Origin of the sequence: Enterobacter cloacae complex sp. 342H5 (assembly GCF_050030905.1) — a bacterium.
GTDB classification, from domain to species: Bacteria; Pseudomonadota; Gammaproteobacteria; order Enterobacterales; family Enterobacteriaceae; genus Enterobacter; species Enterobacter intestinihominis.
In genome coordinates this window covers 1205583-1319467 of record NZ_JBLGVB010000001.1, presented here as the reverse complement: position 1 = coordinate 1319467, position 113885 = coordinate 1205583, and the positions used below count along the sequence as shown (strand labels likewise).

At 57.5% G+C, this 113885-nt stretch carries 106 protein-coding genes, 1 tRNA gene and 1 pseudogene (2 of these 108 cut by a window edge); 40 read left to right on the top strand and 68 right to left on the bottom strand.

Features of this window, described 5'->3' with window-relative positions:
* Window positions 1–1048: the 3' portion of a phosphoadenosine phosphosulfate reductase gene (locus ACQG03_RS06375; RefSeq protein WP_032624677.1), read on the top strand. 176 nt of this gene lie to the left of the window's left edge; only the last 1048 of its 1224 coding nucleotides appear in the window; its start codon lies off the left edge, out of view; its stop codon occupies window positions 1046–1048.
* The gene (locus tag ACQG03_RS06370) at window positions 1033–1659 is read left to right on the top strand and encodes an IbrB-like domain-containing protein (protein ID WP_032624678.1); all 627 of its coding nucleotides are present in this window, start codon (window positions 1033–1035) and stop codon (window positions 1657–1659) included. The genes ACQG03_RS06375 and ACQG03_RS06370 overlap by 16 nt, the downstream gene beginning before the upstream one ends.
* On the opposite strand, the gene ACQG03_RS06365 is transcribed toward ACQG03_RS06370, so the two are convergent.
* Window positions 1660–2820, bottom strand: a complete 1161-nt coding sequence (locus tag ACQG03_RS06365) for a pyridoxal phosphate-dependent aminotransferase (protein ID WP_045308961.1) — start codon at window positions 2818–2820, stop codon at window positions 1660–1662.
* A 122-nt stretch (window positions 2821–2942) separates the two neighbouring features.
* Here ACQG03_RS06365 and ACQG03_RS06360 point away from each other — a divergent pair, with 122 nt between their 5' ends.
* The 3 genes from ACQG03_RS06360 to ACQG03_RS06350 are packed head-to-tail and all read left to right on the top strand — an operon-like array spanning window position 2943 to window position 4782.
* Complete coding sequence (locus ACQG03_RS06360) at window positions 2943–3557, top strand: methylthioribulose 1-phosphate dehydratase (protein WP_022647407.1); 615 nt, start codon at window positions 2943–2945, stop codon at window positions 3555–3557.
* Window positions 3554–4243 (top strand): acireductone synthase, encoded by a 690-nt coding sequence (gene mtnC, locus ACQG03_RS06355; RefSeq protein WP_022647406.1) that lies wholly within the window; start codon window positions 3554–3556, stop codon window positions 4241–4243. Before ACQG03_RS06360 ends, mtnC begins: the two co-directional genes overlap by 4 nt.
* Window positions 4240–4782, top strand: coding sequence for a 1,2-dihydroxy-3-keto-5-methylthiopentene dioxygenase (locus ACQG03_RS06350; RefSeq protein WP_058645960.1), 543 nt, complete (start codon window positions 4240–4242; stop codon window positions 4780–4782). The genes mtnC and ACQG03_RS06350 overlap by 4 nt, the downstream gene beginning before the upstream one ends.
* Window positions 4783–4903: 121 nt before the next feature.
* Here the strand turns inward: ACQG03_RS06350 and ACQG03_RS06345 are convergent, their stop codons facing one another.
* The gene (locus tag ACQG03_RS06345) at window positions 4904–5128 is read right to left on the bottom strand and encodes a helix-turn-helix transcriptional regulator (protein ID WP_022647404.1); all 225 of its coding nucleotides are present in this window, start codon (window positions 5126–5128) and stop codon (window positions 4904–4906) included.
* A 106-nt stretch (window positions 5129–5234) separates the two neighbouring features.
* Here ACQG03_RS06345 and ACQG03_RS06340 point away from each other — a divergent pair.
* Window positions 5235–5507 (top strand): annotated as a pseudogene (locus ACQG03_RS06340) (helix-turn-helix domain-containing protein).
* Between the two features lie 60 nt (window positions 5508–5567).
* Here ACQG03_RS06340 and ACQG03_RS06335 read toward each other — a convergent pair.
* Window positions 5568–6038, bottom strand: a complete 471-nt coding sequence (locus tag ACQG03_RS06335) for an SRPBCC family protein (protein WP_022647402.1) — start codon at window positions 6036–6038, stop codon at window positions 5568–5570.
* Window positions 6039–6081: 43 nt separating this feature from the next.
* A complete protein-coding gene (mtnA, locus tag ACQG03_RS06330; protein WP_045308959.1) occupies window positions 6082–7098 on the bottom strand; it encodes an S-methyl-5-thioribose-1-phosphate isomerase in 1017 nt (338 codons plus the stop codon).
* Between the two features lie 102 nt (window positions 7099–7200).
* Here mtnA and mtnK point away from each other — a divergent pair, with 102 nt between their 5' ends.
* The gene (gene mtnK / locus ACQG03_RS06325) at window positions 7201–8400 is read left to right on the top strand and encodes an S-methyl-5-thioribose kinase (protein WP_063163831.1); all 1200 of its coding nucleotides are present in this window, start codon (window positions 7201–7203) and stop codon (window positions 8398–8400) included.
* An 87-nt stretch (window positions 8401–8487) separates the two neighbouring features.
* On the opposite strand, the gene ACQG03_RS06320 is transcribed toward mtnK, so the two are convergent.
* The 4 genes from ACQG03_RS06320 to ACQG03_RS06305 form a co-directional block, all read right to left on the bottom strand.
* On the bottom strand, window positions 8488–9729 hold the full coding sequence (locus ACQG03_RS06320) for an LVIVD repeat-containing protein (RefSeq protein WP_063163832.1): 1242 nt from the start codon (window positions 9727–9729) through the stop codon (window positions 8488–8490).
* An 83-nt stretch (window positions 9730–9812) separates the two neighbouring features.
* Window positions 9813–10877: a sugar ABC transporter substrate-binding protein gene (locus tag ACQG03_RS06315; protein WP_063163833.1), complete on the bottom strand. Its 1065-nt coding sequence runs from the start codon at window positions 10875–10877 to the stop codon at window positions 9813–9815.
* 19 nt (window positions 10878–10896) lie between these two features.
* Window positions 10897–11892 carry an ABC transporter permease gene (locus ACQG03_RS06310; protein WP_032624686.1) on the bottom strand — a complete coding sequence of 332 codons (996 nt, stop codon included), beginning with the start codon at window positions 11890–11892 and terminating at the stop codon, window positions 10897–10899.
* On the bottom strand, window positions 11889–13391 hold the full coding sequence (locus ACQG03_RS06305) for a sugar ABC transporter ATP-binding protein (RefSeq protein ID WP_063163834.1): 1503 nt from the start codon (window positions 13389–13391) through the stop codon (window positions 11889–11891). The genes ACQG03_RS06310 and ACQG03_RS06305 overlap by 4 nt, the downstream gene beginning before the upstream one ends.
* Before the next feature lie 159 nt (window positions 13392–13550).
* On the opposite strand from ACQG03_RS06305, the gene ACQG03_RS06300 reads away from it, so the two are divergent.
* From ACQG03_RS06300 to ACQG03_RS06285, 4 genes are all read left to right on the top strand, one after another.
* Window positions 13551–14639, top strand: coding sequence for an oxidoreductase (locus tag ACQG03_RS06300; RefSeq protein WP_063163835.1), 1089 nt, complete (start codon window positions 13551–13553; stop codon window positions 14637–14639).
* Window positions 14640–14696: 57 nt separating this feature from the next.
* Window positions 14697–15440, top strand: coding sequence for an SDR family NAD(P)-dependent oxidoreductase (locus ACQG03_RS06295; protein WP_022647394.1), 744 nt, complete (start codon window positions 14697–14699; stop codon window positions 15438–15440).
* A 183-nt stretch (window positions 15441–15623) separates the two neighbouring features.
* Window positions 15624–15926 (top strand): type II toxin-antitoxin system RelE family toxin, encoded by a 303-nt coding sequence (locus ACQG03_RS06290; RefSeq protein WP_022647393.1) that lies wholly within the window; start codon window positions 15624–15626, stop codon window positions 15924–15926.
* Window positions 15901–16305, top strand: coding sequence for a helix-turn-helix domain-containing protein (locus ACQG03_RS06285; RefSeq protein ID WP_022647392.1), 405 nt, complete (start codon window positions 15901–15903; stop codon window positions 16303–16305). The genes ACQG03_RS06290 and ACQG03_RS06285 overlap by 26 nt, the downstream gene beginning before the upstream one ends.
* On the opposite strand, the gene ACQG03_RS06280 is transcribed toward ACQG03_RS06285, so the two are convergent.
* Complete coding sequence (locus ACQG03_RS06280) at window positions 16302–16499, bottom strand: YbdD/YjiX family protein (protein ID WP_006809671.1); 198 nt, start codon at window positions 16497–16499, stop codon at window positions 16302–16304. The two genes, ACQG03_RS06285 and ACQG03_RS06280, sit on opposite strands and share 4 nt — an antisense overlap.
* Before the next feature lie 104 nt (window positions 16500–16603).
* The gene (gene cstA, locus ACQG03_RS06275; RefSeq protein WP_022647390.1) at window positions 16604–18709 is read right to left on the bottom strand and encodes a pyruvate/proton symporter CstA; all 2106 of its coding nucleotides are present in this window, start codon (window positions 18707–18709) and stop codon (window positions 16604–16606) included.
* 268 nt (window positions 18710–18977) lie between these two features.
* On the opposite strand from cstA, the gene ACQG03_RS06270 reads away from it, so the two are divergent.
* From ACQG03_RS06270 to ACQG03_RS06260, 3 genes are read left to right on the top strand one after another with little or no spacing between them, the layout of a single operon-like run.
* Window positions 18978–19673, top strand: a complete 696-nt coding sequence (locus ACQG03_RS06270) for a nucleoside recognition domain-containing protein (RefSeq protein WP_022647389.1) — start codon at window positions 18978–18980, stop codon at window positions 19671–19673.
* Window positions 19670–20134, top strand: coding sequence for a YjiG family protein (locus ACQG03_RS06265; RefSeq protein ID WP_023305665.1), 465 nt, complete (start codon window positions 19670–19672; stop codon window positions 20132–20134). Before ACQG03_RS06270 ends, ACQG03_RS06265 begins: the two co-directional genes overlap by 4 nt.
* A 13-nt stretch (window positions 20135–20147) precedes the next feature.
* Window positions 20148–21260: a M20 family metallopeptidase gene (locus ACQG03_RS06260; protein ID WP_045622248.1), complete on the top strand. Its 1113-nt coding sequence runs from the start codon at window positions 20148–20150 to the stop codon at window positions 21258–21260.
* Window positions 21261–21350: 90 nt separating this feature from the next.
* Here the strand turns inward: ACQG03_RS06260 and entH are convergent, their stop codons facing one another.
* The 5 genes from entH to entC are packed head-to-tail and all read right to left on the bottom strand — an operon-like array spanning window position 21351 to window position 26176.
* Window positions 21351–21764 carry a proofreading thioesterase EntH gene (entH, locus tag ACQG03_RS06255; RefSeq protein WP_022647384.1) on the bottom strand — a complete coding sequence of 138 codons (414 nt, stop codon included), beginning with the start codon at window positions 21762–21764 and terminating at the stop codon, window positions 21351–21353.
* Window positions 21764–22516, bottom strand: coding sequence for a 2,3-dihydro-2,3-dihydroxybenzoate dehydrogenase EntA (gene entA / locus ACQG03_RS06250; protein ID WP_048966668.1), 753 nt, complete (start codon window positions 22514–22516; stop codon window positions 21764–21766). The genes entH and entA overlap by 1 nt, the downstream gene beginning before the upstream one ends.
* Complete coding sequence (locus ACQG03_RS06245; protein ID WP_022647383.1) at window positions 22516–23370, bottom strand: isochorismatase; 855 nt, start codon at window positions 23368–23370, stop codon at window positions 22516–22518. The genes entA and ACQG03_RS06245 overlap by 1 nt, the downstream gene beginning before the upstream one ends.
* A 10-nt stretch (window positions 23371–23380) precedes the next feature.
* Window positions 23381–24991, bottom strand: coding sequence for a (2,3-dihydroxybenzoyl)adenylate synthase EntE (entE, locus tag ACQG03_RS06240; protein WP_063163836.1), 1611 nt, complete (start codon window positions 24989–24991; stop codon window positions 23381–23383).
* Between the two features lie 9 nt (window positions 24992–25000).
* Complete coding sequence (gene entC, locus ACQG03_RS06235) at window positions 25001–26176, bottom strand: isochorismate synthase EntC (RefSeq protein ID WP_023299559.1); 1176 nt, start codon at window positions 26174–26176, stop codon at window positions 25001–25003.
* Between the two features lie 188 nt (window positions 26177–26364).
* On the opposite strand from entC, the gene fepB reads away from it, so the two are divergent.
* Window positions 26365–27324 carry a Fe2+-enterobactin ABC transporter substrate-binding protein gene (fepB, locus tag ACQG03_RS06230; protein ID WP_063163837.1) on the top strand — a complete coding sequence of 320 codons (960 nt, stop codon included), beginning with the start codon at window positions 26365–26367 and terminating at the stop codon, window positions 27322–27324.
* Window positions 27325–27401: 77 nt separating this feature from the next.
* Here fepB and entS read toward each other — a convergent pair whose 3' ends face one another.
* A complete protein-coding gene (gene entS / locus ACQG03_RS06225; protein WP_023299557.1) occupies window positions 27402–28628 on the bottom strand; it encodes an enterobactin transporter EntS in 1227 nt (408 codons plus the stop codon).
* Window positions 28629–28736: 108 nt separating this feature from the next.
* On the opposite strand from entS, the gene fepD reads away from it, so the two are divergent.
* The 3 genes from fepD to fepC are packed head-to-tail and all read left to right on the top strand — an operon-like array spanning window position 28737 to window position 31527.
* Window positions 28737–29741, top strand: a complete 1005-nt coding sequence (fepD, locus tag ACQG03_RS06220) for a Fe(3+)-siderophore ABC transporter permease (RefSeq protein WP_022647378.1) — start codon at window positions 28737–28739, stop codon at window positions 29739–29741.
* The gene (fepG, locus tag ACQG03_RS06215; RefSeq protein ID WP_074143152.1) at window positions 29741–30730 is read left to right on the top strand and encodes an iron-enterobactin ABC transporter permease; all 990 of its coding nucleotides are present in this window, start codon (window positions 29741–29743) and stop codon (window positions 30728–30730) included. The genes fepD and fepG overlap by 1 nt, the downstream gene beginning before the upstream one ends.
* Complete coding sequence (gene fepC, locus ACQG03_RS06210; RefSeq protein WP_038415628.1) at window positions 30727–31527, top strand: iron-enterobactin ABC transporter ATP-binding protein; 801 nt, start codon at window positions 30727–30729, stop codon at window positions 31525–31527. Before fepG ends, fepC begins: the two co-directional genes overlap by 4 nt.
* 88 nt (window positions 31528–31615) lie before the next feature.
* Here fepC and entF read toward each other — a convergent pair whose 3' ends face one another.
* The 3 genes from entF to fes are packed head-to-tail and all read right to left on the bottom strand — an operon-like array spanning window position 31616 to window position 36892.
* On the bottom strand, window positions 31616–35473 hold the full coding sequence (gene entF, locus ACQG03_RS06205; protein WP_063163838.1) for an enterobactin non-ribosomal peptide synthetase EntF: 3858 nt from the start codon (window positions 35471–35473) through the stop codon (window positions 31616–31618).
* Window positions 35470–35682: an MbtH family protein gene (locus ACQG03_RS06200; protein ID WP_032624700.1), complete on the bottom strand. Its 213-nt coding sequence runs from the start codon at window positions 35680–35682 to the stop codon at window positions 35470–35472. Before ACQG03_RS06200 ends, entF begins: the two co-directional genes overlap by 4 nt.
* A gap of 10 nt (window positions 35683–35692) precedes the next feature.
* Entirely contained in the window at window positions 35693–36892 is a 1200-nt protein-coding gene (gene fes, locus ACQG03_RS06195) for an enterochelin esterase (protein ID WP_038415624.1), read from the bottom strand.
* Between the two features lie 146 nt (window positions 36893–37038).
* Here fes and ACQG03_RS06190 point away from each other — a divergent pair, with 146 nt between their 5' ends.
* Window positions 37039–39279, top strand: coding sequence for a TonB-dependent siderophore receptor (locus tag ACQG03_RS06190; protein WP_023299551.1), 2241 nt, complete (start codon window positions 37039–37041; stop codon window positions 39277–39279).
* Window positions 39280–39798: 519 nt separating this feature from the next.
* Window positions 39799–40488: an enterobactin synthase subunit EntD gene (gene entD / locus ACQG03_RS06185; protein WP_063147212.1), complete on the top strand. Its 690-nt coding sequence runs from the start codon at window positions 39799–39801 to the stop codon at window positions 40486–40488.
* On the opposite strand, the gene ACQG03_RS06180 is transcribed toward entD, so the two are convergent.
* The 7 genes from ACQG03_RS06180 to betT all read right to left on the bottom strand — a co-directional run bounded on the left by ACQG03_RS06180 (window position 40424) and on the right by betT (window position 46750).
* Window positions 40424–41263, bottom strand: a complete 840-nt coding sequence (locus tag ACQG03_RS06180; protein ID WP_063163427.1) for a metal ABC transporter permease — start codon at window positions 41261–41263, stop codon at window positions 40424–40426. The genes entD and ACQG03_RS06180 overlap by 65 nt on opposite strands.
* Window positions 41260–42108 (bottom strand): iron/manganese ABC transporter permease subunit SitC, encoded by an 849-nt coding sequence (gene sitC, locus ACQG03_RS06175; RefSeq protein WP_032624704.1) that lies wholly within the window; start codon window positions 42106–42108, stop codon window positions 41260–41262. Before sitC ends, ACQG03_RS06180 begins: the two co-directional genes overlap by 4 nt.
* Window positions 42105–42911, bottom strand: a complete 807-nt coding sequence (gene sitB / locus ACQG03_RS06170; protein WP_023299548.1) for an iron/manganese ABC transporter ATP-binding protein SitB — start codon at window positions 42909–42911, stop codon at window positions 42105–42107. The genes sitC and sitB overlap by 4 nt, the downstream gene beginning before the upstream one ends.
* A gap of 2 nt (window positions 42912–42913) precedes the next feature.
* Complete coding sequence (gene sitA / locus ACQG03_RS06165; protein WP_032624705.1) at window positions 42914–43825, bottom strand: iron/manganese ABC transporter substrate-binding protein SitA; 912 nt, start codon at window positions 43823–43825, stop codon at window positions 42914–42916.
* Window positions 43826–44036: 211 nt separating this feature from the next.
* A complete protein-coding gene (gene nadS / locus ACQG03_RS06160) occupies window positions 44037–44321 on the bottom strand; it encodes a NadS family protein (RefSeq protein ID WP_003858821.1) in 285 nt (94 codons plus the stop codon).
* A 2-nt stretch (window positions 44322–44323) separates the two neighbouring features.
* Entirely contained in the window at window positions 44324–44578 is a 255-nt protein-coding gene (locus ACQG03_RS06155; RefSeq protein ID WP_032621825.1) for a hypothetical protein, read from the bottom strand.
* A gap of 138 nt (window positions 44579–44716) precedes the next feature.
* On the bottom strand, window positions 44717–46750 hold the full coding sequence (gene betT / locus ACQG03_RS06150; protein WP_023305649.1) for a choline BCCT transporter BetT: 2034 nt from the start codon (window positions 46748–46750) through the stop codon (window positions 44717–44719).
* 128 nt (window positions 46751–46878) lie between these two features.
* Between betT and betI the strand changes: the two genes are divergently transcribed.
* Genes betI through betA form a run of 3 tightly spaced genes read left to right on the top strand, consistent with a single transcriptional unit; the run spans window position 46879 to window position 50630 of the window.
* On the top strand, window positions 46879–47466 hold the full coding sequence (gene betI / locus ACQG03_RS06145) for a transcriptional regulator BetI (RefSeq protein ID WP_023299544.1): 588 nt from the start codon (window positions 46879–46881) through the stop codon (window positions 47464–47466).
* Window positions 47467–47479: 13 nt separating this feature from the next.
* The gene (gene betB, locus ACQG03_RS06140; RefSeq protein WP_063163428.1) at window positions 47480–48952 is read left to right on the top strand and encodes a betaine-aldehyde dehydrogenase; all 1473 of its coding nucleotides are present in this window, start codon (window positions 47480–47482) and stop codon (window positions 48950–48952) included.
* A gap of 13 nt (window positions 48953–48965) precedes the next feature.
* Window positions 48966–50630 carry a choline dehydrogenase gene (gene betA / locus ACQG03_RS06135; protein WP_063163429.1) on the top strand — a complete coding sequence of 555 codons (1665 nt, stop codon included), beginning with the start codon at window positions 48966–48968 and terminating at the stop codon, window positions 50628–50630.
* Window positions 50631–50749: 119 nt separating this feature from the next.
* On the opposite strand, the gene ACQG03_RS06130 is transcribed toward betA, so the two are convergent.
* The 5 genes from ACQG03_RS06130 to budA form a co-directional block, all read right to left on the bottom strand.
* Window positions 50750–51448 (bottom strand): GNAT family N-acetyltransferase, encoded by a 699-nt coding sequence (locus ACQG03_RS06130; protein ID WP_063163478.1) that lies wholly within the window; start codon window positions 51446–51448, stop codon window positions 50750–50752.
* Between the two features lie 107 nt (window positions 51449–51555).
* Window positions 51556–52029 (bottom strand): cold-shock protein, encoded by a 474-nt coding sequence (locus tag ACQG03_RS06125; RefSeq protein WP_022647360.1) that lies wholly within the window; start codon window positions 52027–52029, stop codon window positions 51556–51558.
* Window positions 52030–52159: 130 nt separating this feature from the next.
* A complete protein-coding gene (locus ACQG03_RS06120; protein WP_022647359.1) occupies window positions 52160–52930 on the bottom strand; it encodes a (S)-acetoin forming diacetyl reductase in 771 nt (256 codons plus the stop codon).
* Window positions 52931–52950: 20 nt separating this feature from the next.
* The gene (gene alsS, locus ACQG03_RS06115; protein WP_400168999.1) at window positions 52951–54672 is read right to left on the bottom strand and encodes an acetolactate synthase AlsS; all 1722 of its coding nucleotides are present in this window, start codon (window positions 54670–54672) and stop codon (window positions 52951–52953) included.
* Complete coding sequence (gene budA / locus ACQG03_RS06110) at window positions 54644–55423, bottom strand: acetolactate decarboxylase (RefSeq protein WP_139153954.1); 780 nt, start codon at window positions 55421–55423, stop codon at window positions 54644–54646. The genes alsS and budA overlap by 29 nt, the downstream gene beginning before the upstream one ends.
* Window positions 55424–55528: 105 nt before the next feature.
* On the opposite strand from budA, the gene ACQG03_RS06105 reads away from it, so the two are divergent.
* A complete protein-coding gene (locus ACQG03_RS06105; RefSeq protein ID WP_063163431.1) occupies window positions 55529–56425 on the top strand; it encodes a LysR family transcriptional regulator in 897 nt (298 codons plus the stop codon).
* Window positions 56426–56651: 226 nt separating this feature from the next.
* Here ACQG03_RS06105 and cspE read toward each other — a convergent pair whose 3' ends face one another.
* On the bottom strand, window positions 56652–56864 hold the full coding sequence (gene cspE, locus ACQG03_RS06100; RefSeq protein WP_022647355.1) for a transcription antiterminator/RNA stability regulator CspE: 213 nt from the start codon (window positions 56862–56864) through the stop codon (window positions 56652–56654).
* Window positions 56865–57567: 703 nt separating this feature from the next.
* Between cspE and ACQG03_RS06095 the strand changes: the two genes are divergently transcribed.
* Both ACQG03_RS06095 and ACQG03_RS06090 read left to right on the top strand, forming a co-directional pair.
* Window positions 57568–58023 (top strand): hypothetical protein, encoded by a 456-nt coding sequence (locus ACQG03_RS06095; RefSeq protein ID WP_046620442.1) that lies wholly within the window; start codon window positions 57568–57570, stop codon window positions 58021–58023.
* Window positions 58024–58264: 241 nt separating this feature from the next.
* Window positions 58265–58573 (top strand): hypothetical protein, encoded by a 309-nt coding sequence (locus tag ACQG03_RS06090; protein WP_426726104.1) that lies wholly within the window; start codon window positions 58265–58267, stop codon window positions 58571–58573.
* Between the two features lie 43 nt (window positions 58574–58616).
* Here the strand turns inward: ACQG03_RS06090 and ACQG03_RS06085 are convergent, their stop codons facing one another.
* The 11 genes from ACQG03_RS06085 to ACQG03_RS06035 all read right to left on the bottom strand — a co-directional run bounded on the left by ACQG03_RS06085 (window position 58617) and on the right by ACQG03_RS06035 (window position 69510).
* Window positions 58617–58769 (bottom strand): hypothetical protein, encoded by a 153-nt coding sequence (locus tag ACQG03_RS06085; protein WP_159426975.1) that lies wholly within the window; start codon window positions 58767–58769, stop codon window positions 58617–58619.
* Between the two features lie 387 nt (window positions 58770–59156).
* Complete coding sequence (locus ACQG03_RS06080) at window positions 59157–59543, bottom strand: hypothetical protein (RefSeq protein WP_058677243.1); 387 nt, start codon at window positions 59541–59543, stop codon at window positions 59157–59159.
* A 116-nt stretch (window positions 59544–59659) separates the two neighbouring features.
* Window positions 59660–60166, bottom strand: a complete 507-nt coding sequence (locus ACQG03_RS06075; protein WP_063163479.1) for a hypothetical protein — start codon at window positions 60164–60166, stop codon at window positions 59660–59662.
* A 612-nt stretch (window positions 60167–60778) separates the two neighbouring features.
* Window positions 60779–61222: an SMI1/KNR4 family protein gene (locus ACQG03_RS06070; protein ID WP_058677242.1), complete on the bottom strand. Its 444-nt coding sequence runs from the start codon at window positions 61220–61222 to the stop codon at window positions 60779–60781.
* 387 nt (window positions 61223–61609) lie between these two features.
* Window positions 61610–62194, bottom strand: coding sequence for a hypothetical protein (locus ACQG03_RS06065; RefSeq protein WP_063163433.1), 585 nt, complete (start codon window positions 62192–62194; stop codon window positions 61610–61612).
* A gap of 109 nt (window positions 62195–62303) precedes the next feature.
* Window positions 62304–62648 (bottom strand): DUF7716 domain-containing protein, encoded by a 345-nt coding sequence (locus tag ACQG03_RS06060; protein ID WP_063163434.1) that lies wholly within the window; start codon window positions 62646–62648, stop codon window positions 62304–62306.
* 152 nt (window positions 62649–62800) lie between these two features.
* Window positions 62801–63379 carry an imm11 family protein gene (locus ACQG03_RS06055; RefSeq protein WP_139153952.1) on the bottom strand — a complete coding sequence of 193 codons (579 nt, stop codon included), beginning with the start codon at window positions 63377–63379 and terminating at the stop codon, window positions 62801–62803.
* Window positions 63380–63492: 113 nt separating this feature from the next.
* Window positions 63493–63849, bottom strand: a complete 357-nt coding sequence (locus tag ACQG03_RS06050; RefSeq protein ID WP_426726103.1) for a hypothetical protein — start codon at window positions 63847–63849, stop codon at window positions 63493–63495.
* Between the two features lies 1 nt (window position 63850).
* Window positions 63851–68047 carry an RHS repeat-associated core domain-containing protein gene (locus ACQG03_RS06045; protein WP_237765598.1) on the bottom strand — a complete coding sequence of 1399 codons (4197 nt, stop codon included), beginning with the start codon at window positions 68045–68047 and terminating at the stop codon, window positions 63851–63853.
* A 17-nt stretch (window positions 68048–68064) separates the two neighbouring features.
* A complete protein-coding gene (locus tag ACQG03_RS06040) occupies window positions 68065–68502 on the bottom strand; it encodes a DcrB-related protein (protein WP_023299516.1) in 438 nt (145 codons plus the stop codon).
* Between the two features lie 117 nt (window positions 68503–68619).
* A complete protein-coding gene (locus ACQG03_RS06035) occupies window positions 68620–69510 on the bottom strand; it encodes an oxidoreductase (protein WP_063163435.1) in 891 nt (296 codons plus the stop codon).
* Between the two features lie 105 nt (window positions 69511–69615).
* Between ACQG03_RS06035 and ACQG03_RS06030 the strand changes: the two genes are divergently transcribed.
* The gene (locus tag ACQG03_RS06030) at window positions 69616–70737 is read left to right on the top strand and encodes a YbdK family carboxylate-amine ligase (RefSeq protein ID WP_022647338.1); all 1122 of its coding nucleotides are present in this window, start codon (window positions 69616–69618) and stop codon (window positions 70735–70737) included.
* Here ACQG03_RS06030 and ACQG03_RS06025 read toward each other — a convergent pair.
* From ACQG03_RS06025 to ACQG03_RS06015, 3 genes are all read right to left on the bottom strand, one after another.
* Window positions 70667–73822, bottom strand: a complete 3156-nt coding sequence (locus ACQG03_RS06025) for an efflux RND transporter permease subunit (RefSeq protein WP_426726102.1) — start codon at window positions 73820–73822, stop codon at window positions 70667–70669. The genes ACQG03_RS06030 and ACQG03_RS06025 overlap by 71 nt on opposite strands.
* 9 nt (window positions 73823–73831) lie before the next feature.
* Complete coding sequence (locus tag ACQG03_RS06020; protein WP_063163437.1) at window positions 73832–74896, bottom strand: efflux RND transporter periplasmic adaptor subunit; 1065 nt, start codon at window positions 74894–74896, stop codon at window positions 73832–73834.
* A 111-nt stretch (window positions 74897–75007) separates the two neighbouring features.
* Window positions 75008–77716, bottom strand: coding sequence for a cation-transporting P-type ATPase (locus ACQG03_RS06015; RefSeq protein ID WP_045307909.1), 2709 nt, complete (start codon window positions 77714–77716; stop codon window positions 75008–75010).
* Between the two features lie 488 nt (window positions 77717–78204).
* Here ACQG03_RS06015 and ACQG03_RS06010 point away from each other — a divergent pair, with 488 nt between their 5' ends.
* A complete protein-coding gene (locus tag ACQG03_RS06010; protein WP_003858875.1) occupies window positions 78205–78453 on the top strand; it encodes a DUF1158 domain-containing protein in 249 nt (82 codons plus the stop codon).
* On the opposite strand, the gene ACQG03_RS06005 is transcribed toward ACQG03_RS06010, so the two are convergent.
* Window positions 78439–80007 (bottom strand): alpha/beta hydrolase-fold protein, encoded by a 1569-nt coding sequence (locus tag ACQG03_RS06005; RefSeq protein WP_063149188.1) that lies wholly within the window; start codon window positions 80005–80007, stop codon window positions 78439–78441. The two genes, ACQG03_RS06010 and ACQG03_RS06005, sit on opposite strands and share 15 nt — an antisense overlap.
* A 123-nt stretch (window positions 80008–80130) precedes the next feature.
* Here ACQG03_RS06005 and ACQG03_RS06000 point away from each other — a divergent pair, with 123 nt between their 5' ends.
* Window positions 80131–82275, top strand: coding sequence for a TonB-dependent siderophore receptor (locus ACQG03_RS06000; RefSeq protein WP_426726101.1), 2145 nt, complete (start codon window positions 80131–80133; stop codon window positions 82273–82275).
* Window positions 82276–82381: 106 nt separating this feature from the next.
* On the opposite strand, the gene ACQG03_RS05995 is transcribed toward ACQG03_RS06000, so the two are convergent.
* Together ACQG03_RS05995 and ACQG03_RS05990 are read right to left on the bottom strand one after the other, a co-directional pair.
* On the bottom strand, window positions 82382–82723 hold the full coding sequence (locus ACQG03_RS05995) for a RamA family antibiotic efflux transcriptional regulator (protein ID WP_017694370.1): 342 nt from the start codon (window positions 82721–82723) through the stop codon (window positions 82382–82384).
* Window positions 82724–82755: 32 nt separating this feature from the next.
* Window positions 82756–83859 (bottom strand): RomA family MBL fold metallo-hydrolase, encoded by a 1104-nt coding sequence (locus ACQG03_RS05990; protein WP_022647332.1) that lies wholly within the window; start codon window positions 83857–83859, stop codon window positions 82756–82758.
* A gap of 192 nt (window positions 83860–84051) precedes the next feature.
* Here ACQG03_RS05990 and ACQG03_RS05985 point away from each other — a divergent pair, with 192 nt between their 5' ends.
* The 3 genes from ACQG03_RS05985 to nfsB all read left to right on the top strand — a co-directional run bounded on the left by ACQG03_RS05985 (window position 84052) and on the right by nfsB (window position 85774).
* Window positions 84052–84642 carry a TetR/AcrR family transcriptional regulator gene (locus ACQG03_RS05985; protein WP_023299509.1) on the top strand — a complete coding sequence of 197 codons (591 nt, stop codon included), beginning with the start codon at window positions 84052–84054 and terminating at the stop codon, window positions 84640–84642.
* A complete protein-coding gene (locus tag ACQG03_RS05980) occupies window positions 84632–85000 on the top strand; it encodes an MmcQ/YjbR family DNA-binding protein (RefSeq protein ID WP_022647330.1) in 369 nt (122 codons plus the stop codon). Before ACQG03_RS05985 ends, ACQG03_RS05980 begins: the two co-directional genes overlap by 11 nt.
* A 120-nt stretch (window positions 85001–85120) precedes the next feature.
* Window positions 85121–85774, top strand: coding sequence for an oxygen-insensitive NAD(P)H nitroreductase (gene nfsB, locus ACQG03_RS05975; protein WP_003858884.1), 654 nt, complete (start codon window positions 85121–85123; stop codon window positions 85772–85774).
* Window positions 85775–85801: 27 nt separating this feature from the next.
* On the opposite strand, the gene ACQG03_RS05970 is transcribed toward nfsB, so the two are convergent.
* On the bottom strand, window positions 85802–86404 hold the full coding sequence (locus ACQG03_RS05970) for a hypothetical protein (protein WP_023299508.1): 603 nt from the start codon (window positions 86402–86404) through the stop codon (window positions 85802–85804).
* A gap of 152 nt (window positions 86405–86556) precedes the next feature.
* On the bottom strand, window positions 86557–87426 hold the full coding sequence (locus ACQG03_RS05965; RefSeq protein ID WP_022647328.1) for a helix-turn-helix transcriptional regulator: 870 nt from the start codon (window positions 87424–87426) through the stop codon (window positions 86557–86559).
* Between the two features lie 107 nt (window positions 87427–87533).
* Here ACQG03_RS05965 and ACQG03_RS05960 point away from each other — a divergent pair, with 107 nt between their 5' ends.
* Together ACQG03_RS05960 and ACQG03_RS05955 are read left to right on the top strand one after the other, a co-directional pair.
* Window positions 87534–88970, top strand: coding sequence for an MFS transporter (locus tag ACQG03_RS05960; RefSeq protein WP_426726100.1), 1437 nt, complete (start codon window positions 87534–87536; stop codon window positions 88968–88970).
* Window positions 88971–89037: 67 nt separating this feature from the next.
* Window positions 89038–90282: a mechanosensitive ion channel family protein gene (locus tag ACQG03_RS05955; RefSeq protein ID WP_022647326.1), complete on the top strand. Its 1245-nt coding sequence runs from the start codon at window positions 89038–89040 to the stop codon at window positions 90280–90282.
* Here the strand turns inward: ACQG03_RS05955 and ACQG03_RS05950 are convergent, their stop codons facing one another.
* From ACQG03_RS05950 to ACQG03_RS05905, 10 genes are all read right to left on the bottom strand, one after another.
* Window positions 90283–91254, bottom strand: a complete 972-nt coding sequence (locus ACQG03_RS05950; RefSeq protein ID WP_022647325.1) for a LacI family DNA-binding transcriptional regulator — start codon at window positions 91252–91254, stop codon at window positions 90283–90285.
* A 75-nt stretch (window positions 91255–91329) separates the two neighbouring features.
* On the bottom strand, window positions 91330–92472 hold the full coding sequence (locus ACQG03_RS05945; RefSeq protein WP_063163439.1) for a Gfo/Idh/MocA family protein: 1143 nt from the start codon (window positions 92470–92472) through the stop codon (window positions 91330–91332).
* A complete protein-coding gene (locus ACQG03_RS05940) occupies window positions 92465–93490 on the bottom strand; it encodes a sugar phosphate isomerase/epimerase family protein (RefSeq protein ID WP_046620481.1) in 1026 nt (341 codons plus the stop codon). The genes ACQG03_RS05945 and ACQG03_RS05940 overlap by 8 nt, the downstream gene beginning before the upstream one ends.
* Before the next feature lie 15 nt (window positions 93491–93505).
* A complete protein-coding gene (locus ACQG03_RS05935; protein ID WP_023299501.1) occupies window positions 93506–94741 on the bottom strand; it encodes an MFS transporter in 1236 nt (411 codons plus the stop codon).
* A 302-nt stretch (window positions 94742–95043) separates the two neighbouring features.
* Window positions 95044–96432, bottom strand: a complete 1389-nt coding sequence (pheP, locus tag ACQG03_RS05930; protein ID WP_038415572.1) for a phenylalanine transporter — start codon at window positions 96430–96432, stop codon at window positions 95044–95046.
* A gap of 102 nt (window positions 96433–96534) precedes the next feature.
* Window positions 96535–98508 (bottom strand): PhoX family protein, encoded by a 1974-nt coding sequence (locus ACQG03_RS05925; protein ID WP_063163440.1) that lies wholly within the window; start codon window positions 98506–98508, stop codon window positions 96535–96537.
* A gap of 127 nt (window positions 98509–98635) precedes the next feature.
* Complete coding sequence (locus ACQG03_RS05920) at window positions 98636–100819, bottom strand: TonB-dependent receptor (RefSeq protein ID WP_426726099.1); 2184 nt, start codon at window positions 100817–100819, stop codon at window positions 98636–98638.
* Window positions 100820–101018: 199 nt separating this feature from the next.
* The gene (yahO, locus tag ACQG03_RS05915; RefSeq protein WP_022647318.1) at window positions 101019–101294 is read right to left on the bottom strand and encodes a DUF1471 family periplasmic protein YahO; all 276 of its coding nucleotides are present in this window, start codon (window positions 101292–101294) and stop codon (window positions 101019–101021) included.
* A gap of 149 nt (window positions 101295–101443) precedes the next feature.
* Window positions 101444–102163, bottom strand: a complete 720-nt coding sequence (locus ACQG03_RS05910; RefSeq protein WP_052952367.1) for a lipopolysaccharide core heptose(II) kinase RfaY — start codon at window positions 102161–102163, stop codon at window positions 101444–101446.
* Between the two features lie 10 nt (window positions 102164–102173).
* Window positions 102174–102602, bottom strand: a complete 429-nt coding sequence (locus tag ACQG03_RS05905) for a glycine zipper 2TM domain-containing protein (RefSeq protein ID WP_045621279.1) — start codon at window positions 102600–102602, stop codon at window positions 102174–102176.
* A 308-nt stretch (window positions 102603–102910) separates the two neighbouring features.
* On the opposite strand from ACQG03_RS05905, the gene ACQG03_RS05900 reads away from it, so the two are divergent.
* Window positions 102911–103201: a hypothetical protein gene (locus ACQG03_RS05900; RefSeq protein WP_022647314.1), complete on the top strand. Its 291-nt coding sequence runs from the start codon at window positions 102911–102913 to the stop codon at window positions 103199–103201.
* 129 nt (window positions 103202–103330) lie between these two features.
* Here the strand turns inward: ACQG03_RS05900 and ACQG03_RS05895 are convergent.
* Window positions 103331–103407 (bottom strand) — tRNA-Arg (locus ACQG03_RS05895).
* A gap of 303 nt (window positions 103408–103710) precedes the next feature.
* On the opposite strand from ACQG03_RS05895, the gene ACQG03_RS05890 reads away from it, so the two are divergent.
* The 3 genes from ACQG03_RS05890 to fimZ all read left to right on the top strand — a co-directional run bounded on the left by ACQG03_RS05890 (window position 103711) and on the right by fimZ (window position 106553).
* The gene (locus ACQG03_RS05890; RefSeq protein ID WP_032670951.1) at window positions 103711–104373 is read left to right on the top strand and encodes an EAL domain-containing protein; all 663 of its coding nucleotides are present in this window, start codon (window positions 103711–103713) and stop codon (window positions 104371–104373) included.
* A gap of 24 nt (window positions 104374–104397) precedes the next feature.
* Window positions 104398–105114: a response regulator transcription factor gene (locus tag ACQG03_RS05885; RefSeq protein ID WP_063163442.1), complete on the top strand. Its 717-nt coding sequence runs from the start codon at window positions 104398–104400 to the stop codon at window positions 105112–105114.
* An 806-nt stretch (window positions 105115–105920) separates the two neighbouring features.
* Window positions 105921–106553 carry a fimbria biosynthesis transcriptional regulator FimZ gene (fimZ, locus tag ACQG03_RS05880; RefSeq protein ID WP_022647311.1) on the top strand — a complete coding sequence of 211 codons (633 nt, stop codon included), beginning with the start codon at window positions 105921–105923 and terminating at the stop codon, window positions 106551–106553.
* A 50-nt stretch (window positions 106554–106603) separates the two neighbouring features.
* Here fimZ and sfmF read toward each other — a convergent pair whose 3' ends face one another.
* From sfmF to fimA, 6 genes are all read right to left on the bottom strand, one after another.
* Complete coding sequence (gene sfmF, locus ACQG03_RS05875) at window positions 106604–107125, bottom strand: fimbria assembly protein (RefSeq protein WP_023299488.1); 522 nt, start codon at window positions 107123–107125, stop codon at window positions 106604–106606.
* Between the two features lie 9 nt (window positions 107126–107134).
* Entirely contained in the window at window positions 107135–108142 is a 1008-nt protein-coding gene (fimH, locus tag ACQG03_RS05870; RefSeq protein ID WP_022647309.1) for a type 1 fimbria D-mannose specific adhesin FimH, read from the bottom strand.
* Window positions 108135–110693 (bottom strand): fimbrial biogenesis usher protein, encoded by a 2559-nt coding sequence (locus ACQG03_RS05865; protein ID WP_063163443.1) that lies wholly within the window; start codon window positions 110691–110693, stop codon window positions 108135–108137. Before ACQG03_RS05865 ends, fimH begins: the two co-directional genes overlap by 8 nt.
* Before the next feature lie 14 nt (window positions 110694–110707).
* The gene (gene fimC / locus ACQG03_RS05860; RefSeq protein WP_022647307.1) at window positions 110708–111400 is read right to left on the bottom strand and encodes a type 1 fimbria chaperone FimC; all 693 of its coding nucleotides are present in this window, start codon (window positions 111398–111400) and stop codon (window positions 110708–110710) included.
* A 34-nt stretch (window positions 111401–111434) separates the two neighbouring features.
* A complete protein-coding gene (fimI, locus tag ACQG03_RS05855) occupies window positions 111435–111977 on the bottom strand; it encodes a type 1 fimbrial protein subunit FimI (RefSeq protein ID WP_023305613.1) in 543 nt (180 codons plus the stop codon).
* A gap of 69 nt (window positions 111978–112046) precedes the next feature.
* Entirely contained in the window at window positions 112047–112610 is a 564-nt protein-coding gene (gene fimA / locus ACQG03_RS05850; protein WP_022647305.1) for a type 1 fimbrial major subunit FimA, read from the bottom strand.
* 310 nt (window positions 112611–112920) lie between these two features.
* On the opposite strand from fimA, the gene folD reads away from it, so the two are divergent.
* Complete coding sequence (gene folD, locus ACQG03_RS05845) at window positions 112921–113787, top strand: bifunctional methylenetetrahydrofolate dehydrogenase/methenyltetrahydrofolate cyclohydrolase FolD (RefSeq protein WP_063163444.1); 867 nt, start codon at window positions 112921–112923, stop codon at window positions 113785–113787.
* A 2-nt stretch (window positions 113788–113789) separates the two neighbouring features.
* Window positions 113790–113885: the 5' portion of a ribosome-associated protein YbcJ gene (gene ybcJ, locus ACQG03_RS05840; protein ID WP_022647303.1), read on the top strand. It continues 117 nt past the right edge of the window; 96 of the gene's 213 nt are visible here — the first part of the coding sequence; it begins with the start codon at window positions 113790–113792; its stop codon lies beyond the right edge, outside the window.

The following is a 113885-nucleotide window of genomic DNA, read 5'->3' as shown; positions in this document are numbered from 1 at the left end:
CGTCATCTTTCTGGACTGGGAAGCGCAATTCTCGTCGACCATTCAGCATGTTGACGCTATGAAAACGCTCTATCGGGATGTTATCCACCAGTTCTGGTGGGTAGCGCTTCCGCTCACGACCCAAAACGCCCTGTCACAGTTTCAACCTGAATGGCAGTGCTGGGAACCCGGAACAAACTGGGTTCGCCAGCCACCAGAAGATGCCATTACCGATTATCACTATTTCGATTTTTATCAGCAGGGAATGACGTTTGAAGCCTTCGTGCGCGAGTTTGCCGAATGGTATGCGCAAAGACGTCCTGCCGCAGTCATGGTGGGGATCCGCGCCGATGAATCTTACAACCGCTTTCTGGCTATCGCGTCGGCGCGTAAGCAGCGCTTTTCTGACGATAAACCCTGGACGACCGTCGCCCCGGGTGGGCACGCCTGGTATATCTACCCACTGTACGACTGGAAAACCGCCGACATCTGGACGTGGTTCGCGAAATCAAAATGTTGCTATAACCCGTTATACGACCTGATGTACAAGGCGGGGGTGCCGCCGCGTTATATGCGCATCTGCGAACCGTTTGGTCCGGAACAGCGTCAGGGCTTATGGCTCTATCATGTCATTGAACCCGAACGCTGGGCGGCTATGTGTGAACGCGCCTGCGGCGTGCGAAGTGGAGGTATTTATGCCGGGCACGATAACCATTTTTATGGCCACCGGAAGATCCTGAAACCTGACCATCTCGGCTGGCGCGAATACGCCATGCTGCTACTCGACAGCATGCCGCAAAATACGGCGGAACATTACCGAAATAAAATCGCAATTTATCTCCACTGGTATCAAAAGCGAGGCCTGGACGATATTCCCGATACGCAGGAGGGTGACATTGGCGCAAAAGATATCCCTTCCTGGCGACGCATTTGCAAGGTTTTACTCAACAATGACTACTGGTGCCGGGCTCTCTCATTTAGTCCAAACAAACCTAAACACTATCAACGCTACAGCGAAAGAGTGAAAGCCAAACGCAAGGAATGGGGGATTTTATGCAGCAGCAAATAATCAGAGAAATGCAGACGTACCTGCAGGCCCTTTCTGAAGAAGAGAAAATCGGCGCTATTAATGCCTTTCGCCAGGCATTACACGAAATCAGCCCTTTTAATAATCAACCCGTCGACTGCGTATTGTGGATAAAACAGACTGACATCACCGCCAATGACTACAACCCAAATAATGTCGCTCCGGCGGAGAAGCGGTTACTCAGCAAATCACTGGAGCTGGATGGATTCACACAACCTATCGTTGTGACGGAAAATGCGCCTGAGAGCTATGAAATTGTCGATGGATTCCATCGCCATGAGCTTGGCAGTCATCGGGCTATTCTGAAGCGTCAACTTAAAGGTTACCTCCCTGTTACCTGCCTGCGTAAAGCACGCCAGGAAAAGTTCGATCGCATGGCTACAACCATTCGTCACAACCGCGCGCGTGGACGCCACCAGATCAATGCCATGTCAGAAATCGTGCGAGAACTGGTGCTTATGGGCTGGAGTGAGCAGAAAATTGGCCTGGAGTTGGGTATGGACAGCGATGAAGTGCTGCGACTGAAGCAAATCAACGGTCTGCTGGAACTCTTCGCGGACCGTCGTTTTTCAGAAGCCTGGACGGTTGAATAGTCAGAGCGAATTTAAGCGCGCAGCCGCTGCCAGCAGCGTCGACTCCTGCTTCGCAAAGCAAAGACGAATCAGTTTATGCGGGAAGGGATCGGCGCAGAACACCGACAGCGGAATGGCCGCCACGCCCACCTCTTTCGTCAGCCACTGGCAAAAACTGACATCATCCAGATCGGAAATCGCGCTGTAGTCCGCCAGCAGGAAGTAGGTGCCTTCGCATGGCAGGATCTCCAGCCGACTCTCGCTCAAGGCAGTCACAAACCGATCCCGCCGCGCACGGTAAAAAGCTGGCAGGTCCCGGTAATGTTCAGGTTCAGCGCGCAGCATATCCGCCAGCGCCAGCTGGGCGGGTGTGTTTACGGCAAACGTCAAATACTGGTGCACTTTACGCAGCTCAGCACTGATGGCGGCGGGCGCCACGCAGTACCCTACTTTCCAGCCGGTCATATGGTAGGTTTTCCCAAATGATGATACCGCGATTGCGCGCTCGCGAAGCTGCGGATGCGCCAGCACGCTGGCATGACCCTCTTCGGCAAAGCAGATGTGCTCATACACCTCGTCGCTCAGAACATAGATTTCACGTTCGGCGATGGCCTGCCACAGGGCGGCAAAATCGCTTTTCTGCCACACCGTCGCCGATGGGTTGTGTGGCGTATTCAGGATCACCAGCCGGGTTTTATCGCTCAGCAGCGCGGCAAACGCCTGCCAGTCCGGACGAAAATGCGGCGGCTGGAGCGCCACGCGTTTCACCAAGCCACCGGCCAGTTCAATCGCCGGGGCGTAGCTATCGTAGCTCGGGTCAAAGCAAATCACCTCATCGCCCGTACGCACCAGGGCGGTTATCGCCGCATACAGCGCTTCGGTGGCCCCTGCGGTTACCGTGATATCGCTGTTCGCGTCAGGCTTATGGCCGTATAACTCCGCCGTTTTATCCGCAATGGCTTCACGCAACGCCTGCACGCCGGTCATCGGCGCATACTGGTTGGCTCCCTGCGCAACGTGGTACGCCAGACGCTCCTGCAAATATTTCGGCCCGTCAAAATCCGGGAAACCTTGTGAGAGGTTAATGGCGTTGTGCTGCTGCGCCAGGGCGCTCATCTGCGTAAAAATCGTCGTGCCGAGATTCGGAAGTTTACTCTGCGGGATCAACGGGTTATTGCTCATTGTAGTGTGCCTGCCTGTAATACTTATGTTGCTGACACTATAACACGATGTTAGTCTTTGGCAATCAAGACGCTTAGACGTCTAAATGATATAAATATTCCTGACCGAGAGGGTAAAAGGAAATGACAGACAACCTGCAACTCACACACCTGGTCGAGGCCTGCCGCTGGATTGGCGCTAAAGGCTGGGCGCCCGCTACCGGCGGCAATATGTCCGTGCGTCAGGATGAACATCTGTGCTGGCTGAGCGAATCCGGAAAAGACAAAGGCAGCCTGACCACCGCCGATTTTCTACAGGTTGAAATCGCCACCAACCGTGCGCCTTCTGGCCGTAAACCGTCGGCAGAGACCGGGCTGCATACCCTCATCTATCGCCTGTTCCCGGAGGCTAACGCCGTCCTGCACGTTCACACCGTCAATGCCACGGTGCTGTCGCGGCTGGTCAACGAGACCGAGCTGAAGATCTCCGGCTTCGAGATGCAAAAATCCCTTACCGGGCAGACCACGCATCGGGATACGGTGGCCATCCCGGTGTTTGATAATGACCAGGACATCGACGCCCTCGCCTCTCGCATCGCCCATTACGCGCAGGAACGCCCGCTTAATTATGGTTTTCTTCTGCGCGGTCATGGCTTAACCTGCTGGGGACGCGACGTGGCCGAAGCCCGCCGTCATCTGGAAGGTTTAGAATTCTTATTTGAATGCGAAATGCGTTTACGACAATGGGAGAGAGTATGATTCGCGCGATTGTGACGGATATTGAAGGGACCACCAGCGATATCCGTTTTGTCCATGATGTTTTGTTCCCTTACGCGCGTGAGCGGCTGGCGGCCTTTGTAACCGCGCAGCAGTACGCCGAGCCGGTCAAATCGATTCTGGACAACCTGCGCGATGAAATCAGCACTCCGCATGCCAGCGTCAGCGATCTCATCAACGTGCTGTTTACCTTTATGGATGAAGACCGCAAATCGACGGCGCTCAAAGCCCTGCAAGGCATCATCTGGCAGGACGGTTACGTCAACGGTGACTTTACCGGCCATCTCTACCCTGATGTACTGCCCGCGCTGGAAAAATGGAAGGCACAAGGGATTGATCTCTATGTTTATTCCTCTGGCTCCGTCGCCGCGCAGAAACTGTTATTTGGCTACAGCGACGAAGGTGATATTACTCATCTGTTCAGCGGCTATTTTGATACCCGCATCGGCGCCAAGCGTGAGGTGCAGTCTTATCAAAATATTGCGGCGCAAACGGGCATCGCCCCGTCGCAGATCCTGTTCCTGTCAGATATTCATCAGGAGCTGGACGCGGCTGAACAGGCGGGTTTTCGCACCCTGCAACTGATACGCGGTGAAGATGACGGCGCAAGCCATCACCATCAGATCCACCAGTTTGACGAGATTAACCCGGAGCAGATCCCTTCATGAGCGCATTGACCATTTATTCCGATAAAGACGCCAGTCATCACCTGTGGCACAGCACCGACGCCGCCGAGATTGCCCAACAGCTGAACGCTAAGGGCGTGCGCTTTGAGCGCTGGGCGGCAGACCGTGATTTAGGGCAGGATCCCGCGCCTGAAGCCGTGATTGAGGCGTATCAGCATGCAATCGACAAGCTGGTGGCAGAGAAAGGTTATCAGAGCTGGGACGTGATTAGCCTTCGCGCCGACAATCCGCAGAAAGAGGCGCTGCGAGCGAAGTTTCTCAACGAGCACACTCACGGCGAAGACGAAGTGCGCTTTTTCGTGGAAGGGGCGGGACTATTCTGCCTGCACATCGGCGATGAGGTGTATCAGGTGCTGTGCGAGAAAAACGACCTGATTTCCGTACCCGCAGGCACGCCGCACTGGTTTGACATGGGTTCAGAGCCGAACTTTACCGCCATTCGTATTTTCGACAATCCGGAAGGCTGGGTTGCCCAGTTTACGGGCGATGCAATCGCGGATGCGTATCCACGCCTGGCCTGATCTTTTCTCCCTACCCCACAAAGTAATGCGAGCACCGTGCTATCCCCTCGCCCCTCTGGGGAGAGGGTTAGGGTGAGGGGAACATACGGCTCAGGTGGTCAGTTCCATACTCAGGCATTAATTAAATACTGGCGATAATCCTCTGCACATCTGCGCCAACCAGCCTCGCCAGATGCACAAACTCCACCACGTCCAACCTACGCTCACCGTTTTCCACTTTAGCAATAAACGATTGTGGTTTTCCCAGTGCCTCCGCAAGCTGCGCCTGAGTCATCGCCTTCTCTTTACGCGCTTTCTTCAACGCATTGATAACACGCTGGTATTCATCCGAGTAAACTGAGGCCATTGTTCCGATTCCATACAAATATCCTGAAATCGAATATCCTCCCGTTGCCTTTTTATCCCAAAATAGGATAATTGAGCGCGTAACGAACACATGTAAGGAGGACACAATGCAACATCAGAACTGGCACCCGGCCGATATTATCGCTGCACTAAAGAAACATGGAACAAGCCTGGCTGCGTTGTCCAGAAAGGCTGGTCTTTCCTCATCCACGCTGGCAAATGCGCTTACCCGACCATGACCCAAAGGTGAACTGCTTACCGCTCAGGCGCCAGACATTCCACCCGATGTGATATGGCCGGAAAGATACTTTGATGAAAAGGGAGAGCGAGTATTTCGTCAGATGAGGTATACCAAAAAGAGAAATCTGTCTTCAACATAATCAATGAATTCTCCCCCTCACCCCAGCCCTCTCCCTCAAGGGAGAGGGGGTCTAAGGGCACTACCGTTTCAGCCCTTTCACATACCCCACCAACTGATCCAACACCACGCCCCACCCTTCGTGGAAGCCCATCTGTTCATGCTGCTCGCGGATTTCCTTCGTTGGGTGACGCGCTATCGCCGTGTAGCGGGTCTTGCCCTCCCCCACATCTTCCAGCAGCAGGATCGCCGTCATAAACGGCGTTTCAGCCGGCTTCCAGCCCTCAGTATAGCCATCGGTAAAGACCAGCTTGTTCCCCGGATCGATTTCAAGAAATACGCCCCGGTTATCCATCCGCTGCCCGTCCACCTCAAACACGGTATTGAACCGCCCACCCACGCGCAGATCGAGGTCGCATTCAGTCACCTTATGGGGAGCAGGAATGAAGAAGTTTTTGATGTGCTCCGGTGTGGTCCAGCAGAGCCACAGCAGGTCGCGCGGTGCGTCCACCACGCGTTCCAGTTTTAAGTCTGTTTCAGGATCGAGCGTCACGATAACGTCCTCTAAAGGGAACCCCTTACAAGGATAGTCCCACTCAGGCGAATTTCCCTTTCGCTACCTCTTCAGGGGTGACCACGCCCGTATCCAGCACCCAGCCGCTAATCAGCGAGGCGGGGGTAACGTCAAACGCCGGGTTATAGACCTGCGCCTCTTGCGGCGCCCACTGCACCGCGCCAAAGCTTCCTGCCACGCCCGTCACTTCGCTGGCCGCGCGCTGCTCAATCGGGATCGCGTCACCGTTCGGGCAGTCCCGGTCGAGGGTCGTTTGCGGGGCGGCGACGTAGAACGGAATACCGTGGAACTTCGCCAGCACCGCCAGGGAATAGGTGCCGATTTTGTTCGCCACGTCGCCGTTGGCGGCAATGCGGTCTGCCCCCACCCACACGGCATCCACCTGCCCTTTTGCCATCAGGCTGGCGGCCATGGAGTCAGTAATCAGCTGATAAGGCACGCCCAGCTCGCCCAGCTCCCATGCGGTCAGCCTGCCGCCCTGCAACAGCGGACGGGTTTCATCCACCCAGACGTTGCTGACGTTGCCTTCCTGATGCGCGCGGGCAATCACACCCAGCGCCGTACCGACGCCCGCCGTTGCCAGCCCGCCGGTATTGCAGTGGGTCAGCAGGCGGCTGCCGGGCTTCACCAGCGCGCTACCCGCTTTCGCAATCGCGTCGCAAAGCCGTTTGTCTTCATTAATCAGGCGCAGCGCTTCAGCCACCAGCGCCGGAACGAACGCTTCCTGCCACAGCGCAATCTTCATGCGGTCGAGATTGTTCATCAGGTTCACCGCCGTCGGGCGGGAGGCACGCAGGGTCTCCAGCGCCGCCGCCAGCTCGTCGCGGCCTTTACCGCTTTCCGCTAACAGCGCCAGCAGCAGGCTTGCAGAGAGACCAATCAACGGCGCGCCACGCACGCGCAGAGCGTGGATATGCCCAACCAGCGCCTCCACCGTCGAGGCATCCAGCCAGCGTTTCTCCTGCGGAAGCGCCTGCTGGTCGAGAATATAGAGCTGATTATTCGCCACCCGCAGGCTGGTCGTCTGTAATGTCTGCATGTCGTTAATTCCCTGTTGCGTTGTTGTAGCACATTGTGTCAGGATGAAATCCAGATGTATAGACGTCTACATGTCTTAATTAGCAAAACTGAGGAGCAGGCCATGTCGCAATACCGTACCTTTACCGCTCAGGACGCCGTGGAGTATGCCAGGCAGTTTGGCGGACTTGACGATCCGTCATCGCTGGTGGAGGCGCAGGAAATCGGCGACGGTAACCTCAACCTGGTCTTTAAAGTTTTCGACCGCGCGGGCGTGAGCCGCATCGTCGTTAAGCAGGCGCTGCCCTATGTGCGCTGCGTCGGCGAGTCCTGGCCGCTGACGCTGGATCGCGCTCGCCTGGAGGCGCAAACCCTGGTCGAGCATTACAAGCACAGCCCTGAGCACACGGTGAAAATCCACCACTTTGACCCGAAACTGGCGGTGATGGTGATGGAAGATCTCTCCAGCCATCGCATCTGGCGCGGCGAGCTGATTAACAACATTTACTACCCGCAGGCGGCGCGGCAGCTGGGTGAATATCTGGCTCACACCCTGTTCCACACCAGCGATTTTTATCTGCATCCGCACGAGAAAAAAGCGCAGGTTGCAAAATTCATCAACCCGGAGATGTGCGAGATCACCGAAGATCTGTTCTTCAACGATCCGTACCAGATCCACGCGCGCAACAGCTACCCGGCCGATCTGGAGAACGATGTTGCCGCCCTGCGCGACGACGCCCAGCTTAAAATCGCCGTGGCCTCCCTGAAGCACCGCTTCTTTTCGCATGCCGAAGCCCTGCTGCACGGGGACATTCACAGCGGCTCAATTTTTGTGGGCGACGGCAGCCTGAAGGCCATCGACGCCGAGTTCGGCTACTTTGGCCCGATTGGCTTTGACATCGGCACCGCCATCGGCAACCTGCTGCTGAACTTCTGCGGCCTGCCGGGGCATCTGGGCATTCGCGATGCCGCCGCCGCGCGCGAGCAGCGCCTGACCGATATTCAGGAACTGTGGAACACCTTCGCGGAGCGCTTCCAGGCGCTGGCGAATGAGAAAACGCGCGACGCCGCGCTCAGCGCGCCGGGCTATGCCTCTGCGTTCCTGAAAAAGGTCTGGCATGACGCCATCGGATTCTGCGGCACCGAGCTGATTCGCCGCAGCGTCGGGCTTTCCCATGTGGCGGATATCGACACCATTCAGGATGAAGCGATGCGTCACGAATGCCTGCGCCACGCGATATCCCTCGGCAAGGCGCTGATTGTGATTGCTGACCGCATCGACAGCGCGGAAGAGCTGGTAGCGCGGGTGCGACAGTACAGTTGAGAACGTTTGCCCGGTGGCGCTGCGCTTACCGGGCCTACGGGTGCAAAATGTAGGCCCGGTAAGGCGAAGCCGCCACCCGGCAAAAACTCATCCTAAATACTCAATCACCGACATCCCACCGTTATAATCCGTGCTGTAAATAATCCCCTGCGCATCCACAAACACGTCGCACGACTGGATCACCTGCGGGCGATTGGGCCGCGTATCCATCATCTTTTCCGGCGCCGCGGGCACCAGCGCCCCCGTTTCTACCGGGCGATACGGATTGGAAATGTCATACGCGCGCACGCCCGCGTTCTGGTACGTCGCGAAGATCAGCGTTGAGCTGACAAAGCTCCCCGGCCGGTTCTCGTGCAGGTTGTGCGGGCCGAAATGCGCCCCTTTCGCCACGTAGTCGGTTTCATCCGGCTGCGGGAAGGTAGAAATGCTCACCGGGTTCGACGGCTCGCGGATATCAAACAGCCAGATCAGCTTCTCGCCGTCCTGCTGGTTATCCAGCACCGCCTCGTCCAGCACCACCAGCAGATCGCGATCCGGCAGCGGAAGCGCGGTGTGCGTCCCGCCCCCAAACGGCGGGCTCCAGTTACAGTGGCTAATGAGCTTAGGCCGGGTGCGGTCCTTCACGTCCAGCAGCGTCAGGCCACCGTCGCGCCAGCTGCCGTACGCGGTATCGCCTGCAATAATCGCATGGTGCAGAGCGTAGCGTTTGCCTTCCGGCCAGTTCGGCTGTTCGCCTTCGGCCTGATTCATCCCCGGCAGCCACCAGCGTCCCGCCACTTCAGGCTTGCGCGGGTCCGCCAGATCGATGGTCAGAAAGATGTAGTCGGTAAAGCCGTCTATCAGCGCTGAGACATACGCCCAGCGGCCACCAACGTACCAGATGCGGTGAATGCCGATGCCGCTCAGCGATAAAAAGCCTATCTCGCGTGGCCTGTCCGGTGTGGAGATATCAAAGACGCGAAGCCCGGCGCTCCAGCCTTTATCCTGCACATCGCTGACGGTCTCCCCCACCTGGCGGGTGTAGTAGACCTTCTCGTCGGCAAAACGCGCATCGGCAAACAGATCCCGGGCGTTGATCACCAGCAGCAGGTCGTCATGCGCCTGGAGATGCACATTCCAGGTACCCGGCGGCGCAGGCACGTATCCTGCGGCTTTTGGTTTTTTCGGGTCGCGCACGTCCACTATCGAAAAGCCCTGCGACACCATATGGCCGATATAGGCGAAACCTCGGTGCACCATCAGCTGCACGCCGTCCGGGCGACCGCCCTGATCGCTATGGCCAATCAGCCGCATATTGCGGCTGTATTCGGGTTGAGGTAATGCAGACATGTATAAGTCCTTTCGCCGGATGGCGGCTGCGCCTTATCCGGCCTACAACACCGTAGGCCCGGTAAGCAAAGCGCCACCGGGCATTATTTTGTCCTGGCTTCCAGCGTCGCAAACCACGGCGCAACAAAATCTTCCGTCTGGCCCCAGCCCGGAATGATTTTCCCCAGAGACGCCACGTTCACCGCGCCCGGCTGGGCGGTCAGCAGCGCCTGCGGAATGGCCGCCGCCTTGAAATCGTAAGTGGCAGGCGTCGCTTCTCCGGCAATCTTATTGGCAATCAGGCGTACGTTGGTCGCGCCAATCAGCTTCGGATCCACCGCCACGCTCACTGCCCATGGGCTACCCGGCTCGCGCATCAGCTGTAAATCCTGGTTGGAGATGTCGATGCTGTAGAGTTTGATCTCGGTTCGGCCGTTCTCTTTCAGCGCCTTATAGGCGCCCTGGCTGAAGGCATCCCAGGTACCCCAGATGGCATCGATTTTACCTTTCGGGTATTTCGCGAGGATCGCGCCCACCTTGTTGGCAGTGTCGCCCTGCACGTCAGAGGAGACCGCGCCGATGGACTCCAGCTCTTTAATCTCCGGGTACTGCTTTTGCAGTTCTTTGTAGGCCGCCTGACGGCGCTCCATCGGCGGGAAGCCCGCGACCCATAGCTTGACGATATTGGCCTTGCCGTTGAAATCTTTCGCCAGCTGGCCGAAAGAGAGGTTGGTCAGGGAGGCATCGTCCTGCTGGGTAACGGTTACGCCCGGGATCTCGCCGTTCACAGCGGTATCAAACACCGAAACTTTGATCCCGGCATCCACCGCCTTCTTCACCAGCGCGGTGGAGTACGGATCGCGCCCCTGAGAGAGAATAATCCCGTCGTATTTCTGGCTGATGGCCTGGTTAACGAAATCCTGGAATTTGGCGTCGTCCCCGTTACTTAAAAAGGTGCTGACCTTAAAGCCGAGCTTTTTCCCTTCCTGAATCGCCCCGGCAACAAACTGCGTGGTGTTGTCGTCCGAGCCCAGGTTGCGGATCACCGCAATGCGAATGGGGCCGTCATGGCTGGCAATGGCGGTCGGAACCGGCGCGGGGGTAGCCGCCAGGCCCGGCAGAGAAGTGAGTAACCCAAGAGCTACCAAAGAGAGCGCAATCTTTTTCATTTATTATCCCGTTGTGTTGTCAGCGTTTTTGTATGTAGGTAATCGCCAGCGCTACCGCGAGCACCAGCCCTTTTATAATGTCCATGGCGTAATACGGCACGGAGAGCATCACCAGCCCGTTAGACAGCACGCCGAGGATCACCGCCCCCACCAGCGTACCCAGCGCGTTCGGCTTGCCGGATCCGGCCAGCGAGAAGCCGATCCACGCCGCCGCCACCGCGTCCATCAGGTAGCCGCCGCCCGCATTCACCTGCGATGAACCAATACGCGAGGCCAGCAGAATGCCGCCCAGCCCCGCCAGCAGAGAGGCAATCACGTAGGCTGCCACCTTGTAGCGGGTGGTGCGAATGCCGGAGAGGCGCGCGGCTTCGGGGTTGCCGCCAATGGCGTACATCCGGCGTCCATGGGTGGTCAGCGACAGGCCCAGCTGTGCCAGAATCGTCACCACCAGCATGACGATCACAATGGTCGGCACCTGCCCGAGCAGGCCAAACGCCGCCGGAATGGTCCCTTCCGCCATGTCGCCGCTCGGCAGCACCATGTTCTCGGTAATCGACCCGCCGTAGCTGTAGGTCATCGCCACACCCTGGATGACAAACAGGCTGGCAAGGGTCGCGAGCATGTCCGGAATGCGCAGGATGACGATCAGAAAGGCGTTAAACAGGCCGACCAGCGTACAGAGCGCGAGGGTCAGCAGAATCGACTCGGTGGTGCCGAAGCCGTGCCAGACGAAAAGCGAAATCACCAGCGCGTTCGCCAGCGACGCGGTAGATCCTACGGAGAGGTCGAACCCGCCGACGGTCAGCGAAATAGAGACGCCAACGGCAATCACCGTCACGATGGCAATCGAGCGCAGAATGTTGATGATGTTGTTCGGGTCGAGGAAGTTGTCCGACGCCAGGCCAAACACCGCCACCAGCGCGACGACGGTCAGCAGCATGCCCCACTTATAAAGAAAATCGAAAATCTGCTGACGGCCAGACGCCGCCGTGGTCACTGAAAGGGCCTTGCTCACGACGCCGTTCCTCCGGTTGAATAATAAAGTAGTGTCTCTTCCCGGGCCTCTGCCCCGGCGATTTCCGCCACGATGCGCCCGTCCCACAGCACGCAGATGCGGTCGCACAGACCGACCAGCTCGGCAAATTCACCCGAGGCGTAAATCACCCCTTTGCCCTCGCGCGCCAGGCCGTCGATCAGCTGAAACAGATCGGTTTTGGCCTTCACGTCCACGCCTTTGGTCGGCTCGTCGAATATCAGCACGCTGGCGTCATTGCGCAGCCATTTCCCGATGGCGACCTTCTGCTGGTTACCGCCGGAAAGCCGACGCAGCACCTGCCCCGGCCCGCGCGTGCGCACGCCGACGCGGGCAATCACCTCTTCCGCCCAGCGCCACGCCTGACGATGACCAAACAGGCTCCAGCGCGAGAAACTGTTATCGGCGCACACGGCAAGGTTCATGCTCACCGGCTCGTCGATAAAAATGCCCTCTTTGCGCCGCTCCTCCGGCACCAGCGCCAGACCGCGTAGCACCGAGTCTGCCGGATCGCGCGGTTTCCAGGCCTGATGGTTCAGCTCGCCGCGCGCCACGCGGCTTTTGCTGGCGCCAAACAGCGCCTTGCAGAGTTCCGTTTTCCCCGCCCCCGCCAGCCCGGCAATGCCGAGGATTTCACCTTTGCGCAGTTGCAGGGAGATATCTTTCAGCAGCGCGTCGTCGTGCAGGCCTTCCACCCGCAGCAGCATCTCTTCACCGTGCGGCGGTCGCGGGGGCGGATAGATATCGCTCAGCTCGTGGCCGAGCATCTTCTCGACGATCTCCTCTCCGCTCAGATCCGCCATCGGGCCGGACTCAATCAGCCTGCCGTCGCGCAGCACCGTCAGGGTGTCGCAGATGGCCTTCAGCTCGTGAATGCGGTGAGAAATAAACACCACGCCAATACCCTGCTGTTGCAGACGTCTTACTACCGCAAACAGACGCTCGCTTTCGTGCGCGTCCAGCGGCGCGGTGGGCTCATCGAGAATGAGAAAACGGCAGTGGTGCGAGAGCGCCCTCGCCAGCAAAATCTGCTGCTTTTCAGCCAGCGTGCAGTTGTCGATGGAACGGCGAACGTCCAGCGAAACATCCAGCTGCGCCAGCGCCTGCCGCGCCTGCTGACGAATCGCGCGCCAGCTGTAGCGGTGTCCCGGCTGCGCCAGCTGGTCGAGCATAATGTTCTCCGCAATGCTCAGCCCGGGGATCAGCGCCACGTCCACCTCCTGCTGCACAAGGTGGATACCCAGCCGTTTGGCGTCCAGCGGCTCGCGGATGCTTACCTGCTGGTTGTTAATGCAGATTTCGCCTTCATAACGATCGTGCGTCCCACACAGCACCGCCATCAACGTCGATTTTCCCGCGCCGTTGGCGCCGGTCAGCGCATGCACCGACCCGCCATTCAGGGTGAAATCCACGCGCGACAGGGCCTGAAAGCCGGAAAAGGCCAGGCTGATACCGCGCATCTCAAGGCGACTGGAAACCATCCGCGTAAATCCTTCATTACTCTTCTGATTTAGCGAATTTTTCACAGCTCCGGTTGACTGACAACGACGGAAAAGGCATAAGATAAAGCGAAATATTATTAGCCATCCGGATGTCCAGACATAACATCGGGTTAGCGCTTGCTAAAAAAGGACAACTTCATGAGCAACACCGATATCCGCGTCGTGCCCGGCCCGGCGAACTACTTCTCTCATCCGGGAAGCCTTGCGCACCTGGATGATTTCTTTACTCCGGAACAGCTTTCCCGCGCGGTGTGGATCTACGGCGAGCGGGCTATCGAGGGCGCACGCCCTTATCTGCCGCAGAGTTTTAACGCGACGGGGGCAAAACATCTGCTGTTTAAGGGCCATTGCAGCGAGCGTGACGTCACTCATCTGGTGAACGCGTCGGGTGGTGAAGCCAGCGTGGTGATTGGCGTGGGCGGCGGTGCGGTAATGGATACCGTCAAGGCCGTGGCGCGTCGTCTGGGCGTGCCGTTCGTGGGCATTCCCACCATCGCCGCCACCTGCGCGGCGTGGACCCCGCTCTCCGTGTGGTACAACGATGCCGGGCAGGCGCTACAGTTTGAGATTTTTGACGACGCCAACTATCTGGTGCTGGTGGAGCCGCAAATCATCCTTAACGCCCCGGCGGAATACCTGTTGGCAGGCATCGGCGATACGCTGGCGAAGTGGTACGAAGCGGCGGTACTCGCCCCTGAACCGGAAAACCTGCCGCTGACCGTGCGTCTTGGCCTGAACGGTGCGCTGGCGATCCGCGACGTGCTGCTGGAGCGCAGCGAAGAGGCGCTGGCCGACCAGCAGCGCGGCGACCAGACGCAGGCGTTTCGGGACGTGGTGGACGCCGTTATCGCCGGTGGCGGTATGGTCGGCGGTCTGGGCGAACGCTATACCCGCGTGGCGGCGGCACATGCGGTGCACAACGGCTTAACCGTGCTGCCGCAGACGGAAAAATACCTCCACGGCACCAAGGTGGCCTACGGCATTCTGGTGCAGAGCGCCCTGCTCGGTCAGGAGGACGTGCTGACGCAGCTGGTGGCGGCATTCCAGCGTTTTAACCTGCCGACCACGCTTCGCGCGCTGGAGGTCGATATCCATAACCGCGACGAGCTGGACAAGGTCATTGCTCACACCCTGCGCCCGGTGGAGTCGATTCACTTTTTACCGATTACGTTAAGCCCTGACGTTCTGCGCGCCGCGTTTGAGAAGGTGGAATCCTTCAGCCGTTAATCGCGCCGACGGGCTATACCTAATGATGATTCTCTCCACTCTTGCAACGAGGTCATCATGCAGATCGATTTAACAGGTAAAAAGGCGCTGGTCACCGGCGCCAGTCGTGGGCTGGGTCGGGCGATTGCGCTGTCGCTGGCACGCGCCGGTGCCGATGTGGTTATCACCTACGAAAAATCCGTCGATAAAGCCCAGCAGGTCGTCGATGAAATCAACGCGCTGGGGCGACACGGCGAGGCGATTCAGGCCGACAGCGCCAGCGCGCAGGCGATTCAGGATGCGGTCACGCAGGCGGCGCGCTCCCTCGGCGGGCTGGATATTCTGGTCAATAACGCCGGGATTGCACGCGGCGGCCCGCTGGAGTCCATGACCCTGGCGGACATCGACGCTCTGATCAACGTCAATATCCGCGGCGTGGTGATCGCCATTCAGGAAGCGCTGGTGCATATGTCTGACGGCGGACGCATCATCAACATCGGCAGCTGTCTGGCGAACCGCGTGGCGCAGCCGGGGATCGCCGTCTACTCGATGACCAAATCGGCCCTAAACTCCCTTACCCGGGGTCTGGCCCGCGATTTAGGCCCGCGCGGCATTACCGTCAACCTGGTTCATCCCGGCCCGACCAACAGCGATATGAACCCGGAAGACGGCGAGCAGGCGGAAGCCCAACGCCGGATGATCGCGCTTGGTCATTACGGCCAGCCGGAGGATATCGCAGCGGCGGTCACCTTCCTCGCCAGCCCGGCTGCGGGGCAAATTTCCGGCACCGGTCTGGATGTGGACGGCGGTCTGAACGCCTGATCGCAAATTTACTGTATGCCTCTGTCGCCCGGCAGAGGCCTGTTCGAGTCGCCTCGACGATTCGCGTTTTGCCGCTTTCTCGCGGTTTTTCTCCGCTCTACAGTACCCCATAAGAAATTCGGAATTTATCTAATAGTCTTATTATTTCCTTATGTTTTGTGTGGGCGTACAGTGGAGGTACGGATGAAGATTGTCTGGTCTAAAACAGCAGAGAAGCAGTTTTCTAAAATCGATCCTCGATATCAGAACCGCATTAAATTCAGGCTGGAGAAGATGGACGATAAAACATCACCTGTCGCGGATATCAAGAAATTATCTTCTCCCGAAAACCACTACAGGTTGCGATTAGGTGATTACAGGGTCATTTACACCTTCGGGGATCCGCCGGGTGATATCTGCTACGTAGTGGCAGTAAAACGCCGGACAACCACTACCTACCTTCATGAGGAGCATACGGAATATGACTATTCAGTTCATCAAGGATGAAGAAGGAAAAAAACAGTATGTTGTCATACCCTACGGTGAATATTTTCGCATGCGTTTAGCCATGCTTGAGTATGATGACGATGATGAAAACGACTGGGAAGACATCCCTTACGAATCAGACATCTACGATAACGTAGGTTTACCGGGTGAAGTGTGCGACATCATGCATAACGAGAACGTCAGCCTACAGGCCGCCTGGCGCATTTTACGCGGTATGTCCCAGCAGGAGGTGGCGGAGAAGCTTGGCATCAGTCAGTCCGCCGTGTCACAGCTGGAGGCGCTGGACTCCCGACCGCAAAAGCGCACCCGCGAAAAGCTGGCGGCAATTTACGGCTGTAAACAGGAGCAGATCAGCCTCTATTTACCAAAAGAGGGTTAACAGCACTTCGCCCCGCCCTTACCGCCGTAGCGGGCGTCCTGGCGGTCGCGGAAAAATTCTTCGTAGGTCATTGGCGTCTGATCCGGGTGGTTGACGCGCATATGCTCGACGTAGTTGTCGTAATCCGGCACGCCAATCATCATTTTAGCGGCCTGGCCCAGGTATTTACCTGCTTTGGAAAGGGTGTCGAACATAATCAGTTTCTCGTTTGTTTCCCTCACCCCGACCCTCTCCCGGAGGGAGAGGGAGGATAAGAAATGTAGGCCGGGTAAGGCGAAGCCGCCACCCGGCACACGGGTTAATGCGCCCCTTTCGCCTGGGTGACAATCTCGTCCAGGTTCTCAGGCATTGGCTCATACGGCGTCTCTTTCGCCGTTGGCGTGTCGACTTTCAACGCCGCCAGCGCGGTTTTCAGAGAATACAACGCCAGCACCACAACCACCACCATAAAGAAGATGGTCAGCCCGGCGTCCAGACGGTTGTTAAACACCAGCTGGGACAGCTGAGATTCGGTGTACTGCGCCGGGATCTTGCCGCTGTCGATCATCGCCTGGAACTTGTTGGCAATGGCCAGGAAGCCCACCTTGTTGTCCGGGCTGAAGGCTTTCTGCCAGCCTGCTGTCAGGGTACAGATCAGCAGCCACGCCGTTGGCACCAGCGCCACCCATGCGTAACGCTGGCGCTTCATCTTGAACAGGACTACGGCACAAAGCATCAGCGCCATGCCCGCCAGCATCTGGTTGGCGATACCGAACAGCGGCCACAGGGTGTTAATCCCGCCCAGCGGATCGACCACGCCCTGATGCAAGAAGTAGCCCCACGCCAGCACGCACAGTGCCGTCGCCAGCAGGTTAGCCGGGAGTGAATCGGTACGTTTCAGATTCGGGGAGATCACCCCCAGCAGATCCTGCAACATAAAGCGCGCCGCGCGCGTACCGGCATCCACCGCCGTCAGGATAAACAGCGCCTCGAACAGAATGGCGAAGTGATACCAGAACGAGACATCCATCAGCCCGCCCAGCGCACCGTGCAGGATGTAGGCCATACCCACCGCCAGCGTCGGCGCCCCGCCCGCACGGGAGATAATCGACTGCTCGCCGACCTCGTTAGCGATATGCGTCAACGTATCAGGGGTGATCGCAAAGCCCCAGCCGCTCACCACCTGCGCAGCAGAGGCGACCACGTCAACAGTGCCGGCCGGGGCCAGTACCGCCATCGGGCTGTTCATCGCGAAGTACACGCCCGGGTCGATAATACAGGCCGAGACTAGCGCCATAATCGCCACGAAGGATTCCATCAGCATGCCGCCATAGCCAATCAGGCAGGCCTGATTTTCATTCGCCAGCATCTTCGGCGTGGTCCCGGAGGCGATAAGCGCGTGGAAGCCAGACACTGCCCCACAGGCGATGGTGATAAACAGGAACGGGAACAGGTTACCGGTCCAGACCGGGCCGGTACCGTCAATGAATTTGGTCAGGGCAGGCATGGTCAGGGTCGGGCGCATAATCAGAATGCCGATCGCCAGCCCGACGATGGTACCAATTTTCAGGAACGTAGAGAGGTAGTCACGCGGGGCCAGCAGGAGCCATACCGGCAGCACCGCCGCCACGAAGCCGTAGCCCACCAGCATCCAGGTCAGCTGCACGCCGGTGAAGTCGAAGAACGGTGCCCAGGTCGGGCTTTCCGCCACCCAGCCGCCGGAGATAATAGCAAACACCAGGAACACCAGGCCAATGACTGAAACTTCACCAATGCGTCCCGGACGCAGATAGCGGATGTAGATCCCCATGAACAGCGCCAGCGGAATGGTGAAGGCGACGGTATAGGTTCCCCACGGGCTGTGGGTCAAGGCTTTCACCACAATCATCGCCAGTACCGCGAGGATGATGACCATGATCATAAAGGTCGCCACCAGCGCAATCACCCCGGCAGTTGCCCCCATCTCCTCTTTCACCAGCTCACCCAGCGAACGACCGTCGCGACGGGTGGAGACGAACAGCACCATGAAGTCCTGCACCGCGCCCGCCAGCACCACCCCCGCGAGGATCCAGATCATCCCCGGCAGGTAGCCCATCTGCGCGGCCAGTACCGGCCCCACCAGCGGGCCTGCCCCGGCAATCGCCGCGAAATGGTGACCGAACAGCACTTTTTTATCGGTCGGCACGTAGTCCAGACCATCGTTATGACGCACGGCCGGCGTCATGCGCGTGCCGTCTACGCCCAGTACCGTCTTCGCGATATAACGGCCATAAAAACGGTATGCGATCAGATAAATGCAGACGGAGGCGACCACGATCCAGAGCGCATTGATCTGCTCCCCCCGGTTGAGGGCGATGTAGCCCAGGGCAAAGGCTCCCACAACGGAGAGCCCTGCCCATATAAGGTATTTCCCTGAGTTGTTCATAATGGTTATCCGTTGTTGTGAAACAGTGAGATGTTACATTTTGTTTCTAGAACAACGGATAAAATTTAACAACTTTGAAACGCAATAATGCGTGGTCAAACCAGACATTTACACCACATTGTTAAGCCGATCACTTTCGTAGCGTCACCGTTCACACTTTTACCTTTTTCGGCCAGACACCGCCTTACGGAATGATTTGTATCATTTTTTTTGGCCATAACCTCGCCAGAATGATCCTGCGCAATCGCGTGCATACAAGGAAAAGGATATGAACAGTTCAGTACCTCAGGATAGTCAGGTCGGGCCGGGCGCGTACTTCGCGCTGGCGTTTGCAGCCGTTTTCTTCTCGGGTCTGTTAGGCGGACAAGAGTGGTACGGCGTCTTTGATTTCACCACCCTCAACGGCGCATTTGGCAAAGTGGTCAGCAAAGCCAGTCTGGATGACGGTACGTTAACCACAGCCAGCAGCGCCTTTCGCGGCACCGGCGGCAGCGGCGCGATGGACGGGTTTCTCTTCGCGCTCGGTTTAATTCCCGCGGTGATGTTCGCGCTGGGGATGATCAACGTGCTGGAGCACTATGGCGCCCTGCGTGCCGCGCGCAAACTCTTAACTCCTCTGCTGCGCCCGCTATTGGGGATCCCTGGCACCACCGGGCTGGCGCTGATTGGCAGCCTGCAAAGTACCGACGTGGGCGCGTCGCTTACCCGTAATCTCTCTGATGAAGGGCAAATCAGCGAAAAAGAGAAAGACGTTTTCGCCATGTTCCAGTTCTCCGCCGGGGCGATGATCACCAACTTTTTCTCTTCCGGGGCGATCCTCTTCACGCTGCTCGCCGTTGACGGCACGGCGGCGGTGCCCACCTCCATCGGGGCCTGTATCGCGGTGATGTTTATCATGAAAATTGTCGGCGCCAATCTGCTGCGCCTGATCCTGACGTTTACCCATAAAGGAGACGCCGCATGAGTGCCCCACAGTCCAATCCGGTCATTACCGATGTGTTTATCGAAGGCGCGCGCAAAGGCTGGAGCATTGCCACCAGCAGCACGCTGCCCAACGTGGTGATGGCCTTTATCATCATCAAGGCGCTGGAAATTACCGGCGCGCTGAAAGGGCTGGGCACGATCTTCTCCCCGCTGATGGGCCTGTTTGGCCTGCCGGGCGAAGCGGCCGCCGTGCTGATTGGCGGCTGGATGTCGATGGGCGGCGGGATCGGCGTTGCCATCGGCCTGTTTGATAAAGGCATCCTCACCGGCGAGCACCTGGCGATCCTGGCGCCCGCCATCTACCTGATGGGCTCGCAGGTGCAGTACCTGGGCCGCATTCTGGGGGTGATTGGCACCCGCGCCAAACGTATTCCGCTGATGATCGCCCTCTCGGTGGTCAACGCTTTCTTAGCCATGCTGCTGATGCGCATTATTCTCTGAACAGGACGTGAACATGAACCTTGACCATTATATCGAAGAGCTGAAAACCCTGGTGAACGTAGACTGCGGCACCCAGACGATTGACGGCGTCGCCGCTGTTGCAGGCATCATGCAGCAACTGTGGCAGCGCGAAGGCTGGCATACGGAGCAGGTGAACCTGGGCGACAAGGTGGGCCCCGGCGTCTTCGTCAGTAACAAGCCGCAGGCGGAACGGTTCGACGTGCTGCTGGTCGGGCATCTGGATACCGTATTTCCCGCCGGCACCGTGGCCGCGCGTCCGCTGAGCGAGGATGAAACCCGCCTGTACGGCCCCGGCGTCTCGGATATGAAGAGCGGACTTCTGAATATTTTGTGGGCAATGCGCGCGCTTGACGCCGCAGACAACGATCGTCTCGCGATTGCCGTTGCGATGAACCCGGACGAAGAGACCGGATCTGTCCATTCCCATGAGTGGATTGGCGAGCTGGCTAAGCGTTCCCGCTGCGTGCTGGTGTGCGAAGCCGCCCGCGCCGACGGTTCGCTGGTGAAAGCGCGTAAAGGGATGGCGGGCTATCACCTCACCTTTAGCGGCGTGGCGGCACACGCGGGCAATGACCCGGAAAAAGGCCGCTCGGCGATCACCGCGCTGGCAAAGAGCGTTATTGCCATCAATGCGCTGACGGACTGGGATCGCGGCACTACACTTAACGTCGGCGTGATTCAGGGCGGCAGCGCGGCGAACGTGGTCGCGGACAGCGCTGTGGCAGAACTGGACGTTCGCTTCTGGGAAAACGACGAGTATGACCGGGTGAACCAGGCGCTGGAGTTGTTATGTGAACAAGGCTTTTTAGACGGCGTGACCACCACGCTGACGCGGGTTAATCACAAACCGGCGATGGCCGCTAGCGACGCGACGCAGGCGCTGATGCAGCAGGTTGAAGCGGCGGGTAAAGCGGAAGGCATCGACATTACCTGGCAGGCAGTCGGCGGCGGCAGCGACGCCAACCACACCGCCGCGCTCGGCATCCCCACGCTTGACGGCTTCGGGCCGGTTGGCGCCGGGTTCCACAGCCCGGCGGAATGGCTGGATAAAGCGTCCATTGCGCCGCGAGTTCGGCTGTTGAAGCGGGTGGTATCGATGTTGTAACAACCGCCCGGTGGCGCTTCGCTTACCGGGCCTGCATGTTTCGTAGGCCGGGTAAGGCGAAGCCGCCACCCGGCACTCCCGCCGCACAATCTAACCCAGCACCATCGTACTCAACCGACACGTACAGCACCGCCGCCCCTGCTCGTCGAACACCACAATCTCCCAGCTCTGACTGGAGCGGCCCAGATGCAGCGGCTGACATACGCCGCGCACCTTACCGTGAGAGACCGCGCGGTGGTGCGTAGCGTTCAGTTCCGTGCCCACCACATTCTGCCCGTCGCGGGTCATCAGAAAACCGGCCATCGACCCCAGCGTTTCCGCCAGCGCCGCCGACGCACCGCCGTGCAGCAGGCCAAACGGCTGGTGGGTGCGCGCATCCACCGGCATCTCCGCTTCCAGCGTATCGTCCCCGAGGCGGGTATAGACGATGCCAAGGTGTTCCACCATCGTGTTCTGGCTAGTGGCATTCAGTTCGTCGAGGGATAAATGACGTTTCCAGATCATTACGCCCCCAGCGTGGAGCCGCCGTCCACCACGATATCCTGCAAGGTGATATGGCTGGCGGCATCGGATGCCAGGAACAGCACGGTCGCGGCAATCTCCTGCGGACGGGCAATTTTACCGAGCGGAATGCCGAGTTTGAACTGCTCGCCGAAGCCGCGAATGCGCCGCTGTTCCGCATCATCGCTGGTCCACAACGTGCGCTGCATGTCGGTATCCGTAGAACCCGGCGACACCAGGTTACAGCGTACGCCGCTGCCCGCCAGCTCCAGCCCGACGGTCAGCGCCAGGCTTTTCAGCGCCGCTTTCGACGCGCCGTAGGCGCTCATGCCGATGCGCGGCGTGTGCGCCGCGTCAGAGGCCACCGTCACAATCGCCCCACCCTGCTGACGACGGAACTGGCCCATCGTCTGCTGGAACAGGTTGAACGCGCCGCCGACGTTAACCGCAAAGGTCTGCTGCCAGTCCTCCTGCGAAAGCTGATCCGTCGCGCCCATACGCAGAATGCCCGCCGCGTTAACCAGCACGTCGAGCCGCTCAAGGCTGCTGAGCAAACGCCTGCAGACATCACTCGCCTGCGCCGCATCCGCCACGTCCAGCGTTTCGGTGGCAAACGGATATTCGCCGTGAGGGAAAGCCAGATCGAACCCGGTCACCTGCGCCCCGGCCTCCACAAATGCCAGCGCGGTCGCATAGCCAATGCCCTTACCCGCGCCCGTCACCCAGACGGTTTTACCGGTAAAATCAAAAGCCATCACTTCACCTCGCGGGAGAGCAGCGCCCACCAGGCATCGAGGGTCGGATTTTTTGCCAGCATCACGAAATCAATGTCGCCGTGCACTTTGCGCCAGCGGGCGGCCAGCGCCATCATCCGTACTGAATCCAGACCGTAGTCGATCAGGTTTTCGTCATCCATCGGCTCGTCGGACTCGTCCAGCAGCGGCAGGATCAGCTCACGCAGCGCGGCCTTCGTTGCCGGAACAGACGGCAGCAACTCGTCGGTCATCACCACGCGGCCCGAACGTCCGGCCACGTATTTCAGCGACATCAGGTGCTCGTCGCGGGTGAAATCCGCCAGCGCGTCGGCGATAAAGAACGGTTTGATGTCGCGCATAAAGGCGTCGGTGGCGGTGGTCATGCAGCCGATGTGGGCGTACACGCCGGTGATCAAAAGCTGGTTGCGGCCGGTCTCTTTCAGCATCTGCTCCAGCGGGGAGCGGTGGAACGCGCTGTAGCGCCACTTCACCAGCACGGTGTCCGCTTCGTCCGGGGTCAGCTCAGCGACGATGCGCTGCTGCTCCGGCGAGCGAGTCAGACCCGGCCCCCACATATCGTTCAGCAGGGCGCGGTCTTCATCGCTCTGATCTTTCGGCTGCGCGGTGTAGTACACCGGAATATTGTGCTCTTTGCAGTACGCGCGCAGTTTAGCGATGTTCGCCACTACCTGCTGCATCATGTCGCTATTTTCGCCCCAGAAATTCAGGAAGTACTCCTGCATATCGTGGATCAGCAGCGCGGCGCGCTCCGGCTCAAACGCCCAGCTTACTTTACTGGTCGGCAGTTCGGCGGCGGTTGGCAGCGCATATGCGGTTAATTTTGGAATAGCCATTCTCTGTTCCTCAGCCCCGGGCGCGTTCAGCAAGCCACAGGCGCAACTGTTTCTTATCAACTTTGCCGACCGGCGTGAGCGGAAGCGCATCCACGCTCTCCACGCGGTCCGGCAGCTTAAATTCGGCAACGCCCTGCTCGCGCAGGAAGCGGCGCACCTCCACCGCGCGCAGCGGCTGTTTCACCACCAGGTACGCGCAGCTTTTTTCGCCCAGCAGGCTGTCCTCCATGCTCACCAGCGCGGCGTGGATCACCGCGTCGTGGCGCAGCAGCAGGTTTTCGATCTCTTCGGCGGCGATCTTCTCGCCACCGCGGTTGATCTGATCTTTCTCGCGCCCCTGCACGGTGATGTAACCCTGCTCATCGATGGCGATCAGATCGCCCGAGCAGTAGAAGCCGTTGGCATCGAAGGCGCTGGCGTTGTGGTCCGGGCTGTTGAAATAGCCGCGGAAGGTGTAAGGGCCGCGCGTCATCAGACGCCCGACCTCCCCGCGCGGCAGCGGGTTGCCGTCCTCGTCCGCCACCCACACTTCATCGTCCGGGCACATCGGGCGGCCCTGGGTATTGATGATGCGCTCCGGCGCATCGTCGAGGGCGGTATAGTTCACCAGCCCTTCCGCCATGCCAAACACCTGCTGAAGCTGGCAGCCAATTTCCGCCGGAATGCGCGCCGCAAGCGTGGCGGAGAGGCGTGCGCCGCCCACCTGGAGCAGCCTGAGGGATTTCAGCTGGGCGTTCCCCGCGCCGTCGGCAATCGCCTGCAACCACAGGCTGACCGCAGGCGGCACCAGCGAGGTGACATTTATCTGATGCTGCTCAATCATCGGGAAGCAGAGCGTGGCGCTCGGATCGTTCGCCAGCACCACGCAGCCGCCCGCCGTGAAAACGCCTAACGATCCTGGCGAGCTCATGGCGTAGTTGTGCGCCGCGGGAAGCGCGTTCAGATAGCGGGTGTGCGCAGTGATACCGCAGATTTCGTTGCTGCGACGGATGCTGTAGTCGTAATCGTTATGCGTGCGCGGGATCAGCTTCGGCGTGCCGGTGCTGCCGCCGGAGAGCTGGAAGAACGCCACTTCGTCGGCGGGCGTCGGGTTCGGGATGAAATTGTCCGCCGGGCGCGCAATCGCCGCCTCCAGCGCATGTTCGCCCTTATCGCCACGCAGCAGCACAACGCGTACCGAGCGATGCGCATCCACAAAGGTGTTGAGAAAATCGTCGCCCGAGAACAGCGCGTGGTCGCGATCGGCAATCAGCACGGCGGGTTTGATCTGCTCCGCGTAGGCGTTGAGTTCACTGCGCTGATGGCTAAAGAGCGCGTTGACCGGCGCGACGCCGATTTGCAGTAGCGCGAAGAAGGTGATGTAGAACTCGGCCACGTTGCCAAGCTGCACCAGCGCGGTCTCACCGCGATGCAGCCCCTGCGCCTGAAGGGAGGACGCCAGATGCGTCACCGCCTGATTAAACGCGCGGTAGGTGATGCGGCGATCGCCGTCAATTATCGCGACCGTATCGCTGTCCGCATGGTCCGTCAGGATGTGGGTCAGCGGCAGATCCTGCCAGTAGCCTTTTTCACGGTAGCGGCGGGCAAACTCCTCAGGCCAGCGGGTAAAAGGGATGGTCATGAGTATTCCTTAGTGCAAACCAAACACGTTGAGCATGGTGGAGAGCTTCACGCCCGTCTCGCGCCACTCGCCGACCGGGGAGGAGGCAGGCACAATGCCCGCGCCGGCAAACAGGCGAACGGTATTTTGATGAAGCCGCGCGCAGCGGATAGTTACCACCCACTCGCCGTTACCTTCGCTGTCGCACCAGCCGACGATGCCGCCGAACAGCTCGCGGTCGAACGGCTCCAGCTCGGCAATCAGCTCTTTTGCCGCCTGATGCGGGAAGCCGCTCAGCGCGGGCGTCGGGTGCAGCAGGCAGGCCAGCGTCAGGGCGTTCTCGTTTTCACGTGCCTCACCTTCTACCGGCGTGGCCAGATGCCACAGCGTCGGGGTGGTGATGAGCTGCGGGGAAGCCGGCATGCTCAGATGATGGCTACGCGGTTCCAGAATGGTTTTCATCGCCTGCGTGACCAGATCGTGCTCGTGGCGGTCTTTTTCGGAGGCCAGCAGCTTAGTGCCCGCTTCGCGATCCAGCACATCGTCCGGCTGACGGCGCGCAGAGCCTGCCAGCGGCAGCGAGCTAAAGTGCGCGCCCTCTTTGCGCAGCAGCAGTTCCGGGCTGGCGCCCAGCAGCACGCCGCCGTCTTCCAGCGGTACGTGGAAGTTAAAGCTCGCCGGGTTCTGGGCGATAAGACGCTCCATCAGCGCGCTGCTATCGATCTGTTTGTCGGTAGCGATATCAATCAGGCGCGACAGCACCACCTTATTCACCTGCGGCGTAGCGGTGAGCGACGCGGCGCGAGCAACCATCTCCTCGAAAACCGGCTGCGACGGGATCTCGGTGCGCTGTTGCACGTTCAGCGTCTGCGCGCCGGAGGCATAACGTGCGGACTGCTGACGCGCCGGGCGGGAGAAGGTTTGCCAGCGTTGCGGAATAAACAGCGATGACGGTTTGCGGGTATCGAAGGGGATCGCCCCTACCATCACCGGATGGGCAATGCCGCTGTTTTTCGCATTCCGGAAAGCCTGAGCTAATTTCTGCTGAAAGGGACCCGCCGGATCGTCACCGCCGACGGCGGGTTCAGAAAAACGGGCAAAACAGCCGGACGTGGTAAAACTGCGGTAAGGCGACATAAAGAAAAAGCTGTCTGATTGCAGCGTTGTCGCGGTGTGCTGAACTTCCTCAGCCAGGGACGTGTCCATATCATCCTCCTTAAAATGATAAAAGAAGCAATAATGATTATCATTTATATTTTCGTCGGCTAACCTAATCCCACATCGCCCCGCTGTCAACCGTCGGGCAAATAACTTGTGCGACAAACGCTTGCATCCCTTCCCTACAGCCCTGAAAATGAGAAGCATTATCTTCAATAAAATCAGGATGCCGCTCTGTGAAAATCGCTGCCGTTTGCCGCAATGCCCTTCTTTTAACAGGACTTTTTGTTTTAGGACTAACCTCAGCCGCCGCCGACGACTGGCCGCGTCAGGTCACCGACAGCCGCGGCGTTCACACGCTTGAGAGCAAACCGACGCGCATTGTCTCCACCAGCGTGACCTTAACCGGCTCCCTGCTGGCCATTGACGCGCCGGTCATTGCCAGCGGCGCGACCACGCCAAACAACCGCGTGGCGGATGCGCAGGGCTTCCTGCGTCAGTGGGGCGATATCGCCAAACAGCGTAAGGTTGCCCGGCTGTACATCGGCGAGCCGAGCGCCGAAGCCGTCGCGGCCCAGATGCCGGACCTGATTTTGATCAGCGCCACCGGCGGGGATTCCGCGCTGGCGCTCTACGATCAGCTTTCCGCCATCGCGCCGACGCTTATCATTAACTACGACGACAAAAGCTGGCAGGAACTGCTGACCCAACTGGGGACGATCACCGGGAAGGAGACACAGGCCGCAGAGCGCATCGCTGCCTTCGACAAACAGCTCGCCAAGGTGAAACAGCAGATGAAGCTGCCGCCACAGCCGGTGAACGCCATCGTCTACACCGCCGCGGCGCACACGGCGAACCTGTGGACGACAGACTCCGCGCAGGGCAAGCTTTTGCACCAGTTGGGCTTTACGCTGGCCGACGTGCCTGCCGGGTTGCACACCTCAAAAAGTCAGGGCAAACGCCACGACATTATCCAGTTAGGGGGTGAAAACCTGGCGACGGGGCTGAACGGCGAAGGGCTGTTCGTGTTTGCCGGCGATCAGAAAGACGTGGACGCGATTTACGCCAACCCGCTGCTGGCGCATCTGCCGTCGGTGAAGAACAAGCGCGTCTGGGCATTAGGAACCGAGACGTTCCGCCTGGATTATTACAGCGCGATGTTGGTGTTGCAGCGTTTGAATTCAATTTTTAAATAAGTGGCACGTTCCCCGTAGGCCCGGTAAGCGCAGCGCCACCGGGCGTTTTGTCGGGTGGCGGCTACGCCTTACCCGACCTACAGGGTTTGCCTGAACCGACGCAACTCCACCAGAACCGCCAGTAAAATCACGCCAACAACGGCTAACACAAACCCGCTGCTGCTCGCCGACGCCACCGGGGTCATTATTGCCCCCAGCCCGCCGAGGATCGCCGCGCCAATCGCATCGCCCGTGACGTTCTGCGCCGTCCACAGGCCGTTAATGCGCCCGAGCATCCCTTCCGGCGTCTGGGTCTGGATCAGGGTGTACTGTAAAAGAGAGCTGACCGCGCTCAGCCAGCCGAAAATCACCAGACACATCACCCCCAGCGCCCACACCGGCATCAGGCTAAAGAAACCAATGGCGATAAACGAGGCCAGCGTCGCCACCAGCATGATCAACCCCGGTCTCGCGCTCTGCGCCAGGTTGCCGCTGGTCAGCGCCCCGAAGGCCGCACCGAGCGGAATGGCGGCGTACAGCACGCCAATCTCTGAGGCGCTCATCTGCCACTCACCCGCCAGCGCCGGATACAGCACGCGCACGGCGCTCGCCATCGTCAGCAGGCCGCCGAGCAGCGCAATCCCGCCAATCAATGGGTTGCTGAACAGGAAACGAATCGCGGCCATCAGGGACTTCAGCGGATGCTCGCGCGGCTGCGGCGGGGGTGGCAGGAGCGGCAGACGCAGTAGCGTCAGGGTGGTAATAAACGTTCCCGCCGCGGCAAGGCCGTAGTTCCACGCCACGTTGCCGGTCGCCAGCAACAGACCGCCCACCATCGGCGAAATCACCGAGCCGAGACGTACGGTGAGCATGGTGATCGCCCCCGCCTGCATCAGGTTCTCGCGCCCGACCAGCGCGGGCGTGGCCGCCAGCAGCGCCGTCACGCCTAACGAAGCAAAAAAGCCGTCCCACAATCCCAGCACGTAAATGGCCACCAGCGACGGCTCCGGCAGCATGGCGTTCAGACACAGCCCGACAAAGCCCACCCCGCAGGTGCCGCGCGCCAGCAGGATCAGCTTTTTACGCTCGTAGCGGTCCGCCAGCACGCCGCCCACCATCAGGCCGATAAACATCGCCCCGCCGGTTAAGGTGACGGATAACCCCACCAGCCAGCTGGAGTGAGTCATGGTCTGGATTTGCACCGGTACGGCCACACCAAGCAGACCGAGGGACAAAATGGAGATAAAGCGAGCGATAAAAACGGCGCGATACGCCGGGTGTGTTTTGAGCAGGCTGAGGTTAAGCAGCCAGGATTTTTGATTCATGACAAAGCCTTGAGTCTATTTCTACCCATTCCATGGGCGCACATGCTAACATAGCCAAATAAGATAGATAACGATAATCACTATCATTATCAAATCATGGATGTTGCTATGTCGTTTTCCTCTTCTGCGGTGCGCGCCCTTGCCGTGCCCGTTTTATTGCTACTGCTAATCCTTGCGATTGCACTCAGCCTGCTGGTCGGCGCAAAACCGCTGCCCGCGTCCGTTATTGTCGATGCGCTATCCGGTACCTGTCAGAGCGCCGACTGCACCATCGTGCTCGACGCTCGCCTGCCCCGAACCCTTGCCGGATTGCTGGCTGGCGGTGCGCTCGGCCTTGCCGGTGCCCTGATGCAAACCCTCACCCGCAACCCGCTGGCGGACCCCGGCATTCTCGGCGTTAACTCCGGCGCCAGCTTTGCCATCGTGCTCGGCGCAGCGCTGTTTGGATTTACGTCCCCCTCTGAACAGCTGATGATGGCTTTTTGCGGCGCGCTGGCGGCCTCGCTGGTGGTGGCGTTTACCGGCAGCCAGGGCGGCGGCCAGCTCAGCCCGGTACGCTTAACGCTGGCGGGCGTAGCGCTCGCGGCGGTACTGGAAGGCTTGTCCAACGGCATCGCCCTGCTCAACCCGGACGTGTATGACCAGCTGCGCTTCTGGCAGGCGGGTTCGCTGGATATTCGTACCCTTGAAACCTTAAAGGTGGTGGTGATCCCGACGATCGTCGCTGCCGCCGTGGCGCTCTGTTTAAGCCGGGCGCTGAACAGCCTGAGCCTCGGCAGCGATACCGCGACCGCCCTCGGCAACCGCGTGGCGCGCACGCAGCTGACGGGGCTACTTGCCATTACCGTGCTCTGCGGCAGCGCGACCGCCGTGGTCGGGCCGATTGCCTTTATCGGCCTGATGATGCCGCACATGGCGCGCTGGCTGGTGGGGGCGGATCACCGCTGGTCGCTGCCGGTCACGCTGCTGGCGACCCCTGCCCTGCTGCTCTTTGCTGACGTACTGGGCCGCCTGCTGGTGCCGGGTGAACTGCGCGTCTCGGTGGTCAGCGCCTTTATCGGCGCGCCGGTGCTGATCTTCCTGGTTCGACGCAGACGCGGGGGTGGCGCATGATGGCCCCGTCCCGTCGTTTACTTACCAGCGTCGCCCTGCTGGTCGTCGCCAGTCTGCTGCTGACGGTCTGGAGCCTGCAAAGCGGTGCCGTAACGCTTGATTTCGCGCAGGTCTTTCACGCTCTCAGCGGCAGCGCGCCGCGTAACATCACCATGGTGGTCACCGAATGGCGACTGCCGCGCGTGGCGATGGCGATCCTGGTGGGCGCGGCGCTTGGCGTCAGCGGCGCGATATTCCAGTCGCTGATGCGTAACCCCCTCGGGAGCCCGGACGTGATGGGCCTGAATACCGGCGCGTGGAGCGGCGTGCTGGTGGCGATGGTGCTGTTCGGGCAGCATCTTACGGCCATTACCTTTACGGCGATGGCGGGCGGTATTCTCACCTCCCTGCTTATCTGGGCCCTGGCCTGGCGCAACGGCATCGACACCTTCCGTCTGATCATCATCGGGATCGGCATCCGTGCGATGCTGATGGCGTTCAACACCTGGCTTCTGCTACAGGCATCGCTGGAAACCGCGCTCTCCGCCGGGCTGTGGTACGCCGGCTCCCTCAACGGTCTGACGTGGGGAAAAACCTGGCCCGCCGCGCCGCTGATTTTGCTGATGTTTATTGGCGCGTTGCTGCTGGTCAGGCGCATGCGGCTGCTGGAGATGGGCGACGACAGCGCCTGCGCGCTGGGCGTGAGCGTAGAGCGCTCGCGCCTGATGCTGATGCTGGTGGCGGTCTTGCTGACCGCAGCGTCTACCGCCATCGCCGGGCCGATCTCGTTTATTGCCCTCGTAGCCCCGCATATCGCGCGGCGTCTTAGCGGTACCGCGCGCTGGGGATTAACCCAGGCGGCGCTGTGCGGCGCATTGTTACTGCTGGCCGCCGATCTCTGCGCTCAGCAGCTGTTTATGCCTTATCAACTGCCGGTGGGCGTGGTGACCGTCAGCCTCGGCGGGATTTACCTCATCGTCTTGCTCGTTCAGGAGTCACGCAAGAAATGACAGATTCAACATTCCGCTTGCGCGGCGAAAACTTGACCCTCGGCTACGGCAAAAAAATCATTGCCCGGGATTTATCCGTGTCCATTCCGGACGGCCACTTCACCGCCATTATCGGCCCGAACGGTTGCGGCAAATCGACCCTGCTGCGCACGCTGAGCCGCCTGATGTCGCCGGTTGAGGGTAGCGTGTTCCTCGACGGGGAGCAGATCCAGCGCTTCGCCAGCAAAGAGGTGGCGCGCCGAATTGGCCTGCTGGCGCAAAACGCCACCACGCCGGGGGATATCACCGTGCAGGAGCTGGTCTCCCGCGGGCGCTACCCGCACCAGCCGCTGTTTACCCGCTGGCGCAAGGAGGACGACGAGGCGGTGAAGCGCGCGATGCAGGCTACGGGCATCACCGATCTGGCCCAGCAAAGCGTTGATACTCTCTCCGGCGGACAGCGCCAGCGCGCCTGGATTGCAATGGTACTGGCGCAGGAAACCTCGATTATGCTGCTGGACGAGCCGACAACCTGGCTCGATATCAGCCATCAGATTGATCTGCTGGAGCTGCTGAGCGAACTGAACCGCACGCAGGGGTACACCCTGGCGGCAGTGCTGCACGACTTAAATCAGGCGTGCCGCTACGCGACGCATCTGATTGCGCTGCGCGACGGCGAGATTGTGGCGCAGGGCGCGCCGAAGGAGATTGTGACGCCGGATCTGATCGCGCGGATCTACGGCATGCGCTGCATGATTATTGACGATCCGGTGGCGGGTACGCCGCTGGTGGTGCCGTTGGGCAAGCGTGCGGTCTGATGCCCTCACCCCGGCCCTCTCCCACGGGGAGAGGGAGCAAACCATCCCCTCTCCCCGTGGGAGAGGGTTAGGGTGAGGGGCATTTGCACTATCCTAAAATTTCCTTCAGTACCGGCCCAATCTTTTCAAACGCCTGCGGTGAAATAATATCCACGTGGGCGCAGTCCTGGCTGTACACCTCCAGCGCACTCACCCACGGCGCCCATGCGGCCTGCGGATCCATGGTTCGCGTGCGTTCGGCGACAAACAGCGTCGCTTTACCGTCGAACCGTGAACTATGCGCGGTGGTGAGCAGCCGCACCGCATCGGCGTAGTTGCCTTCAATAGCGTTAAACAGCTCGCTGGAACCTTGCCCCTGCTGGGCGGCGATAAACGCCTGACGCTCGCGCTCAATTTCCGCCAGCACCTCCGGATCGAGGCCATTAGCCTCTTTCTCCGCCCAGTTCTGGGTTTCCGGCGGCCAGGTATCCAGCAGGCCGAGGAACGCTACGTTTTCACCCTGCTCGCGCAGACGCGCCGCAATGCCCTGCGCCAGCGTGCCGCCGAGGGAATAGCCGAACAGATAATACGGCCCCTGCGGCTGCTGCTTACGCAACGTGTTCAGATGATGTTCGATCACCGCATCGAGATCCGCACACTGCTCCATCGGCCCCTCAGGCCGGGGAGACTGAATACCGACGATTGACCAGCGCGGGCTGAGGTAGCGCGCCAGGACGCTAAACTGCCAGGCAAAGCCGGATGCCGGATGGAAGCAGAACAGCGTCGGGCCGTTGCTTTCACGCAGCGGGAGAACAGTTTCATACCCCAGACGCTGCGCCTGCTCGTCGCTCATCTGCGAGTCCAGCAGGCCGCTAAGCTTACTCACCGTCGAGGCGACCATAATCTGCCCCGGCGTGACCTTGCGGTTGAACGCACGGCTGAGCTGAGCCGCGAGGCGCATCGCCAGCAGCGAGTGGCCGCCGAGGGCAAAGAAATCGGCTTCGATATCGTTCACTGCGCAGCCCAACAGGGCAGAAAACGCCTGCGCCACGGCGACTTCGGTTTGTGTCTCAGGCGCGCGACCAGAGGTTTTGCTGGTCAGCTCCGGCAGCGGCAACGCCTTGCGATCCAGCTTGCCGTTGGCGCTTAACGGCAGCGCGCTGATTTGCAGCAGCACCACCGGCACCATATGTGGCGGCAGTTGGGCTTTGAGTGATGCTAGCAGCGCGTCGCGATCCAGCGGTAAGCCGGATTCGGAGACAACGTACCCCACCAGCTGGCGGGCATCGCCACCCGTGGCAGTTGCCTGGTTGAACACGCAGGCGTGCGCCACGGCCTGGGCCACATCCGGCAGCGCAAGCATGGCCCGGTCGATTTCGCCCAGCTCAATGCGCTGACCGCGAATTTTTAACTGGTCATCGCTGCGGCCCAGATATTCTACCGCGCCGTTGTCCAGCCAGCGGGCAACGTCCCCGGTGCGGTACATCCGCTCGCCGGGGGCAAAAGGATCGGCGATAAAGCGGCTGGCGGTAAGGTCGGGGCGTCCCAGATACCCCTGCGCCAGCTGGATGCCGGTGAGATACAGATCCCCCGCCACGCCGAACGGCACCGGGCGCATCATCGCGTCCAGAATGCGCAGCCCCGTATTCCACACCGGGAAGCCGATCGGCACGCTGTTCCCTTCCACCGCCGCCAGCTCGGGGCCGTACGCCGGATACCAGCTGACGTCCACCGCCGCTTCGGTCGGGCCATAGAGGTTGTGCAGCGGCGCATGGGTGAGCTGTTCCCACTCGCGGCACAGCGCAGTCGGCAACGCCTCGCCGCTACAGAACACCTGCTTCAGCGTCCTGCAACAGTCGACGTTTTCCGGCGTCAGCGAGGCGACGAACGCCGCCAGCATCGACGGCACGAAGTGGGTGGTGGTTACGCCATATTGTGCGAAGAAGCTCTGCATCGCCTGCGGATCGCGGTGCGCGTCCGGCTCGGCCATCACCAGCTTCGCCCCGGCGATAAACGGCCACCAGAACTCCCACACCGACACGTCAAAGCTGCACGGCGTTTTCTGCGCCACCACGTCATGCGCCGCCAGTGAATAATGATCCTGCATCCACTTCAGGCGGTTAACGATGGCGGTATGGCCGACCATCACGCCTTTTGGTCGTCCCGTCGAACCGGAGGTAAAGATGATGTACGCGGTCTGCTCCGGCTTCGCCAGGCGCAGAGGTTCAGCATCGGTGGCCGATAATAGTGTGTTGTAACTAAAGGTGGCGATCGGCAGATCGTTAAAGCGCGGAAGCTGCTCGTCGGTGGTAATGAGCAGCGACGGCTTCGCGTCCTCCAGCATCATCCGCAGACGGTCGTCCGGGTAACCGGTATCCAGCGGCAGCCAGGCGGCGCCAGCTTCAACAATCCCGTGCAGCGCCAGAGTCAGGAACACCGAGCGCGGGAGCGCCACCGCCACGCTGTCGCCCGGCTTCACGCCGCGCGCGCGCAGCAGATTTGCCAGCGCGACCACCTGCTCGCGCATCTGGCGGTAGTTCAGCTCAGTATGGGCATCCGCCAGCGCCGGGGCGTCTGGCGTTTTGCTCGCCTGCTCCGCGACAAGGTCCGCCAGCGTGGTGGACGGCAGCGCCAGCCCGGTATCGTTGATTCGCGCCAGCCGGGCGTATTCCTGCTCTGATACGGTTTCCACGTCGCCACAGCGCAGGTCCGGGTTGGCGGCAAACTGCGTCAGCATTGCGTTCAGCCGCGCCGCGTGCCCCTTCAGCGTCGCCTCGTCGTAACGCTGCCTGTTGGCGAGGATCTCAATGCTTAGTCCGCCCTGCTCGTCCGGGAACAGCGCCAGCTCCAGATCGTTCACCGGGCCGGTCGCCAGCGTGTGGGTAATGGCCTCCACGCCGTCGATATCCAGCTGATAATCGAACACCTTGACGTTCAGCACCGGACCAAACAAGGGTTCGTCCCCTGCGGCCTGCCCGCTGTCGCGCACGATCTGCTCGGCATCGTAGCGCTGATGGCGGCGCATATTTTTCAGCTGGTTCGCCAGGCGCAGCGCCAGCGCTGGCAAGCTCTCGTGCGGGCGAATATTCACCGCCATCGGCAGGACGTTGAGCACCGGTCCGGTCGCGGTCAGCGCGGCGGAGCCCATACGGCGCATAAAGATAAACCCGGCGGCGTAGTCCAGCCGTCCGGTCAGGCGGCCCAGCCACAGCGCCACCAGCGCAAGCGCCAGATCGGTTCGCTGCGTTTGTCCGGCCGCCTGTGCAAGCTGGCTGAACGCACGGCCGTCCATCGCCATTTTCAGGCGCAGGATGTCGGTGGTGGCGGCACGTCCCGGCAGGGGCGCGGAAGAGAGCGAGACCGGAGAAGGAAGCTGTTTGCGCTGTTCGGCCCAGAAAGCACCGTCGCGCTGATACGCCTCGCTGTCGCGATAGCGCTGATACTCCTCCACCACCTCGGCGAACGGAGTAAACGGGGAGGCGGGCGCAGGTTCACCTTTCTGCCACGCAGCGTAAATGGCGGCGATCTGACGGGTAATGGCCGGGAAACTGAAGCCATCTACCACCAGATGATGATACCGCTGATACCAGTACCAGTGGTTTTCTCCCACCTGAATCAGCTGGTGAAACGCCAGCGGCTGACCGCTGTCGACGCGCAGGTTCTGGTTGAGATCGGCCTCCATCAGCGCCACGGCGGCGTCGTGGGAGTTAACGCGCACAATGGACGGCTCCGGCAGGATCATGGCCTCATCGACCCACTGCCACACCTCGCCGTTATCCTCAGCGAAACGCATCCGCAGGGTGTCGGCCTGCATCATGCCTTCAGCGATGGCTTTTGCCAGCAACGGCGCGTCGATAGCGCCTTTCAGTTCGGTGTAGTGCGCCACGCTCCAGGCGTTTGGCAGGGAGGAAAGCTGCTCTGCCATCCAGATCCCCGGCTGGGCGGCGACAAGAGGGAGACGGTTCATGCGCGCTCCCCCGCAAAATAAGACGGCTCAAGCGTCTGCCACTGTTCCGCCAGCCATTGCTGGCACGCCTCCTGAGATTGCGGTTCGCACACCACGCGCCAGCCCGCGGGCAACTCGCACTCCTGCGGCCACAGGCTGTACTGCCCCTGGTCATTTTGCAAAATGGCGAACTGTCCCTGCGGATTATCGAAAGGATTGCTGAATTCCATACAGACTCCGTTATTGAATAAGCGGCTGCCAGAGGGTCATCAGCCCCTGTGTCAGCCCACCGCGCCAGCAAAGCGCATCGTGTCCGCCGTCAACCTGACGCCAGAAAACCGGTTGCTGAGTGTGTAGTTCGGCGAGGATCGCCTGGTTTGCGCGTAAGATAAGCGGCTCGTTGCGCCCGGCCTCAAGGACGATGCGCAGCCCGCGAGCGGTTTTTTCACCCGCTTTGAGTTGTTCAATGAGCAGCCCGTCCTGCTGCGCGCCGCGGTGCGGCCACCAGTAGGATCCGGACTGGCTGAGGATGCAGCCAAAACGCTGCGGCCAGTTGAGGCCCGCATAGAGGGAAGAGAGCCCGCCGAAGCTTTGGCCCGCCACCACGGTATGGTCGGCGCGGTCGCTGAACGGGGCCATGCTTTTCACCTGCGGGAGGAGTTCGTCCTGCACCGCCAGCCAGAAATCAGGGTTGCACGGCAGCTCGCGGCTGCGGTGTGCGGTGTCAATGACGTCGATTAAGACATAAACCGCAGGCGGCAGTTTGCCTTCATGGGTGAGCGACGCCAGCGCAGGCCAGACGGGCATGCTTTCGGCCCAGAACTGCCCGTCAAGCAGCACCGCCAGCGGGCGCTCCGGGCTTTCATCCCCGGTGGTAAAAATCCACACGCGGCGATGGTTCTTCAGACGCGCGCTGTGCCACTCAATGCAGACAGGCTTTTTATAGGGCGTATCGGGATGATTCCAGCCGGGCTGTACGGGCGCCTCCGGCATCTCCAGCGCCGAGACGGCGTGCCCGCGCCCGCCGCGCCAGCTCTGCGCATTCAGCGGATCGGAAACCGCGTGCGGCAGCAGTTTGCGCCAGCCTTCGCGCAGCGCCATGCGGTCCGGCTGCTCGCCTTCAAACACTGCGCTGGCAAAATCATCTTCATTGTCGGAGGGGATAAAACAGTAGCTGCCGCGCCATTCGGGGCTGAACTCGCCCTGCCACTGCCAGACGTCGGTATCCGGGATACGTTCAAGGGACTGCGGACGGGCATTTTGATGGTGATCGGTCACGCCGGTGACGTAGAGCCAGACGCGTTTAATCGTCGACGTTTTCTGCGTTCCCGCCGGGTCCCGCCACCAGAATGTCACGCGATAGTTTTCCTGATGACGTTCCCGTTCCGGCCCGTTTTTCGCCTGCCACCACGCTTCACTTCCGGTTGTTAACGCCGTCACCCTTATAACCCCATGTTTAACAGTCTTTTTTGTTTCAGAGCAAATTTTATTGATAATATTATTGATAACTATTTGCATTTGCAATAGCGTAATGCCCGCGCTGTGGGAAGCGCGCTCATTAAATAACCATAAAAGCGGGACGTACAATGAATAAGAAGATTCACTCTCTGGCCTTGCTGGTCAATTTAGGGATTTATGGTGTCGCGCTGCCCGCCATGGCAGACGACAACACCGCCTCCGCGCAGCACGAAGACACCATGGTGATCACCGCCGCCGAGCAGAATTTGCAGGCGCCGGGCGTGTCGACCATCACCGCCGACGAGATCCGCAAAAACCCGCCCGCGCGCGACGTGGCGGAAATCATCCGCACCATGCCGGGCGTTAACCTGACCGGCAACTCCACCAGCGGCCAGCGCGGGAACAACCGTCAGATTGACATTCGCGGCATGGGCCCGGAAAACACCCTGATCCTGATTGACGGCAAGCCGGTCACCAGCCGCAACTCCATCCGTCTGGGCTGGCGCGGCGAGCGTGACACCCGCGGCGATACCGGCTGGGTACCGCCAGAGATGATCGAGCGCATCGAAGTGATCCGTGGCCCGGCCGCTGCACGCTACGGTAACGGCGCGGCGGGCGGCGTGGTGAACATCATCACCAAAAAATTTGACGACCAGTGGCACGGCTCCTGGAACACCTATCTGAACGCGCCAGAACATAAGGACGAAGGTTCGACTAAACGCACCAACTTCAGCCTGAGCGGCCCGCTGGGCGGCGACTTCAGCTTCCGCATGTTTGGTAACCTGGACAAAACCCAGGCCGATGCGTGGGACATCAACCAGGGTCACCAGTCTGAACGTACCGGTGCCTACGCCAACACCCTGCCCGCAGGCCGTGAAGGTGTGGAAAACAAAGACATCAACGGCGTGGTGCGCTGGGACTTCGCACCAATGCAGTCGCTGGAGTTTGAAGCGGGCTACAGCCGCCAGAACAACCTGTATGCGGGCGACACGCAGAACACCAACAACGACAACGCGCTGGTGAAGAAGAACTACGGTAAAGAGACGAACCGTATTTATCGCCAGAACTTCGCCGTGACCTGGAACGGCGGCTGGGATAACGGCATTACCACCAGCAACTGGGCGCAGTACGAGCACACCCGCAACTCCCGTCTGGGTGAAGGACTGGCGGGCGGTACTGAAGGTCTGTTCAACAGCAATAAATTCACCGACACCGATCTGTCCGACGTGATGCTGCACAGCGAAATCAACCTGCCGATTGATTTCATTGTGAACCAGAACCTGACGCTCGGCACCGAGTGGAACCAGCAGCGCATGAAGGACTCGACCTCCTTCACGCAAACCCAGCAGGGCGGCACCATCCCGGGCATGAGCGAAGACCGTAGCCCCTACACGTCAGCGGAGATCTTCTCCCTGTTCGCCGAAAACAACATGGAGCTGACCGACAGCACCATGCTGACCCCTGCCCTGCGCTTCGATCACCACACTATTGTCGGCAATAACTGGAGCCCGTCCCTGAACCTGTCGCAAGGTCTGGGGGATGACTTCACCCTGAAGATGGGCATCGCGCGCGCCTATAAAGCGCCAAGCCTGTATCAGACCAACCCGAACTACCTGCTGTACAGTAAAGGCCAGGGCTGCTACGCCAGCTCCGACGGCGTGGGCTGCTACATGATGGGTAACGACGATCTGAAAGCGGAAACCAGCATCAACAAAGAGATTGGCCTGGAGTGGAAACGCGACGGCTGGCTGGCGGGCGTGACCTGGTTCCGCAACGACTACCGCAACAAGATTGAAGCGGGCTACGCGCCGATTGGCCAGACGTCCACCGGCAAAGTCACCACCGATATCTACCAGTGGGAAAACGTACCGAAGGCGGTAGTGGAAGGTCTGGAAGGCTCCCTGAACGTGCCGGTCAGCGATACCATCAACTGGACCAACAACATCACTTACATGCTGCAAAGCAAGAACAAGGAGACCGGCGATCGTCTGTCGATCATCCCGGAGTATACGCTGAACTCTACCCTGAGCTGGCAGGTACGTCAGGATGTCTCATTGCAGTCGACCTTCACCTGGTACGGCAAGCAGCAGCCGAAGAAGTACAACTACAAAGGTCAGCCGGTGACCGGGTCTGAGAAAGACGAAGTCAGCCCGTACAGCATCGTTGGCCTGAGCGCGACCTGGGACGTGACCAAAAACGTCAGCCTGACCGGCGGCGTGGACAACGTCTTCGACAAGCGCCAGTGGCGCGCCGGTAACGCCCAGACCACGGGTAATACCACGACGGGTGCGTATATGTACGGTGCGGGTGCGTATACGTATAATGAACCGGGTCGCACCTGGTACATGAGCGTGAATACAAGGTTCTGATACAGGCAGTGACTTCCCCCTCTCCCTGTGGGCTGAGGGATCCCCAGTAATTTTTTTATGCAGAAGCAATAAAGTTGCTTTCTAAATGACTGAGGGCTGTCAGCGATGCCCTGGTCCGGCTGTAAATCGCTGAGGCGTTTGCCTTCCGGCCGGGGCGAGGCGCAGGGATGCGCCGAGAGGGCGGCTTTACAGGGACGTTGCCTCCGCCCGTACCCGATAAGCCGGAAGGAATAAGCCGAGGGCACCGCGAAGCGGCGATTTACCGCCGGGAGCCCGGGTCGCCAGGGTGGTGGCGACTGAGCCACCCTGGCACGTTCACCGGTCATGTCGTTACAGAGTAGCAAGGAACATAAAGTGAACGGAATGACCACCACCGTCGTATGTTCCCCTCACCCTAACCCTCTCCCCGGAGGGGCGAGGGGATTGCTCAGTGCTCGCATTAATTTGTGGGGAACCCTCAGCCCAAAGGGAGAGGGCCGGGGTGAGGGCATCAGGCTGCACAATACTGAAGGGAAAACCATGCACACAACCCACAGCACATTTTCTCTCGCCGGCCACACCCTTCACCGCATCACTTTCGACCCCACCACCTTCACCGACGCCGATCTCCTCTGGCTCCCCCATCACGCACAGCTGGCTGACGCCGGACGCAAGCGCAAATCCGACCACCTGGCAGGCCGCATCGCCGCGGCGCATGCGCTAAACGAGCGCGTAATCCCCGGCATCGGCCCCAGCGGCGAACCGCTCTGGCCGCAAGGTATTTCCGGCAGCATCACCCACAGCGGCACGCAGGCGATGGCCGTCGTCACGCAATACCCTGCGCTTATCGGCATCGATTGTGAAACGATCCTTTCCGAAAACGAAGCCTGGGAAATCAAAGACGGCATTATTGATACGCAGGAAGAACCTGTGCTTTCCCGCTCGGGATACCCGTTCGCCCTTGCTCTCACGCTGGCGTTCAGCGCCAAAGAGAGCCTGTTCAAGGCCCTCTTTCCGCAGGTGCAGGCCTGGATGGGTTTTGACAGCGCCCGCATTACCCTGCTCGACGACAGGACGCTTACGCTGGCATTGACCCGTCAACTTGCAGGCTTTGAGGAAGGCACTGCCTTCACCCTTCACTGGCAGCAGCACGGCGAACAGGTCATCACCCTGCTGTCACACGCTCCTGCCGACGTGCCTTCACGCTGGTCACCACAAACGTCACGATAAACACCATCGCGAACAGGACCACAATGGTCGGCGCGGGCGCGCTGTCGAGATAAAACGAGGCATAAACGCCGCTTACCGACACCAGCGCTGAAACGGCGACCGCCACCAGCAGCGCCATGTGAAAGCGTCGGGTGATCAGCACCGCCACCGCGCCGGGGGCAATCAGCAGCGAAATCGACAGAATTATACCCACCGCTTTCAGCGTCGCCACGATGGTCAGCGAAACCATGCACAGTAAGCCGTAGTGCAGCCAGCGGGTGCGCAGGCCGCTCGCCTGCGCCTGCTGATAGTCAAAGCAGAACAGCAGAAAATCGCGCCACTTCAGGCCAATCACCAGCGCAATCAACCCCGCGACGAGACCGCTTTGCAAAATGTCCATCCCGTTAATGCCCAGCATATCGCCGAACAGAATGTGGTCGAGATGCACCTCAGGTTTGACGGCGATATAGAGGATCAGCCCGGCGCCGAACATGCCGGAAAAGACGATCCCCATAACCGTATCTTGCTTGATTCGGCTGTTATCCTTCAGGTATCCGGTGGCGACCGCGCAGAACAGACCAGCCACGAATGCGCCCAGCGCCAGCGGCAGGCCCATCATCCAGGCCAGCACGACGCCGGGAAACACCGCGTGGCTCATGGCGTCGCCCATCAGCGCCCAGCCTTTCAGCACCAGAAAAACCGACAGCAGCGCGCAGGGCACGGCCACCAGGAGTGAAATCATCAGGGCGTTGTTCATAAACGCAAACTGGAACGGTTCGAGGAGCAGCGTCATCATGGATGTGCCTCCCGCGCCCGACGGCGGCTGGCAAGCAGCCCGTGCTTCGGCGCAAAGACGAACGCCAGCAGGAACAGCAGCGTCTGGGCGACCACGATAATGCCGCCGGTGGCGCCGTCCAGGTAATAGCTGGCCCACGCACCGAGGAAGCTGGTGATGCTGCCAATGGCGACGGCAATCATCAACAGGCGCGGGAAGCGATCGGTCAGCAGCCAGGCGGTCGCACCGGGCGTAACCACCAGACAGATCACCAGAAATGCGCCGACGGTTTGCAGCGCCGCCACGGTAGAGACCGCCAGTAGCGTGAAGAAGAGAATTTTCAGGCGTTCAGGACGCAGACCGATGGCGCGGGCGTGGTTCTCATCAAAAAAGGTCACCATCAGATCTTTCCATTTGAACAGCAGGATAACTATCGACACCACGCCGATAATCGCCAGCTGGACGATATCTTCCGGGGCGATGGCGAGAATATTGCCGAGGACGATGGTCTGAATGTTCACCGAGGTCGGGTTGAGTGAGACCATAAACAGCCCCAGCCCGAAAAACGAGGAGAAGATCAGCCCGATAATGGCGTCCTCCTTCAGGCGGCTGCGCTGGTTGAGAAACAGCATGCTGCCCGCCGCCAGCCCGCCCGATAAAAACGCCCCCAGCGAGAACGGCAGCCCGAGCATGTAAGCGCCCGCTACGCCCGGCACGATGGAGTGCGACAGCGCATCGCCGATCAGCGACCAGCCTTTGAGCATCAGATAGCAGGAGAGAAACGCGCACAGCCCGCCCACCATCGCCGAGACCCACATCGCGTTGAGCATGTACTCGTAGCCGAAGGGTTCGAGAAGCACGTTCATTTGGCCTCCTGTCGGTGCGTGACGAAGGGGCGTTCGTCGTCGGTAATAATGCGATCTTCCGAGCCGCTGAGCACCACGTGGCGCAGCACGCCGCTGAAGGCGCGCTCAAGATTCTCGGCGGTAAAGGTGATATCCGTCGGGCCGCTCGCCAGCACGGTGCCTTTGACCATCACCGTGTAATCGCAGAATTCCGTGACCGAGCCCAGATTGTGGGTCGAGACCAGCATGGTTTTACCCTCGTCGCGCAGCTCCCGCAGCAGGCTGATGATCCTGGCTTCGGTTTTGACGTCCACGCCGGTAAACGGCTCGTCGAGCAGGATCACCTCGCCCTGCTGGGCAATCGCCCGCGCCAGAAACACGCGCTTCTTTTGGCCGCCGGAGAGCTCGCCAATCTGCCGATGACGCAGCTCAAGCATGTCCACGCGCTTCAGGGCGTCGGTTACAATCTGCCTGTCGCGCTCTTTAGGTCGACGCAGAAACCCCATATGCCCGTAGCGGCCCATCATCACCACGTCCTCGACCAGCACCGGAAATGACCAGTCGACCTCTTCCGACTGCGGCACGTAGGCGACCAGGTTCAGGCGCAGCGCCCGGTGAGGCGGAAGCCCAAGAATGGAGATAGTGCCGCTCGCCGCCCGCACAAAGCCCATCACCGCCTTAAACAGCGTGGACTTGCCGGAACCGTTAACCCCCACCAGGGCGGCAATCGATCCGCCCGGCACGCTGAACGACGCGTCGCGCAGCGCCGTGTGGCCGTTGCGGTAGGTCACGGTCACGTCGGTTACAACAATCCCCTTCTGCATGGTTACTCCTTCATCCCGTCGCGGATGCCCTGCACCAGCGTGCGGGTGGTGACGTTCAGAAGATCGATATAGGTCGGCACCGGGCCGTTTTCTGCACTCAGGGAGTCAACGTACAGCACGCCGCCGTAATGGGCGCCGGTTTCCCGCGCCACCTGACGAGCGGGCTTATCCGAGACGGTGCTTTCGCTGAACACCGCCGGAATGTGATGTTTTTTCACCAGATCGATAACCTTGCGCACCTGCTGCGGCGTGCCTTGCTGATCGGCGTTGATCGGCCACAGGTACAGCTCTTTCAGGCCCAAATCCCGCGCCAGATAGGAGAACGCCCCTTCGCTGGTCACCATCCATCGCTTGTCTTCCGGGATCGCCGTGACCTGCTTACGCAGCGGTTCGAGAGTGGCGGTGATCTTCTGCTTGTAGGCGTCGGCGTTACGCTGATAGGTCTGCGCGTTGGCCGGATCGTACTTCACCAGCGCGTCGCGGATGTTATCGACGTAAATCAGGGCGTTGTCCGGCGACATCCACGCGTGCGGGTTGGGCTTGCCGTTATAGGGCCCTTCGCTGATGCCCATCGGGGTGATGCCTTTGGTAACAATCACCTCCGGCACGCCGTTCAGATGCTGATAAAAGCGCTGGAACCACAGCTCCAGATTCATGCCGTTCGCCAGGATCAGCTGCGCCTTCTGCGCGCGTTTGATATCGCCCGGGGTGGGCTGGTATTCGTGAATTTCCGCGCCCGGTTTGGTGATGGAGGTGACCTCTGCGGCATCCCCCGCTACGTTTTTCGCCATATCAGCGATAACGGTAAAAGTGGTGATGACCTGGAACTTTTCAGCCGCCAGCGCGCCGGTTGTGGTCGCGGTCATAAGCAGCGCGCCGAGCAACAGACGCTTCAATCCTTGCCGTGGATGCATCGCAGAAGTCTCCTGAGGTGATTAAATTAAAAGCAAAATTAGCCCGTGCTATAAGGTATAGCACAGGCTATATTTAAATGAAAATAATTATCATTAAAGTTGTGTCAACGGAGGGAGAGCCTGATGGCGCTTCGCTTATCAGGCCTACGGTAAAGCAGTTTTGGAGTTTTGTAGGCCGGGTAAGCGCAGCGCCACCCGGCATAAGGGCGACTCACTGCCCGGCAAGTGCCTTATAAAATGCAGGATTCTCCCGAATCACATTAAGTACCTTCGCCGCCAGCCCGGTTGGGTTGCGACGTTTAGACTCCCAGCTCTTTATCGTATCGACGCTCGTGCCAAGCGCCTTCGCCATTTCGCTTTGCGTGATATTGAGCTGCTCTCTGATGGCGCGCACATCAGCAACTTCATAGCGGGTTACCCGGGAAGCGGCTTTTCTTCCGTTATGGATCTCAACGGCCTCTTCAAGCGAAGATTTTAATTCATTAAAAATACTCATTATCAGCCTCCACCTGCCTGATTAGGGTACATAGTACACCTCAAATTTACGGCACTGGAAGCAGTATTTTTCAGAATGGAAGTCAGCTTTTTAAGTTCTGCTTTCTCTGTCTCTGTCAGGCTGTCCTTTATGCATTTTGGATAGGCCATAATGAAATAGATCACCTTTTGCAGATCCTTTAATTCATCATCCGTAGCAATGCTTTTAATCTGTCGGGTAAAGAGTGATGTTTCGATAAACTCTATCGCATGACTCATCCATAGTTCCTTCCCTAAACGCAGCAAAAGCCCGAATGCTTCAGCATCAGGCTCTTGCTGCATGGTTACTCTTCCTTGAGTAATGCTGCGCCAAATAACTGTATTTACATACAGTCTGAAGGTATTTTAAGAATCCGTTTAGACATCCGGGAACATCACGCTATTCCCCGGCGCTTCCCTATGGAGATGGATAAAGTTCAGGTGCCGTTCATACTGGTCCAGAATATCCGTAATTACCTGCTCCTTGCTGTAATCCATCAAATCATTCCCCTGGCTGCCTTCCAGCAGGAAGGTCTCCAGCCGGTAGTAGGTCGATTTGCCGCTGCGCGCCCGGTAGGTGAACCCTGGCACCGAATACTGCTGCGGCCAGATCTGATAAACAAAGTTCTGCTCGTCGCCCATGTGCACCAGCAGATCCAGGTGCCCCAGGGTTTCGCCCTCTTCCGGCGGCAGGTTTTTCAGCTCCACGTAGGCGCCACGCAGCTTCAGCTCCTGCGCCACCTCTTCCATCGCCGGGAAGCAGACCGTCTCCATCATCTGGCTGGTGTAGCGCGTGCCCGGGTAGTTCATCAGGCGCGACAGGCGTTTCTTCCAGCTCAACCTGTCCTGCGCGCCCATCGGCCGCGGGGCGGTGTCGCGGCTGGCGCTGACGCGGCGGTAGTCTTCCACCTTAAGCGATTTATACAGCCCGGCCATCACGAAGAAGATCACGAAGCTGAACGGCAGGCCCATGATCACCGTGGTGTTCTGCAACGCAGAGATACCGTTGGTCATCAGCATCCCGAGCGTCAGCAGGCCGATGGCGACGGACCAGAAGATGCGCAGCCAGTTCGGCGCATCGCTGTTGATGTCTTTAAGCTTCGAAGTGAAGTTCCCCAGCACCAGCGCGCCGGAGTCCGCCGAGGTGACGTAGAACAACAGGCCGGTAATGGTTGCTACGGACGCGCTAAAAGTAAACGCCGGGTACTGCGCCAGCAGGCTGTAGAAGCCGCGCTCCGGGTGCACCATCGCTTCCTGGGCAAAGGTTGCGTTGCCGTGGATAATTTCGTGCAGCGCGCTGTTGCCGAAAATCGACAGCCACAGCAGGGTGAAGGTGAATGGGATGATCAGCGTGCCCATCACGAACTGACGGATGGTGCGGCCACGCGAAATGCGCGCCAGGAACAGGCCGACAAACGGCGACCAGGCCACCCACCACGCCCAGAAGAAGAGCGTCCAGTTGTTCATCCACTCCACCGGGCGGTCAAAGGCGAAGCTGTTCAGCGTCATGCCCATAAAGCGGTTCACGTAATCACCTACGTTGAGCACTAAGGCGTTGAGCAGGAACGAGGTGTCGCCCATAAACAGCACGAACAGGATCAGCCCCAGCGCCAGCGCGACGTTCAGCTCGGAGAGCACGCGAATACCTTTATCCACGCCGGAGGTCACCGAGATGGTAGCGATGATCACCGACAGCGCAATTAGCGCCGCCTTCGCCGCCATCGAATCCGGGATGTCAAACAGCACGCTCAGCCCGTAGTTAAGCTGCACTACGCCAATCCCAAGCGTGGTGGCGATGCCGAAGATGGTGCCGATCACCGCCGCGATATCGACGCTGTGGCCAATCGGGCCGTTGATCTTTTTCCCGAAAATCGGGTACAGCGCGGAGCGGATGGTTAGGGGCAAATTATAACGATAGCTAAAGTATCCGAGCGCCATGCCCATCAGGGCATACATTGACCAGCCCGTCAGGCCGTAGTGGAACAGCGTCCAGACCATCGCCTGACGCGCGGCCTCCATCGTCTGCCCTGCCCCTTCCGGCGGCTGCATATATTGCGTGACCGGTTCCGCCACGGAGAAGAACATCAGGTCGATGCCAATGCCCGCGGCAAACAGCATCGCGGCCCAACTCAGCAGGCTGAACTCGGGCTTGGACTGCTCTGGCCCAAGCTTCACCGAACCGAAGCGCGAGCAGGCAATGCAGACGACGAACACGATATAGAGCGTCGCCGCCAGAAGGTAGTACCAGCCGAAGGTCTTCGACACCCAGTTCAGGGTGCGCCCAATCCACTCGGCAGAAAAATCACGAAAGAAGATGGTCGTCAGGGAAAACAACAAAATCAGCCCGGCGGACGTATAAAAAACGACCGGGTTGATTTTGTCTTTTTCTCTGTCTTGTGAAAGGTCTGTCATCCAGTATCCCCACTGTTTTTGTAACTATTAAAATCCAAAATCGCAACAATTAAGACACATTTTATATTGAACGTCCAATCAAAAACCGCTTTAATAGATTACCAACGCTGATGAATGGAGTGGCAAAAATGCCCAAAGTGGGGATGCAGCCGATCCGGCGCAGGCAGCTCATCGATGCCACGCTGGAAGCAATTAATGAAGTGGGAATGCATGACGCAACCATCGCGCAAATCGCCCGTCGGGCGGGCGTGTCCACGGGGATCATCAGCCACTATTTCAAAGATAAAAACGGTCTGCTGGAAGCAACCATGCGCGACATCACCGGTCAGTTACGCGATGCGGTATTAAGCCGTTTACGCGCCCTGCCGGACGGCAGTGCAGAGCAGCGTTTGCAGGCGATTGTCGGCGGCAATTTTGATGAAACCCAGGTCAGCGGCGCGGCGATGAAGGCCTGGCTGGCCTTCTGGGCCAGCAGCATGCATCAGCCGATGCTCTATCGTTTGCAGCAGGTCAGCAGCCGCCGGTTGCTCTCAAATCTGGTGTACGAATTCCGCCGCGAACTGCCGCGTGAACAGGCTGAAGAGGCGGGCTACGGGCTCGCCGCACTGATTGACGGGCTGTGGCTGCGCGCCGCGCTCAGCGGCAAACCGCTGGATAAAACCCTGGCCCAGTCGCTTACCAGCCACTTTATCAGCCAGCATTTACCGACCGAATAAGCGAGGAGGAAGCATGTCCCGAATGGCAGAACAGCAGCTTTATATCAATGGTGGTTACACATCGGCCACCAGCGGTCGCACCTTCGAGACCATCAACCCGGCGAACGGTGAAGTTCTGGCGAGCGTGCAGACCGCCGGGCGCGAAGACGTGGACCGCGCCGTAGAGAGCGCAAAGCGCGGGCAAAAAATCTGGGCGGCGATGACCGCCATGGAGCGCTCGCGCATCCTGCGTCGCGCCGTCGATATCCTGCGCGAGCGCAACGACGAGCTGGCAAAGCTGGAAACCCTCGACACCGGTAAAGCGTTTTCTGAAACCTCGACCGTCGACATCGTCACCGGCGCGGACGTGCTGGAGTACTACGCGGGGCTGATCCCGGCACTGGAAGGCAGCCAGATCCCGCTGCGCGAGACCTCCTTCGTCTACACCCGCCGCGAGCCGCTGGGCGTGGTGGCGGGCATCGGCGCGTGGAACTATCCGATCCAGATCGCCCTGTGGAAATCCGCCCCGGCGCTGGCGGCGGGCAACGCGATGATCTTCAAGCCGAGCGAAGTAACGCCGCTTACCGCCCTGAAACTGGCGGAAATCTACACCGAAGCGGGCGTGCCGGACGGCGTGTTTAACGTTCTGCCGGGTGTGGGCGCGGAAACCGGCCAGTACCTGACCGAGCATCCGGGCATCGCCAAAGTCTCCTTTACCGGCGGCGTCGCCAGCGGCAAAAAGGTGATGGCAAACTCGGCGGCCTCGTCCCTGAAAGAGGTGACGATGGAGCTGGGCGGTAAATCCCCGCTGATAGTGTTTGACGATGCGGATCTGGATCTCGCGGCAGATATCGCCATGATGGCCAACTTCTTCAGCTCCGGTCAGGTGTGCACCAACGGCACCCGCGTGTTCGTGCCCGCGAAGTTCAAAGCCGCGTTTGAGCAAAAAATCGTTGAGCGCGTGGGCCGCATCCGCGCGGGCGACCTGTTCGATGAAAACACTAACTTCGGCCCGATGGTCAGCTTCCCGCACCGCGACAGCGTGATGCGCTACATCGCCAAAGGCAAAGAGGAAGGTGCGCGCGTGCTGTGCGGCGGTGACGTGCTGAAGGGTGACGGCTTTGATAACGGCGCGTGGGTTGCCCCGACCGTGTTCACCGACTGCACCGACGAAATGACCATCGTGCGCGAAGAGATCTTCGGCCCGGTGATGTCCATTCTTTCCTATGACACTGACGAAGAGGCCATTCGTCGCGCCAATGACACCGACTACGGTCTGGCGGCGGGCATTGTCACCGCCGATCTGAACCGCGCCCACGGCGCTATTCATCAGCTCGAAGCGGGCATCTGCTGGATCAACACCTGGGGCGAATCCGCCGCGGAGATGCCGGTGGGCGGCTACAAACACTCCGGCATTGGCCGCGAGAACGGCGTCATGACGCTTCAGAGTTACACCCAGGTGAAGTCCATCCAGGTTGAGATGGGTAAATTCCAGTCCATATTTTAACCGGGAGGTTTATTTGCAATTTGACTACATCATTATCGGGGCTGGCTCTGCCGGCAACGTTCTGGCAACACGACTGACTGAAGATCCGAACACCACCGTCCTGCTGCTTGAGGCGGGCGGGCCGGACTACCGCTTTGACTTCCGCACCCAGATGCCTGCCGCGCTGGCCTTCCCGTTGCAGGGCAAGCGCTATAACTGGGCGTATGAAACCGAGCCAGAGCCTTTCATGAACAACCGCCGCATGGAGTGCGGACGCGGAAAAGGGCTGGGCGGCTCGTCGCTGATCAACGGCATGTGCTACGTGCGCGGCAACGCAATGGATCTGGACAACTGGGCGAAAGAACCGGGTCTGGAGCACTGGAGCTATCTCAACTGCCTGCCCTACTACCGCAAGGCAGAGACCCGCGACGTGGGGCCGAACGACTACCACGGCGGTGACGGTCCGGTGAGCGTCACCACCTCTAAGCCGGGCGTGAACCCGCTGTTTGAAGCGATGGTGGAGGCAGGCGTGCAGGCGGGCTACCCGCGCACCGACGATCTCAACGGCTATCAGCAGGAAGGCTTTGGCCCGATGGATCGCACGGTCACGCCGCAGGGCCGACGCGCCAGCACCGCGCGCGGCTATCTGGATCAGGCCAAACCGCGCCCGAATCTGACCATCCGCACCCACGCCATGACCGATCACATTATCTTTGACGGCAAGCGCGCGGTGGGCGTCGAGTGGCTGGAAGGCGAAAGCACCATTCCTTCAAAAGCGACAGCGAAGAAAGAGGTACTGCTGTGCGCGGGCGCTATTGCGTCTCCGCAGATCCTCCAGCGCTCCGGCGTGGGCAACGCTGAACTGCTGAAGCAGTTTGAAATCCCGCTGGTACATGATTTACCCGGCGTGGGGGAAAACTTGCAGGATCACCTGGAGATGTACCTTCAGTATGAATGCAAAGAGCCCGTTTCCCTCTACCCTGCCCTGCAGTGGTGGAACCAGCCGAAGATTGGCGCGGAGTGGCTGTTTGGCGGCACAGGCGTGGGCGCGAGCAACCACTTCGAAGCGGGCGGGTTTATCCGCAGCCGCGAGGAGTTCGAGTGGCCGAATATTCAGTATCACTTCCTGCCGGTAGCGATTAACTACAACGGCTCGAACGCGGTGAAAGAACACGGCTTCCAGTGCCACGTCGGCTCCATGCGCTCGCCGAGCCGCGGGCACGTACGGATTAAGTCCCGCGACCCGCATCAGCATCCGGCGATCCTGTTCAACTATATGTCCCACGAGCAGGACTGGCAGGAGTTCCGCGACGCGATCCGCATCACCCGTGAGATCATGCACCAGCCCGCGCTGGACAAATACCGTGGGCGCGAAATCAGCCCGGGCGTCGAATGCCAGACCGACGAACAGCTGGACGAGTTCGTGCGTAACCACGCCGAAACCGCCTTCCATCCGTGCGGCACCTGCAAGATGGGCTACGACGACATGGCGGTGGTCGATGGCGAAGGCCGCGTTCACGGGCTGGAAGGGTTACGCGTGGTAGATGCGTCGATTATGCCGCAAATTATCACTGGCAACCTGAACGCCACCACCATCATGATTGGTGAGAAGATTGCCGACGCCATTCGCGGGCGCGAGCCGCTGGCGAAGAGCACGGCGGCGTATTATGTGGCGGATGGGGCGCCGGTTCGTCGCTGAGTGCGAACTTCTCCTCTCACCCCGGCCCTCTCCCTTTGGGCTGAGGGTTCCCCACAAATTAATGCGAGCACTGAGCAATCCCCTCGCCCCTCCGGGGAGAGGGTTAGGGTGAGGGGAAATTATTTTCGAAATTCCTCTAACCGCCTGACCTGCCGCCCTTGCGCGTCAAAATTCTCCGCTGCCAGCCAGGCCCGCAGAGCCGCATCCTTTTCCGGCCATTCGCCGTCAATAATCGAAAGCATATCGCTGTCGCGGTTGCGTCCTTTGCGCACCAGCTTCTGGCGCAGACGTCCCTCCCAGACGAACCCCAGCCGCTCTGCCGCATTGCGCGAGGCGGTGTTCATCGAATCGCATTTCCACTCCAGCCGACGATATTTATGCTCAAAGGCATTTTTCAGCAGTAGCCACACCGCTTCGGTACCCACGCGGGTGCCTTTCATCTTGCGCGACCAGGTGACGTGGCCAATTTCTACCGATCCCAGAAAGCGTTCAATCGCCATATAGCTCACCAGCCCTACCGCCTTTTCGGTGCGCAGATCGATAACGGCAAAGGGCACCAGGTCGTCATCCAGCACCTTTCCAAGCACCCAGTGCGCAGTAGCCTCAACGCTCACAGGCTGGGTGCTGGCAAGCCACGTCCAGTCGCTGTCATCGCCCAGTGCGTAAGCTTCAAACAGATCCGCCGCGTGGCGTTCTGCGTCCAACGGTTCCAGACGACAATACTGGCCGGTTAGCGGCGTGCGAGTTAGCGCTCGGGCACATTTCCAGTCGGGGACGATATCGTTAACGGTTTGACCATGTTGATTGATTTCGGGCACGGCGGTGACTCCCTGCAAGGTAAGGAGTTTGTTATAGCAGGTTAAAAAGCGGTCGAAAAGGAAGAACGTGCAGGCCGGGTAACGCGTAGCCGCCACCCGGCATAAAATTACTTCAGCAGCTTAACCGTGGCGTCTATGTCGATTTCATCTTCGGTGAAGATCATCGTCGTGTTCTGGAAGGTGGTGATCGCCAGCTTCTTCACCGTGCGCATCTCGCCCGGCTTTTTCTCACTTTTCGGCTTGATGCTGTTCATCAGTAGCCCCACCGACAGCACCGCGTTCTCTTTGTCGATTTTGGTCTCAACGGGCTCTTCTTCGCTGAACACCACGAAGGATTTGATCGAGGTGAGCTTCACGCGCTCGCCCGCGATATAAAGATGCTTGCTCTCCGGGATCACCTTCACCGCATACGCGGAAAGGCCTTTGGTGTTTGTGGTGGGTTCGAAGGTCACCGCCGCATCTTTCTTAATCAGATCAGGGTTGGCGACCTTAATCACGTGAAAATAGCGGTTGTCGCCGTTTTCATCTTTGATAAATCCGAAGCCTTTATCTTTAAACCACGTTGTGATTGTACCGTTCATCGCTGTTACCGCCTGTCAGATCTTAAGACTAAAGTTTTGCAGCGCGCAGTGTAATGCACAATGGCTGAGGAGACAAAAAAAAGCCCCTGCACGGGAGCAGGGGAAAGTTCATGTCAGAGCTTATTAGAATTTAGTTGAACACCATCCCACCATCAATCAGCAGTGACTGACCGGTCATGTAGTCGGAGTCTGGTCCGGCGAGGTAAGAGACGCAGGCGGCCACATCTTCCGGTTCGGACAAACGGCCAAGCGTGATGCGTTTGGCAAAGGTTTCCGTTCCGTAGCCGAGCGGTTTACCCGCCGCCTCGGAGACCTGACGGTCGATCTCCGCCCACATCGGCGTTTTGACGATGCCCGGGCAATAGGCGTTAACGGTGATCCCCAGCGGCGCGAGATCCCGCGCGGCGGTCTGGGTTAAGCCACGCACCGCGAACTTGCTGGAGCTGTACACCGCCAGTTCCGGGTTGCCGGTATGGCCCGCCTGGGAGCAGGCGTTGATGATTTTACCGCCGTGCCCCTCTTTGCGGAACGCGTCAATCGCGGCCTGAATGCCCCAGATCACCCCTTTCACGTTGATGTTGTAAACCTTGTCGACAATTTCCGGCGTGATGGATTCGATAGGGGTAGACGGCGCCACCCCGGCGTTATTGACGATGACGTTGAAGCCGCCCAGCGCAGTGCGGGCTTTTTCCACCGCCGCAAACACCTGGTCGCGGTCAGAGACGTCCACCTTCACGGCGACGGCTTTCCCGCCGTTGCGGGTGATCTCATCCGCGACCGCTTTCGCCGTCTCTTCGTTGTAATCCGCAATAGCGACGGCAAAGCCGTCCTTCACCAGGCGAAGCGCGATCGCTTTGCCAATCCCCTGGCCGGAGCCGGTTACGAGAGCCACTTTTTGCATTTCTCTGTCCTTATATTGATTCACAAAATCTGGCTGAGATGGAGCTGGCCCATCAGCAGCGGGTTATCGCTGTAGTCGACGGGAATGGCCACCACGGCCGGGCCATCGACATCCATTGCGGCACGCAGCGTCGGTTCGAGCGCGTCGGCGCTCTCGACGGCAAAGCCTTTCGCACCGAAGGCGTCGGCATAGGCTTTGAAATCGACCGGGCCAAACTCCACGCCGGAGAGACGCTGGTATTTTTTCTCTTCCTGGATCGCCACCATGTTGTAGGCGTTATCCACCCAGATGATGTGCAGCACGTTGGCATTGAGGCGCACGGCGGTTTCCAGCTCCATGCTCGACTGCAAAAATCCGCCGTCCCCGGAGACCGACACCACCTTGCGCCCCGGGTTGACCAGCCACGCGCCAATCGCCCACGGCAGCGCCACGCCCATGGTCTGCTGACCGTTGGAGATCATCACCTGACGCGCGCGGAAGCTGTAGAGGTAGCGGGCGATCCAGATGTGGAAGCTGCCCATATCGACGGTGAGCGTTACGTCGTTATTCACGATGTCCTGCATGGCGCGCACGATGCGCAGCGGATGCAGGGCAAACTGGTTTAGCGATGCGCCGCGACGGTCGAGGAGGTCACGCTGATGCTGGCGATCGACAAGAATTTCCGAGGCGCGCTGGCTGAGTTCAAGTTTGTGCTCGATTCGGCTGGCAAGCAGATTCAGCGTGGCGGCAATATCCCCGACCAGTTCCAGATCGGGAACATACTTGCGCTCCTCATAGGCGGGCAGCACGTCAATGTGCACCAGCGTCGCGTCGCCGCTGTTCCACATGGACGGCTCGTATTCCACCGGGCTGTAGCCGATGCAGATAATCAGGTCCGCCAGATGCAGCAGCCGGTCGCCCGCCTGGTTGTTAAAGAGGCCGACGCGTCCGGCGAAGCGGGTGAAGTGTTCCTGATTCACCGCCCCGGCGGCCTGATAGGTGCTGGTGACCGGAATACGGCTTCTCTCCAGCAGCTTATGCAGCGCGGCGCTGTTGGCCGGCTGGCTGGCCATCAGGCCGAGTAAAATGACCGGGTTTTTGGCGTTCTCGATAAGCTTCGCCACGTCGTTAATGGCGGACTCCGGTGCCGGGCCCATCAGCGCCGGGCCGCTGGCGGGTAAAATCGCCCCCGTGGTGGGCTGGTCGACAATATCCTGCGGCAGGCTGACAAACGCCCCGCCCGGCCTGCCCTGCTCGGCAGCGCGAAACGCGTTCGACACCACCTCGGCAATCGCGTCCGGGGAGTTCACTTCTACGGCGTATTTGGTCACCGGGCTGAACATGGCGACAGTGTCCATGCTCTGGTGCACCAGCTTGGCTTTATCCGCCCGCTTCACCGCCCCGCCCAGCGCGACGACAGGGTCGCCTTCGCTGTTGGCGGTGGCGATGCCGGTGATCAGATTGGAGCAGCCCGGCCCGGAGGTGACCAGCGCGACTCCGGCCTTGCCGGTTAACCGCCCTACCGCTGCCGCCATAAACGCCGCGTTCGCCTCGTGACGCACCGGGATAATCTCGATGGAGGAGTCCAGGAGGGAGTCAAAGACCTTGTCGATTTTTGCGCCCGGGATCCCGAACACCTGCTTCACACCCTGCGCTTCCAGCTGGCCGACAACCATATCGGCGCCGTGCGCCCACTGACGTGACTGTTTCTCACTGTTCACGGTAGTTCTCCTGTTAGTTTTCGACGGAACGGATAGCCGCATCAAGGTTGCTGGGGTGCAGGTTGGCCTGTAAAAACGCGCTGTCGGCGGGCAGGTCAATCATCAGCTTGTGGATTTCGCCAAAGGTGAGCACGCCGCTCTCCAGCTGATAGTCGAGCAGATGGCCGCCGCCCTGACGGTCGTCGGTGATAAAGTGCTCGTGATAGCCCGCCACGTTGATGCCCTGCATATGCTGCGGCGTGCGGAACCCGACCAGCACCCCTTCGCGCTGGTTAAAGCGGAACACTGGCTGGTCGTCCAGCACGTCGGTCATCGCGCGGTACGGCGGCGTCTGGCGCGGAACGGTGCGGGTATGCGCATGGCGGAAGTTGCCATCGATGCGCAGCGCGCAGAACAGGTTATCGGAGGGGATCTGCTGGTCGATCACGTCGTGGATCTGCTGACGGCTGACCGGACCGTTAAAGGTTTTGCGGTACTGCGGCTGGAACCAGGTCATCACCGCGAACGGCGTTTTTTGCTCCGGCTTAGCGGCGCGGGCGCTGCCGTCGGCGCGCAGCTGGTACACCTGGCTGCTGAAGGCAATCATTTCACCGTCCAGCTCGTTAAAGGTGCCGAGACCAAAATCACCGTGTGCCAGCAGGTCGGCGATCGTCGTCTCCCCTTCGTAGACGCCGCTTAGCAGGGCGCTCATTAGCGATGTCTGATAGATCACGCTGTCAGGATGCTGAGCCGAGAACCCACGCAGGGTCTCGCATAAACTCGCCTCACAGTCGCATGCAGATGAATGCATCATCATGCCCGTCCTCTTCAACTTTATTTATAAAGGTTAAATAAATGTTGACCCGATTCAGCAGAGAGTTCCAATATAGAATCCATGCTGGTTTGAGACGTTTTTGATATGGAACTTCGTTATCTGCGCTATTTTGTCGCGGTTGCACGCGAGCGACACTTCACCAGGGCGGCCAAAGCGCTGGGTATTTCACAGCCTCCACTGAGCCAGCAGATTAAACGGCTTGAGGAGGAAGTGGGCACACCGTTGTTCAGGCGCCTGACGCGGGGCGTGGAGCTGACCGAGGCGGGAGAAGCCTTCTATGAGGACGCCTGTAAGATCCTGGCGCTGAGCGACGCCGCGCTGGAAAAAGCCCGGGGCATCGCGCGCGGGCTGAACGGCAGCCTGTCGATTGGCATCACCAGCTCCGACGCCTTTCATCCCAAAATTTTCGCGCTGATTCGTCAGTTTCAGGTGCAGAACATGGCGGTGCAGGTTCACCAGGTGGAAGCCAATATGTCTTCGCTGACGACAATGCTGGCGGAGGGTGAACTGGATATCGCCTTCGTGCGCCTGCCGTGCGAGAGCAGCAAGGTGTTTGAGTTGAAAATCCTCGACCGGGAGCCGATGGTGGTGGCGCTGCATCGCGACCATCCGCTGGCTGCGTGCGATTCGCTGGCGTTAGAGCAGCTTCGGGAGACACCGGTGGTGCTGTTCCCCCAGGAGGTCGCGCCGGGGCTGTATGACCGCGTTTACGGCAGCTGCGAGCGGGCCGGAGTCGATATGCAACACACGCTGCAATCTTCACAACTTTCCTCTTCCCTGAGCATGGTCTCCGCGGGCGGCGGGTTCGCGCTGGTGCCGAAATCCATGGCCGCTATTTCTCCGCCGAATGTCACCTACCACGCGCTGAGCTCACCGGCGCTTTATACCGATATCGCGCTCTGCTGGCGGCGCTTTGAACGCTCACGGACGGTGAAACGGTTTCTGGCGATGATGAGCGAGGGGGAACGGGAGCAGGGATGAACCTTTTCAGAAACTGCGGACTGTATTGATGCTCAATTTATTGCGAAGCAGTTTTTGAGGCTGAATTTGAAGGGAGTATGGGCAGGCTGCCATATAAAACTCAGTACCATTACCCTTTAAAAATAAATAACCCGCACAAGTGCGGGTTATTTTTTGTCAGTACAGCTTAACTGCTCGGACTATTGTCTTCATCGCTATCGTACGCCACACTGATATTTAGCGCAGGTTACAGTGGAGAAACGTTTCCAGCTGCAGGACCTTTTGCGCCATTCTCAATGGTAAAGGAAACTTTCTGACCTTCATCAAGCGTTTTGAAGTTGTCGCTCTGAATTGCAGAGAAATGTACGAATACATCTTTGCTGCCGTCGTCAGGGGTGATAAAGCCAAAACCTTTATCTGCGTTGAACCATTTTACTAAACCAGTCATTTTATTAGACATAGATAAATCCTTAATTTATGAGCCACTTAAGCGCGGCGATGATGGCCTGTATTTCGAGAGTTACTTATTTGGCACTTAGGAGGAGGCTCACGAAGAAGGAGTATCTACTGATAACACCTGAACTGAGGACTGCTTTACTAAAACTGCTTTCATAAGGTCTGTATTCCAAACCGATGACGCTATTAAGACACAGCGAAATTTATTGCGCAATGATTATTATTATTTATTTTAACCATTTAAACGCCCGGATGGCTGGTCGCGGTGCCAGACATCGTTCTGGCTTGAGGTCTACCATGTACTACAAAATGTCTACGCTTTCACTGTGCCGGGAGTTTGGGGTGTTTTGTTCACAGGCGGGAAAATCCTCCCGCGCCACGCAGACGTTATTAGAAGGGATGCTCAAAATGAAAAGGTCTGCGTAAGACGTAATCGCAGTGCAAACTGTGCCCGGCGGCGCTGCGCTTGCGCGGGCCTACGGGTCGTATCGCGGTGGTTTTGGAGGCCGGGTCGGGCGTAGCCGCCACGCGGCAATCCCCTTCTGGAAGCCGCCTCGCAAACCTGCAAGCAACCTTATGTAATTCAGGGTTATCCCTTTTCATCCCTTCTTCACGGTCGTAAAGTGCCTGCGTTGCGGCACATCCGTAACCGGGCGTAGGAACCCGTTAGCATAACATGACACTTTTCTGCACGACGAGGATGCTAAATGGCTACTACACCTAACTTTTCTTATGCGCTCTCTGAAGAAAGCGCTGTTCATCAGTTCATCAACGCTTCAATTTCCGATTTTGCGAATCTTTTCGAGCTGGCTGATACCTGCGCCGCGTATGTCAGCGTGCTGGTGGAAACTGACGACACAGTGACGTTTACCACGCTCTGCAAGCGATTGCTGGCCGCGCTGAAGCGGCTGCGTGAGTGCTGTGACTCAGAGCTTCCGTCGTATCTGGTTGAGCAATTGATTGCAGGTGAAAAGATTACTTCCTGCGTGCCGGACTGCTGGCAGGAAACGGTGTTGCAGGTGGATTATGCCGTGGCATTAACGCTGGCGGTGATGGGCGGGACACTGCCTGCGAGCGTGGCGAAAGAACTCACCGGGCTACTGCATGATATGGTCTGGTTGCTGGCAGAGATTGTGAAGGAGCCGTATATAACGACGCACTGAGGCGGGTGATGGGAGGCCTGAGTTCTGCTGGGTTAGAAGCAGGATTTCGGCCTTGCGCAAAATGCAATGTAGTTTGTTGAATGCCTGTTAAGAGTGAACAGATGAAGTTAGCTTTCGGGGAACCGAATCGGCATGCCAATGGATTGCTTAAAGATAATGGGTCGTTTAAATGGGAGTGTTACACCTATCTTGGCGAAAGGCTGTACACTGATCACCTCCTATAAATGTTTCTGAGTATTTTATGATTTTGTACAAATATATAGACCACGCATCATTAGATCACTTCTTTAAAGATCGCTATATCTCTATAAAATTCACACCCCATAGCGAGTTTAATGATCCTTTCGAAAGTTATGGATATGCACTTGATGATGAATCAATTGAATCATTAACTATGAGGTATGTGATCAATCAAAACCTTGCCTGCTTATGCCTTTCTAGAAATCCACTCAACGTGTTGATGTGGTCACATTATGCTGACAAGCATCAGGGTTTTGTTGTAGCAATCGACACTGAGAAAGCTGGATACGATGATGAAGAGAACGAATAGAGTCTGTTAACTCATATTCCGTTGACTCACTCTGGAATCCAATTCATTCGTTAACGGGTAATTCATCTTCGTCGAATCGTCCGATAATGATAAAATTTTTTGGATCATGTCTGTCATCCCCTATTCCGATGGTGAATACATCATTTTCTTCATAGCAGTTAATACACGCTGCAATAAGATTTTTAACATTACTCATCAGTTTTCCTTATCTTGAACCGTTTTGCTCCTGACAGATTTTTACCGAAAGCCTAGCATTCATTAATATATTAGTATCGTAAGGGAAGTCGAAGATTGCATCCGCACAAATATTTTTAACATAGCTCCTTTCAAAAGGAAAAGTATATACTTCCGGCATAGCAAAGCGGCTGATGTGCCATCGCCGTGCGATTCACAACACATGAGAACCCTTCGCTCTGATAACGTACCTCGCCAAAGCTGCCGAACTGGCCGCTTCAACGCACATTGCCGCATTCGCCGGTTATCATGAAATCGATTTGCCTCTTCGTACAGCACGAGGTTGAAAAGAGCTGTAGATACAGCGTGATTTTATGATGAATATTGACCTTATCTGGGATCTGTATATTCATCCTTTGGTTAAGCGTGTATTCACTATGTCATGCACATAATGTTCAATCGACATATTGTGCTCCCGATTAACCTGAGAAATGAATGCGCAAAGATGCTCTTGCGATTCATGTAGGGTAGTGGCAATAAGATTATCAAAATCGTTCTGAGTAAATCGTTTATGTCCCTTCAACGTCGAGTGCTGAAGCAGAGTGTGTGCGGTCACTTCCAGGACGGCCCGCCGGTAATCATCGGAAAGCAGGACGTCAAGATCGGTCTGACGAATATCAAACTCAAAATAAAAGCTGACAAATCCCGATTCAACAGGTAATGAATAAATCAGTTTGTCACCTAATTGCTCGACGTAAGGTTCATATCCTTCTCCCATTACTCGCGTAGTCTGCATATAACCTCTCTACTTTCATGTATTAGATTAATTCCACTTGAATAAATATACAGCATTACTCTTTTAAATCTTGCTTAAAATACCTAAAAGTTTATTTTCTTTGCGGGCTAATGGATTTAATAAATCCTGGAGTCTGAGCGTGGTTCAACATCTCTTATACCAAGTTGATTCGTTTTTTCAAAAATTAAATCATAGCAGTGAACAGTCTCTTCCCCCTTTAATAAATGAACCCCTTCAAGGCTCACTCTATATATGCCTTTAGGAACATCAGTGTTAACCCAACCAGTATAATCTTCCCACTCCCAAAACACTGCCATATCAGCAACGTATAAATCACCAGTTACATTAAGATAGAAATATTTATCTGTGAATATAACTTCCCTGTCTTTATTGTCGGGAAATTCATTTAAAAAAAGCCTAACAACATAGCCACCATCATCAAGGCCCATGATAGGTAAGGCAATACCTTCATTAAGAACAAGATCCCCTTTGTCTGTGGTGGTGAATTCCTGGAGAATGTTATCTCCATCCTCTATCTTCCCACCAAATGGGGCCAGTATTCCTGGATAATCGAAAATTACTATCCCGTTAAAATCCACATCAATGTCAATTGTTTTAACCACATCTACCTCCTGATGCCTTACCTGTTTCTTGATTATGAACAACGCAAGCAATTTTGAATCTGCTTCTTTAGGAGTGACATTTTGACTAAGATTCCAGCCGTCGAAGGAAACCTTAAATCGTTTGTTATATGTGAAACGGAATCTAAATTACGGCTAGTCACATTGAATAGATCGTCCGCGGATCCTTGCCACGGCCCTTGATTTTTTCCAGTACCATTTTTAATAGCTCTATATAGTTCTTCATGCATTCCAGCGCTATAAGGATCCGGGAAAAACGTTGGCATATTTTTCATAGTACCAAGATCGGTTGGTCCAATGCTGTTGGCTATGTTTCGTGGCATTAAATGGTATCCCATTCCATTTGGGTTCCATGCCCATGGCATTAACCCTAATAAATTTATCCAGGTAAGTTGGTTGGGAACATTTGAGTATAAGTTTAACCCTCCCTTTAATACTCTCGAAGCCTGCACAATAAACTGACAGTTCTGTGTATAGCAGAAAAGGAAATATGTTATTAATGAAATAATTGGGCACTCCATCATTGCATCAATGAAGCCCCCTGTAAAAAGTAGTGATCAACAAAGCCCCCTCTTACGAGGGTAAGAACCTGTATCACCATGCTTCATCTTCAGGAATTATTTTTCCGATAAAACTTTCAAAATTTGTCTCAAGATAGATCTCCTCCTGATCTTCCAAATCACAAAAATAAACGGCACCATCATTTATCCCTACACAATAGGGGAACCCACCTCCATCAATTGCGAATGGTATAAAATTTTCTGCAAGAATTTTTTTGTTAACTACTAAATCCTTATAGTAATCATCAACAGTTAATATACCTGATCTTTTAGTATGTAATATAGGCAAGAAATATTTTATATCATTCTCGTAGTGTTCGCTTTGATAAACACGACGACCTTCGTCCAGTATGCCACCATTACTTATAAGCCATAAAGATTTTAAGGCATTAGGAAAAGTTACGCCCAGCGAAACTTCGATCTTGCCTAGTTCATCAGCAGATACAGCGGGGGAAGAGTCTATAAGTTTAATCATCATTTCTCTCCTATCGATACAGTCTTGAATAGCAATATGGCTGGCGCATTTTTGCCGAACGCTGTACGTTTTTTTGAAGACTCCTCGCTTTAATATCGGAGTTCATCAGATTTACGATCTTTTTGGCTCTAATAGAATTCCAATGCTCTGCTGATTTAAAAATGAGTCCGTAAGCAGTAATTCTGCACCCTGCTATTAATAGTACGTGATATTACATACTTGAGTATGGATGAAAGTATTCCAAAAATCTTTCCCCTTACTCCAATTCAAATCCCTGACCATATTCCAGAGCTAACCTATCTAATATAGCTTAGAAATTCTCATGCGGATTATCTACTAGACGATCCGTATAATCATTACGTCCTGTTTTTCCATCAAAAAACTTGTATCCTAGCCATAAAAATAATCATAGAATGCATTAAAACCTGCATTACCGATGAGATGCACAATCCTTCTCCGCAACTCATCAATAAAATCATTTTTTACCTCGCCATTATCATCTGCTATATCAAAGATATCGTATTGGCCATATATCAAATCAATAAGCTCAGCTAAAGAAAATATGAACTCAGAGAGACTACCAGCTATCTTAAATGGTTCAATAACATCATAACTTGCATAAACATAGGAACTCCCATCATCGATAACCGCAATTATAGGTTTACCTCCGCCTAAATCATCGCCAATAACAAGATAATTATCTGGTAAGTATTCATACCCACTTTGAGCGTTCGAGAGCTCACTGACAGAATGAATTTTAATTGGCGTGAAGCCTGTTTCAATCTTTAACTTTTCAGGATTATAGTTTTCATATAAAAATTCCAACTCTGTCGAACGAGGTAAGTTGGACGGGAAGGCATTGTCCAGATCATTGACGGTGCTGAAACTCCCTGACAGCGAGTATTTGTTGCAAATGACAATAAGTTGTTTTAATGCTTTTTCAATCTCATTCACAATGGTCTCAGACGCATCCATAAATATAGCCCTCAGTAATAACCAATTAATTTAGAATTACATTCTCAGTATTTACTACCTTCAAACAAGCTAAGTAAATCAATTTTTAATTAATCTCTCGTTCTTTAAATCAAAGCTCTATGAAGTTATCGTTCTCGAGATAAAAATTTAAACCTGATATGAAATCCTCTACAGATGGTTTTTCTCTTTGGACAGAAATATTATGTAATGCATCTATAAATTGCTCTCCATAGAAAAAGAGCTTTAGTGAATTTTCGACAGCAAAATCAGGATATACTTCCTCATCGTCATCACTACTGACAGGGTAGTTATCTAAATAACAAACAAGCTCTTCTTTAGCATATGCTTCATATTCTTTTGTATACACACAAAAATTATCTAATTTATTCCCACCCATAATTTTATATATTAAGCCATCTAACCCATACGCTTTTCTGTATTCTAACCGACTCATACGCACAATCCTTGAGGCTTATCTTTCATACTTTGCAAAGCAAGTAGTTAATGATAAGCTCATATATTCTACTGAACTGTAATTTAAATAATTTTTATAATCCGGGAAAATTATTCCCCGGACCATTTTGGCTAATTCAAATCTTACTCATATTAATAAATAGGATCAGCAAAGTCTATTCCTTTCACGTTATTCTTAGAAAGGAGCTCTTTAAATTCATTTGAAATGATTATACAAGATTTATGCTCACTACATCTTGCCATACTAAAATCTTCAATGATATTTTCTTTGAAGACTATTTTACTAAACTCCCTTGGACCATTAGGTAAATAACTTAATATAGGTTGACTTTCCGAAGCTTCCATATCGATGCATGAAACCTCTCTTAGTATATTAATTATTTTATACCCTTGATATTTGGTTTCATTTACAGATACAGTTGCATCAATAAGTTGAACATCAGTCCGAAAAACATCGTGACAAGAAATTAGTGATGCTAGTCTGGGTGATATGAATAAAGGCCCATCACTATAATAAAAATCATATGCAAGCAGTGCCTTCTCACTCACCTTAGATTTTAATGAAAAAAAACACCCCTCGTTAGTTTCAATTGATGTACATTGAGAAAAAGCACTTCCAGATATGTCAGGGTGCTGGTATTCAAACCAATAACTATTGGGGTAATCTGAAGCAATTCTTAACCAATATATATTTAATACCCTGTGTTTCAAAATATATATTATGAATGCTATATTAATTTAATAGAATTTCTTTAACTCTGACTGTATACATTTTATACTCACTTTACTAAGCGGGGTGAGTATGATACACCCCGCGACTTTATTTAAAGATAATTAACCTCACATTTTCCAATAATATCGAAAACGTGGTCGTATGTGCTTAGCATTAGTCGTTGCAGATCATCTTCTCTTTCAGTTTCGATTAAATCAAAGCTCGACTGTAAATTCCCATCATAAGGATAATCATCTATTTTATATACAGACATCATTTCGATATTACTGAATGAAAACTCAATACGAACATCAGGAGCATCTTTTATACTTGGCTTACAAGAAGATAAACTTAAAGAAGCTTTTACCAAAAAATTAAAGGGGTAAAGTTTTAGCTCGGTGCTAGATACTATTAAAGCATCACGACCGTAAATCAGACCATATTTTGTTTCTATTGCCTTTATATTCATGTCAACTACATCCTCTCGTGCGTATTGACTTACCACCATCACCAGTTGAAAATCTCCGTTCAAGATTTATTTTGGACAACTCTTCTGGAGTCGCCCATCTAGATGGTATTTTATCTACTCCAGCTTCCTTTGCAGCATAAAGACGTCTATTGTCTAAACTAAATACTGCATCTTTATGTGCACCCTGAGATAACAAGCGTTCTTGTACATTCTCAGGTAAATCTCGCATTCTAACTTTTCTTATTGGCTCAATTTCATTTATATATGACGGATCATTCACCAATCTATGTATTAATTCGTTAACATTTCTTCCATCTTCAAAAACAGCATTTATACTATTTTGTGAGAATAGAACAGTTTTAGGGCTTACAGGAGATAGTCCCCACGGATCAATCCACCCCAACGGATTCGGCGCATACTGATAAAGGTTCCACCCACCATTCAGCCCAATCGGATCCTGCACAATAAACCGCCCGACCTGCGGGTCGTAGTAGCGGAACAGGTTATAGTGCAGCCCCGTTTCACCGTCAGCGTACTGCCCGGCATAGCGAAGCGGCTGGTGTGCCATCGCAGTGCGATTCACAAGCCGTGAGAACCCTTCGCTCTGATGGCGCACCTCGCCAAAGCTGCCGTACTGGCCGCTCCAGCGCACCGCGCCGCGCTCGTCTGTGACCTCCAGCGGAGCACCGTTCAGATCGGTACTGAACCAGTAAATCTCACCGCTGCTCTGGTCACGAAGGTGATCCACACGCGCCAGCGGGCTCCAGGCTTCATTCGGGTCGTATACATACGTGCTGCACAGCCCGCTCTCCTGCTGCTCCTGCAGCAGGCGGTAGCCCTGCCACAGGAAGCGGATGTCGGTGGTGCCGTGCGTCGTGGTGACGATTTTGCGCGTGCGGCGGCCCAGCGCGTCGTAGTGATAGCGCGCCTCAAACCGCCCCTCCGGCCCGTTTCCCCGGGCGGACACCAGACGGTTCTCGGCATCATACGCATAATGCTGCTCGTATAGCCCGTTGCGGCGGCTGACCAGGTTGCCCCAGTGGTCGTATTTCATAAACAGCGCCTGCCAGTGCTGCAGGCGGTTATCCGTGACCGGTGCCGCAGCGTTACTGGCGGCGAGGTTATCCGCGGCGTCATAGCTGAACTGCGCGCGGCTGTGCCCCTGTCGGGCCTCGTAGTGCTTCAGCAGGCGCCCTTCGGCGTCGTACCCGTAGTCCACCTCACCGCGCAGGGTGTCGCTGACGCCGGAAAGCTCACCGCGCGCGGTGTAGCGGTACAGGCGTTCCAGTAGCGCCTGCTCCGGCAGGGTCACGTCCGTGCTCAATTCGCTGCACTGCAGGGTGCGTCTGCCGAGGCTGTCATACTGGCGGAACTGCTCGCGCGCGCCCTGGGTGCGGCGCACTTCCCGGTGCAGGCGGTCGCGGGTGAACTCGGTCACCAGCTGCTGCCCGAAGCGGATGGCGCTGACGTGGCCGGAGCCGTAGTGCAGCCAGGCCAGCTTTTGCTCGCCGGGCAGCGTCAGGCCGGTCAGGTTGCTCAGGGCATCCCATTCGTAGCCCACCGCGCCGTTAATGCCGGACTCGCTCAGCACGCGTCCGGCGGCGTCGTGGCGGTAAGCGATCTCATCACTTTCGATACCCAGGGCAACGCCTTCGGCCGTCGGCGTGCGGCGGATGCGGGTAATCTGGCCGCTCAGGTCGCGGAAGTAGCGGTACTCCGCGTGGCGCTGAGTGCGCCCGATCAGCAGCCCGCTGTCGTCATAGCTGAACTGCTGGACGCGACGGGCGATGCCGCCGTCGGCGGCAGGCCGTCCGTTTTCTTCGAGCGCGCAGAGAAACCCTCGCGCGTCCCATTCCATATGGCGCACGGTCTCGTCCGGGCGCGTTTCGCTGAGCGGGCGGCCCACGGCGTCGTAGGTGAAGCGGTATTCCGCCCCGTTGCCGTTATCGAGTCGCAGCAGGTTACCGCGCGGGTCGTAGCGCCACTGGCGCACGCGACCAATACGGTCGGTAAGGCTGACCGGGAGGCCGAGCGCGTTATAGGCCCAGCTCACCTCGCTTTCCAGCGGGTCGCGCCAGCCCGTGAGCTGGCCGCGTTCGTTCCACACCAGCGACTCGCGGCTACCGTCCGGATGGATCACGGCGCTGAGCAGCCCGGCACGGCTCCACTCCCGCCGCGTGATATTCCCTTCTGCATCTTCGCTGGCAATCAGCTGCCCGAAACGGTCGTAGGTGAAGCGGGTGACGCTGCCGGAGCAGTCGGTGCGCTGCGTCAGCAGCCCCTGGTGGTTCCAGGCCAGGCGCACCACGCCGCCGATGGCGTCGGTGATGCTCTCCGGGAGGAATTCTTCATCATCGGGATAGCGATACGCGGTGGTGCTACCGGCCGGATCCGTCTCCGACAGCAGGCGACCGCGAAGGTCGTACATGGCCTGCGATGAGGTACCGTCCGGGTAAACCGTGCGGGTGATGCGGTCGGTCAGGCGATGCCAGTGATACTCCGTACGGCGGCCCGCCGGGTCCGTCTCGCTGGTCATGCGGCCGTATTTGTCCCACGTGCTGCGGCGCATCGCCCCGCCCGGCAGAATGACGTGGCAGAGCTCGCCGTCGCGGTAGACAAACGTCGTCTGGCGACCGTCGTAATCCGTGAAGCGCGCGACGTTGTCGTCGTCATCCACCAGCCAGTGCGCCTGCGCGCCGTCTTCGCGGGTCGCGCGGCGGGTGCCGTTCTCAAAATCGTATTCGAACGTCAGCCGTTCGCCGCCGCTATGGCGGAAGCCGACCACGCGCGGCAGGCCGTCAATCTCCCGCCAGCGGTATTCGCTCAGCAGGCCGTTGGCGTCCTCATGAGCGCTCATCAGCCCGTCCTGCCAGCTGAAGCGTCGGCGCACGCTACCGCCCCGGCCGGTCACGGAGACCAGCTGGCGCTGTTCATCATAAGCGTAACTGACCAGGCAGATCTCGTCATCCAGCCAGGCGCCAACGAGCCTGTCGCGGTCGTAGCGGCAGACCACGCGCTGGCCCGCACAGTCGGTCAGGGCATGCAGGGTATTATCCGCATTCCACTCAAAGAGGATATCGTTGCCGCAGGGTTCGGAGAGGCGCAGGAGCAGCGACGGGGCATCATCCCGCAGCGGCGCATAGTGCCAGCGCTCGCCGCTGACGTCATACACCGACCAGCTGTCGTCCTGGTGATGTTCAAGCCAATTTTTTTCGCTTTCGCAGTAGGAGCGCATCCCTTTCGGGACCTTCGGGAAGGCGACGTAATCGCCGGACGGTGCGCGCCACACCAGGCCGTCCTGATAAGGCTCCAGGCGGCTTTCCCAGAACAGGCTCCATCCGCGGCCCAACACGCTGTCGCCGGGATTGCCGCTGCGCCAGTAGCGCTGCCAGCGCACCGGAAGACGGGAAGGCAGGACGAAGTCCAGCTCATCATCCCCGCTGAGAAACTTCTGTCCGCTGACGATATCCACCGGGCGGGCGATGATCCCCGCGGCCGCCACGCCGGTCATCAGCGTGCCGGCGCGACAGGCGATACGGGCCAGCTTGTTGATGCCGGGGATTTTGCCCAGCAGCTTAGAGAGCGCTCCGACTTTGCCAGCGGCACCGCCCCACCCGCCGAGCAGACCGGCAAACAGCAGGGTAAGATCGGAGACCTTGTAGAGCCACTCGGGCACTTCAGACTGAATGGGGAGGGTTTGCTGCGGGTCGCCGCCGATAATGACGTTGTCTGAACCGGTCATCACCTTCGCGTCGCAGGTGGTGCGATCCCCGATGCGTGACGCTGGCTGGCTGTTAATGGAGACACGCTTAGAGCCTTCGGCCATCTGCTGCGAGCCGTCGTCAGAACAGTCGACGGTGCTATCGGTGGCAAGCGCGGCGGGTTTACCGTTGATAAACACGTTGGGCGAGCCGGAGGTGATGACGCCTTTCTTCGTCATGCTGGATGCCCCGGCGTCGGCGATGCTGTCCCTGGCGGCAGTCGCCAGCTCCCCGGTGTAATACCCCACGGCCAGACTGGCGCCGACAAGCAGGACGCCCACGCCAAGACAGGATGCGCCGAGACCGGCAATAAACATGGCCCCCGCCAGAATGCCCCCGGCTGCGGCAATCAGGCCACCGACAATCGTTCCGGCAATCATCCCGGCCAGCGCACCGGAGTGGCCGATATCATCACCAACGCGTGCTGCTTCAAACATAACAACGGTCCCTGAAGTTAATGGTGGAAGCGGAAGCTCCTGAGAAGATCGCCAAACAGCGCGCCGTCGGCATCGCCCGGCGCGCGGGTGCAGGTCATAGTGAACACCAGGATTTTATCGCCGTCGACGTTAAACACGGCCTGCTGCTGCCAGATGCGTTTCCCGTCGCGCAGGTAGCTGGCATGGACGGTTTCACCCTGTAAAAGGCTGTCGCCCAGCGTAGCGGTGCTGCGCTCACCCTGCTTCCAGCCCTTGATGTGCTTTGCCATCAGGGCGAGCTGGCGATCGATATACGCGGCAAGCGCTTCGCCGGGGTTGAGGGCATCGCGGGAAATGTTGAACGCGGGCGCATCCGCTGCAGGCGGCGCGAAGACATTGACGGTACGGTCCTGATAGCCCTCAGGAAAAGCAATCATTCCTTCATTAAACAGGCACTGCGAAGATGGTTCTGACATTGAGCGGGTCCCACCACATTTTTTCAGAAGCGGTAAGTTTCGCATATGTGTTTAAGGCTGACTATCCCCAGATTATTGCTCCACCGTCACGCTCGCCGAACGGAAAAACAGCGGCCGTTAGCCCGGCCCCTCGCTCCCCGCCGCCAGCAGCGGTACCACCACGTCGCTGATGGGCACCGCAATACCATGCCTGCGGCCATAGCGCTGGATCACGCCGTTGCGGATATCCCACTCCATCGGACGATCGTCCTGACGGTCGGCAAGGATCGACGTGCCTAAATCCTCGGGCGCACGCTGGAAGTTCGCCAGAATCTCCTGGGCCACCGCATCGTCCAGCTTCGCCCCTTCGGCGCGGGCGACGGCAAGCCCCTCGCGCAGGTAGGCCAGGGCCAGCTCGCTGATATCCTCGCGTCTGAACATCCCGGCGCGGCGGTTGGCCAGCACCATCAGCCCGGCGACCGCGTTTTGCAGCAGCTTGCGCCAGGCGACGGTGGTGAAATCTGTCGAGAGCTCAACATCACAGCGCGTCCCGCGAAGCGCCTCGACCACCCGCTGCGCCTGCGGCACATCCGGTAGTGTCAGACGCGGTTTTGCCCGCAGCCAGACGGAGGCGTCCGGCTCGCGCTGCGCCGGGAACCAGACCACCGACGGCAGCACCGTTGCGCCGTTGACCAAAGGCGCAAGCTGGGCTTTCTGCTCCACGCCGTTTTGCAGCGCGCAGACCACGGTGTTTTCATCGCACAGGGCGCGCAGCCACCCGGCGCTGTCGGCATTTTGCGTCGTTTTTACCGCCACAAAAACGAGGTCTACGGGGCGCGTAATGACGGTGGGATCGGTGAGTACCGGACCGGGCACCACAGTTTCATCCTCATCGTGACGCAGGCGTAATACCGGATGCGCGGTGCGACCGCACAGCAGCGGCGTACGGCCCGCGTCATGCAGCACCGCGGCAATGGTGGTGCCAATCGCACCGGGACCAATCAGCGCAATGGTTGGATAGTCAGACATGGGTCACTCCCCTTTTGCTAAGCCTGCTATCAGTTATACCACCCTGAAAAGAGCGCGCCACGCCCATTGTCTATACTCAACACATAACAGACAACGGAGTGCGCCATGCCCTTACCCGATTTCAAGTCCTCTGAACCTTATACCCTCGGCATTGAGCTCGAACTCCAGGTGGTTAACCCGCCGGGTTACGATCTGAGCCAGGACTCCTCTGCCCTCATCGCCGCCGTCAAAGACGACATCAAAGGGGGCGAAGTCAAACACGACATCACCGAAAGCATGCTCGAAATCGCCACCGGCGTATGCCAGACCATCGACCAGGCGGCGGCGCAGTTCTCCGTGATGCAGCAGAGCATCCTGCGGGCGGCGTCGGAGCAGCACATCCAGATCTGTGGCGGCGGCACGCACCCGTTCCAGAAATGGCAGCGGCAGGAGGTGTGTGACGACGAGCGCTATAACGTCACGCTGGAGCGCTTTGGCTATCTGATTTTGCAGGCGACGGTGTTCGGCCAGCACGTGCACGTGGGATGCCGAAACGGGGACGACGCGATTTACCTGCTGCACGGCCTGTCGCGCTTCGTGCCGCACTTTATCGCCCTCGCCGCGTCGTCGCCTTATATGCAGGGCACGGACACCAAGTTTTCCTCGTCGCGGCTCAACATATTTTCCGGGTTCCCGGATAACGGCCAGATGCCGTGGGTCAACAGCTGGCAGGAGTTCGAGGGGCTGTTCCGCCGCCTGAGTTCCACCAGCATGATCGACAGCATTAAGGATCTGCACTGGGACATCCGCCCCAGCCCGCACTTTGGCACCGTAGAGGTGCGGGTGATGGATACGCCGCTGACGCTCGGTCACGCCATTAACATCGCCGGGCTTATTCAGGCGACGTCGCACTGGCTGCTGACTGCGCGGCCCTATAAGCATCAGGAACGGGATTTTCTGCTGTACCGTTTTAACCGTTTTCAGGCCTGTCGCTACGGGCTGGAAGGCATTCTGACGGACGTGCATACCGGCGAGCACAAAACCGTGGCGGAGGATATCGCCTGGCTGCTGGAGCAGGTTGCACCGTCGGCCGAGAAACTCGGCGCGACGAGCGCCATCAAGGAAATTGCCCTGCTGTTAAAGCAGGGCAAGAGCGAGGCGCAGCGCATGCGGGACTTTATCGCCGATGGCGGCTCGCTGATTTCTCTGGTGCAGAAGCACTGTGAGCTGTGGGCGACGAGTCCGTAAGGCCGTGCCCCCACTCGCGAAGGCGCTGGAACAGCACGAACAGCGCCGGGATGAACACTATCCCCACCACGGTGGCTACCAGCATGCCGCTGAACACCGTGGTGCCAATGATACGGCGGCTCTGGGCACCGGCTCCGGTCGCCAGCATCATCGGCAATACGCCGATGATGAACGACACGGCGGTCATCATTACCGCGCGGAAGCGGCGTGATGCCCCTTCCCGCGCGGCATCGACAATCGCCATTCCGTCCATACGACGGGCGCGGGCAAACTCCACAATAAGAATTGCGTTCTTGGCGGCGAGGGCTATCAATAGCACCAGACCAATCTGCACGTACACGTCGTTGGCATAGCCTGCCAGCCACAGCCAGACCAGCGCTCCGCCGATGGCGAACAGCACCGAGAGCATCACGCTCGCCGGCAGCGTCCAGCTCTCATACTGGGCGACGAGGAACAGCCACGCCATCACCACCGCCGCCAGCACAATCCATATCGCCTGATTCCCGGTCTGCTGCTCCTGATACGACATGCCGCTCCAGGCGTAGTCGTACCCGGCTGGCAGGTTTTCCGCCAGAATCTCGCCCATCGCCGCCATTGCGGTGCTGCTGCTCACCCCTTCCGCTGCCGAGCCGCTCACCGATACCGACGGGAACTGGTTGTACTGCTGAATAAATGGCGCGCCGACGGTCGGCGTGATGGTGACGAGGTTGCTCAGACGCACCCGCTCGCCTCTGTTGCTGCGCACGAACAGCTCGCTGATTTGCTCTGCGCGCTCGCGCCACTGCATCTCGTTCTGCATCACCACGTGGTAGACGCGGTTGTTGACGCTGAAATCCCCGGCGCGCGTGCCGCCAAAGGCGGTTTGCAGGCTGCTGAAGATGCGCGACACCGGCACGTCGAGGCGGGCCGCGCGCTCACGGTCAACGGTGAGCGTCATCTGCGGCACGTTGCTGCTCCAGGTGGTGAACACGCGGCTCAGCTGCGGATGCTGGTTGGCTTTCGCCAGCACCTCGCGAGTTACGCGCTCCAGCTCCGCCGGGCTTTGCCCCGCCTGTGCCTGAATGCGCAGATCGAAGCCGGAGGCGTTGCCCAGCCCCGGCAGCGTCGGCGGTGCAAAGGTCATGATGGTGGCTTCCGGCAGGGCCAGCAGCTGGCGCTGAAGGGTGCCCATCACCTCATCCAGCGGCGGACGCTCGCTCCAGTCTTTGAGCATGATGGAGATAAACCCGCCGTTCGATGCGCTGGTGCCGTTGAGGATGTTAAACCCGGAGACCTGAATCACGTCTTCCACCGCCGGGTTTTTAGCGATCAGCTCGCGCGCGGTGGTCATCACCGCTTCGGTGCACTCCAGCGAGGCTGCCTCCGGCAGCTGGACGCTGGCAAAGAAGTAGCCCTGATCCTCCTGGGGCAGGAAGCCCTTTGGCATCGACATAAAGCTGAATACCACCACCGCCGCCGCGCCTGCGGTGGCCAGCAGCGCCAGCCACGGACGGAGGTTGAACACGCTCACGATCCGGGTGTAAAGCGTGCGCGTGGCGTCCAGCCCGCGGTTGAACCCACGGAAAACGGCGGCGGGCTGTGCCGGACGCGGGCGCAGCAGCATCGCGCAGAGCGCGGGCGTCAGGGTCAGCGCCACGAGGCTTGAGAGCGTGACGGCGGTCGAGAGCGTCACCGCGAACTGGCGGTACAGCTCGCCCACGATCCCCGGCAGGAGCGCCACCGGTACAAACACCGCCAGCAGCACCAGCGTGGTGGCAATCACCGGCCCGGCAATCTGACGCAGCGCCAGCGCGGTCGCCGCCGTGCGGCTCTGCCCTTCCGCCATCAGCGTTTCGACACTCTCCACTACCACGATGGCGTCATCCACCACCATGGTCAGCGCCAGAATGATGGCGAACAGACTGAGCGTGTTCGCGGAGTAGCCGAGCGCGTAGAGCACCGCAAAGGTGCCCACCAGCGACACCGGAATGGCAAGGGCGACAATCAGCGTCGCGCGCCAGCTTTGCAGGAACAGGGACACCACGACCACCACCGCCAGCATCGTCAGCGCCAGCGAGACGCCAATCTCTTTGATGGTAGCGGCCACAAACGAGGTGGTGTCGAATTTGACTTCATAGACCAGATCGTCCGGGAAGCGCGTGGATAACCATTCCAGCTCCGCGCGCACCGCATCGGCCACGCGCAGGGCGTTAGCGGACGGCGTCGGGTAGATGCCAAGGTAGGCGGAGTCATGCCCGTTCAGCTGCGCGCCCGAGCTGTAGCTACGCGAGCCAAGCTCAATGGTGGCGACGTCCTTCAGGCGCACCAGCTGCCCCATCTCCCCGGCGCGGATAATGATATTGGCAAAGTCGTCGGCCTGGTTTAAGCGCCCCAGCCCGTTAATGGTCAGCGTCTGCTGCTGGCCGTTAAACACCGGCGGCGTGCCGACCTGGCCCGCCGCCCCCTGCACGTTCTGCTCGCGCAGCGCCTGCGCCACGTCATCGCTGGTCACGTTCAGGGCGTTCATGCGGTCCGGACGCAGCCAGATGCGCATGCTGTAGTCCCGTGCGCCAAACATCTGTACCTGCCCGACGCCCGGCAGACGCGACAGCGCCTCGCGCACCTGGGTGCTGGCGTAGTTGCTGACGAACAGCGGCGTGTGGGTGTTGTTCGGTGAGTAAAGGCTTACCCCCATCATCAGGTTGGTGGCGCGCTTGCGCACCTGCACGCCGTTTTGCTGCGCCTCGGTCGGCAGCTGCGCCACGGCCTGCGCCACGCGGTTCTGCACGTCGATGGCGGCGAGATCCGGATCGGTGCCCGCCGCAAAGGTGATGTTCAGGCTGTAAGAGCCCTCATCCGAACTGGTGGACTCCATATAGAGCATATGATCCACCCCGTTCAGCTGCGTCTCCAGCGGCGTGGCGATGGCCTCCGCCACGTCAGCCGAGCTGGCGCCCGGCCATGACGCTGACACATTCACGACCGGCGGTGTGATCTGCGGGTACTGCTCCACCGGAATAATCCTCAGCGCGATGGCCCCCAGCAGGGTGATGACCAGCGCAATCACCATCGCAAAGCGCGGGCGTTTGATGAAAAACGTCAGCATGATGGCTCCTTAATTCAGTATCTGAACGGCAGCGCCAGGCTGCACGCGCTGCGCACCGTCAGTAATTGCTCGCTCACCGGGCTTAACGCCGGAGGCAATCTGGAACTGCTGGCCCATCTGCCCGGCGACCTTCAGCGGACGCATTTCGGCTTTATCCTCGGCGTTAACCACCCAGGCGAAGAACCCGTCGCCATTCTGCTGTACGGCAGCGGCGGGCAGGGTCAGCACCGGTAGCTCGCTTGCCGGACGCAGGTAGACGTTCACATTGCCGCCGGGCAGCAGCTGATGGCGCGGGTTGGCGAACTCGGCGCGCAGCATCACGCTGGCGGTACGCGGGTCGATGCGGTTGTCCACGGAGGTGAGTTCCCCGCTGACGCGCTGGCCGTTGCTGTCAATCAGCGCCTGCCAGGCCTGTTTCATGGCGCTGATATCCGCATGCTGTCCGGCTTTGGTGGCAAACGCGCCCTCTTCCAGCGCAAAGGCGATGCGGATCGGATCGAGCTGGACCACCTCCACCAGCACACCGCTGGCAGGATCCACCAGGCTGCCGACGTGAAAGTTGCTGTGCCCCACGCGTCCGTCAATCGGTGAGGTAATGCGCGTGTAGTTGAGGGTGACGCTGCGGGTGTCGAGACGGGCTTTCGCCTGCTCCAGCGCGGCGCTGGCAACGTCGCGCTGCATGCGGGCGTTGTCCACATCGTGGCGGCTGATGGCGTTGCTGCTGCCCAGGCTTTCGAAGCGGGACAGCTGCTGCTGCGCCTGACGCAGCGTGGCTTCGGCGCTTTTCACTTCGGCCTGCGCCAGGCGCAGGGCGGCGCGCGGCTCGGCGTCGTCCAGCTCGAACAGCACGTCACCTTTTTTCACGTACTGGCCGTCGCGGAAGTGGATTTTGGTAATGACGCCTTCCGTACGCGCGCGCAGTTCAACGGTGTGAATCGCTTCGATGCGACCCGGGATCTGACGTTCGGCGGCGTGGGCGGTCTGCTCCACGGTGGCGACACGCACGGGAATGACTGCGGCGAATGCGGGCGGCAGGGTAGCGGCGAGGAGCGCGAACAGAAGTGGGAGTTTCATGGGAGTACCTCAGTATTTTCCCCTCACCCTAACCCTCTCCCCAAAGGGGAGAGGGAACTTGAACACCCTCTCCCCGTTGGGGAGAGGGCAGGATGAGGGATAAGGTTTTAGTTATGCAGCTTTACGGAACCTGCGGGTCAGTCGCTTCTCGATTTCGACGACGAAGAACATCACCCCCGCCACCGCCAGCGTCACGAACCAGTAGCGCAGCGGCAGCGCTTCGGTGCCGAACAGCATCTGCATAAACGGCAGGTAGATAATCGCCGCCTGGAGCAGGAACAGTACGCCCGTTACCAGCCAGATCCCTTTGTTCGCCAGCAGGCCGCGGTTCAGGGAGAACCCTTCGGTGTTGCGGCAGTTAATCATGTACACCCACTGGGCGCAGACCAGCATCTGGAGCAGCACGGTGCGGATGAACTCCGCGCTGTGCCCGCGCGGGGCCAGCCAGGCTTCCAGCGCAAAGGCGGCGATGGCAATCATGGTGCCGACGAAAGCCACGCGCCATACGGCGTAGGCGTCCATCACGTGCTGCCCGGTCTGACGCGGCGGGCGGCGCATGATGTTGCGCTCGGCGGCCTCGAAGGCCAGGCCGAAGGAGAGCGTGGCGGAGGTCGCCATGTTCATCCACAGGATCAGCACCGGCGTCAGCGGAATGATGTTCCCCGCCAGCAGCGCAATCACAATCAGTAGCCCCTGCGCCAGGTTGGTCGGCATGATGAACAGAATGGTCTTCTTCAGGTTGTCGTAAACGCGACGCCCCTCTTTCACCGCGCTGGCGATGGTGGCGAAGTTATCGTCCGTCAGGACCATGTCCGCCGCCTCTTTGGTGACTTCCGTGCCTTTGATGCCCATCGCAATACCCACATCCGCCTGACGCAGCGCTGGCGCATCGTTCACGCCGTCACCGGTCATACCGACGATTTCGCCTTTGTCCTGTAACGCTTTCACCAGGCGCAGCTTATGCTCCGGGCTGGTACGGGCGAAGATGTCATACTTCACCGCCGCTTCGGCCAGCTCGGCGTCGTCCATCTTCTCCAGCTCATAGCCGGTGACCGCCTGCTCGCTGTTAGTGATCCCCAGCATCTGGCCTATGCTCATCGCCGTCTGCGGGTGATCCCCGGTGATCATCTTCACGCGGATCCCCGCCTGCTGGCAGGCGTTAATCGCCTCAATCGCTTCCGGACGCGGCGGATCCATCATCCCGGCAATGCCGAGGAAGATCAGGCCGTGGCTCAGGTCGTCGTGAGTCAGTGCCTGCTCACCGTTCGCTGGCCTGAACGCCGCGGCGACCATGCGCAGCCCCTGACGCGCATAGCGCTCCATCTCCGTTTCCCAGTACGCGCGGTCAAAGGCTTGCGCACCGTTGCGGGTCTGCTGCTGCTCACACAGGGCGAAAATCACGTCCGGCGCGCCGGTGATCAAAATCTGCTCCTCACCGCCAATCTGGTAGTGGGTGCTCATGTACTTGTACTGCGAGTCGAACGGGATCTTGTTGACCAGGGTGGTCTCGACCGGTGCGAGGTGGGCTTTTGCCGCCAGCACCTTCAGCGCGCCCTCGGTCGGGCCGCCGGTGATGCCCCACAGGCCGCGCTCGTCCTGAATCAGCTGGCTGTCGTTACACAGGTCGATGGTGCGCAGGTACTGCTCCAGCACGGTGCCCGGCTGGATCTGCACCGGCTCGTCGCTGCCTTCGAGGTAGAGGTTGCCCACCGGCTCGTAGCTGTTGCCGTCCACGCGATAGCACGTATCGGCGGTAATGATGGCTTTCACCGTCATCTCGTTCATGGTCAGGGTGCCGGTTTTATCCGAGCAGACCACGGTCATCGCGCCCAGGGTTTCAACCGTCGGCAGCTTGCGGATAATCGCCCGCTTACGCGCCATCGCCTGTACGCCCAGAGAGAGGATGATGGAGATAATCGCCGGCAGACCTTCCGGTACGGAGGCTACCGCCAGGCTAATCAGGGAGAGCAGCAGCTCGCCCATCGGGATCTCGCGGAACACCAGGCTGAAGACAAACAGCGCGGCCATCATCGCCAGAATGATGGCGAAAATCGCTTTGCCCAGCTTGTCCATCTGCACCAGCAGCGGGGTGCGGTGCTTTTCAATGCCCGCCATCATCTGGTTGATGTGGCCGAGCTCCGTATCCTTACCGGTCGCGGTGACCAGGCCAACGCCACCGCCCGCGCTTACGGTCGTCCCGGAGAAGACCATATTGGTGCGGTCGCCCAGCGGCAATTCACCGCTCAGCGGATTAATGTGTTTATCCACCACGGTGGATTCGCCGGTCAGAATTGCCTCTTCCACGCGTAAATTATGCGCTTCTATTAAGCGCATATCCGCCGGAATACGATCTCCTGCGCGCAACACAATAATATCGCCCGGGACGATTTCCGTCGTCGGGATGGTTTCATGGTTACCATTACGAATTACGCGCGCCTCGCTGGAGAGCATATTGCGAATACTCTTCAGGGATTTTTCTGCGTTACTTTCCTGAATGTGGCCAATTAAGGCATTGATTACCGCCACACCCAGGATAACCAGCGTATCAACCCAGTGTCCCATTACAGCCGTTAATACGGCGGCAGCCAGCAGGACGTAAATCAGGACATCGTTAAAATGCGCGAGAAAACGCAGCCAGCCCGGCTTGCCTTTTTTCTCCGGCAGCGCGTTCGGGCCATGCTTCTGCAAACGTGCCTGCGCCTCGGTGCGGTCCAGGCCATTCGCCTGGCTCTGCGCCTGAGCAAGCACCTGCTCTACGGTCTGCTGGTACGCCTGCCCGCCTGCGGGTGGCATATTCTGCGAGAAATTTTTTTTGGTCATGGTATTTTTCCTTCAATATCCGGTGGACGGAAGCCGGAATTCCTTTCTGGCTTTAAATAATTCATTTTTAAGTCTTGCGGGTTAAATTGATCTACCGCAATATATTGACTATCCGGTTATTCAAAACTGATTAAAATTATTTCGACGCGTTGATTTTTACAAAATATTTCTAAACCAACACTAAACGAGGAGGAAGCATGTTTGGTATTTATCGCGGGCGGCGCCTGGCGTTATACATTGTCGCAGCCATTGTTATTGCGACGTTAATTGGATATAGCACCTATAGCTTTGTAAAATTATTTTCGTGAAAAAGACGTTTATTTACATTACGCGATATTAATTTAATCGCCCCGGAAATATTATCTATTTTCCGTTATTAACTCGCAGAATAACGGTGGCCTTTCACTCAATTTTGCCAGTGGGGATGATATTGCTTTACGTTTCAGGATGCCGGACAATGACATTTTTAACTCACGATTAACATTAAGATGAAACACCCGTTAGAATCGCTGCTCACCGCAGGGGGCATTTTGCTGATGGCCCTGCTCTCGTGTCTGCTGTTACCTGCGCCGTCGCTGGGTCTGGTGCTGGCGCAGAAACTGGTTCAGACCTTTCATATGGTCGATCTGAATCAGCTGTACACCATTCTGTTCTGTCTGTGGTTTTTGGTGCTCGGCGCCATCGAATTCTTTATCCTGCGTTTCATCTGGCGCCGCTGGTTTTCACTGGCGTCGTAAGCCAGTAAGATCGCGCATCCCGTGGATCAGTGCTTCACACCAGGCCGCGTAGTCGTGGCCGCTGGATGAGGGGTGGAAGCTGACGCGATAGCCTTTTTCCTTCAGCACCTGTTCAAAATCCTGCGTGGTGCGATAAATGCCGCCGCCCGGCCCCGTGGTTTCAAACTTTCCGGCCTGTAACCAGAAGCGCACCGGATACGGCGGCGACTGCTGGTACTGACGCGTCAGCCAGCCGGGGGCGTCACCTTTCGGCGCCCACCAGTAGGAGCCGGAAAGGCTCAGCACGTTGCCAAACAGGCGCGGATAGCGCAGCGCCACCCATGACGAGGCAATTCCCCCGTAGCTCGACCCCGCCAGCACCGTTTTCTGCCGCTGCATCGCGATGCCCAGCCCGCGCAGCCACGGCAGCAGCTCGTGCGCCATAAAGTCAGCAAATTCCGGGTTCGGCGGCAGCTCGTTGCCGCGACGGGCGTGATCGAGGCTGTCGATAAACACCACGTTAATCGGTGGCAGGTGATGCCGGGCAATCAGACCGTCCAGCACGTTGGCAAAATGGTATTCGTCCTGATAAATCTGCCCGTCGAACAGAATTAACGTCCAGCGTGCGGGCTGTGCGCCGCGCGGTTTGTAGATCATCACGTCGCGGGCGTTGCCGAGGATGTGGCTGGAAAAACTCTGACGGCTCAACGTCCCGTGCACCAGCGGCTTTGCCGTGGCCTGAACGGAGCAGTAGCGCGCCGGGCTGAGATCGAGCAGCGAGTAACGGTTCCATCGATCCGCCTTCTGCTCCCCAAAGGTGTTCGGGTTAAGCGGATCGGCCTGTGCGCTCACCAGGATGGCGCGGCGTTGATCGCGGGCAGAGCCTTCAACGATCGGCACATCGGGGGCGAGCTTATATTGCATCACCGTATCAGCGGGGACCACGTAGCTGCGGAACCAGACGTCGCTGTTGCCCAGGCGGAACAGCGGATCGTGATCCCCCGCCGGAGAGCCGAGAATGAAGACGTTATCCCGCGCGCCGCGCCACAGAAAGGTCACGCGCTTATGGTTCGCATCTACCGGTTCCACCATTGGCGTTCCCTGTCGACGCTGCGCCTGCCAGAACGCCTCGGTACTTCCACCGGCAGAAATGACGTTTGCCAGCGCCTTTAGCGTCGGGCTTTCTGGCGCCAGCATCTGCACGCGTGGTAACGGAGAGGTCTCTTTCATCCGCCACTGAAAACGCCACGGCTTACCGGCTTCGCCGTGTAGCACCAGCGAGGTGTTCTGTTTCACCGGCAGGGCAAACAGCAGCGTGTGTTCCCCGTCCGCAGGACCATTTTCGATCAGCGTGCGAATGCGGCGGTTTTGCCCATCCAGCAGGCGCGCATCCGTCACGCCATTCAGCGTGGCGGAAACGTAATTTTCACCCAGTTCAGGCAGGGAGAAGCAGACTTCGCCGCTGGCATCAAACTTTCCCTGAACATCGCCCTGCCGGGACGACTGCTCGCACGTTGCCGCCACGGCGGGCAGCGCGCCGATCCCCAACAGCAACCCACTCCATACCCTCTTCATTACCGCTTGTTCCCCAACGAAATTTGCTAATAACGCTAATGCAAATGGTAATAATTTGCAATATCATCAACGGCGATTTACCGGTGTTTTTATGGCGATAGCAACCAAGGACGTTCAATAAAAATGTTTAAAAATAATAAGATAATGTATCTCTGGCTGATGAGTCTGGCGACGACCAGCGTCGCGGCTCATGCAGAAATGAAAGAAGAAACGATTACGGTGACGCAGGGCGTGAGTGAAGAGCCCACTGCGCCCGTAAAAGGCATTGTGGCGACGAAAACGCTCTCCGCCACCAAGACCAGCGCGGAGATTGTGAAGACGCCGCAGTCGGTATCGGTGATCACCCGCGATCAAATGAACATGCAGGACGTCACATCCGTTTCGCAGGCGCTGCGCTACTCGGCGGGCGTGTTTACCGAATACCGGGGCTCGTCTAACCGTAACGACGAGGTGTTTGTGCGCGGTTTTAGCTACGTGCCAAAATTCCTCGACGGCTTAAGCTTTGGCGCAACGGCCTCATCACAGACGGGCACAGTTGACCCGTGGCTGCTGGAGCGCGTGGAGCTGGTGCGCGGCCCGGCGTCGGTCCTGTTTGGTCAGGTGAATCCTGGCGGGTTAATCAGCATGACCAGCAAGCGCCCGACGGCGGAGGCCATTCACAACGTGCAGTTCCGCACCGGCAATAACGATCTCGCCGAAGGTGCGTTTGATTTCGGCGGCAGGCTGAGCGACGACGGCCGCGTACTGTATCGCGTGAACGGTATCGCCCGTACGCAGCATAATCAGGTGGGCGATTATAAAGAGACGCGGATGGCGATCGCCCCGGCGATCACCTGGTATCCGAACGATCAGACCCGCTTTACGCTGCTGACCAGCTACCAGAAAGATCCGGATGCCGGATACCGCAACTTCCTGCCCGCGTATGGCACGGTGAAAAGCGTCGACGGGAAGTACATCCCGCGCGACTTTAACGTCAGCGATCCGAATTACAATCAGTCCTGGCGCGAGCAGACGATGATTGGCTACGAGCTGGAACACCAGTTCGCCGACAACCTCACCTTCCGCCAGAACGCCCGTTACGCCACCATCAAGCAGAAATACCGTTATCTGGTTTACGCCAACAGCGCGGCCAACAGCACGGTGTTGACCCGTCGCGCCCAGCGTGAAGAGCGCACGACCAATGAATTTGGCCTCGATAACCAGCTGGAATATCTGCTGGAGACCGGGAGCGTCAGCCATACCCTGCTCGGCGGGTTTGATTACAAGACCAGCAAGGATAAACAGCTGCTGGCGCGCGGGAGCGGCTCACAGTATGACCTCGACTGGACAACCCCGGTTTACGGCGTGAACGTGGATGAAAGCACCTTCAAAACGGCCTCCGACGAGCAGCAAAATCTCGACCAGATGGGGCTGTATCTTCAGGATCAGATGAGCTGGAACAACTGGGAGTGGCTGGTTTCCGGGCGCTACGACTGGAGCGAAGTGCGTACCAACGACTTCACCGATAATAGCTTTACGCAGCAGAACGACAGCAAATTTACCTGGCGCACTGGCCTGCTGTACGCGTTCGATTTTGGTCTCTCGCCGTACATCAGCTACAGCACGTCGTTTGAGCCGAACCTGCAAACCAACCGTGCGCCGGGCGTCGCGCCATTCAGGCCAACTACCGGGGAGCAGACCGAGATTGGCCTGAAATATCAGCCGGTCGACACCACGCTGATGACTCTCGCGCTGTACGATTTAACTCAGGACAACGTAGCGACCTATAACAGCGCTGAAGGCTGGTTCGAAAATGCGGGCAAGGTGCGTTCGAAAGGCGCTGAAGCGGAAATCCACGCCACGCTGATGGATAACATCAACCTGATTGGCTCCTACACTTATACCGATGCAAAAACCGAAAGCACCACGGTGGCGGGAACAGAAGGCAAAACGCCTGCGCGCATTCCAGCGCATATGGCATCGGCGTTCGCCAGCTATACCGTTCCGGGCGGCGTGCTGAAGAGCCTGACCGCTGGCGTGGGGATGCGCTACATCGGCACCAGCTACGGCGATGCGAAGAACACCTTTAAGGTGCCATCGGTGGATCTGTATGACGCGATGCTGCGCTACGATCTGGGCGAGATGAACCGCAGCCTGAAAGGGGCAAGCGTGCAGTTCAACGTCAATAACGTGGCGGACACGAAGTATGTGGCGTCATGCGCAAGCGATACGGCGTGCTTCTACGGGATTGGCCGGACGGTGACGGCGACGGTGAATTATCGGTGGTAAGGGATTTGTAGGCCCGGTAAGCGCAGCGCCACCGGGCAATTACGGGCACCGAGCCCACAAAAAAGCCGGGTGGCGGCTACGCCTTACCCGGCCTACACGCGACATGTTAATGTGTCTGGCTATGGTTCTCTTTGCGGTACGCCCCGGGCGGCTGGTTGAAGGTGCGGGTAAAGATGCGGGTAAACGTCTGCTGCGAGTCAAACCCGTAGCGCAGGCAGATATCGTACACGCGCTCGTCTGACTCACGCAGATCGCGCGCCGCCATCAGCAGCTTGCGTTCGCGGATGTAGCGCCCCAGACTTTCGCCTTTGTACTGCATAAACAGCCGCTGTAAATGCCATTTTGAGTAACCCGCATGGCGGGCAATCTCTTCGATGCGTAACGGCTGGTGTAGGTTGTCATCAATCCATTCGACAATCGTATCAATGACCTGAGCGGAAATCGTCATACTGCTCTCCCCCTCTGCTTCTCGCTTAAACATTATTCCCACCACTCGCGAAATTGTTGCGTGGTATCACTCACCCGCACGGGCTCGCCCAGCTCCGGTGTCAGCAGCCGGTAGTTTTTATCCTTGCTGGCTTTCGCCAGCTGGATCAGTGGATCGTTCCAGGTATGTTTCGCCAGCACAAAACGCCCGTTATGTCCCGGTACGACCGCTCTGGCATTGAGATCTGCCGAGGCCTGCGCCGTTTCCGCCGGATGCATATGGATGTACTTCCAGTCCTGGTCGTACTGGCCGTTTTCCATAATGGCTAAGTCCACTCCGCCAAACTGCTCGCCAATCGCTTTGAAGTGCGGGCCATAACCGGAGTCTCCGCTGTAGTAGACCTTCTGCTCCGGAGAGACAAACATAAAGCTGCCCCACAGGGTCTGGTTACGCTTAATGCCGCGCCCGGAAAAATGGCGCGCCGGCAACACGTGAACCGTCAGCGCATCGCTGATACGTACCGACTGGTTCCAGTCCCGCTCGTCGATAATCTCAGGGTTCATCCCCCAGTAGCGCAGATGCGAACCCACGCCCAGCGGGGTGACCACGCGCTTAACCTTCGGCAGCAGCGCCTTGATGGTGGCGTAATCCAGATGATCATAGTGATCGTGGGAGATAATCAGCAGGTCGATCTCCGGCATGCTCTCCGCACGCCACGGGTACTCCCCCGCAAAGGCTTTATTGAGGAAGGAGAACGGTGCGGCGTAGTTACTCAGAACCGGATCGATCAGGATTCGTTGCCCCGCCAGCTGCATATACCAGGAGGAGTGGCCGAGCCACACCAGCGTGTCCTGTTCAGGCGACAGGCTCGCCAGATCGGTTTTCACCAGCGGCAGCGGCTGCGCAGGACGGGCGTTTTCGGTTTTACGGGTAAGAAACTGCCACCACGCCACCAGCATATTTTGTTGCCCGGTAAAGCCCGGCGTAGGGAGCGTGTTATGGAATTGCCCGTCGCGATAGTGCGGAGAGGCCTCCACTTCAGAGAGCTGCGCACCCTGCGGTGGCTGGCCAAATCCGGCATTCAGTACAAACGGTAAACTGGCAGCTGAAGCAATAATCATGACTAACACCACGCAGATGAATAGAGGCTTTTTCATTATCCTGACCCGCCAACGCGCCCTGTCCGATAGTTTGCGCGGGTTGAACTTGATTATGAGTGAGTAAGCACTCATTATAGATAGGATGATTACGCCGTCAAGAAGGTTTTCGATCTTTGACATTCCGCGTTGCAGCGTGGCAAAGCACGTGTTTCAATCAGGGTTTTTACAATTGACGGGAGGAAAAATTTAGTGGCACGTCCGAAGAGTGAAGATAAAAAACAGGCCTTACTGGAAGCAGCAACGGCTGCGTTTGCGCAGTCAGGTATTGCCGCCTCAACGGCGTTAATTGCCCGTAATGCGGGCGTCGCTGAAGGGACACTGTTTCGCTACTTTGCTACCAAAGACGATCTGCTGAATGCCCTCTATCTGCATCTGAAGCAGGATCTTTGCCAGACCATGCTGGCAAACCTCGATCGCACCATCACCCAGCCAAAAGAGCATACCCGTAATATCTGGAATAGCTATGTGGACTGGGGCATTCGTAACCCCCTGGCGCATGCGGCTATCCGCCAGATTGGCGTCAGTGAAAAGCTGAACATTGAAACCGAGCAGGCGGTGAAAGACATGTTCCCGGAAATACACGAACTGTGTCACCGCTCGGTGCGCCCGGTGTTTATGTCTGACGAGTTTAAGACCTTCGGTGATGCAATATTCTTATCGCTGGCTGAAACCACCATGGAGTTTGCCGCGCGCGATCCGTCCCGTGCCGTCGATTTTAAAGCGCTGGGCTTTGAAGCCATGTGGCGCGGGCTTGCTGAGGAAGAGAGCCATGGACAGTAAAGCCTTGCAGGAACATGCCAGACGCGTCGCGCTGGAAATGCCTTTTACCGAACATTGCTGGCCGTTTGGCCCGGAGTATGACGTGTTTAAGGTGGGCGGGAAAATTTTTATGCTGATGGCGACCGCTCACGGTCGGGCCCACGTCAGCCTGAAATCCGATCCGGAAAAATCGCTGCTCAATCAGCAGATCTACCGTGGCGTGGAGCCTGGCTACCATCTGAATAAAAAACACTGGATCTCCCTTTATGGCACGGACGACATCACGCCTGAACTGGTCACCGACCTGATTACGGATTCGTGGAATCTGGTCGTTGATAAACTGCCGAAAAAAGATCAGAAGTGGATTCGGCCAGCCTGATTGTTCGTCTGAGACGAACAGAATAAGCGCTCGAATCGCACTTATCTTTTCCCGCTTCGCGCGGTAATCTGCTTTCCTTTCACGCCCGCCCGCGGGCGAATTTCATCACCAGGAGTTGTTATGGATATTATTTCTGTCGCCCTGAAACGCCACTCTACCAAGGCGTTCGACCCAGCCAAAAAACTGACCGCAGAAGAAGCGGAAAAAATCAAAACGCTGCTGCAATACAGCCCGTCCAGCACCAACTCCCAGCCGTGGCACTTTATTGTTGCCAGCACTGAAGAGGGTAAAGCGCGCGTGGCAAAATCCGCGGCGGGCACCTATGTGTTTAACGAACGCAAAATGCTGGATGCCTCTCACGTGGTGGTGTTCTGCGCGAAAACCGCGATGGACGATGCCTGGCTTGAGCGCGTCGTCGATCAGGAAGAGGCTGACGGCCGTTTCGCCACGCCAGAAGCAAAAGCCGCGAACCACAAAGGCCGGTGCTATTTTGCCGACATGCACCGCGTGGATCTGAAAGATGACGACCAGTGGATGGCGAAGCAGGTTTACCTGAACGTCGGCAACTTCCTGCTGGGCGTGGCCGCGATGGGCCTGGACGCAGTGCCGATTGAAGGCTTCGATGCCGCAATCCTCGACGAAGAGTTCGGCCTGAAAGAGAAAGGCTTCACCAGCCTGGTGGTGGTGCCGGTTGGGCATCACAGCGTTGAGGATTTCAATGCCACGCTGCCGAAGTCTCGCCTGCCGCTGAGCACGATTGTGACTGAATGCTAATGAAAATGGGCCGCTGCATGCGGCCCGTTACGCTTTACTGATGACAAGCCTGCGATGCGGATGGACCTCACGATCGTTTCCCCAGGCAAAAGCAATCCAGCGCTCTTCCAGCTCAGCGTAGGAATTTACGGGCGTTAACGTCCACTCTTCTCCCACCGTACCGTCCGCCACGCTAATGCGATAGTTCATGGTAAACGCCCAGTCGATCATGCGCAGCCAGAACCGTTGCCCGTCTCCCGTTTGTTCGCTGTCAGAGACAACGATGTCGTATTCGCTTAGCACCCACTGAAAAAAGAGTTGTGGCAACCCGCTTATCACGCGTTGATGAACGGCACGTGGCGTACGCCACACCATCACCTGCGTGGCGGCACCGTGGGGAAAGGTAATTTCTTTATGAAATTTAAGCTTTACGGCATACGCCGTATAAGGTTTGCCGTCATCGGTGGTCACGAGACGATATTCATCACCATAACGCGATTTCAGGAGCCGGTATCCCACAGGCAGCAGAAACCCCGGCAGATGAAAATCCGCCGTACCTCGTGCCAGGAACGCTTCGGTGTGTTCGACGTTTCGGGAGATAAGGCCGAGTTTTTGGCTGAAGTCTGCGGAATCAATCATCAGTGGCGACATTTGTTGTTTCTCATGGCGTGAGTATAGTCGACTTAATCCCTCATCGAAATGATGTCGATTCAGTCGGTTGGTTTAAGTTAAACGCCACCTTATACCTGTCTCATCCGCTTAGCAGAGCCAGCTCTTATTCCCTGAAAGCCCCTCGCAAAAAATTATTTCCCCTGCGCCTCCAGCCATGCCATCGCCCTCTCACCCGCCTCGTCCACCGGTAAATAGACCAGCAGCCGCGATCCGTTTCGCGGCGCAGAGTACCAGTACATCTGCTGGAGATGAAAATCCCCCAGCTCGGGATGGGTGAACAGCTTGAGCTGGTTCTCCACGCCGCGCACGTCGTTACGCTGGTGCCACAGGGTTTTGAACTCCTCAGACACCGCAAAAAAACGCGCCAGCTTCGCTTCCCAGAGCGGGTCGCCACGGTGCTCAGCCATTGCCGCGCGGAAGTAGGAGACGAAAATCGGCAGCACGTCGTCACGTTTGCCGAGCCGCGCGCGCCACGCCGGATGGGTGAGGAACAGGTAAATACAGTTGCGATCTTCCGGCGGGATAGCGTTGAAATCGACGCCCATCAGGTGTCCGAAGCTGTCGTTCCACGCCACGATATCGAAATTCGGTTTCTGAATACTGGCAGGCTTCGGCATCAGGGTATCCAGCAGGCGACGCGTGCCTTCGCTGATCCCCTCACAGCACACCGCCTGCGGGGCTTCGCCCGGCGGCAAACCGGCAAGCACAAAAAGATGCCGGGCTTCGGTCGGGGTGCATTGCAGCGCTTTTGCAATGGCGGCCATCACCGCGCTGGACGGATTGACGTCCCGGCCCTGTTCCAGCCAGGTGTACCAGGTCACACCGACATCCGCGAGCATCGCTACCTCCTCCCGGCGCAGGCCCGGCGTGCGGCGACGGCCGCTGCGCGGTAAGCCGAGCCGCTGCGGATCGAGGCTTTCGCGCCGGGCACGCAAAAACGCGCCCAGCTGCTTACGGGTGTCATCCTGGAGAGAGGTGACAGGTTCAGACATCAGCGCCATAACATCTCCTGCATGGTAGTGCCAGTACCAGTATAAGTAAGAACTGGTACCCGTTTATCAGATGGTTGATGCTACGACTCTACGCTGTTTGACGCAATGGAGTCACCATGAATACGTCAGTTGTTTCACCGGGTCGTGCGGGCCTGATATTGCTGTTAACCGGCCAGATGCTGCCGCTGATTGATACCTCGATCACCAACGTGGCGCTGGATTCCATCACCCATTCGTTACACGCCACCGCCACCGAACTGGAGCTGATCGTCGCCCTCTACGGCGTGGCCTTTGCCGTCTGCCTGGCCCCCGGCAGCAAGCTGGGCGATAACCTTGGCCGCCGTCGCTTGTTTATGTGGGGCGTGGCGAGTTTTGGCCTGGCCTCGCTGCTGTGCGGCATGGCGGGCAATATCGAACAGTTGCTTGCCGCGCGCATTATTCAGGGCGCGGGCGCCGCGCTGATCATGCCGCAAATTCTCGCGACGTTGCACGTGACGTTAAAAGGAACGGCACACGCCAAAGCGATCAGTCTGTTCGGCGGTATCGGCGGTATTGCGTTTATCGTCGGCCAGATGGGTGGCGGCTGGCTGGTGTCGGCGGACATCGCCGGGCTTGGCTGGCGTAACGCCTTCTTTATCAACGTGCCGATTTGTCTGGTGGTGCTGGCGTTGAGCCGTCGCTACGTACCGGAAACCCGCCGCGACACGCCGTCGCGCATTGACTGGACCGGGACTATCCTGCTGACGGCGATACTGTGCTGTCTGCTTTTCCCGATGGCGCTCGGCCCGCAGTGGCACTGGTCGTGGCCGCTGAAGGCCGCGCTGCTGGCGATTGTGCCGCTGGTCTATTTGATGGTGTTAAACGCGCGTAAGAAAGAGCGAGAAGATGCCCACCCGCTCATCGCGCCGCGCCTGTTGCAGCTGCGCAGCATCCGTTTTGGCGTGCTGATCGGGATACTCTTTTTCAGCGTCTGGTCCGGGTTTATGTTCTGTATGGCGCTGACCATGCAAAGCGGTCTGGGGATGGCGCCGTGGCAGTCCGGGAACAGCTTTATCGCGCTCGGCGTCACCTATTTTATTTCCGCCTGGTTCGCCCCACGCCTGATTGCCCGCTACAGCACCAGCGCCATCCTGCTGACCGGGCTTGCGATTCAGCTTGTCGGCCTGGTGGCGCTGATCGCCACGTTCCGTCACTGGGGAATGCAGAATACCGCGCTGACGTTGGCCCCGGCCACCGGGCTGGTGGGTTACGGGCAGGCGCTGATTGTAAACAGCTTCTACCGTATCGGGATGCGCGATATTCAGCCTGACGACGCGGGGTCCGCGAGCGCGATTTTAAGCACGCTGCAACAGGCTGCGCTGGGGCTTGGCCCGGCCATTTTCGTCGCGATTTTGCTGCACGGGCTGCAAAATCATCACGGAGATTACACCCAGGCAGTCAACGTCTTCCTGATGGTGGAAACGGCCATGATGGGGGTGCTGGCAGTGGCCACGCTGCGTATGCGCCATCGTCTGTGTTTACCGGTCGTCAAGGCCTGTCCGGCGACAAAATAAAACTGCCTGAATTTGCATAATAGATCCGCAGCCGCCATTATGGGGCTGCATCAATACAGGAGACGTTATGCAGGAATTAATTGCTCAGGTTGAAGAGTTAGGGATTGAAATTAATCACACCACCTCTTTAGTGATTATCTTTGGTATTATTTTTCTTACAGCCATTATCGTTCATTTTATTCTTCACAAAGTGGTGCTGCGCGCCTTCGAAAAACGCGCGCAGGCCAGCAGCCATTTATGGTTGCAGATCATTACGCAGAACAAGTTATTTCACCGTCTGGCGTTTACCCTCCAGGGGATAATCGTCAACGTTCAGGCGGTTCTGTGGCTGCAAAAAGGCAGCGAAGCGGCGGAAATGCTCACCACCTGCGCAAAATTGTGGGTGATGGTCTATGCCCTGCTCTCCTTCTTCTCGCTACTGGATGTGATTTTTAATCTGTCGCAGAAAATGGCCACCGCATCACAGCTGCCGCTGAAGGGGATATTCCAGGGCATCAAGCTGGTGAGCGCCATTCTGGTGGGAATATTAATTATCTCCCTTCTGATCGGTCAGTCACCCGCCATTCTGATAAGCGGCCTGGGTGCGATGGCTGCCGTTCTGATGCTGGTCTTTAAAGACCCGATACTGGGCTTAGTGGCCGGTATTCAGCTCTCCGCCAACGACATGCTGAAGCTCGGGGACTGGCTGGAGATGCCGAAATACGGGGCCAACGGCACGGTGACCGACATCGGCCTGACCACCGTTAAAGTGCGCAACTTCGATAACACCATCACCACCATCCCGACCTGGGCGCTGGTGTCCGACGCGTTCATCAACTGGAGCGGCATGTCAGCCTCCGGTGGTCGCCGCATCAAGCGTAGCCTGAATATCGATACCACCAGCATTCATTTCCTCGATGAGCAGGAGCAGCAGAAACTGATTCAGGCGAAACTACTGAAGCCGTATCTGGCCGCGCGTCACGAGGAAATTAACCTGTGGAATCAGCAGAACGGCGAAGGGGAATCGGTATTAAACCTGCGCAAGATGACCAATATCGGCACCTTCCGTGCCTATCTGAATGAATATCTGCGTAACCACCCGCGTATTCGTAAAGATATGACGCTGATGGTGCGCCAGCTCGCGCCCGATGCCAACGGGCTGCCGATTGAAATATATGCCTTTACCAACACGGTGATTTGGGCAGAATACGAAGATATTCAGGCCGACATCTTCGATCATATTTTCGCGGTGGTGGATGAATTTGGCCTGCGTATTCACCAGTCGCCAACCGGAAACGATATTCGCTCGCTGGCTGGCGTCATCGCCAGATAATCAGGTGCTGGCGCGGGAAATAAAGCGCCAGTCCATCATGACCCTTTCCGTGGGCGCATCCGGGTTGTCGATCTTATTTAACAGCAGATTGACCGCCTTGCGCCCGATATCCCGCGACGGTTGTTCAATGGTGGTGAGAGAAATCATCTCCGCCAGCTCGGTGCCGTCAAAACCCACCACCGCGATATCTTCTGGCACCCGCAGCCCTGCCTGCTGAATGGCGCGCAGCGCCCCCGCCGCCAGCGTATCGGAAACGGCAAACACCGCATCCGGCGGGTTTGCTTTTAACAGATTTTGCATCGCCGCCATGCCCGCACTGGAGCTGAGCTCACTGGCGTACTCCACCGCCTGATAGTCCAGATCCCGCAGGTGTATGACGCTCTTATAGCCGCGTTCGCGCAAACGGGCATATTTGTAGCTGAGGTCGTGGTTGATGAGCGCAATGCGTTTGCGGCCCTCGTCGGCAAGCTGGCTGACAACGTGCTGGGAGGCATCAACATCGTTAATCCCCACGCAGGAGACCGCGCCCGCATCGGCGTATTCGGCGCACTGCACCCACGGCGCGTTGCCAATCAGCGCGGCCAGCTCCGGCAGCTTCGAGAACGCATCCATGGTGATAATGCCATCGACGATTTTGCCGGAGAGCAGGCTTAAGCCCGAGCGGGAGCGCTCAATATCCGAGCCGGAGTTGCACAGCAGAATGCGGTAGCCGTTTTTCTCCGCCTCGGCTTCGATGCCCTTCACCACTTCGGCACAGAACGGGTTGGCGATGTTCGAGACCATCACCAGGATCATATAGCTGCGGGCGGTGCGCAGCTGACGCGCCAGCAGATTGGGCTGGTAGTTACTCTCCTGGATCGCCTGCAAAACGCGCTCGCGGTTTTTCGCCTTCACGGTATCGCTGTTATTCAGTACGCGAGAGACCGTTGCCACGGATACCCCGGCCAGTTGAGCGATTTTCTGAATTGACATAGCGACGATACATCCTGCGGTTAGCGTTTTGTGCAGGCTACCATAAATTGGTTGCCCGGCGAACCGGGCAATGCGTCAGTATTCCACACGCACCCAGCGCTGCAGCTGATGGCTTTTCACAATCGCATCAAGGATATACATCACACTGGCGCCATCGTGGAAGGTGGCAAACTGCGGATTATCCGGCATCGCTCCCGCCTGCACGGCACGGTAAAACTGCGCCATCATATTTTTAAAAGCATCCGGCCAGCCTTCAATGTGTCCGCCGGGGAAATGGGCGCTGTCGGCCACATCACGGTTCATCAAACCCGGATCGTCGCTGAGCGTCTGGTTTGCCCGGGTGCGATGGCCGATCCACAGCTGCTGCGGGGTTTCCTGATCCCACGCCACCGACTGCTCGCTGCCGTTAATTTCAAAGGTCAGGCGGTTTTTTCGCCCCGCGCTCACCTGCGAGACGCTAAAGCTGCCCTTGCTGCCGTCGTCAAAACGCAACAGCACCGAGCCGAAGTCTTCGGTAGTGACCAGTTTATCTTCATAGTGAGCATGTTCGTCGTGCGTAAACGTCTGACTGCCCGCCACGTTAGCCTTGCGCGTCGGCCAGACGATGGATAAATCAGCCATCACCTCAGTAATGCGCCTGCCGGTGACATACTGCACCGTATCGCACCAGTGGGAGCCGATATCCGCCACCGCCCGCGATGCGCCGCCGAGCGCGGCATCCACCCGCCAGTTGTAGTCGGTTTCCAGCAGCATCCAGTCCTGCAAATAGCTGCCGTGCGAGGCAAACAGCCGCCCGAGGGTGCCCGCGCGCATCATGCTCGCCGCCTGGCGCACCATCGCAAACTGACGATAGACAAAGCTCACGCCATGCACCACGCCCGCCTGCTCTGCCAGCGCCACCAGCTCGCGCGCCTCGTCCGGCGTCATGCACAGCGGCTTTTCGGAAAACACGTGCTTGCCCGCGCGCAGGATCTGGCGGTTAATCTCCGCGTGCAGGTGGTTCGGCGTGCAGTTGTGCACCGCATGCAGATTGGAGTGCGCGAGCAGTTCTTCCACGCTGGCGTAAGCATGCGGCACATTTAGCTGGCGCGCCTTTTCCTGCGCCTTAACGAGCGAACCGTCGCAGAGCGCGACCACCTGCACAAACCCGAGACGCCTGAGCGCCTCGATGTGTGCCGGGCCAATAAACCCGCTGCCGATAATCCCGACGTTAATCATGGCTGCCCCCTGCGGCGAAATCATCAAACGCCCGTCCGGAAACGGGAATAATGTGGCGGCGGATAAATTCGCTGCCTTCACTCGCGCCGGTATCGCCATCCTTCAGGCAGCACTCCCACTCCAGCACCGCCCAGCCGTCGTAGTCGTACTGGGTCAGCTTGCTGAAGATGCCCTTAAAGTCGATCTGCCCGTCACCCAGCGAGCGAAAACGTCCGGCGCGGTTGATCCACGGCTGGTAGCCGCCGTAGACGCCGCTGCGCCCGCTGGGGCGGAACTCCGCGTCCTTGACATGGAACGCTTTAATGCGCGCATGGTAGAGATCAATAAAGGTCAGGTAATCCATTTGCTGAAGCAGCATGTGGCTCGGGTCGTAGAGTATGTTGCAGCGCGGATGGTTATCCACCAGCGCCAGAAAACGCTCGAAGGTTACGCCGTCGTGCAGATCTTCCCCCGGATGCAGCTCAAAGCAGACGTCCACGCCCTGCTCGTCGAAGGTATCCAGTATCGGCCGCCAGCGGGTTGCCAGCGCCTCGAACGCCTCCTGAAAACGCTGCTCGTTGTGCGGCGGCCACGGATAGAAAAACGGCCAGGCCAGCGAGCCGGAGAAGGTGGCGTGCGCTTTCAGCCCTAATCGGGCCGAGGCGACCGCCGCCTGCTTCAGTTTTTCCGTCGCCCACGCCTGACGCGCCGCATCGTTACCGCGCACGGATGCGGGTGCGAAGTGGTCAAACGCCTCGCTGTAAACCGGGTTCACCGCCACAAGCTGCCCTTCCAGATGGGTCGACAGCTCGCTGATGACCAGCCCGTGCGCGGCCAGCTTAGCGGTGATGTCGTCGCAGTAGGCCTGACTCTCTGCGGCTTTCTCCACATCAAAGATATGCGGATGGTTGCAGGGGATCTGCACCGCTTTGTAACCCTTCGACGCCGCCCATCCTGCCAGCCCGTCGAGCGTGTTGAAGGGCGCTTCCCCGCCAATAAACTGCGACAGAAAAATACCCGGTCCTTTCATTGTCCTCATACCACCTCCAGAACATTACGCCTTGTCATCGTCATACTTAAACGTGAGAAGGAAAATCAGCGCGATCGCCGCGGCAGCCACCGCCGGGATCCACCAGAATGTAACCCACGCCTGCGGCACGGTCTGCCCTGCCACCAGGCGGTTGTAAAGCGCCCCTGAAATCTGCGAGCCGAGCAGCATGCCGATGCCGTAGGTGAACATCACGATCATGCTCTGCGCCTGACCTTTGACCTTTTCGCCCGCCACGCGGTCGGTATAGATAAAGCCGACGACAAAGAAGAAATCGTAGCAGACGCCGTGCAGCAGAATGCCGAGATACAGCAGAATGCGCCCCTCCTCGCTGACGCCCAGCGCGAACATGGCATAACGCACGAACCACGCCAGCATGCCGATCAGCAGCATATATTTCACGCCCAGGCGGCGGAACAGCAGCGGAATAACCAGCATGAAGACGATCTCAGACATCTGCCCGAAGGACATGGCGGTGCTGACGTCGGCAATGCCGGCATCCGCCAGATACGAGGCGGTGTAGGCGTAATAGGTGCCGAGCGGGACGGAGATCAGCATTGCGCAGACGGAGAAGACGAAGAAGTGGCGGGTTTTGAGCAGCGCGAAGGCGTCCGCGCAGAAGAGATCGCGCACCTTCACAGGCAGGCCTTTCGCCGGTGCTGGCGTGTGCGGCAGCGTCAGGCTATAGAGCGCCAGCAGCACGGAGCTGACCGCCGCCACCTGGAAGATGGTCACGCTGGACGCCACGCCGGTGACGCCGATAAAAATGCCCGCCACGATCCAGCCGATGGTGCCAAACACGCGCACCACCGGGAAGGTTTTATCCACGTTTGCCAGGCTGTGGAACGCGATGTTGTTGGTGAGCGCCAGCGTTGGCATGTAGCAGAGCGTGTAGCCAAACAGAAGGCCAATCAGCAGCGCGCCGTTCTCAGCAATCAGCGCCCCCGGCACGAACCAGAGGATCGCCGCGCCCGCGAGGTGCATCACCGCCATCACCTTCTGTGAAGCGAAGAAGCGGTCCACCAGCATCCCGAGCACGAACGGCGAAAGAATGGAGGCGATGGGCCCAGCTGAGAACGCATCGCCAATCAGCAGTGACATGTTGTGCCGGGTCATCACCAGGCCAAGCGTGACCGACCAGCTACCCCAGATAAAAAATTGCAGAAACATCATCAGCGACAGACGCGGCACCAGCAGCCGGTGCTGCGTTATCGCCTTTTCACTACTCTCAGTTGACACCATGATAAGCCTCACCCGGAAAAAGTAATCGATTACAAATTAGACCAAATGGAAAGTAATCGATTACAAAACAAAGATCCTGTGGATCGAAACAGAATTGGGAGAGGGGTCACGATAATGGTGAAGCGGAGGTGCCGGGTGGCGGCTTCGCCTTACCCGGCCTACTAAATAACGTCCCCGAACATGTAGGCCCGGTAAGCGCAGCGCCACCGGGCGTGAAGGCAGGCAGTGTGGTGCGGTCTGGTTTGGTGCGGTCTGGTGCCCTCACCCCGGCCCTCTCCCACAAGGAGAGGGAGAAAACCGCGCTACTTTTTGCGTGAAAGCTTAAACGCGATAAACAGGAACACCACCCACACCGGCAGCAGCATCGCTGACAGGCGCATCTCATCCATGGTGCACATCAGCACCAGAATCAGGCCGAGGAAGGCGATACAGATGTAGTTCCCCGCCGGATAGAGCAGCGCCTTGAACTGCGTCTCGCGCCCCTTGCGGCGCATCGCGGCGCGAAAGCGCAGGTGCGCCAGGCAGATCATGATCCAGTTCAGCAGCAGCGTGGCGACAACCAGCGCCATCAGCAGGCCAAACGCCTCTTTCGGCAGCAGATAGTTGATCAGCACCACCAGCGAGGTGATAGCGCCGGAAAGGAACAGCGAATTGATCGGCACGCCGCGACGGCTGACGCGGGTAAGGAACTTCGGCGCGTTGCCCTGTACGGAGAGGCCAAACAGCATGCGGCTGTTGGAGTAAACCCCGCTGTTGTACACCGACAAAGACGCCACCAGAATGACGAAGTTCAGCGCGGAAGCCACCACGTTGCTGTTCAGGTCATGGAAGATCATCACGAACGGGCTGCTGTCAGATTTTACTTCCACCCACGGATAGAGCGCCAGCAGCACCACCAGCGAGCCGATATAGAACAGCAGGATACGGTACACTACCTGGTTGACCGCTTTCGGAATGCTTTTGTGCGGATCGCGCGCTTCAGCAGCGGTGATGCCAATCAGCTCCAGACCGCCAAAGGAGAACATAATGACCGCCAGCGAGAGGATCAGCCCTTTCCAGCCTGTCGCCAGGAAGCCGCCGTGCTGCCACAGGTTGTCGATCGATGCACGCTCGCCGCCGTGGCCGGAGAACAGCAGCCACAGGCCAAAGCCGATCATGCCGATAATCGCCAGCACCTTGATCAGCGCAAACCAGAACTCGGTCTCACCATACAGGCGCACGTTCACAAGGTTAACGGCGTTAATGATGATGAAGAAGGCCGCCGCCCAGATCCACGTCGGGACATCCGGCAGCCAGTACTGCATATAGATGCCTGCGGCGGTCAGCTCCGCCATGCCCACCAGCACAAACATCACCCAGTAGTTCCAGCCGGAGAGGAAGCCTGCGAACGGACCCCAGTATTTATAGGCAAAATGCGCGAAGGAGCCGGACACCGGCTCTTCAACAACCATCTCGCCGAGCTGGCGCATGATCAGGAAGGCGATAATCCCCGCGAGAGCGTAACCCAGCAGAACCGCCGGGCCAGCCATTTGAATGGCGGGGCCGATGCCGAGAAACAGCCCGGTACCGATCGCGCCGCCAAGGGCAATTAACTGAATATGTCGATTTTGCAAACCACGTTGCAGCGTCGGACTCTGATCCGACGAAGCTTCAGCGCTACCATGGCCTGAAGCGGATGACGCGTCTTTCACGCCCTACCCCTGTCTCTTTTTTAGAAGGGGCACGTTTTAACACTTCATGCTGGTGGTAGCAAGCTTAACGCCGGGCCAGCGCATGCGCCCGGCTGATAAACGTCACGACCCGATGATCCCGCCGTCTGCTTTGACGATCACCACCGTTGACGATCGCGGACGCCCGTTCGGGCTCGCGTCTGGCCAGCTGGAAACAGCGCGAGGGTTGGCCGGGTCGGTAATATCATCCCCGCCCTCCCCCGGATGCTGAATGTTGATAAACAGCGTCCGGTTGTCTGGCGTAAATGCAATGCCGGTGATTTCGCACCCGCGCGGCCCGGTCAGGAATCGGCGATACTCGTTGGTGCCTGGAATGGTAGCCACCATCTGGTTATTGCCCATCCCCTCGTACGCTTTCTTATTGATGGTGCTGGAGGAGACATCGGTCTGGATCCACAGGACGCCCTGGTGGTCAAACGACAGGCCGTCCGGGCTGCCAAATTCCGCGCCCTGCATCGAGCCTTTGGCCTTCGGATCGTCGCCGTCGGTGCGCCCGGCCATGACCAGAATATCCCACTTAAAGCGTGAGGCGGCAGGATCGGCCCCCTCTTCGAGCCAGTGCATAATATGCCCGTACACGTTGTTGGCGCGCGGGTTAGCAGCATCGACCGGTGCCTTGCCCTCTTTCCCGCGATCGCTGTTGTTGGTGAGCGTACAGTAGACGCTGCCGCTGGCGTGCGGATCGACGGCAATCCACTCGGGACGATCCATTTTCGTTGCCCCCACCGCGTCGGCCGCCAGGCGGGTTTTGATCAGCAGATCGCCCTGGCTTTCAAACCCGTTGCTTTTATCCAGGCCATTTTGCCCGAAGATCAGCGGCAGCCAGTCGCCGCTTCCGTCCTGGTTGAACCTGGCGACGTACAGCGTGCCGGACGTCAGCAGCTGCATATTGGCTTCGCGGTTCGCGGGATCGTATTTTTTATCCGAAACAAATTTATAGATGTACTCAAACTTTTGGTCGTCACCCATATAAACCACCACGCGATTATCGGCGGCGAGCGTGACGGCTGCCCCCTCATGCTTGAAGCGGCCCAGCGCGGTGTGCTTGCGCGGGGTGGAGGTCGGGTTGTAGGGATCGATTTCCACGACCCAGCCAAAACGGTTGGGTTCGTTAGGGGTTTTATCGACGCTGAACCGCTCATCCACCTCGTTCCAGCGGTACGATTCATCGCTGTCGCTAATGCCGTAGCGTTTTTCCAGCGGGTTGAGATCGGCTTTTTTCACAAATATGTCCGACCAGTTCTCCTCGCAGGTGAGATAGGTCCCCCACGGCGTGTGGCCGTTGGCGCAGTTCTGCATGGTGCCCAGAACGCGTTCCCCCTGCGGATCGGCGGCGGTTTTCATTAAGTCCTGATGCCGCGCCGGGCCGGTAAGCTGCATCGGCGTATTGACGGTAATACGGCGGGCGAACGAAGACGGACGCACCACCTCCCAGCCGCTGCCCGTTTTTTTCACTTCCACCACCGACACGCCCATCGCGTTCTGCCCCTTGCGGGCTTTGTCGAGGCTCCAGTTCGCCGTACCGTCCGTAAACAGCATTCCGTTGTCGATGTATTCATGGTTCAGCGCCAGCAGGCCATGCTCCGGGCTTTGCCCCCCCTGCGGCAGGCTAAACCACGCCATGCCGTCGTGGTGCATGCCCGCCTGCACGGCCTGCTCGTCTGTGGTATTGCTGGCGTCCGGTTTAAACGCCGGCATGTTGTTTTTGATGCCTGTCGGATCGCCCCAGCGATAGAACGGGCGGGCAATATAACCTTCCGGCACCCTGACCGTATCTTCCGTGGAGACGTCGATGCTGGTAAAGCCCAGGGAAACCGCTTTTGCCAGCGCGGACGGTTTTGAGACCGCGGCAATCGCATTCTCGGGTGTGATCAGATACGGGAATGATACGGCGGCCCCCGCTACGGCCCCCATCTGGAGAAAACGGCGGCGGGAGAGGAACACCTCTGCCACCTCGGAGAATACCGGGTTAGCGCTGCGGTTACTGATATCGTCGCGATGTTCTTTTTTAAATACGGATTTGAGGGGTCTGCCCATAGCGGCTTCCTGTCATTGGCCAAGAGGTAAGGATGTGGCGACCAGTGTAAGAAGCTTTTATTACAATTTTATAACACGACAACGAAGGGATTGGGGCGTCCCTGCCCCAGATAACGAGGTGGAACGCTTAGAACTCGTAGCCAACCGAGACCTTAAAGGTACGCGGCTCGCCCTGAGTGATGTAAGTACCGGAATCATCCACGCTTGACCAGTAGTTCTCATTGGTCACGTTGTCGATGCCTGCGCGCACGGTCATCTGGTTTTCATTGTGGTTCACCGCGAAGCGATAGCGCATACCCAGATCCAGCGTGGTGTAGCTGTCCAGCTTTTTGGTGTTCGCCAGGTCAGCATACTGCGTGCCGGAGTGGTTAACGCGCGCGGTCGCCGTCAGGCCCTCAATCGGCTTGATATCGTATTCTGCGCCCAGCACGGCGTAGAAGTTCGGAATACCGATCGCGTCGTTCCCCTGGTTCACGCCGTTTTTAGTTTTGGTCAGCTCGGCCTGCAACCAGGTGGCGCTGGCATTCAGACGCATCCCAAGCATTGGCTCGCCGAAGACGTTCAGCTCCACGCCGCGGTTACGTTGTTCTGCATCCAGGCCGTAGTGACCGCTGTCGTCAAGGATCGCCGACGGCATTTTGATCTCAAACAGCGCCAGGGAGCCGCCCACGCGGCCAAAGTCCGCCTTTACGCCCACTTCGTTCTGCTTAGAGTGCACGATACCGGTGCTCTGGCCGTAGTTAGTAGCAGTGTTCGGCGCAGTTTCACCGGGCTGTAACGCCTCGGTGTGGTTGGCGTAGAGGGAAATTTCCTCCCACGGTTTATAGACCACGCCGTAGGTTGGCATCCAGCGGCTGCCGTCGAAACCGTCCGCGTCGTTTTCCGCGCCGGTGATTTTGTTGTACCCGCGGATCACTACCTTCTGATGACGTGCGCCTGCGGTGAACAGCAGCTTGTCATCCAGCACGCCCAGGGTATCGCTCAGCAGCCAGCCCTGCGTGCGGGTGCGCCCGCTGGTCAGCGGATCGCTGTATTTGCCGCCTGAGCCGCTGAAGTTGCTGCTGTCCGGCATAGCCACGCCGGTGTTGTGGTAGATATTGGTGGTCGGGTTATCCGCCGCGGCCGACATCTTCCACGCGATTTTTTCGTTTTTGGTCATCGCCGAATACCCGACGTTCACCTTATGCGAGACGAAGCCGGTAGTGAAGTTACCGCGAATACCCGCCATGCCGCTGACGGAATCGCTGATGCGGTTGGTATCAAGGCGGCTGACCGTCGCATTACCGCTCTTATCGAGGAGCTTCGGCGCGCTGTAGATCCCCTCTTCATGCGCGTGCTGTGCGCCGAGGCCGGTATAGGCCGTCCAGCTATCGGTGATGTCGTACTCGCTGCGCCACATGCCGAATTCGTTTTCGATATCGCTGTAGGCCCACTTCTGCGAGAAGTTGCGATCGTTCTTCGGTGGTTCAGGCACGAAGTCCACCGCCGAGATGTTGACGCTGGTCGGGCTGCCGTGGAAGGTTTTTTTCTGATAGCCCAGGTCCAGCGAGGTGCGGAAACGGTCACCTTTGTAATCCAGACCGGTGGAGAGCAGCGTGGTGCGGCGGCGGTCGTTCGGCACGCCGGTTTCGCCTTCACGATGCACAAGGTTCACCCGCGCGCCGAACTGGTCGTTATCGCCAAAGCGACGCCCCGCATCCAGCGTGGTGCCAATCTGGGAATCCGAGGTGTAGTCGACGCCCACTTTCGCCTGCGGGATGTCGCCCGCGTGTTTTGGCTCAAGGTTGATCATCCCGCCCACGCCCGAGCTGGCCGCGCCGTTCATCAGGCAGTTGGCCCCTTTGAAGATCTCGATGCGGTCAACCATCTGGGCATCCACCACCTGACGCGGCAGTACGCCGGACAATCCGCCAAAGGTCATATCGTCGCCGTCAAACTTCAGGCCGCGGATACGGAAGGTTTCCGCGCTGTTGCCGTACCCCTGAACGAACTGCACGCCCGCGTCGTTAGCGACCACGTCAGCAATGGTTTTCGCCTGCTGATCTTCCACCAGCTTCGAGGTGTAGCTAATGATGTTGAACGGCACGTCCATGGCGTTCTGCTGCCCGAGCATCCCCATACGTCCGCCGTTAGCCACCTGGCCGTCGAGGAAGGCCGGAAGCAGTTGGTCACCGCCGGGTTTGAAATCACTCCCCGCCGTGGACTGGACCACGATGGTGTCCTCTTTTTTCTCTTCCGCCGCAAAGGCGGAGTGTGTAACCGCGCCGATGGCAATCGCCAGCAGCGTTTTGTGCATTGTGGTGTTGTTCATAATGAGCTCTTAACGTGCGCGCAAAAATGGTCCGTTGTCGGGCCTTAGTATTTATCAAATGAAATGCAAATGAGAACTATACGCATTATGTATACGTAATCAAGCGTCAACGAGGAGCACTGCGCGAGAAGAGGTTAAAAACGATGTGGGGGAGAAGTACGGCGCACAACCACCCCAGAAAGGGGTGGTTGCTAAAGCGTTATTTTTTCTTGTAAATATCGGCGGTGCCGTGAATTTTGTTGTTTGTATTACCGGAAGTCAGCACCAGCACATCAGCACCTTCTTTATCGGCCTTTTCGACCAGCTCTTTTTTCGCATCGTCGACAGAGACTTCGTTAGCCGTGCTCACGGTACCGATTTTTTCGTACTGAGACTCAACTTTTTCGAATTCGTTTTTTGTCATCATTTCAGCCGCAAAGGCGTTGGTGGTAAACAGAAACGCGGTGCCCAACAAAATAGCAGTCGTTTTTTTCATAAACTTTTTCCTTAAGATTAATGAGCAACTACGAAAAGCCCCCACGCGAAACGGTGAGGTGTAATGAGCATGGTAGAGGATTGGCGAAAATGCCATATACCAGGGAAAATTCTTTTATAACAGGCTGTTGTCCTGCATGAATAAAGGGTTTAAGCGGTATTTGAACGCGCCAGATACTTCCTCTGGACGATTTTATGGTGTCGTCTGATTTTTTTTGCGATCAGGCGTTTTTCCCAACGCCGGTGGGATTCAATGGGAATACCAATGCGCAGGCTGGCCGTCACGTTGTCTTCAACAATCCTTTTCGCGTTACAACGCTTTCCGGACAGATCGATGATCCTTATTCCTTTTTCACTCAGGATGAAGTTCCCGCCGTGCGCATCCCCGGAAATGATTTTCAGATTGTGCATTGTCTGCATACTGTGTCGGATTTCACGCTTTATGTCCGGCGTGATCGCGGGAAGAACGCGTAACTCCGGACCGGGGACATACTCAAACAACATGAGCGAGATTTTTGCGAATCTGAAAATCCGGCGTTCAGCCAGGAGATAAAAATCATTCGGGAAGGTATGACCTTGCCTGCCGGCATAGTCGATCCGCTCAATCAAATTTTCGTTGGGGTTGGGCGTAAAAAACGATTTGAAAAATTTTTCTATCCTTTTTTTCCTGGGGGAGTAAATCTTTAATACAAACTGTCCGTAGGGGGTATTCAGTAAAGAGACGTGGGTATGCGGAAGGCTTTTAAATACCATCTGAACGCTGAGTCGTTTTACATTACAGGACAATATATCGCCCAGTATTTCCAGGTATCGTGTATCGTTATTTTTATAACAGACGTGAAAACCACGGTATTTCATTTTTGTAATCATAATAATGTGCTTAGTATGATTTTTCCACGGTGGTATTAGAACCCGTTGTGATGATACGAACTTTGTCGCCAGGGTTAAATGTCAAACCATTATTGTGCTGCACCACCTGAATAGTCTGCCCGGATTGAGTCTTGATAAGTAACTTCACTTCCTGTGCTGCCAATTCGTAAGACTGCCGGTTATGAGAAGCCGCCGCCCCGGCTGTTGCACCGGCCACCGTCATGGCGGTTTTCCCTTTGCCGTTACCGAACTGGTGACCCACTACGCCACCAATCGTGCCCGCGGTTAGGGTACGCAGCGGATGATACCCTTCTCGGGTATGCGTAATAATTTGGCTCTGCAGAACCGTGCCATCCTCCACCAGCGATCGGATGCCAGCGTAACTCGCCGGACTGGTTATAGCCAGAAAGCTCAACGCGATGAGTAAATATTTTTTCATTTTAAGCCTTTATTATTCATTGAAGGTGACACTATTCTGCCCGGCGAAAAATCATCTCCTTTAGCTAAATATGCTTTACCAGGCAAATAATTTATTTTTACACAAAACGACCATAAATTTAAAAATAAACAATTTAAAACTGGAAAGGTATATTGACTTCAATTATCAATAACGTGTTTTCCAGATACATTGTCAGAGTATTTGATTCAGACGAAGCAATATCCATTGCACAATTCTCAATAATTACCAATCATCGTTATTAAAATAATGGTCCCTGTCCATACAGGGAAAACATCAGGAGTTATATTATGAAAAAAGTCATTCTCGCTCTGGCTTTCACTGCGGCATCATTTTCTGCATTTGCAAATCATCCGGTAGCCCGTGCGACTGCCGTCGCCTCCGCCGATCATCCTGTTGCCGTTGCGGCGGCCACCGGTGAAGGTAACCATCCTGTCGCCCGCACCACGGCGGTGGTATCTGCCGATCACCCTGTCGCCGTCGCAGCTGCAACAGACGGTAGTTATCATCCCGTCGCCCGCGCGACCGTGGTCGCTAACGCTGACCATCCGGTCGCCGCCGCGGCCGTTACAGGGCACTAATGGCGCTCTCCCCCGGCAAGTAAGCTGGGGGAAAAGTCAATGTGTCGTATGACCCTGGAAGGCCAGTTATTAAAGGTAATGAAAACACGATTCAGGCTGGTCAGGAACGGCTGAGTGCCGGAGGGTTAATGGCACGCCCTGTAGGATTCGAACCTACGACCTACGGCTTAGAAGGCCGTTGCTCTATCCAACTGAGCTAAGGGCGCACGGAGAAGAGTGTACTTCGCGGTGGTGAAACGCCTGGAATTATACGGTCAATGCGTAGTGAGTCAATGCCTTTTCCACCTTCTCTGCCGTTAATGACTAGCTGATTGTAAATACGGCTGTTTTTTCAACATTTATCCCTCTTTTACGGGCTGCGAAAAGGCTTAGCCGCTTTTAAGTAACGCCTGCTGTTTTCCTGTTTACTTCCCCTTCACACTGTCCTGCGGTATCCCGGCCGCCTGGAGGCTGGAAATGAACAGGACGACGGAGTGACAGCGTCAGACCAGACAGGTTTCCCCTCGTGCGTGCAGCACATCTCACACGACATTACAGGCATCAAGCTTGAACCCATTGTCGCCCTCTCCTCTTCGCGCACGGTAGGGGCTGAAGTGCTCAGCGTGCTGTCACCGCATCAACAAAGCGAAGGCTTTTTTCACGACTGGTCCGCTGCTCGGGCGCTTATGCTGCTGGAAGCACAGATCGCTGCGTTAAAAAAACCCTTTCCCTGCGACAACCTTTTCATAAATTTGCCGATAACCGTTCTGACCATACCGGAAATGTTCCAGCGTTTACTGCAACTTAACAGCCCACCGCTGAACATTGAACTCGTGGAGCCTGCTTCCTTCTTTTCTCTCTCAGACCCGGCACGTCTGAGGGTGAGTTGTGCGCTTCAGCAGTTGACGGCGCAAGGACATCGGATCTGGTTGGATGACATTGATGAAGCGTCAGGGCGCGCGTTTTTGTCCTGCCGCATGCCGTTAAGCGGAATAAAAATCGATAAGATCGCTTTCTGGCGTTTACGTGCAACGCCAGCGCTGGCAAACCTGGTCACGCTTTGTTCAAAAATTGCTGAAAATGTACTCATAGAAGGCATTGAAACAGAAACGGACCGTAAGTTTGCGCTTCAGGCTGGCGCGCGCTTCGGTCAGGGATATTATTGGCCATCCTGGAGATGGCAGGAGGACTGAACGGTCATCGCCAAGAGGGAAGCTATGCGAATGACAGTACGCCGTTACCGGCGTCGTCGGACAGGAAGTGATTCACCGGGTTCAACGCACTCGCCTTTTGCTCTCCCATTTTTTGATCGTCTCGAATATTTGAGCCAGTCAATCAACCAGACCCGCAAAACCGATGCTCCCTTTATCGTTCTGGTCACACAGGATAACTTTTTCCGTTCCGGTTTTCTGAGCGGGCACTCTCCCCTGAGCAATTGCTGTGACTATTCCACCCTGGAAGCCGCCCTCAGCGATCTGAATCAGTGGCCTTCATCACGTCTGGTGGTAGATGTAGAGAGCCGCGCCTCGCCGCTTATTGACCTGCTGGACCGATTACGACGCCACAGCCTGTTCGCCCCCTACCTGACACCCTACCTGCTCATCCGCGCCGATGATTACGATACACGCCTGTTTTGCAAAGCGGCTGGCCCTTTTCATGTGATTGAACGGCAACTTACGCCGCAGGCTTTGCAACAAACCTTGCTGGAAGCGCCGTCACCCGCCGGCCACCGGAAAGAGTGGTTTTCACGTGATGAATGGCCGATCCTGCAGGCGCTATCGCAGGGTAGCACCCTGCGACAGATTGCTCAGTTACAGAACCGCCCCTATAGCCGCATTATTTACCGTCTCAGCTGCATCCTGGCGAAACTTGGGCTGAATCATCGTCATGAGTTGCTACATCTTCTCAACAACCTTTCAGATTTCACGTATTAACGTATTCAGTAACCCCTTAATTCCTAAAGACCTTTAAGAAAATACTTAGGATATATGTTAATTTTTTGTGTTTTTTAACAAAACTTTCGATTTTATAACTATTCCTAATTCTTCATCTTAAACCATGCGAAATGCTGCCTGTACGCTAAACGAGAGTCATATTATCCATGCGTTAAGTTTCTGACGTTTCCGTTAACAGGATGATAATGGTGTAAAAACAAGCGATTTATCTGTGAATAAAAGCGATGAGAGGTGAAGAAAACAGCAGATAGTGCTGTTTTGACGAAGGGATCATCCTCCTGGCCTGAGGTGTTAAATATGAGGCGATGACGCGCTAAAGAGCGGACATCAGAGGTAGCGGACAGGCGGAAAACACTTTGTCACGACCTGCGTATTGTTAACATTTGATCAACATACAGTAAGATCGTTTATTTTTTGTTATTACATAAAGATGAAACTGTGTGGTAAATGCAATATCAGGACATTTTTGCTAATTTTAAAAAGTTAGCGATTCAGATACAGAAGATAATAATCATCAATATATGGACATTAATTTACAGGCTTTTCGGACAATACTTAAACGGTATAATAAGACGTGTTTGACACGCGAATAAGAAAAATCATTTTGCCATAACAGCCTTATGAGATAACTGCGCTCAGGCATTGATATCACCACTACGTAAACAAGGATGCTTTCGCTCTTCCCAGGGATCTACCGTACAAGGATCTGCGTAATTATCCTTCCGGCTTTTCGAGAGTTTTAACAAAACTCAGCATAACGCTTTTAACAATCTGAGGCATAAAAAATGAAACCGGCATCCGTTATCATTATGGACGAACACCCTATCGTCAGAATGTCGATAGAAGTCCTGCTACAGAAAAATAAAAACATCCAGGTCAAACTGAAGTCAGGCGACAGCCACGAAGTGCTTGACTGTATACGTAACCACCCCATCGACCTGGTCATTCTCGATATCGAAATGACAGGCACGGATGGCTTCGTATTATTGAAAAGAATCAGAAACTTAAATAAAGATATTAAGATTCTCTTCCTCTCTTCGAAATCTGAAGCCTTCTACGCAGGGCGCGCCATCCGCGCCGGGGCAAATGGTTTTGTCAGTAAGCGGAAAGATCTGGGGGAAATTTATAACGCGGTGGAAATGATACTGACGGGCTATTCTTTTTTCCCGTCAGAAACATTGAGTTTTATAAACCATATAGGCTCCCGGACAGGCGCCGCTGTGGATATGCCATTATCGAATCGTGAAGTGACGGTTCTGCGATATCTGGCGAACGGATTATCTAATAAGGAGATTGCGGATCAATTATTACTTAGCAACAAAACAATTAGCGCCCATAAGTCTAATATCTTTTCCAAGCTGGGCGTACAAAGTATCGTTGAATTAATTGATTACGCGAAAGCGCACGAATTACTGTAATCCTTCCCTCTCCCTGCAACATATAACCGTTACAGGGAGAGGGGATACGATTAATTATAATTAATCATGAAAGTTGCATCGGCATCAGCCCGGCCCGGCTGCGGGTTATCCGCCGTGGCGATATAATTGGCATAAAACGACAGTTCGGCATTTCCCTGCGCATCCACCGACACCGTCTGGCTGGCCTGCTGCAAAGCGAGGCGCGTTTTATCCCGGTCGAGGATCTCCACGGCCACGTTACTGGCCGCGCTGGCATCATTCAGCGCCAGCAGGCTGTTATCATGCCCGTCCATCTTCCCCGTAAATGTGATCGAAGCCGCCCCCGGCGGGCATCCGGTCAGCTTCAGGGTGAACGGTACAGGCTGCGTCCGGCTTCCCGTTGTGCGGAGCTGTTTCGTGGGCCAGGTGCCGAGCGTGACGGTTTTATTGCTGTCGTCCCCCTCCGCCACGCAGGTAAAATCCACGATATTGCCATAGAGCTGAATGTTAATTTCCCCAAGCGCCGTCTCTGCGTGCGCAGGGGAGCAAAGCGCAAAGAGCGCGACGGCTAAATACCGCATTCCGTTTCGCATACCTGCTCCTTAGTCATAGTCGACGCGTAAATAGCCGCGAGAGGTAAAACGCCCCTCGGCAGGTTTTTTACCGGTCACGCTGACGGGCCACGCGCGGATCCCCACCTGTGCCTGTGCGCTATCGTCCAGACGGAACGGGATTTTGCTGGTCAGGTTGTTCGGCGTCAGCGGCACGCCATTACTGTTGGCAATCACAAAACCCACATCCGCGTTATCAGAGACCAGCGTACTGCCTGAAACCTTCTCCGCTTCAACACGCATTGTGAGCATGGCGTTCGCCTCGACGTTGGTGCATTTTATGCCGATGGTTTTGCTTTGCGCTGAGATCCCTTCCGGCTTATTTCCGATGCCCGCTTTACTGAACAGAGAGGCGCCGATGTCTCCGAAATCGAACTCCACCACATTTCCGGCATTAATCTCACAGCTCTGAGGCACCTGAATGGTCCCGCTGTAGCTGATGGTATAAACCGGCGTGGTGAGCGGATCCGTGGAGGTCGTGGTGACGTAAACCCGGAACATGATTGCCCGGGGGATCACCACCATATTGATAAAGCGTCGGGTCACCTTAAGCCGAAAGACGAGGCTGGAATCCTGTACACCAAACGGTTTGTTTTTAGACACGTTCGGATGGCTCCCCATCTGAATGTACTTTCTGGGTGGATAGAACGTGCCAGCGTAGCTGTCGGTGATTTTCATCGCCCCGTCCAGATAGTCGTTTAGCTTCAGATACTGGTAGCCATCGCTGGTGCCTGTGACCGGGAATTCGGTCACATAGCTACGCTTGGTGGTGTTCCCGGACGTTCCCTTAGGGCAGACGGCGTTGACGCCCACCCACTGGGACTTCTCGCTGAGTGTAACAATCTGCCCCACCTGGTTATTGGAGCTGTTGAATTTATCCGTCAGGTCGTAATACACCTCCGTCGGCACGCCATTTTCATTGACGCAGACGGTGGCGAACGCCTCAGATAGCGGCAAAAATGCCAGAAGGGATAGCCCCAGATAATGGATTTTATTCACAGCGGATCCCCTTAAGTGTGATCGCCTGTTGCAGGCTCTGTTCTGGCAGGCTGTAGGGCGCACGACACTGGGACTGCTTCCCGTCTCCCCACTGAATCAGCAGTTCCCCGCTCAGCGGCAGCCCGCTCAGGTAAATCTGCCCGTCATCGCCCACCATGCTGGTTACGCCGCTCTGCGTCTCACGCACCACCGCCCCAAACGGCACAGGCTGGTTATCACGCTTCACGGTGAGCAACGCACGCACGCCGATGCGGGTGTCAAAACTGGCGCGCACCAGCGCACCGTTCGTCGGCACGACGCTGGAAACGTTATTTTCAATGTCGGTGTTGTTGCTCATGGTGTTAGTGTCGAGCGCCACGCGGTTGTAACGGTACACCGTGGCGTACGGCATCACCGCATAGCCACGCCAGTCTGTTTTGACGCCGGTCTGGTTTTCGACGCTCACGCCTGACGCGCCCGGCGCTTTGATCAAGACGTTGGTATCGCCCAGCGGCTGACTGAATGTGATGCCGTCTGAATGCCCTACCACGCCGCCGGAGAGCTGCCAGTTGAGGTCGTGCTGATCCCGCGTGTAGTTGTAGCCCACACCCAGCGTACCGTACGTTGCCTGCCAGTTGGCGCTGGCGCTGCCGCTGGCACCGTTATTGCTGGTGTGACCCTGCGTGACGCTGTAGTTCAGGTTACGATCCTGGAGCAGCGTTCCGCTGATCCCGGTCTGCCAGCTGGTATCACCGTCGCTGTTGCGGCTGGCTGAGGCCGTGGCATAGGCCCGGTCGATCGCGTTATCGCGACGGTAGCCGTGACGGGTGAACAGGCTGAACGGGACGGAGACGTTAAACGAGGCGATCCGGTCAGTTCCTTCAATGCCGACGGCCTTGTTCCATGACCAGGATAAGGCGTAGCTGATCCCGTTCACCCCGCCGGCGTAGCCGAGCTGATACCAGACGTTGGACTCGCTGGTACCCCAGTAACTCTGCTGGCTGCCAGAGACGTACACCGAGCCGTAATCGCCAAGAGACTGGGAGATATTGAGCTGGAAACGTCCTTTTTTATTCAGCGTCAGGTTGTGATAGCTCTGCACGTCCGGCACGCCGTCATCGTCCTGATCGTCGCCATACTGGTAGCCTTCCATTGTGCGCCAGGCCACATCGTCGAGGGTGTAGAAGCCTTTGGTCGAGTAGCGATAGCCCAGCAGCTGGAAGTTGGTGCCGAATCCGTTAAGGGATTTTGCGTACAGGAACCGCAGAGACTGCCCTTCATGGCGGCTGTCATCGGCAAGCTGGCTGCGGGCATGGGTGATGTCAAGTGACACCGCCCCCCAGTCACCGAGGTTTTTTCCCGCGCCAATGGCGATGGCGGTATAGCGCGAGGCCAGCTGCGTTCCGCCGTACAGCGTGTAGCCGTCGGCAAGACCCGCAATCATCGTACCCTGAGTAAAGAACGGCGTGTCCTGCTCGCTGTTGCCGCTGCGATAGTCCCCTGCCACCAGATCGTATTTCCAGCGTCCTTCACGCTGAAGCAACGGAACGGTGGAATACGGGACGGTGTAGCGCTGCTGGCTGCCGTCCTTCTCTTCCACCGTCACCTCCAGGTCACCGCTTGAGGAGGTCGGGTTAAGGTCAGTTATCGCAAAAGCCCCCGGCTGCACATAGCTTTGGTAAATCACGTATCCGTTCTGGCGGATCACCACTTTGGCAGGGGTGCGGGCGATTCCGCGTACGGTAGGCGCGTAGCCTTGCAGGCTGTCCGGATACATGCTGTCGGACGAATAGAGCCGACCACCGCGAAAACCGACGCTGTCGAAGACATCGTTACCGGTGTTGCTGTCGCCGAGCACCAGCTCGCTTTTTAGCGGAATGACCGTACGCTGCGCCCAGGTGCCAATATTTTGCCAGCTGCTGTGCCGCTGGCCGTTGCTTTCGGTATAACGCCACGCGCCGTTATTGCGTAATCGCCAGGCGCCATAGTTCAACCCGCTTTGCAGGTTCAGATAGTAGCTGTCGTCGTCGCTGCCCCGGTTGCCGGTGAAGCTGTAGTTCAGCAGCGCGGCGGGGATGCCTTCATCCCACTGTTCAGGCGGAATATACCCGCGGGCGCTGTTTTGCATCGCCACCTGAGGCAGACTGACGTTAAGGCGCAAGGAGGCGAAGTTGAACGCCGTTTCGCTGCCCGGAATAGCCGTGGTGAGCGGAACGCAGGTCTCGCCCTGCACGTTGCTCAGTTCCGGGAAGGCGGCGATATTGACGCCAAAGCGATCGAGCATCGCGCGCGTAATGCACGGCGACAAACCGCCCGCGACCGGCGGCGTGTTGTCGGCTTGCTCAAACCGCACGTCCTGGGTGCCGATAAACTCATCGTTACGCCAGATATCGACGCGATAGACGCCCGGTGCCTGCTGGTGGCCTTTCTCAAAACGCGACAAATCCGCCACGTTCGCCGCGTCATCGGAGAGAAACGCCGGGTTAAAGTAGCTTTCACCCCAGCCAGCGTGTGGCCAGAGCGTTGCCATCAGTGCCAGCGCAACCGGGCAGTAACGCCATTGAGTGTTCATCGCCCTGTCTCTGCTCACAGGCTGACGCTACGCGCCGGCGTAATGGCACCGTAGTCATTCACACTCTGCCAGGAGAGCGTGCCGCTCGCTGCGGCAGGCAGCACCTGCTGCGCCGAGCTTTTCGGAGCAACCATCAGGTTCTCCAGCGTCTGACCGCCGAGCTTCAGATTGACCAGCGTGACGTAATACGGCGAGGCATTGCTCACCTTAAGATGGTTGCCGACGCGCTCAAAACGCAGCTGTGAGAGCGCCTCTTCCGGCGGCATCGCCAGGTTAGCCGGGCGAACAAACAGCTTGATGCGTGACAGAATGGCCAGTTGCAGGACGTTGTTGCCGTCCTGATGTTTTTTGCTGACGGAGGGAATCGCTTTGACGTTCATGTAAAAGAGTGATTCGCGATCGGCAGGCAGCGCCGGGCCTGCGTAGATAATGCGCAGGGTGTTTTCGCTGGCCGGCTCGCTGACAAACAGCGGCGGCGTGACGGCAAAGGTTTTTTCCTTTTGCCCGTTGGCATTTTCTATCCACGCGTTAATTAAATAGCGCTCTTGTTTATTGCTGTTGGTGATCGCCAGCGACGTTTGTTTTGCATCGGCCGGATAAATAACGCGCGTCGCGCCCAGCGCAATTCCGCCGGATGCATTCGCGCTGGCAGAAACCATCATCAAAATAAAAGTTAAAAACAGTCCAGGTTTAATCAGGGTGTTCATCACAACCGTACCTTTAATAATTAGTTCGCAGGCGTCAGGGATAAATCAACGTAAACCAGACATTCGACTGAATAGTGCCTGGTACAAGGTGTTCGGAAATAGCCCGGTAGCGGGCGCTGAAATGAAATACCAGCTCGCGGGTGTTAATGGGTAACCAGCTCACTGCCGTCGCGTTCGGGATGATCTGACGTTGCTGTTCGTCAAAAAGCGCCAGTCCGACACCACTGCTGACCGCATTTTCCCCCGGCCGCGATGTCGCCAGGAAAACCTGCGGGTCTTCTGCCGGTGTCACTCCCTGGAACTGGATCCCCACGGTGCGGGAGACGTCCACGCTGCAATCCAGCAGACGTACGGTGAAAGGCACATTAACCGTGGAAAAGCTGCCGACGCCGGAAAAGGCGTTTGTGCGGTATTGCCCCATATCCACGCGCATATTCTGGCTGTCCGGGGCCACGGCGCAGCCGCCGTTAACCAGCTCTCCCCTGAGGTGTACTTTGCCGCCGTCTATGACAACGGTATGTGCGTTTACTGCTGAGGCAATCGCAAGGGCACACAGCAGTATCCCAGTCCTTGTCATCCTTCGCTCCCGGTATAGGCGATCAAAAGACCTCTTCCCTGAGGCCAGCCACATCCCTGTACTCAGGCATTACTCGTATTTCATTACGAATGTTGCGTCCGCGTTTGCCTGGCCTGGCGCGGTGGTCGCCGCCGTGGCTTTATAGCGCGCGGTGAAGTTCAGGGTGTTAGTCCCTTCAATCAGGTTCTGGGCCGCAGAGAAGGTTGCACCGTCCGGGGTCAGCGTGGAGGATTTGCTGTCGAGGATCTCAATGCCTACGCCCTTCGCGGAGTTGTCGTTGTTACCGGAGCTTACCGCCAGCAGCGTTTTGTCGGTGGCGTCGATTTGGCCGGTAAACGCGACAGCAGCGGTTTTCGCTACCGCAGGATCGCAGTCGTTCAGTTCGATGGTGAAGGGAATATTGGAGGTGGTGTCACCCACTTTAGTGAATTTCGCGGTACGGTACTGGCCGAGATTAACCGTCTGCTCTGAAGAGTCAGTATTCACTGAACACGCGGCATTCACTAATTCACCTTTAAAATGCACCGTACCACCGTTTACAGATACAGGTGCTACTGGATCTTCTGCGTGAGCGGCACCCGCGACCAGGGCCAGAGTTGCAATAACAGTAGAAGCAATGTTGCTGAGTTTCATGTCTATTCCTTTAAAATGTAAATAACCCTTCCCGCGCATATTCGGGAATAAGAAATACGTTCAATTAAAAAATTGAAGGCTTATTTCGGAGAGGACAAAGTAGCTCAGGAATCTATTTTGTAATATGTCAAAACGCTGCCATTTTGCCAGGTCACATCCTAATCGCCCCTAAGAAATTGACCATGCACTGAGAAGGGATTTTGCGGGCCATCGATGAAATCTCGTAAAGGGTGACTGACAGCGGCGCTCGCTTCTGACAAAATACAGGTAATCCCCCCTTTCTAACGTTACAGACGGAATCTTCTCTCTGATGGCAGCAAAGATTATTGACGGTAAAACGATTGCGCAGCAGGTGCGCTCTGAGGTTGCGGAAAAAGTGAAGGCGCGTAAAGCTGCCGGAAAACGCGCCCCAGGGCTGGCCGTTGTGCTGGTTGGCAGCAACCCGGCTTCGCAAATTTATGTCGGCAGCAAACGCAAAGCGTGTGAAGAGGTGGGGTTCGTCTCCCGCTCTTACGATCTGCCGGAAACCACCAGCGAAGCGGAACTGCTGGAACTGATTGACACCCTGAATGCCGATAAAGAGATCGACGGCATTCTGGTTCAGCTGCCGCTGCCTGCGGGCATCGACAACGTGAGGGTGCTGGAGCGTATCGCGCCGGACAAAGACGTTGACGGTTTCCATCCGTATAACGTGGGCCGCCTGTGCCAGCGCGCGCCGCGCCTGCGTCCGTGCACCCCGCGCGGCATCGTGACGCTGCTGGAGCGTTATAACATCGACACCTATGGCCTGAACGCTGTGGTGATTGGCGCCTCCAACATCGTGGGCCGCCCGATGAGCATGGAGCTGCTGCTGGCGGGGTGCACCACCACCGTCACCCACCGCTTCACCAAAAACCTGCGTCATCACGTCGAAAACGCCGATCTGCTGATCGTTGCGGTCGGCAAGCCGGGCTTTATTCCGGGCGAGTGGATCAAAGAGGGCGCAATCGTCGTGGACGTGGGTATTAACCGTCTGGAAAACGGCAAAGTGGTTGGCGACGTGGTGTATGAAGATGCCGCAGCCCGAGCCTCCTATATTACTCCGGTCCCGGGCGGCGTAGGCCCGATGACGGTAGCAACACTGATTCAGAATACCTTGCAGGCGTGCGAGGAGTATCACGACGTAGAGGACGCGTAATCATGGCAACTTTTTCTTTAGGTAAACATCCGCACGTTGAGCTGTGCGATCTGCTGAAGCTGGAAGGCTGGAGCGAAAGCGGTGCGCAGGCGAAAATC

What these genes read in the sequence shown, in the direction of transcription:
- ACQG03_RS06370 (WP_032624678.1), top strand. Translation starts at nt 1,033, where the DNA reads ATGCAGCAGCAAATAATCAGAGAAATGCAGACGTACCTGCAGGCCCTT.
- ACQG03_RS06365 (WP_045308961.1), bottom strand. Translation starts at nt 2,820, where the DNA reads ATGAGCAATAACCCGTTGATCCCGCAGAGTAAACTTCCGAATCTCGGC.
- ACQG03_RS06360 (WP_022647407.1), top strand. Translation starts at nt 2,943, where the DNA reads ATGACAGACAACCTGCAACTCACACACCTGGTCGAGGCCTGCCGCTGG.
- mtnC (WP_022647406.1), top strand. Translation starts at nt 3,554, where the DNA reads ATGATTCGCGCGATTGTGACGGATATTGAAGGGACCACCAGCGATATC.
- ACQG03_RS06350 (WP_058645960.1), top strand. Translation starts at nt 4,240, where the DNA reads ATGAGCGCATTGACCATTTATTCCGATAAAGACGCCAGTCATCACCTG.
- ACQG03_RS06345 (WP_022647404.1), bottom strand. Translation starts at nt 5,128, where the DNA reads ATGGCCTCAGTTTACTCGGATGAATACCAGCGTGTTATCAATGCGTTG.
- mtnA (WP_045308959.1), bottom strand. Translation starts at nt 7,098, where the DNA reads ATGCAGACATTACAGACGACCAGCCTGCGGGTGGCGAATAATCAGCTC.
- mtnK (WP_063163831.1), top strand. Translation starts at nt 7,201, where the DNA reads ATGTCGCAATACCGTACCTTTACCGCTCAGGACGCCGTGGAGTATGCC.
- ACQG03_RS06320 (WP_063163832.1), bottom strand. Translation starts at nt 9,729, where the DNA reads ATGTCTGCATTACCTCAACCCGAATACAGCCGCAATATGCGGCTGATT.
- ACQG03_RS06315 (WP_063163833.1), bottom strand. Translation starts at nt 10,877, where the DNA reads ATGAAAAAGATTGCGCTCTCTTTGGTAGCTCTTGGGTTACTCACTTCT.
- ACQG03_RS06305 (WP_063163834.1), bottom strand. Translation starts at nt 13,391, where the DNA reads ATGGTTTCCAGTCGCCTTGAGATGCGCGGTATCAGCCTGGCCTTTTCC.
- ACQG03_RS06300 (WP_063163835.1), top strand. Translation starts at nt 13,551, where the DNA reads ATGAGCAACACCGATATCCGCGTCGTGCCCGGCCCGGCGAACTACTTC.
- ACQG03_RS06295 (WP_022647394.1), top strand. Translation starts at nt 14,697, where the DNA reads ATGCAGATCGATTTAACAGGTAAAAAGGCGCTGGTCACCGGCGCCAGT.
- ACQG03_RS06290 (WP_022647393.1), top strand. Translation starts at nt 15,624, where the DNA reads ATGAAGATTGTCTGGTCTAAAACAGCAGAGAAGCAGTTTTCTAAAATC.
- ACQG03_RS06285 (WP_022647392.1), top strand. Translation starts at nt 15,901, where the DNA reads ATGACTATTCAGTTCATCAAGGATGAAGAAGGAAAAAAACAGTATGTT.
- ACQG03_RS06280 (WP_006809671.1), bottom strand. Translation starts at nt 16,499, where the DNA reads ATGTTCGACACCCTTTCCAAAGCAGGTAAATACCTGGGCCAGGCCGCT.
- cstA (WP_022647390.1), bottom strand. Translation starts at nt 18,709, where the DNA reads ATGAACAACTCAGGGAAATACCTTATATGGGCAGGGCTCTCCGTTGTG.
- ACQG03_RS06270 (WP_022647389.1), top strand. Translation starts at nt 18,978, where the DNA reads ATGAACAGTTCAGTACCTCAGGATAGTCAGGTCGGGCCGGGCGCGTAC.
- ACQG03_RS06265 (WP_023305665.1), top strand. Translation starts at nt 19,670, where the DNA reads ATGAGTGCCCCACAGTCCAATCCGGTCATTACCGATGTGTTTATCGAA.
- ACQG03_RS06260 (WP_045622248.1), top strand. Translation starts at nt 20,148, where the DNA reads ATGAACCTTGACCATTATATCGAAGAGCTGAAAACCCTGGTGAACGTA.
- entH (WP_022647384.1), bottom strand. Translation starts at nt 21,764, where the DNA reads ATGATCTGGAAACGTCATTTATCCCTCGACGAACTGAATGCCACTAGC.
- entA (WP_048966668.1), bottom strand. Translation starts at nt 22,516, where the DNA reads ATGGCTTTTGATTTTACCGGTAAAACCGTCTGGGTGACGGGCGCGGGT.
- ACQG03_RS06245 (WP_022647383.1), bottom strand. Translation starts at nt 23,370, where the DNA reads ATGGCTATTCCAAAATTAACCGCATATGCGCTGCCAACCGCCGCCGAA.
- entE (WP_063163836.1), bottom strand. Translation starts at nt 24,991, where the DNA reads ATGACCATCCCTTTTACCCGCTGGCCTGAGGAGTTTGCCCGCCGCTAC.
- entC (WP_023299559.1), bottom strand. Translation starts at nt 26,176, where the DNA reads ATGGACACGTCCCTGGCTGAGGAAGTTCAGCACACCGCGACAACGCTG.
- entS (WP_023299557.1), bottom strand. Translation starts at nt 28,628, where the DNA reads ATGAATCAAAAATCCTGGCTGCTTAACCTCAGCCTGCTCAAAACACAC.
- fepD (WP_022647378.1), top strand. Translation starts at nt 28,737, where the DNA reads ATGTCGTTTTCCTCTTCTGCGGTGCGCGCCCTTGCCGTGCCCGTTTTA.
- fepG (WP_074143152.1), top strand. Translation starts at nt 29,741, where the DNA reads ATGGCCCCGTCCCGTCGTTTACTTACCAGCGTCGCCCTGCTGGTCGTC.
- fepC (WP_038415628.1), top strand. Translation starts at nt 30,727, where the DNA reads ATGACAGATTCAACATTCCGCTTGCGCGGCGAAAACTTGACCCTCGGC.
- entF (WP_063163838.1), bottom strand. Translation starts at nt 35,473, where the DNA reads ATGAACCGTCTCCCTCTTGTCGCCGCCCAGCCGGGGATCTGGATGGCA.
- ACQG03_RS06200 (WP_032624700.1), bottom strand. Translation starts at nt 35,682, where the DNA reads ATGGAATTCAGCAATCCTTTCGATAATCCGCAGGGACAGTTCGCCATT.
- ACQG03_RS06190 (WP_023299551.1), top strand. Translation starts at nt 37,039, where the DNA reads ATGAATAAGAAGATTCACTCTCTGGCCTTGCTGGTCAATTTAGGGATT.
- entD (WP_063147212.1), top strand. Translation starts at nt 39,799, where the DNA reads ATGCACACAACCCACAGCACATTTTCTCTCGCCGGCCACACCCTTCAC.
- ACQG03_RS06180 (WP_063163427.1), bottom strand. Translation starts at nt 41,263, where the DNA reads ATGATGACGCTGCTCCTCGAACCGTTCCAGTTTGCGTTTATGAACAAC.
- sitC (WP_032624704.1), bottom strand. Translation starts at nt 42,108, where the DNA reads ATGAACGTGCTTCTCGAACCCTTCGGCTACGAGTACATGCTCAACGCG.
- sitB (WP_023299548.1), bottom strand. Translation starts at nt 42,911, where the DNA reads ATGCAGAAGGGGATTGTTGTAACCGACGTGACCGTGACCTACCGCAAC.
- sitA (WP_032624705.1), bottom strand. Translation starts at nt 43,825, where the DNA reads ATGCATCCACGGCAAGGATTGAAGCGTCTGTTGCTCGGCGCGCTGCTT.
- nadS (WP_003858821.1), bottom strand. Translation starts at nt 44,321, where the DNA reads ATGAGTATTTTTAATGAATTAAAATCTTCGCTTGAAGAGGCCGTTGAG.
- ACQG03_RS06155 (WP_032621825.1), bottom strand. Translation starts at nt 44,578, where the DNA reads ATGAGTCATGCGATAGAGTTTATCGAAACATCACTCTTTACCCGACAG.
- betT (WP_023305649.1), bottom strand. Translation starts at nt 46,750, where the DNA reads ATGACAGACCTTTCACAAGACAGAGAAAAAGACAAAATCAACCCGGTC.
- betI (WP_023299544.1), top strand. Translation starts at nt 46,879, where the DNA reads ATGCCCAAAGTGGGGATGCAGCCGATCCGGCGCAGGCAGCTCATCGAT.
- betB (WP_063163428.1), top strand. Translation starts at nt 47,480, where the DNA reads ATGTCCCGAATGGCAGAACAGCAGCTTTATATCAATGGTGGTTACACA.
- ACQG03_RS06125 (WP_022647360.1), bottom strand. Translation starts at nt 52,029, where the DNA reads ATGAACGGTACAATCACAACGTGGTTTAAAGATAAAGGCTTCGGATTT.
- ACQG03_RS06120 (WP_022647359.1), bottom strand. Translation starts at nt 52,930, where the DNA reads ATGCAAAAAGTGGCTCTCGTAACCGGCTCCGGCCAGGGGATTGGCAAA.
- alsS (WP_400168999.1), bottom strand. Translation starts at nt 54,672, where the DNA reads ATGCGGCTATCCGTTCCGTCGAAAACTAACAGGAGAACTACCGTGAAC.
- budA (WP_139153954.1), bottom strand. Translation starts at nt 55,423, where the DNA reads ATGATGCATTCATCTGCATGCGACTGTGAGGCGAGTTTATGCGAGACC.
- ACQG03_RS06105 (WP_063163431.1), top strand. Translation starts at nt 55,529, where the DNA reads ATGGAACTTCGTTATCTGCGCTATTTTGTCGCGGTTGCACGCGAGCGA.
- cspE (WP_022647355.1), bottom strand. Translation starts at nt 56,864, where the DNA reads ATGTCTAATAAAATGACTGGTTTAGTAAAATGGTTCAACGCAGATAAA.
- ACQG03_RS06095 (WP_046620442.1), top strand. Translation starts at nt 57,568, where the DNA reads ATGGCTACTACACCTAACTTTTCTTATGCGCTCTCTGAAGAAAGCGCT.
- ACQG03_RS06090 (WP_426726104.1), top strand. Translation starts at nt 58,265, where the DNA reads ATGATTTTGTACAAATATATAGACCACGCATCATTAGATCACTTCTTT.
- ACQG03_RS06085 (WP_159426975.1), bottom strand. Translation starts at nt 58,769, where the DNA reads ATGAGTAATGTTAAAAATCTTATTGCAGCGTGTATTAACTGCTATGAA.
- ACQG03_RS06080 (WP_058677243.1), bottom strand. Translation starts at nt 59,543, where the DNA reads ATGCAGACTACGCGAGTAATGGGAGAAGGATATGAACCTTACGTCGAG.
- ACQG03_RS06070 (WP_058677242.1), bottom strand. Translation starts at nt 61,222, where the DNA reads ATGATGATTAAACTTATAGACTCTTCCCCCGCTGTATCTGCTGATGAA.
- ACQG03_RS06065 (WP_063163433.1), bottom strand. Translation starts at nt 62,194, where the DNA reads ATGGATGCGTCTGAGACCATTGTGAATGAGATTGAAAAAGCATTAAAA.
- ACQG03_RS06060 (WP_063163434.1), bottom strand. Translation starts at nt 62,648, where the DNA reads ATGAGTCGGTTAGAATACAGAAAAGCGTATGGGTTAGATGGCTTAATA.
- ACQG03_RS06050 (WP_426726103.1), bottom strand. Translation starts at nt 63,849, where the DNA reads ATGAATATAAAGGCAATAGAAACAAAATATGGTCTGATTTACGGTCGT.
- ACQG03_RS06045 (WP_237765598.1), bottom strand. Translation starts at nt 68,047, where the DNA reads ATGTTTGAAGCAGCACGCGTTGGTGATGATATCGGCCACTCCGGTGCG.
- ACQG03_RS06040 (WP_023299516.1), bottom strand. Translation starts at nt 68,502, where the DNA reads ATGTCAGAACCATCTTCGCAGTGCCTGTTTAATGAAGGAATGATTGCT.
- ACQG03_RS06035 (WP_063163435.1), bottom strand. Translation starts at nt 69,510, where the DNA reads ATGTCTGACTATCCAACCATTGCGCTGATTGGTCCCGGTGCGATTGGC.
- ACQG03_RS06030 (WP_022647338.1), top strand. Translation starts at nt 69,616, where the DNA reads ATGCCCTTACCCGATTTCAAGTCCTCTGAACCTTATACCCTCGGCATT.
- ACQG03_RS06025 (WP_426726102.1), bottom strand. Translation starts at nt 73,822, where the DNA reads ATGCTGACGTTTTTCATCAAACGCCCGCGCTTTGCGATGGTGATTGCG.
- ACQG03_RS06020 (WP_063163437.1), bottom strand. Translation starts at nt 74,896, where the DNA reads ATGAAACTCCCACTTCTGTTCGCGCTCCTCGCCGCTACCCTGCCGCCC.
- ACQG03_RS06015 (WP_045307909.1), bottom strand. Translation starts at nt 77,716, where the DNA reads ATGACCAAAAAAAATTTCTCGCAGAATATGCCACCCGCAGGCGGGCAG.
- ACQG03_RS06010 (WP_003858875.1), top strand. Translation starts at nt 78,205, where the DNA reads ATGAAACACCCGTTAGAATCGCTGCTCACCGCAGGGGGCATTTTGCTG.
- ACQG03_RS06005 (WP_063149188.1), bottom strand. Translation starts at nt 80,007, where the DNA reads ATGAAGAGGGTATGGAGTGGGTTGCTGTTGGGGATCGGCGCGCTGCCC.
- ACQG03_RS06000 (WP_426726101.1), top strand. Translation starts at nt 80,131, where the DNA reads ATGTTTAAAAATAATAAGATAATGTATCTCTGGCTGATGAGTCTGGCG.
- ACQG03_RS05995 (WP_017694370.1), bottom strand. Translation starts at nt 82,723, where the DNA reads ATGACGATTTCCGCTCAGGTCATTGATACGATTGTCGAATGGATTGAT.
- ACQG03_RS05990 (WP_022647332.1), bottom strand. Translation starts at nt 83,859, where the DNA reads ATGAAAAAGCCTCTATTCATCTGCGTGGTGTTAGTCATGATTATTGCT.
- ACQG03_RS05980 (WP_022647330.1), top strand. Translation starts at nt 84,632, where the DNA reads ATGGACAGTAAAGCCTTGCAGGAACATGCCAGACGCGTCGCGCTGGAA.
- nfsB (WP_003858884.1), top strand. Translation starts at nt 85,121, where the DNA reads ATGGATATTATTTCTGTCGCCCTGAAACGCCACTCTACCAAGGCGTTC.
- ACQG03_RS05970 (WP_023299508.1), bottom strand. Translation starts at nt 86,404, where the DNA reads ATGTCGCCACTGATGATTGATTCCGCAGACTTCAGCCAAAAACTCGGC.
- ACQG03_RS05965 (WP_022647328.1), bottom strand. Translation starts at nt 87,426, where the DNA reads ATGGCGCTGATGTCTGAACCTGTCACCTCTCTCCAGGATGACACCCGT.
- ACQG03_RS05960 (WP_426726100.1), top strand. Translation starts at nt 87,534, where the DNA reads ATGAATACGTCAGTTGTTTCACCGGGTCGTGCGGGCCTGATATTGCTG.
- ACQG03_RS05955 (WP_022647326.1), top strand. Translation starts at nt 89,038, where the DNA reads ATGCAGGAATTAATTGCTCAGGTTGAAGAGTTAGGGATTGAAATTAAT.
- ACQG03_RS05950 (WP_022647325.1), bottom strand. Translation starts at nt 91,254, where the DNA reads ATGTCAATTCAGAAAATCGCTCAACTGGCCGGGGTATCCGTGGCAACG.
- ACQG03_RS05945 (WP_063163439.1), bottom strand. Translation starts at nt 92,472, where the DNA reads ATGATTAACGTCGGGATTATCGGCAGCGGGTTTATTGGCCCGGCACAC.
- ACQG03_RS05940 (WP_046620481.1), bottom strand. Translation starts at nt 93,490, where the DNA reads ATGAGGACAATGAAAGGACCGGGTATTTTTCTGTCGCAGTTTATTGGC.
- ACQG03_RS05935 (WP_023299501.1), bottom strand. Translation starts at nt 94,741, where the DNA reads ATGGTGTCAACTGAGAGTAGTGAAAAGGCGATAACGCAGCACCGGCTG.
- ACQG03_RS05925 (WP_063163440.1), bottom strand. Translation starts at nt 98,508, where the DNA reads ATGGGCAGACCCCTCAAATCCGTATTTAAAAAAGAACATCGCGACGAT.
- ACQG03_RS05920 (WP_426726099.1), bottom strand. Translation starts at nt 100,819, where the DNA reads ATGAACAACACCACAATGCACAAAACGCTGCTGGCGATTGCCATCGGC.
- yahO (WP_022647318.1), bottom strand. Translation starts at nt 101,294, where the DNA reads ATGAAAAAAACGACTGCTATTTTGTTGGGCACCGCGTTTCTGTTTACC.
- ACQG03_RS05910 (WP_052952367.1), bottom strand. Translation starts at nt 102,163, where the DNA reads ATGATTACAAAAATGAAATACCGTGGTTTTCACGTCTGTTATAAAAAT.
- ACQG03_RS05905 (WP_045621279.1), bottom strand. Translation starts at nt 102,602, where the DNA reads ATGAAAAAATATTTACTCATCGCGTTGAGCTTTCTGGCTATAACCAGT.
- ACQG03_RS05900 (WP_022647314.1), top strand. Translation starts at nt 102,911, where the DNA reads ATGAAAAAAGTCATTCTCGCTCTGGCTTTCACTGCGGCATCATTTTCT.
- ACQG03_RS05885 (WP_063163442.1), top strand. Translation starts at nt 104,398, where the DNA reads ATGCGAATGACAGTACGCCGTTACCGGCGTCGTCGGACAGGAAGTGAT.
- fimZ (WP_022647311.1), top strand. Translation starts at nt 105,921, where the DNA reads ATGAAACCGGCATCCGTTATCATTATGGACGAACACCCTATCGTCAGA.
- sfmF (WP_023299488.1), bottom strand. Translation starts at nt 107,125, where the DNA reads ATGCGAAACGGAATGCGGTATTTAGCCGTCGCGCTCTTTGCGCTTTGC.
- ACQG03_RS05865 (WP_063163443.1), bottom strand. Translation starts at nt 110,693, where the DNA reads ATGAACACTCAATGGCGTTACTGCCCGGTTGCGCTGGCACTGATGGCA.
- fimC (WP_022647307.1), bottom strand. Translation starts at nt 111,400, where the DNA reads ATGAACACCCTGATTAAACCTGGACTGTTTTTAACTTTTATTTTGATG.
- fimI (WP_023305613.1), bottom strand. Translation starts at nt 111,977, where the DNA reads ATGACAAGGACTGGGATACTGCTGTGTGCCCTTGCGATTGCCTCAGCA.
- fimA (WP_022647305.1), bottom strand. Translation starts at nt 112,610, where the DNA reads ATGAAACTCAGCAACATTGCTTCTACTGTTATTGCAACTCTGGCCCTG.
- folD (WP_063163444.1), top strand. Translation starts at nt 112,921, where the DNA reads ATGGCAGCAAAGATTATTGACGGTAAAACGATTGCGCAGCAGGTGCGC.